An 83,434-nucleotide genomic window follows, 5' to 3' on the forward strand; every position below is an offset into this window, starting at 1 on the left:
TCCGGAGATCTTTCGGAGCCGCCCGGCTAGTCTGGAGTTGGCGCAACAAGTGAAGTGTTCACATCAGAGACCCGGGCGGATTGAACTAAGTCATTTCGGAAGTCGTGACGCAAATCTCAATTTAAAGGAGATTGCAGTGACGAAGATATTCTTGATGGCTCCCGTCAAGGCTTTGATCGTGCTGTTTGTCTGGCACTTCGCGGCGCACGCGCACGATCATAGCCGTCCTGAGCTCAATGGCTGGTTCGAGAGCCTCCAAAGTACCAAGGGGCCATGCTGTTCCCATGCCGACGGCACGGCACTATCCGACGCCGACTGGGAGGTGAGAGACGGCCGCTACCGCGTGCGCATCGCGAGCCAGTGGTGGGACGTGCCGGACGAGGCCGTGATCAAGGAGCCGAACCGTGCCGGTCGCACCATGGTCTGGCCCATCTATTACTGGGCGCTCGACAACGTGCTGCGGATCGACATCCGTTGTTTCATCCCCGGGGCCATGATGTGACGGACACAGCATATTCGAGCAAAACCTTGTGCTGCACTCGGTAGTCCGTTGTTGGCCCTTTTCGGACATACCGCGACGCCCGACCTCAGTCCGCTATGCACAACCAAGCGGGCATCTGGTGAACCTCGTTCGGCGAAGCGACCACTAATGATTTCCGGTAGTAGCCGCATACGTGGAGTCCGAACGGGTTGATCCAGCTCAAGTCAAGTGTGACATGTCCGACTTATTTGAATACTCAGCCCTCGCAGTGATGCTGCTGGCGATCTTGCTCGCATACTACAAAGGACGACACGCGGTTTCTGCAAACGGTCGGTCGCTCGCCTGGACCCAAGTTCCTCTGATCGCGCTTTTGACAGTTTCTATCGGTCCAAGCGTAGTCGCCACACTTATCTATCTTGGCTACAAATCCGGTCTGTTGCAGGCCGGGCCATCGGGATATCGATTTTCGACATTCATTTCTCAGCTCCCCCTTGATTTTGCGGTCATGAACTGGGGATTTGTTGCGTTGTACGTGACTTGCCGGCTGTCACCGAACTCCGGATCGGCACGGTCCGCGATGTGGCTTTCCGCAACTGCGATGTCTTTTCTCAATGTGCCGCTGTTCTTCCTGGCTCCCGAGATGATTGCCAACGTCTTCGATGCCGGGCAAGGCATCGGCGTTGTTCAGGCCATGCTCACCATGCCGATTTGGTTCGGTCCATACCCGGATTTTCTCGATCCCACCTCTGGCATTGGCTCTCTTGTCTTTGCGCCGCTCGCACCCATTCCGTTCCTGGGTTTGATCGGCTGGATCGCTGGACGATTCATCGGATGGCCCGCCAGCCCTTCAAAAGGGAAAACTGCGCGGTCGTAGTGCACTGGAGCTGCCGCCGGCCTGGTTCGTCCTGCCGTTCGAACCGGTCAAGCTCCGCGAGAACTGTCCCGTCACGAGTGCGTGTTGCGGGCCAGCGACGATGACAGATGGGCATTTGGCGGCAACAAGCGCCGCATCGAGGTCCATGGTCGTTGTCTCGATTGTCGCAAACGTGGACGCCAATTGCATAATTCCGCTTTTCCGGGCGCGCTTCGGGTGTCACCATGCTCGTGAAACGACGGGAGGACCGCCATGCGCTGGTGCGTCTGGGTCGGAGCGTTGTTTATTGTGGGGACGGTAGTCGGCGGTGACGTGGCTGGTATCGCCACGCCAAGCCCGAAACCTCGATTTGCCGAGACCAGGCACGATGTACCATCCGTCAATGTCGAGCTCGTTATCGCCGTCGACATCTCCTACTCGATGGATTTGAACGAACTTGCCATTCAGCGCGAGGGCTATTCGCGAGCCATCGCGTCGAATGAGTTCCTTCAGGCGCTGAGGGCCGTTCCGGGCAGCAAGGTGGCCGTGACTTATTTCGAGTGGTCGATGTCGGGCGACGAGAAGATCATCATCCCTTGGCGCGTGATCGATGGCCCGGAATCGGCGGCTGCGGTGGCCGCTGAGATCATGGAAACGCCGGTTCGCCGAGGTTCAAGTACCTCGATTTCCGGAGCGATTAATTTCGCACTGCAGTTGTTCGAAGAAAATCCGTACCGCGGCTCGCGGCGCGTCATCGACATTTCCGGCGATGGACCGAACAATGACGGAGCCCCTGTAACCGGCGCGCGGGACGCTGCCGTGGAGAAAGGCATCATCATCAACGGCCTGCCGATCATGATAAAGGAGCCATCCCTTTCGACGATCGACATCGAAAATCTCGATCTCTACTACGAGGACTGCGTGATCGGTGGGCCGGGCGCCTTCATCATGACGATCAAAAATCGCGAAAACTTCCAGGAAGCGATCCGGACCAAGCTTGTTCTCGAAGTTGCGGGTCTCACGCCGGAAAACGAGATCGTCCCAGCCACCGCGAAAGAGCCCCGTGTGCCCTGTTTGATCGGCGAAAGAAAATCGCAGGAGCGCGGGCGGCGGTGAGTGTCCAGGCGATCACAGAGGCGCGGGACCAACAAACGGCAGGCAACTGTCATGATCCTCGCAGCTAGCGCCCACGCGCCGGAGCATTGGAGGCGCTAACGTTCTCCCTATCCCTAATGCAATTCGAGGTCACGCGACGCTCTTAAAGGGCCTGCTTATCGATGAACACCGGAAGAGGCCGAGGGATCTTCAAAACGACACTCTTGACCCATAGCAGACTCGCGCGGCTTTCCACAGGATTGGGCACCCCTATCTTGCATCATGCCTAGTCAGCGCGCGCCCTTCAGCGTGCAGGAGGTGGTGCAGGTGACCGTCGTGCCGTGGTCGCAGGATTTGCAGGCGGCAACGCACTGGTTCATGTCCCTGGCATTGTAGGTGCTGTAGTTGCGCAACGGGCAAGCGGCGGTCGAGCCGGTAATGTCCTGCTCCGGCTCGCAGGCCGCCGTCATGAGTGAAAGCAAGATGACCACAAGAGCGCGCATGGGATGACCTGCAAAGCAACAGTTCCTGGAGCCACTGCACGGCAACGGCCTCCACATTCCCACCTGCGAGGAATCGCGGCACGCGATCAGCCTCACATCCTCAAGAGGATGCGCGCCAAGTGTTAAGAACGGCTTTCGACCGTCGTCACGCCGCGGCTTTGGGCGCAATCGCCCGCCGGACGTCGGCCGCCAGCTCGTGGTAGTGCCCCGCGAGCTTGAGGTAGAACTCCCGCTTTTCGCTGTCGGTCGCCAGCTTGGCGATCAGCTCGCACTCGGCGGTGAGCGTCTCAAACCGTTCCAGCCTGTCCTGAAGTTCTGTCATCGGCGTGTCCCCATAATACGCCTTCGAAGAACAACGAGCGTAAGCTCGCGAAATAGGTCACGGCCAACATCGTTATCGGACTGAATGAATTTTTTCCCGGAGCGCGGTCTCGCCGAGGCGCGCGTCGGATTTTCGGCATCTTGGGGATGTTGACGCGCCGCACCCGCAAGACACGGTTGCCGGCGGGAGACGCGGCCTTACGCGCGGATTCCCTTCGTCGACGGCTGGATCGTCAGACGGTAGGCCACGAAGGCGAGACCGTTGAACTTCTCCACAAGCTCGTCGCAGGCCGGACAGCGGTACTCACCGGTCGTCGGCGGCTCCGTTGCCAGTTCCAGCCGCCGAAAGCCCGCCTTGCAGTGCGGACAGGTCACGTCGCCCTTCTTCATGGATCACCCCCGTAAAAACACGGGCACATTCATAGCACAGCTTGAGACGGAACCTGACCGCTCAATTCATTCGGGGCAACGCCTTTGGATCATTTATGCTCCATCCGCCAGGCGCCATCCCAATCGGGGACAGGCGGGCTGCTCCGGAGCTGCTCGAGACGGGTAAGCAGCGTGCGCGAGGGGCCATCGCCAGGCACGCTCTCCAGCGCCGCGTTGAAGGCCTGCCGCGCCTCGTCCCAGCGGCCAGCGCGGTACGCCGCAAGCCCTTCGGCATAGTGCGCCCTGAGGCCGATCTGGTCCTGTGGGAGCCCGCCGGCCTTGCCCATGACCTCGAACACGGGCTGCGGCACACTCTGGCCGACGACCGCGAGAAGATCGATCTCGCGCAGCTCGAGGCTCGCGCCGAGCGCAGCCGCCGTCGCCTGCGAAATCAGGATGCGGGTGCCATAGAATTTGTTGGCCGCTTCCAGCCGCGAGGCAAGGTTCACCGCATCGCCCATCACCGTAAAACTCATCATCAGCTCCGAGCCGATGCTGCCGGTCAGAACCTCGCCGGTGGCGATGCCGATCCTGAGGTCGCAAGGAGCGGGCATGGCGCGGATGCCGAGGAGATCGGGGAGCTGCTTCTGAAGCGCCGGCACCTGGTCGGCCATGTCGAGCGCAGCATGGCAGGCGAGCGGGGCCTGCTCGGCCTCCTCGATGAAGGGCGGGCCCCAATAGGACATGATGGCGTCGCCGATATATTTGTCGATGACACCGCGGTTGGCCCGAATGGGTTCCGACATCACCGTGAAGTAGTGGTTCATGACCTTGACGAGGCCGCGAGGCGTCATGCCCTCGCTCATCGAGGTGAAGCCACTCATGTCGCAGAACATGATCGTCATCACGCGCCTCTGGCCATCGACGGCGACCTCCGGCCGGTCGATCAGCCCCTGCACCACCTTCGGGTCTATGTAGCGGCCAAAGGTCTCGCGGATGCGCTCGTTGCGACGGAGCTGCTCGATCATGCGGTTGAAGGCGGCGGCAAGCTCACCGATCTCGTCCTGCGTCGAGACGCTGATCGTATGATCGAAGCGGCCCGCCTCGACCTCGCGCGTGCCGGCAAGCAACAGGCGCACCGGACGCGTGATGCCGCTCGAGACCAGCAGCGCAAATGCGAGTCCGACGATCGCCGCAAGCAGGGTCACCAAGGCCGAGATGACGATCGCCTGCGTCTGATGGCGGATCACCGCCCTCGTGCTCGCGAACACCTGCCCCAGCATGTCGGCGCGGATCGTGTCGATCCGCTGGTTGAACACGTCGCGCAGCGTGTCGACCTGGGCCATCGTGTCACGCGCCGCGGCAAAATCCTTGGCGTCGAGTTGCTTGAGCAGCCTCGTGTCGGCCTCAGAGAGCTCGCGGCGCAGCTCCGAAAGAGCGTTCTCGATCCTGGCATCGATGCGACCGAGCGCAGCGTTGTCCGACGGCGTGGTGTCGTCCTCGATGATCGCATTGATCAGTTTTCGTGCGGCTTCGGCCTCTTTGACGACAAGCGCGTCCGTCTGCCTGTAGTCGCGCAAGCGCGCCGCAAACCCCTCCTCGTCCGGTGGCGTCTGCATTTTCGCGATCACCATGCGTCGCAGCGCCAGGGCCCGCTCCAGCGAGCGCACATTGGCACGCGCCAGGTCGCCATAGGCGGGAATATACCGGTTGGTCAGCTCGTCGAGCAGATGGCCGACCCGGCTCGACATCACCATCGACAGGATCGAGGTGACCACCATCAGCACGATCAGCCCGAGGGCGATGCCGACGATCTTGCGCCTGATCGATTGGTTGAAAATCGGCATGGCGGGCTTGGGCAATTCGAGATTGAGGAACCTTGTGACTCCATACACCGGAACCGCTACCTGAAACACGCGCAAATTGGCCTGAAACGCTGCATCGCAGGGGTTTTTCGCGACAGTCGCCGGAGCGGCCGATCGAAGGTTAACGCACATTTACGATTTCACGGAGCGACCCGCTGTCATGCCAAGCGTGAGTTGCAGAAGCTGTCGAGTTCGATTTCGGCGGCATTTTTGCCGCAATGTTGCCGGAGCGTGACATCGATCAGACGAGGCCGTGCTATCGTTTGAGTCGCTCAAGCCCGCATCACGTCGCGGATCTTGGTTTGTGCTGATGGTTTCGCAGGGGGACCATGGAATGAACCAGTGCCTACGCTCGCTTGCGTGTTTCCTCACCATGGCTGCACTCGCGCTCGTCTCGACGGAGGCGGCGGCGAAGGGCCATCACAAGCAATCCGGTCCGAAGAAGACGCAGGACGCGAAAGCCGGCAAGCAGCGCAGCGCTGCGGCCGGCAAGCATCGGCACAGCAAGCAGGCCGAAGCGAAACGGAAATCGAAGCCGGACGAGGAGCCGTCGGAGCAGCCCTCACGGCCGCCGCTGACCGGCGACCTCGCCGCGCTGAAGGACGCGATCGATCTGGCGCGCAAGGCGAAGACCGACGACGCTACCGCGGCCAGGAACCGGATCGCCGATCCCGCCGGGCAAAAGCTGGCCGAATGGTTCATCCTGCGGCACTCCGAGACGTCCGCCGATTTCAACCGCTACACCGCGTTCGTTGCCGCCAATCCTGACTGGCCGAGCATCGCCTCGTTCCGCCGCCGCGCCGAGGCGCGCCTCTGGCAGGAGAAGAGCGATCCGATCACCGTGCACAGGTTCACCGCCGACCGGCCGCAGACCGCCAAGGGCAAGTTCGCGCTCGCACGCGTGCTGCTGGCCGAAGGCGATCGCGACGCGGCCACAAGGCTCGTGCGTAACGCGTGGCGCTCGGAGGAACTGTCCGAGCGAACCGAGAGCGACGCTTACGAGGCGTTCGGCGAGCTTTTGACTGCGGACGATCATCGGGCCCGCATGGACAAGCGGCTCGGCGCCAAAGAGTATGGCGCCGCGCGCCGCGCCGCAAAGCGGCTCGGCAGCGACGAGCTTGCGATCGTGAAGGCCTGCGCCGCGGTCAACGGCAAGGAGAACAAGGCCAAGGACTATCTGGAAGAGGTGCCGGCGGATGCGCGCCGCGATCTCGGCTACACGCTGTGCCGCGCGCAATGGCACCTGTTGAAGGACCGCATCGACGATGCGGCACAGGTCATCCTCGCGGCCTCTCCCGACACCATGGTCCTCCAGGACACCGACGCCTGGTGGCGCGAGCGCCGGCTCTTGGCGCGCAAGCTGCTTGACCAGGGCAAGTTCAGGACCGCCTACGACGTGGTGCGCACGGCCGCGGTGCCGGCGATGGAAGTCTACCGCATCGACTATCACTTCATGTGCGGCTGGATTGCGCTACGCTATCTCGACGATCCCAAGACGGCGCTGACGCACTTTGCCGCCATCGACGGAGGTTCCGCCAACCCGATCGCGCTGTCACGGGGGTATTATTGGCGCGGCCGCGCGGCGGAAGCCTTGGGAGCAGCCGCCGACGCGCTTCGGAGCTACCAGGCGGCCGCACGCTATTCGACCGCCTATTACGGCCAGCTCGCACGCGCAAGGCTCGGCCTCGAGCGCATCGATTTGCGCGCGCCCTCGCCCGTCCTCGCCTCCGAGGCTGCACAGCCCTCGGATGAGCGCGTGCGTGCGGCCGACATGCTCTACGAAATCGGCGAGCGCGACGTCGCGTTCTCCTTCGTCGCCGATTTTGCCGGCGAGAGCACCGACATTGCCGCGCTCGAATCGCTCGGCGAGCTTACTGGCCGGCGCGGCGACGCCCACGCGATGCTGGAGATCGGCAAGCTGGCGCTCGCCCGCGGGCTCGCGCTCGACCACTACGCCTTCCCGACCATCGGAATTCCCCAGCACAAGCAGGTCGCACCCGAGATCGAGACGAGCGTGATCTATTCGGTGGCACGTACCGAAAGCTCGTTCGACCAGCGCGACAAATCGCCGGCCAATGCGGTCGGGCTGATGCAGGTCACACCGGAGGCCGGGCGCGACACGGCAAAACGGTTCGGCGTCACCTACGACTGGGACCGCATGGTCTCCGATCCCGTCTACAACACCCAGATGGGTGCGGCCGAGCTCAGTGCGCTGCTGTCGGAATATCGCGGCAACCAGATCATGACCTTCGCCGGCTACAATGCCGGCCGTGGCCGGGTCAGGGACTGGGTGCAGGCGCACGGCGATCCCCGCGACCCCAAGATCGATCCGGTCGATTGGGTCGAGCGCATTCCGCTGTCGGAGACCCGCAACTACGTCCAGCGCGTGATGGAGAACGTCCTGGTTTACCGGGCGCGGTTCGAGGAGTCCGGCGCGGTAGCCGCAAAGTCCGACCAGCGCGTCATAACGCAGGAGGTCCGCGCAAGGCCCGCAGCAGCGACGCCGGCGAGCTTCATGGGCGCGGATTGACGCCGATTTCCACTTTCGGATTTCTACTTGCGGATTCTACTTGGAGCCGTGGGTGGGTTAGCGAAGCGTGACCCACCACGATGTGGAGGGGGCGTGGTGGTTACGCCATCTGCTAACCCACCCTCGCTGGTCGACGCCTCCGGGGCTGGACGAGGCGCCTCTCAGGTCTGGTGACTGCGGTCCCACGCGGGCTCAATTGCGTGGTCTCAATTGCATGGCTCGCCATCACCTCCTTCCGTCGCCATCAGGTCGTGAGCGCCCAAACATGCGTCGGTCAATGCTCGCGAGAAGGTCCACATCTGTATCGTGGAACTCCAGCACGACACCGCACCCAAAATTGCGAGGACTTCGATGACGCGACTGGCGACGCTCACGATGTTCTCGGTGGCCCGCGTCCCGGTGAGGCCGGGCATCGACCACTCCATCATCAGCGTCGCGATCTCATTTCGCCGGTAGCAATCATGGTCACAGTAGCGGCGCTGCGTCCGCGCATGCCGGATATAGCCGGATTGGAGCGGTTGGGCGCAGGTGCTGCACGCGGCCTCGGGCGACGGCGGCTCGTGATTGACCACGACAAACTTCATGACGCCGCCCTCGCGCGCTCCTGCTGATCCGCCCCCGCCTCACGAAACAGCGCGTAGCATTCATAGTCGCAATAGGGCAGATGCGTTCCGATTTCGCGCAGATAGCTTCCGCCGATGCGCTCGCAGCACTGCAAGCACCAGGTTTGCCGGAACGGTGTCCTGTCGTTCACCAAGACGAAGGCGAACCTCATGTGGCACCTCCAAATGCGAAGCAGTAGACGGTATCCAGCGGAGAAAGCGCGGGAGGCGGCGCGCAAAGATGGTTGCGCCCATCGGGGTTGTCCCTGTTCCGCTCCACCTTCTGGGCAGGGACCTGGATGTATTTGCCGTCTTCCCTGCGCCGCGCGTAAAGCTTGCCGTCTTCGTACTTGATCTCGGTCGGGTAGCAGTCTGCGCTGTTACAGCAGCTGAGCGCCGGGTTGTCCGGCATATGCCAGGTCGAATAGAATTTTTCGTGCAGAGCCTGATCCTGAGCGGGATGCTGGCGATGAGCAGCCCCTTGCCCAACCTCCTGCGCCTCGACCGCGGCAGCAAAGCCAAGCAGGAGAACGCCCGAGAGAAGGAGCTTGCACGATCGGTTCACACGCTGCCTCCTGAATCAGAATTGCTGAACGGCCAACCTTTCCGGCGAATCCTCAAGCCACCCGCGCACGAAACAGCCAGCGGCGATCGCGGTCGCTGCGAGCACGGAAACGATCGAGGCACTTCTTGGAACAGAGCGCGGTTCGCCAGGAATAGTACCGGATCAAGCCAAACTGCCGGCTACAAACGGCACAGCTCTGGTCTGAAGGACGGCGCTCATGCTGTTCGGACTTGTCGCACATCACTCTCTCCCTCGTTCCGTTGTCCGATCTCTTCCCTTCGAATTCACATGCATGCCGGATCGTGGAAATCGCCGTTTCGCCGTCGCAGTGCGCGACGGATCCTGCGGAACGTACGGGCAACGAGCACAACGCTTTCACTGTCATGGCGACATCCCGAGCAGGGCAGCGGCCTGGTCTTTCGTCCTGCGCCCGTCGGTGAGACCGTTCGAACCGTACACTTGGACCCGGCTCTTTCGCGGTCGCCGCCAGCGGCAGCACCATCGACCTTTCCCGATCGGTCATAAGGCTAGTCCGTCAGCAACGATTTGCTCAATTGTACGGAGGTAAATGACCGACATGACTAGGGATGAGCGAGCTATACCTAGGTTTGTCCCGTAGTTGCCCGGGGCCTTCGACGGCATTTTCGCAACGAGGCGGCGCACGATGCGCCGATTGCACGGCCTCCGGGAAGTCCCGGTCGGCGTTGGTTCACGGCGAGGAGGGGCATGGCAAGCCGCAAATCCAAAGACCGCACGTCGTCCCATCGCCATCGGTCCGACTTTGGTCGGGGGGAATTGCCGATGTTGTTGCAACGTGGTCTACTTGCATCCACCGCAGAAATGAGCCGGGACCGTCTGCGATGAAGCCTGGCCAGATAACAAAAATCTGGAAATCAGCCGCGCAATTCGTCTTCGGTTGCGTCGCGCTGGCGCTGGTGACCGCGGCCTGTTTCTTCCTCAAGATCGGGCTCGCCGCGACCGCGCTCTGCTATCTCATGGTGGTCCTGCCGTTTGCGCTTACGGACAGCTTCCTCTCCTCCGGCCTCCTCACTCTCCTCGCCGTTGCCACGCTCGACTTTTTCTTCGCCCCGCCCCTCTTTGATTTCCACATCTCGGATCCACAGGATCGCCTCGTGATTGCTCCGTTCCTTTTCGCCTGCCTGATCGGGTCGGGATTGATCCAGCAGGCGCGCAGCGAACGGCGGGCTGGCCGCTTCAAGCAGAGCCTCAAGTCCAGCAATGCCGATCTGCACGAGGCGATGACGCAGTGGCAGCAGGTCTTCGAGCACAACCCGGTCATGTATTTCATGGTCGATCCTGTTGGAACCGTGGTGAACGTGAACACGTTCGGCGCCGCGCAACTGGGCTACACGGCAGCGGAACTGATCGGCCAATCCGTGCTCAGCGTGTTTTTCGAGGAAGACCGTGGCTTTGTCCGTCAGTGCGTTGCGCTGTGCCTCGAGACCGTCGGCCAGTCGCACACCTGGGAAATCCGCAAGGTGCGCAAGGACGGCTCGGTTCTGTGGGTACGCGAGAACGCCAAGGCCATGCCGCAAGGCGACGGCAAGCAGATCGTGCTGGTCGCCTGCGAGAACATCACCGAGCGCAAGGAAGCGGAGAATGCGCTGCGACAGAGCGAGGCTTACCTAGCCCAGGCGCAGGCATTGAGCCACACCGGCAGCTTCGGCTGGAAAGCCGCGACCGGCGAGATCACCTGGTCGAAGGAGACTTATCGCATCTTCGAATGCGACGAGACGGAGCAGCCCACGATCCCTTTCATGCTCGAGCGCATCCATACGGATGACAGGCTCGCGGTGCGACGGACCACTGGGCGCGCAATGCGCGAGGGGCGCGATTACGATCACGAATACCGGCTCGTGATGCCTGACGGCAGCGTGAAATTTGTTCGCGCGGTGGCCCGCGCCACGCGAGACGCCGGCGGTAACGTCGAGTTCGTTGGCTCGGTGAGCGACGTCACCCCGGCCAAGGAGGCGGAACGACTGCTTCGCGAGAGCGAGCAGCGCTTCCGCGACTATGCCGAAACCGCGTCCGACTGGTTCTGGGAGACCGGGCCCGACCATCGCGTCACACGCGTCTCCGAACACCCTGAAACGGTCGGCATGGCTCCTTCCTGGGCGGTCGGGCTCGCACGTTGGGACATTGCTCCCGATGCCGCGCTCCAACCTGAGAAGTGGCAGCAGCACCGAGCGGCGCTCGACGCGCACGTTCCGTTTCGCGACCTCGTGTACCGGAGCAAGGACCGGAACGGACAGCCGACCTATGTTCGTACCAGCGGCAAGCCGTTCTTCGACGCCAACGGCAATTTTCTCGGCTATCGCGGCGTCTGCACCGACGTGACCGCGGCCATCCGCGCCGATCAGGCCGAACAGGCGCTCCGCAAGGCGCAGACCGAACTCGCCCATGTGACGCGCGTAACGACGCTCGGCGAGCTGACCGCCTCGATTGCTCACGAAATCAATCAGCCCCTCGCCGCCGTGATGGCCAACGCCGATGCGTGCATCGGCTGGCTGCAGCGCAGCCCACCCGACCTGAAAGGGGCACGCCGCTCGGTGGAATGGATCATCGAGGACGGCAACCGTGCCAGCGAGGTGATCCGTCACGTCCGCGCGCTCGCCAAGAGGACCGACATCGAGATGGTTCCGCTCGACCTCAACCGGGTCGTTCGCGAGGCGGTCACGCTGGTTCAACGCGAGATGGCCACCCATGCCGTATCGGTGCGAATGGAGTTGAGATCTGTGCTGCCCAACATTTTCGGCGACCGAATCCAGTTACAACAGGTATTGATCAATTTGATCATGAATGGGATCGAAGCGATGGAAGGCGTCAAGGACTGCCCGCGCGAGCTGGTGATCCGCTCCGGTCCGGATAAGAACGGATCAGTTCTGGTGAGCGTGGCGGACCGCGGGGTCGGCATTTCTGCCGATACGATCGATCGCATGTTCACGCCGTTCTTCACCACCAAATCCAGCGGCCTGGGCATGGGACTTTCGATCTGCCGTTCCATCGTCGAGGCTCACGGCGGAAGGCTTTCGGCCTCGCCCAATGAAGGGCGCGGCGCGACATTTCAGATCACCCTGCCCTTGCACCAGGAGGAAGCGACGTGAACGAACGCCGCGTCCCCTCCATGCCGCAGGCGGATGACAATGAGCCGATGGTCCTGGTCGTCGACGACGACCCCTCTGTGCGCCGGGCGCTTATCAATCTGTTTGAATCGGTCGGCCTCAGGGTCACGGCATTCGGCTCGGCGCCAGAGATCCTGCAGAGCAAGCCGCCGGAGGTTCCGAGCTGTCTGGTGCTCGACATCCGCCTGCCGGGACTGAGCGGCCTCGACCTGCAGGCCGATCTCGCCAAGGCGGGCATACACACGCCCATCATCTTCATCACCGGCCATGGCGATATTCCCATGACCGTCCGGGCCATGAAGAGCGGCGCGGTCGACTTCCTGACCAAGCCGGTGCGCGACCAGGACATGCTGGACGCGGTTCAGGCCGCGATCGAGCGCGATCGCAAGCGCCGCGAGATCGAGAAGACGGTGTCGAACGTCAGGTCCCGCTTCGAGTCGCTCACCCCGCGGGAACGGGACGTGCTGTCTCTGGTCGCGTCCGGCATGATGAACAAGCACGTGGCCGCCGAGCTGGGATTGGCCGAAATCACCGTCAAGATCTATCGCGGCCAGATCATGCGGAAGATGGGTGCCAAGTCGTTGGCCGAGCTGGTGAGAATGAACGAAGCGCTCGGGATTCAGCATGCCAGGCGGGACGAACAAACCTAAGTATAAGTTCCAAATCCCGCTTGATGGGCTCACCGTGGTCCCCGGCCGGCATGTTACGGCAGGCAGCTCGGGAGCGGACGTTTTGTCAGCGCCTTCAGTGATTTCGGTGCTCGACGATGATCCCTATGTCCGGGCGGCGATCGACAATCTTCTGGCGTCGCGCGGATACGTCGTGCACACATTCGCCTCGGCCGAGGAATTCCTGGGTTCAACCGATCTGAACGCTGCCAGTTGCGTGATCGCGGACGTGCAGATGCCGGTCATGAGCGGGATCGACCTGTTGACGCAGATGCGTACCCAGGGCTCGGCGATGCCGTTCATATTCATTACGGCATTTCCGGATGAGAGCGTGCGCGCGCGGGCGCTGAGGGCCGGTGCACTCTGCTTCCTCGGCAAGCCGTTCGTCGCCTCCGATCTGATACAGTGCCTTGAGATGGCGCTGGAAGGACGAGGAAATGCCACGGCGTGATGCCGTACGATGCGCCCGGCTCAATCCACCTTGATGTCGGCCGCCTTGATGATCGGCCACCATTTGGCGATCTCGGCCTTCTGCCGCGCGCCGAGCGCTTCGGGGCTGAGCTGGTCCTGTGGCGGCATTTCGAGGCCGAGATTTTCCATCTGCTTCTTCACGGCGGCATCGCCGAGCGCTTCCACCACCGCGGCGTTGAGCCTCGACACGATCTCCTTCGGAGTGCCCTTGGGCACCCATAGGCCCGACCAGAGCGTCATGTGAAAGCCCTTCAGTCCGGCCTCGTCGGCGGTCGGGATTTCGGGCGCGGACGCCAGGCGCTTGTCGTCGCTGATCGCGTAGGCACGGATGGTGCCGGCGCGGACCTGGTTGATGGAGTTGGAGGTCTGGTCGACGATGATGTCGATCTGGCCGGCGATGAGGTCGTTCAGCGCCGGCCCCGTGCCACGATAGGGCACATATTGCAGCTTGATGCCGGAAGCGCTCTCGAAATAGACCCCGGCAATGTGGCTGCCGGAGCCCGCACCGGCCGTGCCCGCGGTCGCGGGCGCCGGGCGCGACTTCAGCCAGGCGAGCAGCTCTTTCAGCGACGTCGCCGGCACGGCGTTCTTGCTGACGATGATCATGGGGTTGCTCGGCAGCAGCACCACCGGCTCGAGATCGGCGACGAGATCGTAGGGGAGCTTGTAGACCGCACCGTTGGCCACGTGCGTGCCAAGATGGCCGAAGGAGATGGTGTAGCCATCAGGGGCCGAATGCACGGCGCGCCCCACCCCGATCGAGCCGCCGGCGCCGGTGACGTTCTCGACCACCACGGCCTGGCCGAGGCTCGCCCGCATGCGCTCGGCGAGCGCGCGCGCCATCGCATCCGACGGCCCGCCGGCTGCGAACGGCACGATGATGGTGATGGGACGCGAGGGGTACGTGTCGGCACGCGCGCCCGCGATGAATCCAAGACTCGCGGCGAGTAGCACCAATAGCAATCTACGCATCATGCCTCTCGCCTCCGTTCGATCCTTGGCCCGCGCGGCAACGCCGCGTCTGTCGATTTGAGCAGACCAATATCACGCTCTTGGCATTAGACACACGATTGCGAATTACGTAATTCGTCGCGGCCCGCAGCATGAGGCTGGGGCGGGATGGTGCTTGGGAATGTCGCAGGCCCTTCTTGGCCGACGCGATATCACAACAAGCCCATGATGACGGCATCGGTAACGCCGCCCTACGCACCGCTTCTGCGGTGGATTCACTGGACCACTGCCGTCCTGTTCATCATTGCGATGCTGATCGGCTTTTATTGCGGGCTGCAGCAGCCGGGAACTTCGCCGCGCCGCGAATTGCTCGAAGTGCACAAATCGCTCGGCGAGACGCTGTTTTTCCTGACCATCCTGCGCCTCCTGGTTCGCGCTGCGACCAAGACGCCACCGCAGCCAGCTACGTCAAACGCGCTCGTCCGGGTCGCGGCCGGGTTGAACCATCTGGTCCTCTACGCCCTGCTCGTCGTGATGCCGGTCACGGGATATTTGTTCTCTTCAGCCGGTGGCTATCGACTGAAATATTTCTGGACGTTCGATTTGCCGCGGCTCTTCGCCGGCAATCAAGTGGTTGCGCATCTCGGCGAGACCGTCCACGGCCTTCTTGCCTGGCTCGTCTACGCAGCAGTCGCCGCGCATATCGGCGCGACGTTCTGGCACGTCATCGTGAAAAGGGACGGCACGCTTGCACGCATGCTGCCGCCCCGCTTCCCGGCAGGATCCGTCCGCGACGGATCCTGATCGGCCCGGACGACTGGTCAGAACTGCGAGAAGTCGATCGGCTTGTGGCGGTCGAGCGTGCGGGTGACCGGCGGCAGCGGGTATTTCAACCCGGTCGCGCAGTTGAACAGCATCACGCGATCATTCTTGCTGACACGGCCGTCGGCAAGGCTCTGCTTGTAGGCGGCGTAGGTCGCGGCACCCTCGGGACACAACAGCAACCCCTCCTCGCGAGCGACCTCGCTCAGCGCCGATGAGATATTGTCGTCATCGACGGCGATGGCAAAGCCCTTGCTTTGCCGCACCGCACGCAGGATCAGGAAATCGCCGATCGCCTGCGGCACGCGAATTCCCGAGGCGATCGTGTGCGCATCCTCCCAGCGCGCCGCATGCTCGGTGCCCTCCTCATAGGCCCGCACCATCGGCGCACAGCCCGACGCCTGCACGGCAACCATCCGCGGACGCTTGGTACCGATGAAGCCGATCTTCTCGAGCTCGTCGAAGGCCTTCCACATGCCGATCAGGCCGGTGCCGCCGCCGGTCGGATAGAAGATCACGTCGGGCACGTCCCAGCCGAGTTGCTCGGCAAGCTCCAGCCCCATCGTCTTCTTGCCCTCGATCCGGTACGGCTCCTTCAGCGTCGAGGTGTCGAACCAGCCGACCTTCGCCTTGCCCTCGCCGACGATCTTGCCGCAATCGTCGATATAGCCGTTGACGCGGTAGACGGTGGCGCCCTGGAGCTCGATCTCGCTGACGTTCACCTCGGGCGTATCGGCCGGGCAGAAGATCGTGGTCTTGATGCCGCAGGAGGTCGCATAGGCCGCCAGCGCCGCGCCCGCGTTGCCGTTGGTCGGCATTGCCATGTGCTTGATGCCGAGCGCCTTGCCCAACGACACCGCCATCACGAGACCGCGCGCCTTGAACGAGCCGGTCGGCAAGCGGCCCTCGTCCTTCACGATGATCTCGCCGCCGCCGAGCTTTTGCGACAGTTTGGGCAGCCGGATCAGTGGCGTCGTGACCTCGCCGAGGGAGACGATGTCCTTGCATTTGCGCACCGGCAGCAGCTCGCGGTAGCGCCACATGTCCGCGGGGCGCTGGCTTAGCGCATCCTTGGTCAGCGCCTTCTTCACCCCAGTAAGGTCGTAGCGCACCAGTAGCGGTTTGCCGGCCTTGGAAAGATTGTGGATCTGGTCTGCCGGATAGTGATCGCCTTCCATCGCGCATTCGAGATGGGTGACGAAGGTCGGGCGCTCGATGGTGAGGTTGTCGTTGTCTTTCATGGCTTATTTCTTTCTTCTTATGCCAATGGCCTCTCCGCCCGTCATTGCGAGCGCAGCGAAGCAATCCAGACTGTTTCCGCGGATGAACTCTGGATTGCTTCGCTGCGCCCGCAATGACGATAGCGGTCAGATATTCAACACCCTTCCATACGCATCCAGCACGGCTTCCTTCATCATTTCCGACAGCGTCGGATGCGGGAAGACCGTGTGCATCAGTTCCTCTTCCGTCGTCTCCAGGTTCATGGCGACGACGTAACCCTGGATCAGTTCGGTGACCTCCGCGCCGATCATATGGGCGCCGAGAAGCTGGCCAGTCTTCTTGTCGAAGATCACCTTGACGAGGCCCTGGTCCTCGCCGAGCGCAATCGCCTTCCCGTTGCCGACGAAGGGGAAGCGGCCGACGCGGATCTCGCGGCCGCTCTCTTTGGCCTTGGCTTCGGTGAGGCCGACGGACGCGACCTGCGGATGGCAATAGGTGCAGCCCGGGATCATGTTCTTGTCCATGGCGTGCGGGTGCAGGCCCTTGATCGCCTCGACGCAGATCACACCCTCATGCTCGGCCTTGTGAGCCAACATGGGCGGACCGGCAACGTCGCCGATGGCATAGATGCCGGGGACGTTGGTCTTGCCGTAGCCGTCGACGACGATGCAGCCACGGTCGGTTTTGACGCCGAGCTTTTCAAGGCCGAGGTTTTCAATGTTGCCGACGACGCCGACCGCGGAGATCACGCGCTCGAACTCGGTCGTGACCGGCTTGCCCTTGCCGTCATCGATGGTCGCAACGACGCTGTCGGCCTTCTTGTCGAGCTTGGTGACCTTGGTCGAGGACATGATCTTGATGCCCATTTTCTCGAAACGCTTTCGCGCAAGGCCTGCGATCTCCGCATCCTCGACGGGCAGGATCTGCGGCAGCACCTCCACCACGGTAACGTCGGATCCCATGGTGTGGAAGAAGGAGGCGAACTCGATGCCGATGGCGCCCGAGCCGACCACCAGCAGCGACTTCGGGATCCGCTCCGGGATCATGGCCTCGAAATAGGTCCAGACCAGCTTCTTGTCGGGCTCGAGTCCCGGCAGCACGCGCGGCCTCGCGCCGGTCGCAACGATGATGTGCTTGGCCTGATAGGTCCCCTCGCCCAGCGTGCCCTTCGGCCCCTCGACGTCGGATTTCTTCACCGTGACCTTGCCGGGTGCGTCGATCGAGGCCGCGCCCCAGATCACGCTGATCTTGTTCTTCTTCATCAGGAAGCCGACGCCGTCGTTCAACCGCTTCGAGACGCCGCGCGAGCGCTGCACCACCGCCTTCGGATCGAACGAGACCTTCTCCGCCGACAGGCCGTAATCCTTGGCGTGCTGCATGTAGTGGTAGATCTCGGCAGAGCGCAGCAGCGCCTTGGTGGGGATGCAGCCCCAGTTCAGGCAGATGCCGCCGAGATAGTTCTTCTCGACGATTGCGGTCTTCAAGCCGAGCTGCGCGGCACGGATCGCGGTGACGTAGCCGCCGGGGCCGGAGCCGATGATGATGACGTCGAAGGATGTGTCGGCCATGGTGGCTCCCATTCAACTCAAACTAATGCGCCGTGATCACGGCGTTTCGAAATCATCGATCTGACCAGCCATTCGATGACGCAGATCGAGATTAAAATCGCGAAGCCGATGAACGCGATCGGCTGGGCAATGTTTCGCGAGAGAGCTTCGCCGCTGAAGAACGCGTCGTGACCGACTTCCGTGCCGATCGGGCTGACGAGAACGATGATCGACAGCAGCATCGAAATCCAGGGCCAGCGTGTCCGGACATTCAACCTTGCCCCTCCCGAACCCGCGCGTCAGACCATCATCATGACGGGATTTTCGATGAGCTGCTTGAACGCGCCGATCAGCTCGGCGCCGAGCGCGCCATCGATGGCGCGGTGATCGCAGGACAGCGTCACGCTCATCATCTGTGCGATCTCGATCTTGCCGCCCCGCACGACGGGCCGCTCCTCGCTGGTGCCTACCGCGAGGATCGTCGCATGCGGCGGGTTGATCACCGCTGTGAAGTCCTTGATGCCGAACATACCGAGGTTGGATACCGCAGTCGTGCCGCCCTGGTATTCCTCAGGCTTCAGCTTGCGCGAGCGGGCTCGGGTCGCAAAATCCTTCATCTCGTTGGAGATGGTCGAGAGCGTCTTGGTCTCCGCCTTGCGGATGATCGGCGTGATCAGGCCGCCGGGCATCGCCACCGCGACGCCGACGTCGGAATGGTGGTGCTTGATCATGCCGGACTCGGTCCAGCTCACATTGCAGTTCGGGATCTTCTGGAGCGCGACCGCCATCGCCTTGATGACGAAGTCGTTGACCGAGATCTTGTAGAGCGGCTTCTTTTCCTTGTCCTTCGGAGCAGCCGCATTGATTTCCTCGCGCGCGACCAGCAGCTTGCCGATGTCGCAGTCGATGGTGAGGTAGAAGTGCGGAACGTTCTGGATCGAAGCGGTCAGGCGCTGCGCGATGGTGCGGCGCATGCCGTCATGCGGGACGATGTCATAGGAGCCCGGCTCGAACAGCGCCAGGATCTGCTTGTCGGACATGGTCGGCGCGATCGACGGCGCGGCTGACGGAGCTGCCGCCGGCGCTTTCAGACCCTTGCCGGACTTGGCCTCTTCGACGTCGCGCGCGACCACACGGCCGTGCGGGCCGGTGCCCGTAACCCTCGAAATCTCGATGCCTGCGTCCTTGGCAAGCCGGCGCGCCAGCGGCGAGGAGAACACGCGGCCGGCCTGGCCGTTGCCCTTCGCGGCCGGTGCAGCGGCCTGTGGTGCCGGAGCAGCGGCGGGAGCCGGTGCCGCCTTCGCAGCCGGTGCGGGCGCCGGAGCCGGCGCGGCAGCCGGTGCTTCCGCGGCTTTCGGCGGCGCAGCCGATGCGGCGGGCTTGGCAGCGCCCGCGGCCTTCACGTCCTCGCCCTCGCCGGCGAGAACCGCGATCACATCGTTGACCGGCACGTCTTGCGTGCCCTCGGGCACCAGGATCTTGGCGATCGTGCCTTCGTCGATCGCCTCGACCTCCATGGTGGCCTTGTCGGTCTCGATCTCGGCGATGACGTCGCCGGATTTGACCTTGTCGCCTTCTTTCTTCAGCCACTTGGCGAGGTTGCCCTTCTCCATCGTCGGCGAGAGAGCTGGCATCAGGATGTTGATGGGCATGCTGACCTCACGAAGAACTTCTTAAAACGTCGTCTCCCGACCCACCGGAAGAGCGACAGACCACAGGATTAGTTGCCGATGTCGCCCTGCCACGGGCGCTCATTGGCGGGATTGGAACGCCACGACTTCATCATGGCGATGGAGCGGTCGTCGACAAGGTCGATCTTGTCGAGAATGTCCTTGGAGCCCGGGAGGGTATCGGCCTCGCCGATCGCCCCGAGCATGAAATCATGGTGACAGGATTCGACCGCCACGCTCAGTGCCCCTTCTGTCCGCGCGGCGTCGTGGTGCCCATGTCGGTCGGACGCTCGATCTCGGCCTCGAACATATCGAGGATCCGGTTCAGCGCGTCCTCCTCGCTCATCTCGCTTTCGCGCGCATAGGCGCGCGCGGCGTGGCGGGCGAGGTCGACGAGCAGCAGGCCCCACATGTCGGGCTCCTCAAACGCCCGCTGGAACGCCATCGAAAGCCCGCCGTCGAGCACGAACACGCGCAGAATCTCGATCGCGTCTTCGCGTCCCATCACATCAGGCGGAAGTGGCTGTTCCTTGGGCCCTGCCATGGTCTACCTGTAGCAAACGGCTTTGGCGGCCTCGACCACTTCGGCTGCCGAAGGCAGCGCGAGCTTCTCCAGGTTCGCGGCATAGGGCATCGGCACGTCCTTGCCGGACACGCGCGCTACCGGCGCATCCAGGTAGTCGAAGGCATGCTCCATGATGCGCGCGGCGATCTCGGCGCCGACGCCGCTCTGGGCCCAGCCCTCCTCCACCGTGACGGCGCGGCCGGTCTTCTTCACGGAATTGATGAAGGTCTCGGTGTCCATCGGCCGCAGCGTGCGCAGGTCGATCACCTCGGCCTCGATGCCGTCCTTGGCGAGCTCTTCGGCGGCCTTCAGCGCGTAGGTCATGCCGTTCGACCATGAGATGATCGTGACGTGGCTGCCGGAGCGCACGATGCGCGCCTTGCCGATCGGGATCACATAGTCGTCGAGCTTCGGCACCTCACCGGTGTGGCCATAGAGAACTTCGTTCTCGAGGAAGATCACCGGATTGGGGTCGCGGATCGCGGCCTTGAGCAGACCCTTGGCATCCGCGGCCGAATATGGCGCGATGACCTTGAGACCCGGAACGTGCGAATACCAGGAGGAATAATCCTGGCTGTGCTGGGCGGCGACGCGCGCGGCGGCGCCGTTGGGGCCGCGGAACACGATCGAGCAGCCCATCTGGCCGCCGGACATATAGAGCGTCTTGGCGGCGGAATTGATGATCTGGTCCATCGCCTGCATGGCGAAGTTGAAGGTCATGAACTCGACGACCGGCTTGAGACCCGCCATCGCAGCGCCGACGCCGATGCCGGCAAAGCCGTGCTCGGTGATCGGCGTGTCGATCACGCGCTTGGCGCCGAATTCCTGCAAGAGGCCCTGCGTGATCTTGTAGGCGCCCTGATATTCCGCAACCTCTTCGCCCATCACGAAGACGTCGCCGTCACGCCGCATCTCCTCGGCCATGGCATCGCGCAAGGCTTCGCGGACCGTCTGCTTCACCATCTCGGTGCCGGCCGGCACCTCGGGATCGGGCTCGGCAACAGCTTGCGGCGCGGAAGGCGCCGCTAATTTCGGCGGCGCTTCCGCCTTGGCCGCTGCGGGCGGCGCGGCCTCGGCGGCCTTGGCAGGCGCGGGCGCCTTCGCGAGATCGGCTGCGCTCTCGCCGTCGGCAAGGATCGTCGCGATCGGCGTATTCACGGCGACATCCGCCGTGCCTTCGGGGATCAGGATCTTGCCGAGCGTCCCCTCATCGGTCGCCTCGACCTCCATGGTCGCCTTGTCGGTCTCGATCTCGGCGATCACGTCGCCCGACTTGATCGTCTCACCCTCTTTTTTCAGCCATTTGGCGAGGTTGCCCTTTTCCATCGTGGGCGACAGCGCGGGCATCAGCACTTGAATTGGCATATCGACTCCAAAAGAAAGCTTGCGCGCTTTTAGCGGTAAACGTCGGTCCAGAGCTCGGACACATCCGGCTCCGGATCATGCTGGGCAAAGTCGGCGGAAGCGTTGACGATGTCGCGGACCTCGGCGTCGATCGCCTTGAGGTCCTGCTCGCTCACCTTGGCGGCGAGGAGGCGGTTGCGCACCTGCTCGATCGGGTCCTGGTCGTGGCGTACCTTCTCGACCTCCTCGCGCGTCCGGTATTTTGCAGGGTCCGACATCGAGTGGCCGCGATAGCGGTAGGTCTGCATCTCCAGGATGACCGGGCCCTTGCCGGCACGACACCAGGCGACTGCCTCGTCGGCCGCGGCCTTCACCGCGCGGACGTCCATGCCGTCGACCTGATAACCGGGGATGTTGAAGGACAGGCCGCGCTTGGAGAAGTCCTGCTGCGCCGAGGCACGCGACACCGACGTGCCCATGGCATAGCGATTGTTCTCGATGACGAAGATCACCGGCAGCTTCCAGAGCTCCGCCATGTTGAAGCTCTCATAGACCTGGCCCTGGTTGGCCGCGCCATCGCCGAAATAGGTGACGGCGACGTTGTCGTTGCCGCGATAGTGGTTGGCGAAAGCGAGCCCTGCGCCAAGCGAGACCTGGGCGCCGACGATGCCGTGGCCACCGTAAAACTTCTTCTCCACGCTGAACATGTGCATGGAGCCGCCCTTGCCCTTGGAATAGCCGCCGCGGCGTCCGGTGAGCTCGGCCATGACGCCGTTGGCTTCCATGCCGGTGGCGAGCATATGGCCGTGGTCACGATAGCCGGTGATGACCTGGTCACCGTCCTTCAGCGCCATCTGCATGCCAACCACCACGGCCTCCTGGCCGATATAGAGGTGGCAGAAGCCGCCGATAGCACCCATGCCGTAGAGCTGGCCGGCCTTCTCCTCGAATCGCCGGATCAGGAGCATGTCGCGGAGCGCCTTGAGCTCCTGCTCTCTGGTGAATTCCGGGGGTGAGCCGCCGTTGGTCTTGTCCTGTGCTGCGCTCGAGGCGGCTTTCTTGGGTGCGGCCATAGGAATTCCGGGTCAGAGAAAACTAAGCCCTCTCTAACCTAACTCAATCGCGTGTGAAAGCACTGCGGTGACATCGCACGACATTCATTATGCCGCACTGCAACGTGGCCGAAATATTGCAAAATCTTTGGCGCCGATCGGGCAACAATTGCTCACCGCGGCCGGGCCTCACCAGCCCAGCTCTCGCAGATACGCTGCACGGGCGCCCACGCCGGTATGCGTGAAGTCGGTAAAGACCCCATCCACGCCGAGCCGGAAAAATTTGAGATATTCGAGGCTTGGATCGCCGTGATAGTCGCCGGCCAGATACTTCTTCTCGTTTCGGAAAGTGAAGACGTGCACGAACAGGCCGAGCTTGTGCGCGTCCGCAACGAGACTGGTTGCTTCCCGCGTCGAAGCCTCCGGCGTCGACCCCTTGTAGGGGGTGCCATCGGCGTTGCTGTCCTTCCACGGGGAAACCTTGAGCGGCACGATATAAGCCTTCCACGGACCAATGCCGTCGGCATAGGTCTTGATCTCCGCGAGACCCTCAGGCGTCAGCATTGCATCGTACAGGCGCGCGTCGCCCGAAACCGTCCAGTCGAACGGACGGGAGTTGGTGATGTTATCGAGAAGGACCTTGCCGTTCTTGAAGTCGATACCGTTGCCATCGATGAGCTGGACCTGCCGCGTTTCCAAACCGTGGCTGCGCATATATTTCAGGCTGCCCGGCTCGAAGCTCTGGACAAAGATGGGCGCTTCCTTCGCGTTGAGGCCGTTGTCCCTGATGATCTTGATCAAGGCGTCCTCGAGCGGACGGCTGCCGGGCGCACCGCAGCCATTGGCGATCGCCTGGGCGTTGTTCCAGGTCGGATTCTTGGTTTCCGGATAGACCGCGATGGGGCGCCCCGTCTCCTTGCTCTTGGCCTTGGCGATGTCGATGATGTCCTGGAAACTGATGATCGGAAACTTGCCGTTGAAGACCTTTGGTCTTTCGTTGGCCGCATCATAGGTGGTGCCGGCGATCCAGTCCTTCAGCTCGGCCATCGTGAAGTCGGTGATCGACCAGTCATTGGTATGGTCTTCGCCATCCACGATCAGCGATTTCAGTACCGATTTGGGATCGGCCGGATCGGTGAGGTCGGTGAGGTATTCAGCAGGCCCGCTGGTGGGAGATTGGGGCCACTTCATTTTGACGGTGACGCCGGGCACCGTCCGTTTGCGGGCCGCAACCGCAGGATTGGTCTTCGCCACCTCGGCAACGTTGGTATTGTCGCCCAGCCAGGGGTTGTGACGCGCGACCAATATGCAATCCTTGGTAAGGTGCAGGTCCTCTTCGAGCGCGTCGGTGCCGAGGGCAGCGGCAAGGTCATACGATGCCTCTGTCTCTTCGGGCACCAGCCCCGGCAGGCCGCGATGCCCGAGGATCAGTGGCGGCTTTCCGTCAACGGTGAGGAATTGCTTGGCACCGGCAGGCGCCGAGCCGGCCTGTGCGAAGGCCATCGAGGGCGGGAGGAACGCCAACGCCGCTGCGCCGAACAGCAGCATCGCTCCAATATGCACATTCCGTCGTGAACAACCGTTCTTCATGGCCAAGCCTCCGTGTTTCGCCTGGCATCGCTACCAATGCCGAAAGGGCCGAGCTCAATGAGCCCGGCCCCTCGTCTTGTCTCAGTTTTCTGACAGGCGGATGACGAGGCGGCGCCGCATTGACGCCGCCTCTTCTCGATCAGAAGAAGCCGAGCTTCTTCGGGCTGTAGCTGACCAGGAGGTTCTTGGTCTGCTGGTAGTGATCGAGCATCATCTTGTGGGTCTCGCGGCCGACACCCGACTGCTTGTAACCGCCGAACGCCGCATGCGCGGGATATGCGTGATAGCAGTTGGTCCACACCCGACCGGCCTGGATGGCACGGCCGAAGCGGTAGCAGCGGTTGGCGTCGCGGCTCCAGACACCGGCACCAAGGCCATAGAGCGTGTCGTTGGCGATCGCGAGCGCTTCCTCGTCGGTCTTGAAGGTCGTGACCGACACGACGGGCCCGAAGATCTCCTCCTGGAAGATCCGCATCTTGTTGTGACCGTGGAACACGGTCGGCTGGACGTAGTAGCCGCCCGAAAGATCGCCGCCGAGGCTGGCGCGGCCGCCGCCGGCCAGGACCTTCGCGCCTTCATTCTTGCCGATGTCGATATAGGACAGAATTTTCTCCAGCTGCTCGCCGGAGGCCTGGGCACCGATCATGGTGTCGGCCACACGCGGATCGCCCTGCTTGATGGCGGCAACGCGCTTGAGCGCCCGCTCCATGAAGCGATCATAGATATCCGCATGGACCAGCGCACGGCTCGGACAGGTGCAGACCTCGCCCTGGTTGAGCGCGAACATCACGAAGCCTTCGATTGCCTTGTCGAAGAAGTCGTCGTCCTCCGCGGTGACATCCTTGAAGAAAATGTTCGGCGACTTGCCGCCGAGCTCGAGCGTGACGGGAATGAGGTTCTGGCTGGCATATTGCATGATCAGCCGGCCCGTCGTGGTCTCGCCGGTGAAGGCGATCTTGGCGATGCGGGGGCTGGAGGCCAGCGGCTTGCCGGCTTCCACACCGAAGCCGTTGACGATGTTGAGGACGCCGGGCGGCAGCAGATCGCCGACGATCTCGGCCCACACCATGATCGAGGCCGGCGTTTGCTCGGCGGGCTTGAGCACCACGCAATTGCCGGCGGCGAGAGCCGGCGCGAGCTTCCAGCACGCCATCAGCAGCGGGAAGTTCCAGGGGATGATTTGGCCGACGACACCGAGCGGTTCATGGAAATGATAGGCGATGGTGTCGTGATCGATCTCGCCGATCGAGCCTTCCTGGGCACGAACGACGCCCGCAAAGTAACGGAAGTGATCGATCGCGAGCGGAAGGTCGGCGGCCCGGGTCTCGCGGATCGGCTTGCCGTTGTCCCAGGTCTCGGCGACCGCGAGCCGCTCGAGATTTTCTTCCATGCGGTCGGCGATCTTGTTGAGGATCGCGGCGCGTTCGGCGGTCGAGGTGCGTCCCCACGCATCCTTGGCGGCATGCGCCGCATCGAGCGCTGCCTCGATGTCCTGATGGTCGGAGCGCGCGATCTTGCAGACGACCTGCCCGTTCACGGGCGATGCGTTGTCGAAATACTTGCCGGATTGTGGGGCGACGAATTTGCCGCCGATGAAATTGTCATACTTCGCGGCGAAGGGCACCTGTGCGACGTTGACGAATTCGACCTTGTTCATGTTCACTCCCGATGTTGCTGGTTTGCACGATCGTCGTGTGTTCACGACTTGCGCAGACGATGTCGCGGGAGTTGTTCTCTGTCAGCCCCAGTAGAAGCGATGATCGCGCAGACCTGTCGCAGTTCTGCGACAGGTGAAGCAGCCACGCACACGGATCCAATCCCGAGACGCGCCCTTGCCCCGCGTCGTCATTGCGCGCGCAGCGAAGGAATCCAGAGTCTCGCGAAAGGATCCCGGACTGCTTCACTGCGTTCGCAATGACGAATTGAGGAGAGGAGCAAGCGCTCAGTGCTTCAGCTCGAAACGCTTGAGCTTCCTGTGCAGCGTGGCACGGCTGACGCCGAGGGCCTTGGCGGCGGCGGAAACGTTGCCGTCCGCGCGCAACAGCGCCCGCTGCAACACCGCGCGCTGGCCGCCGGCGAGGTGGTCGCGCGCCGCATCGCCACCGAGAAGATCGGCTGCGGGCACCGGCCGCAACGGGCGGCCGGGCGCGATCCCAAGTCCGACCCGGGCGGACCTCGTCGCGCCTATCACGAGATCATCGCTATCCACCGCGACGAGGCCGCCGCAATGACCGTCGGTAGACGGTGTCAGCACGATGCGGGCGTGGGCGAAGGCGTTGCGGAACAGATCGGCCTCGATACGCTTGGCCGCCTCCCCCGCGGCAAGCGCGATGAGGTTGGCAAAGGCGTCGGTGCGGTCGGCACGGCAGGAGGAGACGTCGAGCACGCCGGCGAGCATTCCGTGGTGGTCGTAGATCGGAACCGCCGTGCAGCTCAGAAGCGTGTTGCGGGTGAAGAAATGCTGGTCGCGGTCGATGGTCAGCGGACGCTGCTCGACAAGGCAGGTGCCGATGCCGTTGGTGCCTTCATGCTCCTCGCTCCAGAGCGCGCCGGTCCACAATCCCCAGGATTGAAAGGTGGAGTCATCGGCCGGTGTGCCGCGGCGATCGACCGGAGTGCCCTCGCCGTCGGCGAGCAGCACGCAGCAGCCTGCTGCGCCAACGGCCTGGTACAGCCGGTCCATCGCACCTTGCGCAGCGGAGAGCAGCGGTGCGACGCGTTCGCGCGCGCAGTGCAGCTCACCTTCGGTAAGACGGATCGGCGGCCTGCGGCCCCCGGGATCGAGATGATGCAATCGGGAGGAACGGCACCACGAGGCCACCAGCGCGGAGCGTGCCGCCTGGCCTGACGCGATGGCGGCCTCGACACGGGCCGCGTGACGCTGGAGCGCTTGCCCATTCATCACTGTTTCCTCCGCACGGCAGTCTAGATCCTGCCGACCCAGCCCGATTGATTTGCGTCAATTCTCAAAGCAGCCTGCAACAAGGCATGAACCCGGCGCGCCGTCGCCGTCAAGACGGAAGTCCTTTCCGCACTTACGACCTTCGGCATAGGCACGAAACCGAATTGCAACGCGCCCTCGCAAAAGTCGGAACGCGCGTTCCATGCAGCCGTCGAAAAACAGAATAGAGCGCAGTCCGCGCGTCACCTATGTTGAAGGTCTCGAACATCTTCAACAGGAGTTGCCGTGAGCAGCCTATCGTCCCTTTCAAGACGCACCCTACTCGGCGCGCTCGCAGGAGGATTCGTCGCTGGCAGCGCGAGAGCGCAAGGCAAGCCGGCAGATATCGATCTCTGCGGCGTCACGTTGCGTGTCGCCTGTTACAAGGGCGGCTGGGCCGCCCTGCTCCACGCGGCCGGCGAAGACAAGACGCCCTACAAGATCGACTGGAAGGAACTCAACAACGGCGTACTGCATATCGAAGCGCTGAACAGCGACGCGCTCGATCTCGGCTCGGGCAGCGAAATTCCCGCCATGTTCGCCGCGCGCAAGAATGCCAGCGTGCGCTTCATCGCGGTCACCCATGAAGATCTCAACACCCAGGTCACGGTTGCGGCGAAGGACGCGCCGATCCATTCGATCGCCGACCTCAGGGGCAAGAAGGTCGGCTATGTCCGCGCCACGACCGCGCACTATTTCCTCGCCAAGCAACTCGAGGAAGCGGGCCTCTCCTTCAACGACATCGAGGCCATCAACCTGACGCCGTCGGACGGCTACTCGGCCTTTTCTTCCGGCAAGCTCGATGCCTGGGCGATCTACGGCTACAACGGACAGCTCGCGATCTCCAGGCAGGGCGGGCGCCTGCTCAAGACCGGCGTCGGCTATCTCTCGGGAAACTTTCCGATCTATGCCAATCCGAAGGCGGTCGACGATCCCTTGCGGCATGCGGCGCTCGCCGACTTCCTGCTGCGCATCCAGCGCGCCTACGCCTTCGCCAACAAGAATTTCGAGGTTTACGCGAGGGCGCAGGTCGCAGAGACGCATCTGCCGCTTGAAGACATCCTCGATCAGTTCGCCCATCGCAGCGCCGACTTTTCCCTCGCCGGCGTCACGCCGGACGTGCCGGCCACTCATCAGAAGGTCGCCGACACCTTCCTCAAGTTAGGAGTGCTCGACGCGCAGACCGACGTCACAAAATTCTGGGACACGAGTTTCAGCGACGTCCTCGCCAAGGGCGCGGAGAAGCTGGCAGCGCTCTAGTTGTTCGAATCGTTCATTCGCACGAGGTCGTGCGGATTGACGAACTGGAGCTGGAAGCGCGCACGCTCGTCCAGCATGTCCGGGTCGATTTTTTCGGAGCGCAGCAGCGAGACCCGCTGCTCGCCCTCGGCGCGCTCGCGCTTCAGCCGCGCAAGCTCGCTGGTCAGCGCGATGATCTCCTGATCGAGTTCCTGGCGCGCGTTGAGACCGTATTTGCCGGTATACGCGTTGATGCCGAAATAGCCGACGATCGCGGCCGCCATGGCGTAGAGGGCAAGGCCGGTAAGGATCGATTTCAGGCGCGCGCGAGTGACCATGTCCGGCAAGATGGGACAGGTTGGTTAAGGGAGTGCTAATTCACTGCGACCCGTCACTCCGGGGCGGCTTGAAGAGCCCGCCCCGGAATGACACTGAAAACGCAGAAACCGTCAGGATGAGGCGATCAGCCCTGGTGCTTGGCGACGTGCACGGCGAAGGCGTCGATGTACTGCTGGAGCACCGTCTTCAGCGAGTCCTTGACCAGGTTGCCCGCAGCGTCGAAGGCGTCACCAACGGCGTTCAAATAGGTTTCCGGCTGCTGCAGGATCGGGCCCGCGATGCCCGGCAGGATATTCTGCAACGTTTTCGCCGCACTGACTCCGCCCTGCGGGCCCGGCGAGTTGGATATGATGCCGACCGGCTTGCCGTTGATCGAGCTCTTGCCATAGGGCCGCGAGGCAACGTCGATGGCGTTCTTCAGGACACCCGGGATTGCGCGGTTGTATTCGGGAGTCACGAACAGAACGCCGTTCGACTTCTGGAGCTTTTCGCGGAAAGCCAGCCAGTCGGCAGGCGGCGCGCCCTCGAGATCCTGGTTGAAGAACGAGATACCCGCCGGCGTGATGACCTCGAGCGTGAGGGATGCCGGCGCGAGCTTTGCGAGCGCGTTGGCGATCTTGAGCGAAAAGCTCTCCTTGCGCAGGCTGCCGGCGATCGTGACGATGTTGTAGGCCATGGTTGTCCTTGAACCTCTAAGCGGGAAACGAGCCCGCGCACTTAATCCACCTCCGCCAGAGGATGCAAGTGCATGGACCGTTTCGATTTGGAAACGCTGGGTTTCGCGAAAGCGATCGGTCGTCCAGAACAATCGGGCCGCCCAGTGGCGGCCCGATCAACCTGACGAGAAAAACCGAGCCGATCAGATCGTCGGATTCCAGGCCGACGGGATCAGGCGATATTTGGCGCCGTCCTTCTCGACGTGGCCGACCGAGGGGAAGGTGAAGTGGAAGCCGACCACCGTCGCCTTCTCCGCCGCTGCCATATCGTAGAACTTGTGGCGGCTCTGCTGAGCGAGATCGCCATCGGTATCGAAAGCCACGTGCCAATCCGGATTGCGCAGGAACAGTTCCGGAATGTTGGTGACGTCGGACTGGATCAGAACCTTGGCATTGCCCGACGCGACAGCGAAGGAGGTGTGGCCGGGGGTATGGCCGGGCGTACCGATCGAGGTGATGCCGGGCGCAACCTCCTTGCCCCAATCATACTTCGTCACCTTGGATTCAAGACCCGCAAAGGTCTTCTTCACGTTGGCGAAGTAGTTCTTCATCATCTCGTTGGACTGGGCCTTGGCGGCGTTCTCATCGCTCATCCAGAATTCCCACTCCTTGGCCGGCACCATCAGCTCCGCATTCGGGAATGCGACGGCTCCATCCGCGAGGCGAACGCCATTGGTGTGATCGGGATGAAGGTGAGAGAACAGCACGACGTCGATGCTCTTCGGGTCGACGCCTGCGGCCGCGAGGTTCTGAAGGGTACGGCCGACCGCTCCCTTGCTCGCCTCGAAATTCGCGACACCGTTGCCAGTGTCGATCAGCACCAGCTTGCTGCCGGTGTTGATGAGCTGCGGATTGAAGGGAATCGTGACCATGCCTTTCGGCATGTAGGCGGCATCGGCGGCGGAGAGCGCCTCCTCCTTCGGGATGTTGGTGACGAACTTGTCGGGCATCGGGAAGGTGCGCGCCCCGTCATTGATCGAGGTGCATTCGTAGGAACCGACCTTGTAGCGATAGAAGCCCGGCGCCTGCGCGCCGCTTTGCGGCACTGCGGCATTGGCTGAAATGGTTCCCAGGCGCGACAGGCTCGCCGCGCCAATGGCAGCGGCGCCGGCAAGCAGGTGACGGCGGTTGAGTTCGGTCATGGGAATGTCCCCTTCTGAGCGTTGCGGTTTTTTCCGCTTTTCAATTGCGGCGGGAATGTTCTCCCGCCTCGCTCAGAAGGCAAGACCTTCTTTGGTCACGCTCGCGCCAGCGTCACGCAAATTTATTTGGATTGATGAGGAATTTTTCGCCGGTCGCCCGTTTGGCGTACACCGCGATATTGGCCGGATCGAGCACCTCGGGAAGCGACACGACCTTGGTGTAGTGGCTGGCAAACGTCGTCTTCAATTCGCTCGCAACACGCTGGCGCAGCCGTCCGATCTCGGCCGGCCCGATCTTCTGGAGGAACGGGGTCAACAGCCAGCCGCCGACGCCCCAAGCCATGCCGAAGCCGGGCGGCAACTCGATCGGACGCGTGTCGAGCATGCCGTAAACATAGACCTGCTTGTGCACGCTGGAGCCGTAGCGGCTGTACTCCTTGGCGGTCTTGTTGATCGCGACTTCCATGCACCTCAGGATATTGCCGGCAAGCCTGCCGCCGCTGATGGCATCGAAGGCGATGGTGGCGCCGGTCTCGACCAGCGCGTTGGTGAGATCGTCAAGGAAGCTCGGCGCGGTGGAATCGACGACGTACTTGGCGCCGATCTTGTGCAGGATGTCGGCCTGCTCCTTGCTGCGCACGATGTTGACGAGCGGAATGCCGTCCTTGATGCAGATCTTGTTCAGCATCTGCCCGAGATTAGACGCGGCCGCGGTGTGCACCAGCGCCTTGTGGCCCTCGCGCCGCATGGTCTCGGTCATGCCGAGCGCGGTGAGCGGGTTGACGAACCAGGAGGCGCCCTCCGCCGCAGTCGTCCCCTCGGGCAGCGGCTGGCAGTCCCTCGCCTTCAAGGTCCGGTACTGCGCATACATTGCGCCGCCGATCATCGACACTGTCTTGCCCATCAGCGCCTTCGCGGCGTCCGACGAGCCGGTCCTGATGACGACACCGGCGCCTTCGTTGCCGACCGGCAGGGATTGGTCGAGCCGGGCGCCCATCGCGGCCATCGCGCCCTCAGGCACCTTGGCGGTGATGACGCGAGCATCCTTGGTGCCCGACGCCTTCGCCGTGCTCATGTCAGCCGCGCCGACGAGCAGGCCGAGATCCGACGGGTTGATCGGCGTCGCCTCGACGCGGACGACGACTTCGTCCGCGTCAGGCTCGGGGGTCGGCACGTCGACGAGCGAGATTTCCAGTTCACCACTCTTCTTGATCAGAGAACGCAACTGAAGTCCGTTTCTGCCGTCGCTCATGTCGACCTCCCCTTTTCTATTCGTTGCTTATGCCAGCGCCTTCAATGCCGCCTTGCCGGGATAGACGGCCTGCTTGCCGAGCTGCTGCTCGATGCGCAGGAGCTGGTTATATTTGGCGGTGCGATCGGAGCGCGCAAGAGAGCCGGTTTTGATCTGGCCGCAATTGGTGGCGACCGCGAGATCGGCGATGGTGGAATCTTCGGTCTCGCCCGAGCGGTGCGACATCACGGAGGTGTAGCCGGCCTTGTGCGCCATCTCGACGGCGGCGAGCGTCTCAGTCAGCGTGCCGATCTGGTTGACCTTGATCAGGATCGAATTGGCGCGGCCCGCCTTGATGCCCTCGGACAGGCGCTTGACGTTAGTGACGAAGAGATCATCGCCGACGAGCTGGCACTTCTTGCCGATCAGATCGGTGAGCTCCTTCCAGCCGTCCATGTCGTCCTCCGACATGCCGTCCTCGATCGTGACGATCGGATAGCGCGACACGAGGTCGGCGAGATATTTGGCCTGCTCGGAGATCGAGCGGGTCTTGCCCTCGCCTTCATAGACATATTTGCCGCCCTTGAAGAACTCGGTCGAGGCGCAGTCGAGCCCGAGCACGACGTCGGAGCCCGCCTTGAAGCCGGCTTTGCCGATCGCGTTCATGACGAATTCGAGCGCGGCGTCGGCCGACGGCAGGTTCGGCGCAAAGCCGCCTTCGTCGCCGACATTGGTATTGTGGCCGGCCTTCTTCAGTTCGGACTTCAGCGTGTGGAAGACTTCCGCGCCGTAGCGCAGACCTTCGGCGAAGCTCGTGGCGCCGACCGGCAGGATCATGAACTCCTGGAAGTCGATCGGATTGTCGGCGTGCACGCCGCCATTGATGATATTCATCATCGGCACCGGCAGGACCCGCGCTGAAGTGCCACCGACGTAACGGTAGAGCGGCATGTCGAGCGAGTTCGCGGCGGCCTTGGCGCAGGCGAGCGAAACGCCGAGGATCGCGTTGGCACCGAGACGGCTCTTGTTCGGCGTGCCGTCGAGATCGATCATGACCTGATCGATCTGGACCTGGTGCTCGACATCCATGCCGCTGAGCGCCTCATAGATCTCGCCATTGACGGCACCGACCGCCTTCGAGACGCCCTTGCCGAGATAGCGGCCTTTGTCGCCATCGCGCAGTTCCACCGCTTCATGGGCACCGGTGGAGGCCCCGGAGGGCACCGCGGCGCGGCCGAGCGAGCCGTCCTCCAGCACGACGTCGACCTCGACGGTGGGATTACCACGGCTATCGAGAATTTCGCGGCCGATGATGTCGACAATGGCGGTCATGATTGCGCTTCCGTTCGTTAGAGCTGTCAGTTCGCGGGGGCGTCTTTACACGGAGCGCAAGCAAATGTGAACGCTCAGGCCGCCGCCTTCGACTGACGCGTGAAGAGCCTCAGATTAAACTTGATGCCACTCGGCCCGTGCGTCCAACCTCCATATGAAACAGTCGGGGTAACGCCATGAATCGCCGCCAGTTTCTCGCCTCCGGCGCCGCCCTCCTCGCAACCCGCCCAGCTTTCGCCCAGCAGGGCCCGTTCCGGACAAAATATTTCCCGATCAGCCCCGGTATCGGCCTGCACGACCTCACGCCCGCCCCCGACGGCACGATCTGGTTCACCGCGCAAGGCAAGGGCATGCTGGGCAAGCTCGATCCCGGGGATGGCTCGTTCAGGACCGTCAGCCTCGGCCAGGGCGCAGCGCCCCATGGCGTGACGATTGGCCCCGACGGCGCGCCCTGGATCACCGAGGGCGGCCAGAACGCGATCGCGCGCGTTGATCCAGCGGACCTGAAAGTCACGCTGTTCCGTCTGCCGGAAAAGTTCGCCTACGCCAATCTCAACACCGGCGTCTTCGACAAGACCGGCACCTACTGGTTCACCGGCCAGTCCGGGTACTATGGCCGGCTCGTGCCGAAATCAGGCGAGATGACGGTGTTCAAGGCACCGAAAGGCGTCGGCCCATATGGCATCACGGTCACGCCCAAAGGCGACATCTGGTACGCATCCCTCGCCGGCAGCTACATCGCCAGGATCGATCTTGCGACCGGCAATACCACCGTCGTGCAGCCGCCAACACCGAATGCCGGCTCACGCCGCGTATGGGCGGATTCGAAGAGTCGGATCTGGGTCAGCGAGTGGAACAGCGGACACGTGTCGGTGCACGATCCGGCCGATGGATCGTGGAAGACCTGGAAGCTGCCGGGCGAACATCCCCGCGCCTATGCGGTTTTCGTCGACGACAAGGACAAGGTCTGGGTCACCGATTTTTCCGCCAACGCGATTCTCCGCTTCGATCCCGTGACCGAGAAGTTCAACGTCTTCGCCAGCGACAAAGCGAACGCGAATGTTCGCCAGCTCGATGGCCGGCCGGGCGAGCTGTGGGGCTGCGAGTCCGGCAACGACCGGATCGTCATGATCCAGACGCTCGCGACCGGTTGACGGCGACGCCAATTGCGTCCATCTCGACGTCCGAAAAGGACGATAGATGATGGCGAAGAAACCTCTCCAGCTCGGCCGTGCGGTCGAATGGCCGCACACACCCGAAGAAGCCCAGCTCGACCGCGTGCCCAACCCGCAAAGGGGCTCGGACTATCTGGTGCGCTTCACCGTGCCGGAATTCACCTCGATCTGCCCGGTCACGGGCCAGCCGGACTTCGCACATCTCGTGATCGACTACGCCCCCGGCCAGTGGCTGCTGGAGTCGAAGTCATTGAAACTCTATGTAGCGAGCTTCCGCAACCACGGCGCCTTCCACGAGGACTGCACCGTGATGATCGGCAAGCGTATCGCTTCCGAGATCAAGCCGAAATGGATCCGCATCGGCGGCTACTGGTATCCGCGTGGCGGCATCCCGATCGACGTGTTCTGGCAGACCGGCCGCGTGCCGAAGGGCCTGTGGGTGCCGGAGCAAGGCGTCGCGCCGTATCGCGGGCGGGGCTAGCGACGGACCGGTCGCGTCTTCCGCTGCTTTGGCGCCGCTCGTTCTCGCTTCGCCGCAACCCGGCGCGCGGCCTCCATGGCGGACCGCGCCCAAGCCACCAGCTCATCGGGATCGTCGAACAGCCGCTCCGGTGCCCGCCAGAACGAGAGATCGATGGTGCCGCCCTTCTTCGCATAGTTCAGCGGCGGAAACGCCTCAGCTTCCCTCAGAGCATGGCGGTTGCCATCATCGACGCGGAAGTAAAGCGTATCGTCTCTCACCATCCCCAACATGACGCCGTCGCAGAACACGCCCGCCTTGCCGAACATGCGCCGCACCGTGATGCGCCCGAGCGGAGCAAGTTGCTCTCGCAGGAACTCGATAAAGCTGGCGCTGGCGACCATGTTGAGCCTCGGCGCACCTTACGCCACCGCGCGCACCTTGCCGATGAAGCTGTCGACCTCCGTCGTCAGCGAGGTCGACTGGTTCGACAAGTTGGCGGCCGCCTTGAGTACCCCCGCTGCGGCCCGGCCGGTCTCATTGGCGGACGACGAGACGCTCGCGATGTTGCGCGTCACGGTGGAGGTCGCTTCCGCGGTGTGCTGCACGGTGTTCGCGATCTCGGCGGTCGCCCTGTTTTGCTCGTCGACGGCAGAGGCGATGACGCGGTTGATGTTGGAGACCTCCTCGATGGTCTTGACGATGCCGTCGATCGCGGACACGGCCTTCTGCGTTGCGTCCTGGATCTGCGTGATCTGGGTGCTGATCTCTTCCGTCGCTTTTGCGGTCTGCGAGGCCAGGTTTTTCACCTCGCTCGCAACCACCGCAAAGCCCTTGCCGGATTCGCCGGCGCGCGCGGCTTCGATGGTTGCGTTGAGCGCCAGCAGGTTGGTCTGGCCGGCGATCGAGGTGATCAGGCCGATCACCTCGCCGATGCGATCCGCGCCCTCGGCCAGCGCTCGCACCGTGGTGTCGGTCTCCTTCACCGTGCCGACGGCCCGCTCGGTGGCGCGCGTCGCCTGCTCGACTTGTCGGTTGATCTCGCGGATGGAGGCGTTGAGCTCCTCGGCCGCGGCGGCAACGGTCTGCACGCCGCCGCCGACCTGATCGGCAAGGGTCGAGGCCGATCCGGCCTGATCCTGCGCTTGCGCCGCGGTGCCGGACATCGCGCGCGCGGTGGTCTCAAGATCATTCGAGGCGTCCGACAACGTCTGCACCATCTGGCCGATACGGCTCTCGAACTGCCTCACGAGGCCAGCCAGCTCCGCGGCCCGCTTCTCCTTGTCGGCACGCTCGGCAGCCTGATCGCCCGAGAGACGGTCGGCATTGATCATGGCCTCCTTGAACACCTGCAACGCTGCGGCCATGCGGCCGATCTCGTCGTTACGCTCAAGGCCCGGCACTTCGCTGGCGAAATCATGACCGGCGAAGCGAGTCATGACGCCGGTGATGGCGGTTAGCGGGCGCGTGACGCGGCTGCGCACCATCAGAAGGCCGCCAATCATCAGCGTGAGCGAAACGGGCAGCAAAACTCCGTACAGGATCAAGCCAAGGCGCGCCTGAGCTGCCCCCTGTTCCGCGCGCGCGATCATGTCGGCAAGTGCCGATTGAGTGACGCTGACCAGCTTGTCGGCACCGGCGAGCTGGCGATCGCGGTGCTCGATTCCGGTGACGCCAGCCGACTCGCTTTTGAGAAGGCGGGCGGCCATCGTGTTGCGATCCTCAAAGAGCTGGCCCGACATGTCAGGCTCGGCGTCGCGGATTGCCTGCAGCAGCGCGGGCGAGGCAACGTTCGTACTGAGATTGCGAACGATGCTCCAGGCCTGCTGCGAGCGGCCGCGCTGATCGGCAAAGTCGAGACCATCGGACGGCGCCCAGGACTTGCCGGCCATGATGGCGCTGAACTGCGACAGGATGGTCGCGCCGACGGAATCACGCGTCTGCCAGGAGGATTGCTTGATCAACAGCAGGCGGTCGATCACGGGATCGATCAGCATCATCGCAGCATCGATGTGCGTCGTCACCTCGCCGACCGCGTCCATATACGCGTTCGCCGCCTTCGCCCAGCTGGGGACGAGAGTCGCGTCGCGCGCAGCCTTCTCCTGCCGCAAGGCCGCCGACACGCGTGGCCGGAGGCTTTCGAGCTCGCTCCAGATCGCGCGCAACTTCTGCATGCGCTCGGGCAGACCAGGCAGATCCAGCTGATCAACCGTTTGCAGCGCCTGCCCGTAGTTCTTGATGGCCGTGCTCCGCCATCCCATGATGAAGGAGACCACGTTGTCCGATGCGGCCCCGGCCGCCGACAGATTGCCCAGGGTATCGCCACGCTCCAGACGAAACGCCACGAGCGCGTCGGTCATGTCGCGGCTGGCAACCGCGAGAGAGACGATCCGGTTGCTGTCCGAATAGCGGCCGATCGCCTGCTTCAAGCTGTAGGCGCAGATAACCACGAGCACGATACCGAGGGAGCCAACTACCGCGCCGAGGATGCGGGCGACCGAACGTTGCTTTTGCATAGAATGACCCAAAAATGATGCCGCAACCGGGCACCTCGGCGGCATTTTGGAACCCAAAGGTGAGATTTGATTTAAATTTGAAGGGCCACCCCTCCATTATTCAGCGGACTAGGCCGGTCGCCCGATTAAGGAATTGCTAACCTGCGCGGGCCGTGCGCTCAGCGCGCATCCGCCGGAGCACGCGGCTTGAGCAGCCGAGCGCAAACCAGACCCAGCAACACCATGACTCCTGCACTCGCAAACAATGTCGGCCCCTTGCCGCCGTGCGCGAGCCCAAAACCATAGGCGAGCGGGCCGACGGTCTGCCCCATGAAGAAGAAGAACGAATGCAGCGACAGCGCGGTGGCGCGCGCTTCGACCGATAGCTCACTCGCAAACACCTGAAGGCAGCCATGGGCCATGTAGAAGCCCCAGCCCATCACCACGAGGTTGAGCGTCTGGACTTCCCAGCGCGGACCGAAGGCGACCGCGACGAGCTGCGAGGCCACCAGGACGGTACCCGCGATCATCATGCCCTTGACGCCGAGCCACGGCAAAAGGCGTGACACCGTCATGGTGTAGAACAGCCCGCCGACCGCAAAGCCGGCGATGACGATGCCGGCAACGGATAGCGACGTCACGCCGAGGTCGAACAGGAACGAGGCGACGTAGGGAAACAGGCCGAGCACGCAGCAGCCTTCGATGAACACGGCCGAGTAGCATACCGGCGCATTCGGATTGGTGAAGATGGTCCGATAGCCCGTCTTCAGCGCCGAAAGGCTTGTCTTCGGCGGATGCATGATCCTGGCGCCACGGAAGCCGGCCGCGACTGCAATCGAGGCCACAATAACCAGCACGCCGAGCACGGCCAGCACGCCGCGCCAGCCGAGGAAGTCGCCAATCAGGCCCGAGGCAGACGCGCCGAGGAGATTACCGGTCATGGAGCCCGCGAGCGTGCGGCCGATCGCGATCTGACGCTTCTCAGGCCCGACGAGTTCGCTGGTCAGACTGAGCGCGATCGGAAACACGCCGCCCGAGCCGATGCCGGCCAGGATGCGGGTGGCGAACAGCAGCGAGAACGAGGTCGAGAGCGCGCCAAGGATGCTGGCGACGCCGAGCACCGTGAGGCAGCCGATCATCAGCCGCGTCTTGCCGAAGAGATCAGCAGCGGCGCCGATCAGCGGCTGGATGATCGCGAAAGTAAAGGCGAATACCGCGGAGAAGCCCGCGGCGGTCGCGATGCTGACGCTGAAATCCTCGGCGATGTGCGGCAGCAGCGGATCGAGCGCACGCGCCGACAGCGATGCGGCAAAGCTCGCGCCCGAGATGACGTAAAGCGCTGGCGGCAGGCCGTGTTTCTGCGGCCGCGCCTCCGTCCGCGGCATCACCGCGGATTCTTTGCGAGAGCGTCAAATGCCATCAGCGTGCGGATGAGCCCTTCGAATTCACTCAGCGGCACCATGTTGGGGCCGTCCGACGGCGCGCGGTCGGGATCGGGATGGGTTTCGATGAACACGCCGGCGACGCCGACCGCAACGGCCGCGCGGGCCAGCACCGGCACGAATTCGCGCTCGCCGCCGGACGAGGTGCCCTTGCCACCCGGCTGCTGCACCGAGTGCGTCGCATCGAAGATCACGGGCGCGCCGGTGGTGCGCGCCAGGATTGGCAACGCGCGCATGTCCGAGACAAGCGTGTTGTAACCGAAGGACGCGCCGCGCTCGGTGACGAGCACGTTGGGATTGCCGGCGCTCGTGATCTTGGTCACGACATTGGCCATGTCCCAAGGCGCGAGGAACTGACCCTTCTTGACGTTGACGGTCTTGCCGGTTGCAGCGGCGGCCAGCAGCAGATCAGTCTGCCGGCACAGGAAGGCCGGAATTTGCAGGACATCGACAGCCTGCGCGACCTCGGCGCATTGCGCAGCCTCATGCACGTCAGTGAGAACAGGCAAACCTAGCGACGAACGGATCTCCGCGAAGATCGGCATCGACTGCGCCAAGCCCAGCCCGCGCGCAGCGGACGCGCTCGTGCGGTTGGCCTTGTCGAAAGAGGTCTTGTAGACGAGGCCGACCTTCAACCGGGCCGCGATCTCCTTCAGCGCGGAGGCGACCTCCAGCGCATGCTGCCGGCTCTCGAGCTGGCACGGGCCGGCGATGATTGCGAGCGGCAGATCGTTGCCGAACCTGACCGGGCCGATGGTGACGATCGGCGCTGCAGAATTGGTGTCGCTCAAGACCAAAATCCCTGTTTCGGCGCGACCATAGCGGCGATCAGGGGTGGATCAACCCTATTCGGCCATGCCCCTTGAATATCAGGGTTGCAGCGCCGGCTCCTGAACCGCCGTCATTTCACCGACGAGAAGGCGGTCGGTGCCAAAATCTGGCTGACGATGTTGGCGACGATCTGGCCGTCCGCTTCCGTCTTGGCGCGCGCCTCGATCCATTCCGGATCGGTCATGAAGGCAGTCCATTTCGTCTCGCGCTCGGCAAGCGACTGCCAGGCCAAGAAATAGGTCAGCTCCTGGTTGGATTCGCCGATCAGCGTGGTGAAGAACCCGGCCTGCTTGATGCCGTGCTTCTCCCAGATTTTCAGCGTGATCGTGTCAAAGCGCTTGAGCAGCGCCGGCAGCCGGCCCGGCACGCAACGATACTGGCGCATCTCATAGATCATTGGAGCTCACTCCCTCATTGTTCTTGCGGCAAGGAGTTGTCGCAACAATTTGCGCACGCGTCAAAGGCCGGAGGTGCTTACACCAGCCGGCTCTGCTTCGCCGCCGCCTCGATGAACGAGGCAAACAGCGGATGCGGCTCGAAGGGACGCGACTTCAGCTCGGGGTGGAACTGCACCCCGATGAACCAGGGGTGATCCTCGTATTCGACGATCTCCGGCAGCACGCCATCGGGCGAGAGGCCTGAGAACTTCAAACCGTGCTGCTCAAGGCGGTCCTTGTAGGCGGTGTTGACTTCGTAGCGGTGGCGATGGCGCTCGGAAATCTCGGTCGCGCCACCATAGACCTGCGAGACGCGGCTGCCGCGCGAGAGCGCCGCGGGATAGGCGCCGAGCCGCATGGTGCCACCGAGGTCGCCGGCCTGCGAGCGCTTCTCAAGCTCGTTGCCGCGCAGCCATTCGGTCATCAGACCGACGAGCGGCTCCTTCGTCGGACCGAACTCGGTGGAATTGGCGTCCTCGATGCCCACGAGGTTTCGCGCGGCCTCGATCACCGCCATCTGCATGCCGAAGCAGATGCCGAAATACGGCACGTCGCGCTCGCGCGCGAACTGCGCCGCCTTGATCTTGCCTTCGGCGCCGCGCTGGCCGAAGCCGCCGGGCACCAGAATGCCGTTGACGTGCTCGAGGAACGGCGCGGGATCTTCCTTCTCGAATATCTCGCTTTCGATCCAGTCGAGATTGACCTTCACCTTGTTGGCGATACCGCCATGCGACAGCGCCTCGATCAGCGACTTATAGGCATCCTTCATGCCGGTATATTTGCCGACGATGGCGATGGTGACATTGCCCTCGGGATTGCGAACGCGCTCGTTGATCTGCTGCCAGCTCCGCAGCTCCGGCGGAATCCGCGAGCCGATGCCGAACGCAGCCAGCACTTCGTCGTCGAGGCCCGCGTTATGATAGGCCTCGGGGACAGCGTAGATGTTGTCGACGTCCCGTGCCTCGATCACGGCGCTTTCGCGCACGTTGCAGAACAGCCCGAGCTTGCGGCGCTCTTCCTTCGGAATCTCGCGGTCGGTGCGACACAGCAGGATGTCGGGCTGGATGCCGATCGAGCGCAGCTCCTTCACCGAATGCTGCGTCGGTTTTGTCTTCAGCTCGCCGGCGCTCGGGATGTAGGGCAACAGCGTGAGATGAATGTAGACGGCGTGATCGCGCGGCAGCTCGTTCTTGAGCTGGCGGATCGCCTCGAAGAACGGCAGGCCTTCAATGTCGCCGACGGTGCCGCCGATCTCGACCAGCACGAAATCGTAGTCGTCATTGCCGTCGAGGACGAACTCCTTGATCGCGTTGGTGACGTGCGGCACGACCTGGATCGTCGCGCCGAGATAATCGCCGCGGCGCTCCTTGGTGATGATGTCCTGATAAATCCGGCCCGTGGTGATGTTGTCGGCTTTCGTCGCCGGCCGTCCCGTGAAGCGCTCGTAGTGACCGAGATCGAGATCGGTCTCTGCGCCGTCATCGGTCACGAACACTTCGCCGTGCTGATACGGCGACATCGTTCCGGGATCGAGATTGAGATAGGGGTCGAGCTTGCGGAGGCGGACCTTGTAGCCCCGGGCTTGCAACAGTGCACCCAGTGCCGCTGAAGCCAGACCTTTGCCGAGCGAAGAGACCACGCCGCCGGTGATGAATATGTACCGCGCCATGGGACTTAACCTTTAATCCCCCGAACTCGATTCGCCAAAGCGATTCGCGTCCCGCCCCAAACAATTTGCGGGCCTGTGGGTGAGCCAGAACTGAGTGTGTTGCCAGAGCCTTGATGGGGGTTGTTGATGCAGGATGCTAGGCGTCGTCCTGCATGGCCCCTCTGCTTTATTGCGAACGTGGCGCCTGCGGACCGGCCGGTGCCTGATTCTGCTGCTGCTCGTCCGCCTTCTTCAGCGTATCCAGGACACCGCCCGAGGTCGGCGGCGCCACCGGAGTTGCACCACCCGCCGGCTGGCTCTGCGATGCAGGCTGCCCGATGATGGACGAAGGCTTGCGGTCGTAGCCGGCATACCAGGACAGGAACAGGCTGGTGACGAAGAAGCCGACCGCGAGCACGGCGGTGGTCCGCGTCAGCAGATTCGCGGTGCCGCGGCTCGACATGAAGCCTGCGCCTCCACCCATGCCGAGGCCGCCGCCTTCCGACTTCTGCAGCAGCACGGCGCCGATCATCACGGCGACGATCATGAGATGGATAACGATCACAACGGTCTGCATGGTACCCTTCCGTCACAAGCGCCTAGCGCCGGTGCCGGCAGCCATCGCGCTTTGCGGGTTTTCCTGAAGTTGCGCGGTGTTACACGATCAGGACTGGCATTGCCACCCCCGATCGGCCCGGACTCCGCTTTGAGCCGCCGGCGCTTTGCCGGTTAGCTAAGGGCAGCCCTTGGCAATCGCAAGGAAATCGGCCGCCTTGAGGCTGGCGCCACCGACCAGCGCGCCGTTGACGTTCTTGACCGCCATCAGTTCGGCTGCGTTCGACGGCTTGACCGAGCCGCCATAGAGGATGCGCATCTTCGCACCGTCAGCCTTGAACCGGGAGGTCAGGAGTTCCCGGATAAACCCATGAATTTGTTCGACATCCTTGGCCGTAGGGGTCAGGCCCGTACCGATCGCCCAGACCGGCTCATAGGCCACGACCAGATTGGCGGCGGTAGACCCGTCCGGCAGGGAGCCACTGAGCTGGCCGCGCAGGATATCCAGGGTCTGGCCGGCGTCACGCTGGCCTTGGGTCTCGCCGACGCAGACGATCGCGATCGCCCCTGCCCGCCAGGCAGCCTCGGCCTTCTGCCGCACCAGATCATCGCTCTCGCCGTGGTCGGCGCGGCGCTCGGAATGGCCGACGATGATGGCGGAAGCGCCCGCATCCACCAGCATTTCCGCCGCGATATCCCCGGTATGGGCGCCGGAGGCCTTGGTGTGGCAATCCTGGGCGCCGACGGAGACCGTCTTGCCGGGTGCCTTCGCCGCAAAGGCCGCGATCAGCGTCGCCGGCGGACACACCAGGAGATCAGCTTTGGCGGCAACCTCTGCCGCGCCCGTAAGCATGGCGTCGAATTCGGCAGCGGAGGCCTTCAGGCCATTCATCTTCCAGTTTCCAGCGATCAGCGGTCGGATGGCGTCTGTCATGTCCAAATTCCAGCGAAATGAGGTTCGGAATGCGCTAGCAGACCGGGCGTCCCAGTTCCAGAGATCCGACCCTGTTAACACAGCTTAAGGGAGCGGCAGGTTGCGGGGGGAAAGCCGCCACTTTATGATGCCATATCAATTCGGTGATGCGCTTTTGCGGAATCTGCTTTAAGGCGCGCCCGGTTCCCTCCTGCCAAAACAAGTTGGACGCAATGCTTCGAGGAATGCGTAAGGCCTCATCAAACTGGCTCGGCAAGACGATTATGGCCGTGGTGATGGGCGTATTGATCATCAGTTTCGGCATTTGGGGCATCGCCGACATTTTCCGCGGCTTCGGACAGTCCACGGTGGCCAAGGTCGGCCACACCGAGATTTCGCTGAATGAATTCCGCCAGATCTACACCGACCGCATGCAGCAGATCGGCCGCCAGTTCGGCCGCCCCCTGACGCCTGACCAGGCGCGCGCCTTCGGCCTTGACCGCCAGGTGCTCCAGCAGACCATCGCGGAAGCTGCCCTCGATGAAGAGGCCCGCCGGCTCGGGCTCGGCGTGTCGGACGACGAGATCCGCCGCATGATCATGAACGACCCGAACTTCAAGGGCGCCGCCGGCAATTTCGATGCGCAGCGCTTCCAGGCCATGATCCGCAATTTCGGCTATACCGAGCAGCGCTATGTCGCCGAGCAACGCAAGGTCTCGCTGCGCCGGCAGATCACCGGCACGATCGGTGCGGGCCTCGATCCGTCCAAGACCATGATCGACGCGCTGAGCCGCTACCAGAACGAGCAGCGCTCCATCGAATTCGTCAAGCTCGACGCCGCGCAGGCCGGCACGATCGATCCGCCCTCGCCCGAGGCCCTCGCCGCCTATTTCGAGGACCACAAGGTCCAGTTCCGCGCGCCCGAATTCCGCAAGATCTCCTTTGTCGTGATCTCGCCGGAGGAGATCGGCAAATGGACCGACGTCTCCGACGACGACGCCAAGAAGGTGTTCGAGCAGCGCAAGGACCGGCTCAGCACGCCGGAGAAGCGCCAGGTGCATCAACTCGTGTTCCCGACGGTCGAGGAGGCGCAGGCTGCGCGCACCCGGCTCGCCGGCGGAACGTCGTTCGAGGACCTTGCCAAGGAGCGCGGGCTCAATGCGGCGGACGCCGATCTCGGCCTCGTCACGAAATCCGCGATCCTCGATCCGGCCGTGGCTGACGCGGCCTTCGCGCTGCCCGCAGGCGAGATCAGCCAGCCCGTGCAGGGCCGCTTCGGCGTGGCGCTTGTCAAGGTCGACAAGATCGAGCCGGGCGCGGAGGCGAACTACGCCAACGTCGCCGCCGACATCAAACGCGAGATCGCGGCCGAGCGCGCCCGCACCAAGGTCGCCGAATTGCGCGACAAGATGGAAGATGAGCGCGGCGGCGGCTCCAGCGTCATCGACGCGGCGCAGAAGCTCGGGCTCGCTGCCGTGACCATCGAGGCCGTCGACCGCTCCGGCCGGACGCCCAGCGGCCAGCCGGTCGCCAACATTCCGCAAGGGCTCGACGTGGTGTCGCAGGCCTTCAACAGCGATGTCGGCGTCGACAATGATCCGATATCCTTCCGCGGCGGCTATGTCTGGTACGACGTGCTCGGCATCACGCCGTCGCGCGAGCGCAACCTCGACGAGGTTCGCGACCAGGTCGAGGCGCGCTGGCGTCAGGACCAGATCACGACCAAGCTGCGCGCCAAGGCCACCGAGATCGTGCAGAAGCTCGAACAGGGCGGCAAGCTCGCTGACGAGGCCGCTGCCATCAACGCGAAGGTCGAGACCGCCAAAGGCTTCAAGCGCGAGGACTCGCCTGCTGGCGTGCCGTCGAGCCTGGTCGCGGCCGCATTCCGGACCGCCAAGGACGGCGCCGGCCAGACCCCGGGTACGGGCGGCGAGGTCATCATCTTCCGCCTGACCGACATCGTCGATCCACCGGTCGATCTTGCTTCCGAGGGGATCGCCAAGTTGAAGGAGGCCCTTGACCGTTCGCTGACGGACGAGCAGGTCGCGTCCTACGTCAACAAGCTTGAAACCGACATCGGAACCACCATTAATCAGGCCGCCTTCGCGCAGGTGACGGGCGCGAACCAGTAATCAGTTGAAAGCACGCGATGGACGACCTGAAATCGATCATTGGAAAAGTGGCGACCGGCGCCAGCCTGTCGCGTGACGAAGCCGCCTCCGCCTTCGATGCCATGATGTCCGGCGAGGCCACGCCCTCGCAGATGGGCGGGCTTCTGATGGCGCTGCGCGTGCGCGGCGAGACCGTGGACGAGATCACCGGCGCGGTCTCGGCGATGCGCTCCAAGATGCTGTGCGTGGACGCACCGGCCGATGCCGTCGACATCGTCGGCACCGGCGGCGACGGCTCCGGCTCGGTCAACGTCTCGACCTGCGCGTCCTTCATCGTCTCGGGCGCCGGCGTGCCGGTCGCAAAGCACGGCAACCGCGCACTGTCGTCGCGTTCGGGAGCAGCCGACGTGCTGGCCTCGCTCGGTGTGAAGATCGATCTCAAGCCCGAGGATGTCGGCCGATGCGTGCGCGAATGCGGCATCGGCTTCATGTTCGCACCAGCGCATCATCCCGCGATGAAGAACGTCGGCCCGACCCGCGTCGAGCTCGCCACCCGCACCATCTTCAACCTGCTCGGACCGCTGTCCAACCCGGCCGGCGTGAAGCGGCAGATGGTCGGCGTGTTCTCCCGGCAATGGGTGCAGCCGCTGGCGCAGGTGCTGAAGAATCTCGGCTCCGACTCGGTCTGGGTCGTGCACGGCTCCGACGGGCTCGACGAGATCACCCTCACCGGCCCGACCTTCGTCAGCTCGCTGCACAAGGGCGAGATCAAGACCTTTGAGATCACCCCCGAGGACGCGGGTCTTCCGCGCTGCGAAGCGGTCGGCTTGAAAGGCGGCGATGCCGATGCCAACGCGATCGCGCTGCAAAGCGTGCTCGACGGCAAGCCCAGCGCCTATCGCGATGTCGCCCTGGTCAACGCGGCGGCCGCGCTGGTGGTGGCCGGACACGCCAAGGACATCAAGGAAGGTGTGGCGCTCGGCGCCAAGTCGATCGACAGCGGCGCGGCGTCGGCGCGGCTGAAGCACCTCATCGCGGTCTCCAACAGCTGAGCCTTGCATGTCGGACATCCTGACCAAGATCGAGGCGTATAAGCGCGAGGAGATCGCATCGGCCAAGCGCGCACAGCCGCTAGCCGCGTTGGAAGCCAAGGCCAAGGTCGCCCCCGCGCCGCGCGGTTTTCTGCGCGCGATCCGCAACAAGCTCGCCAATGGCGAGTATGCATTGATCGCCGAGGTCAAGAAGGCGTCCCCCTCCAAGGGCCTGATCCGTCCGGATTTCGACCCGCCGCTGCTCGCGAAGGCCTACGAGACCGGCGGCGCGGCTTGCCTGTCAGTATTGACGGATACGCCCTCCTTCCAGGGTCATCTCGACTTCATGGTCGCGGCGCGCGCGGCTACGTCGCTGCCGGTGCTGCGCAAGGATTTCATGTTCGACACCTATCAGGTGGTCGAGGCCCGCGCCCATGGTGCCGATTGCATCCTGATCATCATGGCCGCGCTCGACAATGCAGACGCAAAAGATATCGAGGACGCCGCACTGTCCCTCGGCATGGACGTCCTGATCGAAATCCATGACGCGAGCGAGCTCGACCGCGCGCTGAAACTGCGCTCGCCGATGATCGGGGTCAACAATCGCAATTTGCGGACCTTCGAAACCACGCTTGCGACCAGCGAGGCGCTGGCGCCGCTGATCCCGCGGGAACGGCTGATGGTCGGCGAAAGCGGCATCTTTACGCCAGCCGACCTTGTCCGCCTCGAGCGCGTGGGCATGTCGACCTTCCTCGTCGGCGAAAGCCTGATGCGGCAGGCCGACGTGACGGCTGCCACCCGCGCGCTGCTGTCGCGCGAGACCCCGCGCGCCACGGGCACGCGCTGAGATGGCGCGTTCACCGTCCAAGACCAAAGCCAAGACCGAGGCCAAGGCAAAATCCGTCCTCACCCATATCGGCGCCTCCGGCGAGGCGCGAATGGTGGACGTGTCGGAGAAGCCTGCGACGGAGCGGCTGGCGGTCGCAGAGGGATGCGTCGTCATGACCAGAGCGACGCTCGACCTGATCCGCTCCGGCAACGCCAAGAAGGGTGATGTGCTGGGGACCGCCCGCATCGCCGGCATCATGGCTGCCAAGCGCACCTCGGAGCTGATCCCACTCTGCCATCCTCTCGCGCTGTCGAAGGTGACCGTCGACATCGAGCCTGACGACAAGCTGCCGGGCTGCCTCGTCCGTGCCGCCGTGAAGGTCACAGGTCCGACCGGCGTCGAGATGGAGGCGCTGACCGCCGTGTCGGTTGCCTGCCTCACGATCTACGACATGATCAAGGCGGTGGAGCGTGGCGTGCGCATCGAGGCCATCCATCTCGTCGAGAAGAAGGGCGGCAAGTCCGGCCACTACCGCGCCTAAGCGCGCGCCCAGTACCAAAGCGGAAATGAGTTTTGGCTGAATCCACTTCTCCCGTAGGAGAGGTGTTCCCCGAACGGCCTGCCACACGCAATCTCGCCCGCACTACCGGGCCTCGCGCCGGCGCTCACGATAGGCACGTGTCTTCATCCGGTTGCCGCATAGCGTCGACATGCACCAGCGCCGCGTCGACGGTTTCGACCGGTCGTAGAACACCCGGCGGCATTCTTCCGACGCGCACATCTTCAGCCGGTCCAGCGTACCCGCAAGCGTGCCGTCGTGAAACTCGATGGCGATGGCCGACAGGCCAGCGAGAGCATCCTGACGGACCGCTGCGAGCGTTGCGCCGCGGCCCGCACGTGCCTCGACCCGTAACGGAAACGGTTCGAGCCCGACATCGAGCGCGCCAAGGACATCCCTGTTCCTGCGCCGCTCGGCCGGCTCGCATTGCAGATAGGCGCGCAGCGCCCCGCGCAGCCGCAGCGCGGTCTGGAACATCGCCGGCGTGATCTTCGCGTCGCCCTCGCCCATGCCGTGCTCCGCCAACCACTCCCCAAGCGCCTTCGGGCCGGAAAGCGCGTCGCTCTGCGGATGCTGCACGCCGAAATGCACGAAGTGGCGGACGTCGAGCGAATTGGCAAAGTCGTAGAGATTTGCCAGCTCGTCGGGAACCTTGAATTTCCGGGATTGCTTCGACATACACACCAATAAATCATTTTTACTGGTGTGCGGCAACCGACACCGATATAAATCGTTTAACCGTGTCATAGCGTCCAGACCACGGAGGCCGAGATGACAACCGGAACAACGACCTTCACCCGCCCGCGCATCTTCCACGGCTGGCTCGTCGTCGCTGCGGCCTTCGCGGTGACATTCGTCGGCTTCGGTTCCGCCTACACGTTCAGCGCGTTCCTGGAACCGCTCCAGCGCGACTTCGGCGCCTCGCGCGGCTCGGTTTCGCTGGTGTTCTCGATCGCGGGCTTTCTGTATTTCGCGCTCGGAGTCCTCAGCGGTCCGCTCGCCGACCGCTTTGGCGCGCGTCCTTTGGCTGTGACGGGCATGATTGTGGTCGCCGCAGGCCTTGCGGCTGCAAGCGCGGCGCGCTCCCTCACCGAGGTCTACATCGCCTACGGACTCGGAATTGGCCTCGGCGTCGGCTGCGCCTACGTCCCCGCGATCGGCGCGGTGCAGCGCTGGTTCGTCAAGCGCCGCGGCTTTGCCTCCGGACTGGCCGTCAGCGGCATCGGGCTCGGCACGCTGGCGATGCCGCCGATCGCGTCGCTGCTGATCGCGAGTTTCGGCTGGCGCGGGGCCTATCTGATGCTGGCCGCGGTCGCCGTCGTGCTGGGCGGCGGGATTTCATTGCTGCTCGAGAACGATCCGCGCGACCGCGGCGTAGGCCCGGACGGCGATCCGCCTGAGGCCGCACGCACGATCGCGGGCGCGGGAACGCCGGTGCAGGAGGCTATACGCTCGGCGCGGTTCGTCGGCCTCTATCTGTCGTGCCTGGTCTGCTCGTTCGGCGCTTTCGTCCCCTTCGTGCACCTCGTGCCCTACGCACGCGATCACGGCGTTGCGACTTCGTCCGCCGTGCTGCTGCTCGGCACGATCGGCGTCGGCAGCACCGCCGGGCGTTTCCTGCTCGGCGGGCTTGCCGACCGGATCGGCCGCGACCGGTCGCTGATCATGGTCCTGCTCGGCATGGCACTCGCCATGGCGGTCTGGGCGTTCTCGGCGAGCGTCCTCGCACTCGCTGGTTTCGCCTTCATCTATGGTGTGTTCTATGGCGGCTGGGTCGCGGTGCTCCCCGCGGTGGTGATGGACCATTTCGGCGGGCGCAACGTCAGCGGCATCATCGGCGTTCTCTACACCAGCGTCGCGTTCGGCACGCTGATCGGACCGAGCGCCGCTGGCTTCGCCTATGACGTCACGCACAGCTACACGCTGCCGATCTTGATCAGCGCCGCCGCGAACATCGTCGCGGCGCTGATCGTGGCAGCGCCGGTGTTGCGGAACGGAACACGGACGATCAGCGCAGCGAGGCGCTGATCGATCCGAACTTGCTGTTGAGCTTGCTGCCGAGCCCGTTGATGACGGTGATGATGGCAAGCGCGATGCCGGCGGCGATTAGGCCGTATTCGATCGCGGTGGCGCCGGACTCGTCGGCAATGAACTTCTGCAACACTGTCTTCATGATCCTGTTGTCCTGTGCTCTCGGGGCGATGACGGGACAACTCGCAAACCACGTGCCACGGCGCGCGTGAGCGTCGCCAGCACGTTAGATGGTTAAGTCTTCGTTGATGCAGCCGCGACCGGCAAGAACTGACCGGTCATATGCACCGTACCGGCAATAAGTGCTGGCCTGCTCATCACACGCGTGTCACGGATTGCAGGCTCGATTTACCCTTCATTAACCGGGATTCCTAACGTCGCTTCCACATCGTTCCCGTAAACCAACGGATGTTTCCGGGCTCAAGAACTGATCCTGGCGTGTGCACGGCAGCGTTTCAGATCATGACGGGATTCGGCAGTCGCCTCCTCGAGCAAACGGCACTGATCCGCAGCGGGCCGATCCGCTGGCTGGTGGTGGGCGGCATGCTGCTGATTGCGGCGATCGCGATCGGCGCGACGCTGATGGCTCAGAATTTCCGCGAGCGCGCACTGCGCAACAGCGCGCGCGAGCTGGACAACGCGGCGCTACTCCTCGCGCACCATTTCGACCAGCAGCTTCAGGACTTCGAGGTCATACAGAAAGACCTGATTACGAATATGCGTGCCAGCGGCATCGCAAGCGTCGAAGACTATCGACGCCGCCTGTCCACGCAGGACGTCCACCGGACGCTTCGCTCCAAGATGGAGGCGCTGTCCTATGTCGGCGGCGTCAACATCTTCGACGCCGACGGCGAGCTGATCAATTCGTCGCTCGTCTGGCCGCCTCCGAAAGTCAACGTCAACGACCGTGCCTATTTCCGAACCCTCAAATTCGATCCGAGCTCGCCGGACACGCTCGTCCAGCCAGTCCACAGCCGCGTCTCGGGCGTTTGGACGATCCTGATCCTCCGCAAGGTCACCGGCCCGAACGGCGAGTTCCTGGGCGTGGTCGGGCGCGGCATCGAGCCCGCCAGTTTCGAGACATTCTTCGCCTCCGTCGCGCTTGGCGAAGGCGCGACGATCTCGATGCTTCATCGCGACGGCACGCTGCTCGCCCGCTACCCTCATATCGAGGACGCAATAGGACGGAATTTCAAATCGGGGCCGGATGCCCAGCGGAAGATATTCGACCTCGATCACTTCACCGGGCGCTTCACGAGTACGGTCGACGGTGACGACCGCCTGATCTCGTCACACGCCCTGCCCCACTTCCCGATCGTCATGGTCGCCACCAACACGAGAACGGCGGCGCTCGCGGACTGGCGCGAGCAGATCGGATTCCTGATCTCGATCGCCATCGCCTCGGCGCTCGCCATCGCCGGGCTGCTGATTGCGGTGGTTCGCAAGCTTTCCGCACAGCACCGCCTTTCACGGGAACGGCTGACGCTGGAGAAGCAGCGGCTCGACCGCGCCGTCAACAACATGACCCAGGGGCTCCTGCTGTTCGACGACTCGCGACGGCTGATCGTCTGCAACCAGCGCTATCTCGAGATGTACGGACTCTCGGCCGACGTCGTGAAACCCGGTTGCAGCTTCCACGACATCATCGCGCACCGCAAGGCGACCGGCTCTTTCGCCGGCGATGTCGACCGCTATGTCGCGCGCGTGCTGCGCGACGTCCACATCCGCAACTCCATGGTCATCGACACCTCCGACGGCCGCTCGATCCAGATCGTCAACGAGCCACTCGCCGATGGCGGCTGGGTTGCGACGCATGAAGACATCACCGAGCGCCGCCGTACCGAGGAGCGCATCACCCATCTTGCGCATTACGATGCGTTGACCGACCTGCCCAACCGCACCATGTTCCACGAGCATTTGCGGGGCGCCTTGGAAGCTATCGCCGACGGCGAGCACATCGCCGTGCATTACATCGACATCGACGAATTCAAGAGTGTCAACGACGCACTCGGCCATCTCGTCGGCGACGAGTTGCTGAAATCGATCGCCGCGCATCTGAACCGCTGCGCCGGCGAGACCGAATTCGTCGCCCGCCTCGGCGGGGACGAATTCGCGATCGTGCAGAGCGCCGTGAGCTCGCCCGACCACGTCACCGATCTTGTGGCACGGGTGTTCGCCGCCATCCGCGAGCCGTTCGACTGCATGGGCCACCATCTCACCACCGACGCCTCGATCGGCATAGCGCTGGCGCCGGACCATGGCACCGAGCTCGATCAGATCCTGAAGAATGCGGATCTGGCGATGTATGCAGCCAAGGCCGCCGGACGCCACACCTACCGCTTCTTCGAACCAGAGATGGATGCCAAAGTCCGCGAGCGGCGGCAGCTCGAGACCGATCTCAGGCATGCCATTGCCCATGGCGGCCTCGAAGTCTTCTATCAGCCCTGCCTCAGCCTGAAGGACGACACCATCACGGGCTGCGAGGCCCTGGTGCGCTGGCGCCACCCGGAGCGCGGCATGGTTTCGCCCGCCGAATTCATCCCGATCGCGGAGGATACGGGCCTCATCAACGAGATCGGCGAGTGGGTACTCGCGACGGCCTGCCGGGACGCCGCAACCTGGCCGGATGACATCCGCCTCGCGGTCAACGTCTCACCCGTGCAGTTCAAGAGCGGCACGCTGGCGCTGAAGATCATGGCGGCGCTCGCCGCCTCCAACCTGCCGGCAAGCCGGCTCGAGCTCGAGATCACTGAGGCCGTGCTGATCCGCGACGACGACACCGCGCTCGCCATCCTGCATCAGCTTCGCGCCATCGGCGTGCGCATCGCGCTCGACGATTTCGGCACCGGCTACTCGTCGCTGAGCTACCTGCACCGCTTCCCCTTCGACAAGATCAAGATCGACCGCTGCTTCGTCGAGGACATTGCGGGACCCGACGGCTCCTCCAGCATCGTGCAGGCCGTGGTCGGCCTCGCCGCAGCGCGGCGAATGACCACGACCGCGGAGGGCGTGGAGACCGAGGAGCAGCAGCGCTTGCTCCGCTCGCTCGGCTGTAGCGAGATGCAGGGCTATCTGTTCAGTGCAGCGAAGCCGGCCGACAAGGTCCAGGAGCTGTTCACGCTCCACCGCAGCCGTCTTGCCGAGAGGACCGGCCACGAAAGCCGCCGCAGGGAGGCTGGCTAGGCGCCAGGCCTTCGCATCGCAATTCGCAGGGTGGATTAGCGGAGCGCAACCCACCTCTTTGCTTTCCAAGCCTTGAGAAGTGGTGGATTACGCCTACGGCTGACCCACCCTACGACGGCAGCCTAGTTCGGCACCGCCGCCTTTTGGGCCGGCTTCGCGGCTGCCGCATTCACGGTCACGCCGTGTAGGAAATCGAAGGCAGCGTGCAGCGCCTTGTCGTCCTTCTCCTCCGGCGGAACGTAGGATTGTGAGCCGGTCTGCTCGCTGCCGTCGGCTGCGGAGAGATGGCCGCGCATCTGGGATTCAGCCATCGTGTCGACACGGCCCTTCAGCTCCGGCGGGATGTCCTGAAGGATCTCGATGTCGGGCGCGATGCCCTGCGCCTGGATCGAGCGACCCGACGGGGTGTAGTAGCGCGCGGTGGTCAGCGCCAGCGCGCCGCTGCCCGAGCCAAGCGGAATGATCGTCTGAACCGAGCCCTTGCCGAACGATCGCGTGCCGATCAGCGTGGCACGCTTGTGGTCATGCAGCGCGCCGGCCACGATCTCGGACGCGGAAGCCGAGCCGCCGTTGATCAGCACGACCAGCGGCTTGCCCTTGGTGAGGTCGCCGCCATGCGCGGTGAAGCGCTGGGTCTCTTCCGGGTTCCGGCCGCGGGTCGATACCACCTCGCCGCGGGCGAGGAAGGCGCTCGACACCGAGACCGCCTGGTCGAGCAGCCCGCCCGGATTGTTACGGAGATCGACGACGTAGCCTGCGAGCTTCTCCTGCGGGATATCCTTGGAGATCGACGCGATCGCCTTGCGCAAGCCGTCGGTGGTCTGCTCGTTAAACGAGGTGACGCGGATATAGCCGATATCACCGCCCTCGGTATGGAACCGGACCGGGCGCACATGGATGATCTCGCGCGTGATTGCAACGTCGAGCGGAGCGTCGGCGCCCTTGCGCACGATGGTGAGCTTGGTCTTGGTGTCGACCGGACCCTTCATCTTGTTGACGGCCTGCTCGAGCGTCATGCCCAGCACCGCCTCGCCATCGATCTTGCTGATGAGGTCGCCGGACAAGAGGCCGGCCTTGGAAGCCGGCGTGTCGTCGATGGGCGCCACGACCTTGACGAGGCCGTCCTCCATCGTGACCTCGATGCCGAGCCCGCCGAATTCGCCGGAGGTGGTCTCCTGCATCTCGGTCCAGGCCTTGTCGTTCATGTAGCGCGAATGCGGATCGAGCGAGGTCACCATGCCGTTGATGGCACCCTCGATCAGCTTGGCGTTGTCGGGCTTCTCGACGTAGCTGGCCTTGACCCGCTCGAACACCTCGCCGAACAGGTTCAGTTGCGAATAGGCATCATCCGCGCCCGCCGCCGCTCTTGCCACCCAGTGCCCGCCTTGCGGAGAGGTCGCCAGCAGAGTCAAACACGCGCCGGTCAGCGCGCCGAGGGGGAACAGCAGGGTTTTCCGCATGGATTGATTGGCCTTTTCGCTGGCGGTTGGGAGCCGCCATGCAAATGGCGATCCAGCCCGTGTCTCACAATACCATTCTGTTTTCTTCAAGGCCGGTCCGCCACGTCGGGCTCGCATCCGGCAAGAATCGCTTCGTCCCAGCCTAAACTTTTGGCAACGTGCGCCGGCCGGTTTCGCGCCGGGCGGGAATCGCCCCGTCCGGCCACGCGTTCAAGCTATGCGATTTTGGGATGGTTTTGGCGCGCCGAACCGGTTAGGCGATGGAATACGGCTTCAAATTCTCGGGAGGATAACAATGAACGAAGCGCCCCGCATCCGTCCCCAACGAAACGTCGAACTCGGCGCCAGCGACGAGCCGTTCCAGAACCTGCACGAATTCATCCGCAAGGCACGCTCCAACCTCAACCAGAATGCCTGGGACTATATCATCGGCGCCGCCGAGACCGAGACCACGATGCGCCGCAACCGCATGGCGTTGGACGAGATCGCCTTCCGCCCGCGGGTGCTGCGCGACATGCGCAGCGTCGACGGTTCCGTCGAGCAGTTCGGCCGCAAGATGCGCCTGCCGGTCGTGCTGGCGCCGGTCGGCGCGCTCGAAATCTTCGATCCGCACGGTGCAGCCTCGGTTGCACGCGGTGCCGGCGCCTTCGGCGCGGCGCATATGCTGAGCTCGGTGTCGGACCCGGGCCTCGAGAAGACCGCGGAAGCAGCTCCCGATGCGCTCCGCTTCTATCAGCTCTATGTCCGTGGCGATGACGCCTTCGTCGAGGATGTCGTCGCCCGCGCGGTGAAAAATTCCTACGCCGCATTCTGCCTGACGGTCGACACCGCCCATTACAGCCGTCGCGAACGCGACATCGCCAAGCGCTATGTTCGCGAGAGCCGGCTGCGCGCCACCGGCGGCGACTACCAGAAGGGCCTGGAGTGGCGGACGGTGAAGCTGATCAAGGACAAGTTCAAGATCCCGCTCATCATCAAAGGCATCGCGACGGCCGAGGATGCGCTGATCGCGCTCGACCATGGCGTCGAATGGATCTACGTCTCCAACCATGGCGGCCGCCAGCTCGATCACGGCCGTGGCACCATGCATGTGCTGCCGGAGATCGTCGATGCCGTGAAGGGTCGCGCGAAGATCATGGTCGATGGCGGCTTCTGTCGCGGCACCGATATCGTCAAGGCGATCGCCATGGGCGCAGATATCGTCGGCATCGGGCGCCTGCAGTGCTGGGCCCTGGCCGCGGCCGGCGAAGCCGGTATCACGCGGATGCTGGAGCTGCTGGAAGACGAAGTGCTGCGCTGTCTCGGGCTGCTCGGGTCCACTTCGTTTGCCGAGGTGAACGCATCGTGCCTGCATGCGGCGACCGCTACCAACGCACCAAACGTATTCAGCGCGTTTCCACTGCTGGATATCGAGCCCTACCGCTACTGAAAGGATGCAATGACCTCCCTCCTCTCTCCCGGCTGCGCGGATGCGCTTCTGTTCGATCTCGGTCGCGTGGTGCTCGACATCGACTTCTCCAAGGCGATTGCCTGCTGGGCGGGACATGCCGGCTGCGAACCGCAGGCCATCGTCGCGCGCTATGTGCGGGACAGCGAAGCCTATCGGCTGCACGAGGTCGGCAAGATCAGCGACGAGGCCTATTTCGACTCGCTGCGGCGCTCGCTCGAGATCGAAATCTCCGACGCTCAGTTCCTGGAGGGGTGGAATGCGATCTTCGCGGGCGAGATGCCCGACATCGCAAACCTGTTGCCGCGTGCCGCGAAGCACATGCCGCTCTACGTTTTCTCCAACACCAATCGGCCGCATGTGGAATATTTCTCGAAGGAGTATGCCGACCTGCTTGGCCATTTCCGCGAGCTCTATCTGTCCTCCAGCATCGGCCTGCGCAAACCCGATGCGGAAGCCTTCGACCATGTCGTTGCCGCGATCGGCGTACCGGCGCAGCGAATCGTGTTCTTCGACGATCTCGCGGAAAACGTCGAAGGCGCGCGGGCACGAGGGCTGACCGCAGTTCACGTGACGTCGCCTCGCGACGTCAGTGAGGCGCTGAAGGCCCTGGGACTGTGAAAAGAACGCCCATATTGCCGCGGTAGCTCAGAACTCGGTTCCATGCGCCTCGAGGAACTTTTCGAGTAAAATGTGGAACCAACTCACTCTGTGTATTTTTGTACAGAGTTCCCGGAACGGATCAGCGCGTCGAGAGTCATATGCCCGTTGGGATTCTCTACAACGGACGCGTGATCGTGTTGGGCAAGACCTACTTCAACAAGCAAGCCTCCATCCTTCTCAAGTTCGCCAAGTCAACGTCGAACTCACAGCTCTCCGCCAAGCTGGTCAGCAAGGCGGCGGATCTCAAATCGCAGGGTGATCCCCTGCCCGAGACGGATCACAGCCTGAAGGCGCCGGACGTCGATCCGGACAATAAAACGGGAGCCACCTGATGCTAGCCGTGAGCCTGGTCGTCGCAGTGGCATGTCTGGCCACCGTCATTCCGGTCTTTTTCGTCATCGAGACGATCGCGCGGCGACCAAGGTAAGCACACTCAACTGCGCTTGGGTTGGGGCCGATCGAGACGCTGCCGTTGTGCGCGCATCCGGTTCGTCTTCTCCTTGAGCGCTTCGATCTCCTCGTCAAGCTTTGCGCTCCTCGATTTCGGCGGCTCATCGCCGCGCAGCTTCTCGAGCGCCTTTTCAACCGACAGCTTTGAAGTCTCTGCCATCAGGGTTCTCCCGGACGTCTCCTGACGCGCCTTCATGCAGTGGCGCTCAACAAGTCTGAGCCCGAAGCGGGACGGCACGATATTGTCCCAAAGGGCACCTCGGCCTCTGCTGCCGGAGGGATAATTCGTCTCCGCCTCCGGATCCCCCTCCTTTTGCCTCGATGCGCGCACTCGGCTAGAACGCAACGCGACCTGTCATTATTATTCTCCCAGCAGGAGTTTTGCCCGTGGCCCTGATGCCGGTGTCCGACGCGCTTGCCGCGGTGCTTGCGGGCGTCGCGCCCGTGGCGGAGGAGATGGTCGCGCTGGATGCGGCCTACCATCGCGTGCTGGCGCACGACGTCGCGGCGCGGCGTACGCAGCCGCCGCAGGCGATGTCGGCGATGGACGGCTATGCGGTGCGCGCGGCCGATGCGGCAGCGGCAGGCGCAGAGCTCACCGTGATCGGCGAGGTCGCGGCCGGGCGGCCGTTCGCGGGATCGGTTGGCCCTGGAGAGGCGGTGCGGATATTCACCGGCGGCGTGGTGCCCGACGGCGCGGATGCGGTGGTGATTCAGGAGGACACGGTCGCTGACGGCAAGCGCGTCACGATCAAGGAGGCAGCGATCGCCGGACGGCACATCCGTCCCGCCGGCGTCGACTTCCGCGAGGGCGACGTGCTCCTGCGACAGGGAGCCAGGCTGACCGAACGCGACCTCTCACTGGCCGCCGGCATGAACCATCCGGAGCTTGCCGTCCGCCGCCGGCCAAGGGTCGCGCTTCTCGCGACCGGCGACGAGCTGGTGATGCCGGGCTCGACGCCGGCCGCGGGCCAGATCGTTTTTTCCAACGGCTACGCCCTGCACGCGCTGGCGCGGGCCGAGGGCGCAGAAACGATCGATCTCGGCATTGCCGCCGATACCGTTGCGGCGACCACCGCCGGCATCCGCCGGGCCCGCGAGAGCGGCGCCGACATCCTGATCACGACCGGCGGGGCTTCTGTCGGTGACCACGATCTGGTCAGGCCGGCGCTTCAAGCCGAAGGCTTCGAGATGGCGTTCTGGAAAATCGCGATGCGGCCAGGCAAGCCGATGATGCACGGCCATCTCGGCGCGATGCGGGTGATCGGCCTGCCCGGCAATCCGGTCTCGTCCTATGTCTGCGGCTTCCTGTTCATGGTGCCCTTGATTCGCGCTCTTGCTGGCCGCTCTCGCGTTCATCACCGCCGCGAGCGCGCCGTGCTCGGGCGCGACGTCGGGCCTAACGACGTCCGCGAGGATTACTTGCGCGCCCGGCTCGAGGAGCGCGAGGACGGCACGCTCGTGGCCGTTCCCGTCAACCACCAGGACTCCTCGCTGCTTGCGAATCTCGCTATGGCACAGGGACTTCTCGTGCGGGCGCCGTTCGCACCGAAAGCCGAAGCAGGCACGCCTTGCGAGGTGTTGCGGCTTCCCGTGTGAACGCAATCTGATTCGTCCGTGGCGCGAACCTTGGCGGCGTTCACACAAAATTAAGTGGTTGCGGAACACATATCGAACATATAGTGTCCGTTCATGATTTGTTTCGAGCATCTAGCGGGTTCTGCTGAATCTTGCGTCTCGGAATCGAACGACGTCAACCGGGGGACTTGGTCAAGATGTTAACGCGCAAACAATACGAGCTTCTGCGGTTCATCAGTGAGCGCCTCAAGGAAAGCGGCGTGCCGCCCTCCTTCGACGAAATGAAGGACGCGCTCGATCTGCGCTCGAAGTCGGGCATCCACCGCCTGATCACCGCGCTGGAAGAGCGCGGCTTCATCCGCCGCCTACCCAACCGCGCGCGCGCCATCGAGGTCATCAAGCTGCCCGAACTTCAGGCCGCAGGTGCCGGCCGCCGCGGCTTCACGCCGAGCGTCATCGAAGGCAATCTCGGCAAGGTACGAAGCACAAGCGCTCCGGTTGACGACGGCGAGCGTCCGGTCGCCGTGCCCGTGATGGGACGGATCGCGGCCGGCACGCCGATCGAGGCCTTACAGACCCGCAGCCACACCATCAGCGTCCCTCCGGACATGCTCGGCTCGGGCGAGCACTACGCGCTCGAAGTACGCGGCGACTCGATGGTCGACGCCGGGATCCTGGATGGCGACATGGCGCTGATCCAGCGTAACGAGACTGCCGATACCGGCGACATCGTCGTGGCACTGATCGACGACGAGGAAGCGACGCTGAAGCGCTTCCGCCGCCGCGGCGCGTCGATCGCGCTGGAGCCCGCCAACACCGCCTATGAGGTGCGCATCCTGCCGCCGAACCGGGTGAAGATTCAGGGCAAGCTGATCGGCCTGTACCGGAAGTACTGACTGCCCTCTCCGGCGGCCGGCCGGTGATCGATCGACAAGACGGCGCGGATGGATTGTCCGCTCCGCGACGACGGCGTTTTCGTTTCTCCACGCGATTGTCACGCGCCTGCGCAGAGCTAGATCCTCGAGCACCGCAGGCGCGAAGGCGCTGTTTATGATGCAGGGAAACAGCCCGGCGATAGAGATTTTGAGCGTGATCTCGGCGGCCTTGATCGCTCGACATCCACGAGCGACGCAGCGCAACACCACCATTCCGTCCGCAAGACGGAGCACGCGGCGACCAGTGCGCCATGCCGCAACGCCAACAATGCGATCGCACCTGCGCCGCAGGGCGAGCTGTCCTTCTTCGGGGTACTCCGCTCCTGCCGGCCGCTGATGAAAACTCGTGCGAGTGAATGGTGTGAACCAAGATAGACTAGTAGCGAGAGGCTTTGTTCCTGGTTTGCCGGGAAAGATAAAGTGATCGGGCGGCGCGCAGTCGGGCCGCAGATTTGCCCACAAACGCGATACACTCGAAGGCTTCCACTCTGATAGAGGCCTGCGCCTCCGGGGGGCGCGGACCGGCTATCTCGCATGAGGAGCACTTCGATGTGTGACTACAGCCTGCATGCCGTTGCGACCCGCCCCGCTCAAGTCGGCGAGACGATCGTCACGACAACCTTCCGCGGCACCTCGACGCGTGGATTTGCGTCGGAGCGCGATCTCTCGGTTGCCGTCTGCCTCCTGCCCGGCACCGAGCTCGCCTTCGCCGACAACGTCCGCTACGACAATCGCTGGATCTGGACGCGCACCGTCAATTCGCGCGTCGGCAAATTCGGCAAGGTTGATCCGCACATTCCCGATCGTCATCATGATGCGATCGAATTCCCAGACGGCAACTACGTGCTGGTGACGCAGCTCGTCGAAGGACAGCGTGCCACGGTTCTGCAGTTGCCGGTGACGCAGCCGCTCGGCGAGAAGACAGAGCAGCCCGCCGTCGAACAGCACACGACCCCGACGCCCACGACGCGCCTGCCGATCGGCTGACGCGTCTTCATTCCTCGGCCTGCAGGTCGGCCTCCGACGGCGTAGCATCTTTGCTGCGCGGAGTGGCCGGCCGCGGTGCGAGGTTGAGCTCGAAATCGCTATCGCCGGCCCCAGCCGGCGACCAAGGGCGGTTTGCGCCCCTTGCTTTCACCGTTTGCAACGTGAAACCGTCGCCCTCGCGCGAGAGCGCAAGGGCACCTTGTGTCTTCAGGCGGTCGCGATCCACGACCATCGCCGCGCAATCGATTGCTGCAGGCTTTGCAGTCACGACCAGCGCGGCGCGGCTGCAATCATCCGCCAGCGCATCGACACGCAGCGGGAGCGCAACCAGACGACCATCGGCGAGTGACGCCACGCAGCCGGCCTCGTCGCATGAGACACCGTCGGTGAGCGACGCATCAGTCACACTGCGCGGATCGGCATCGGCCGCAAGCCATTCCTTGAGAAGAAAATTGTCCTTGCCGGTTCGGATCAGGTGCAGCTGGCCGTCCCTGCCGCGCACCGCGACGCTGTGGCCGTCGCCTGCAATCAGAACGTCGGGCTGGCGCACGTGCAGCGCCCAGCCAATTGCAAGCGCCAGCACGATGGCGCCCGTCCAGCGCAGTGGCGTGCGCAACAGGCCCACCACGATAAGGCCGAAGCTGGCGGCAATCAGCGGACCGGTCCCGAACGCGGTGACGCGGCCAACCGCGCCCGGCAATGCCGCGACCCAGCGCGTCACAACGACCATCCAGTCGATGCCGATCCCCATCAGCCACCAGAACACGCCATCCAGCCCGAACGGCGCTGCCATCAAGCCGAGCAGGCCGGCGGGCATCACCAACGCGGAAACCACCGGCATCGCCGCGAGATTGGCGAGCACGCCGTAGGGCGTGACGCGGTGGAAATGAAAGGCTGCATAGGGCGTGGTCGCAAGCCCTGCGATCAGCGAGGCCATCAGCAGCATGACGAGCTCGCGGCCACCCCAGAGCGCGATACGCGCAGTCGTGGAATGATCCGGCGAGGCCAACAGGTTCGGCATGCCGATCTGCACCATAGCGACCAGACCAAGCGTTGCCACAAACGACATCTGGAAGCTCGGATGCACCAGGGCCTCCGGCGCGACCGCGAGCACGATCATCGCGGCAACGGCGAGCGTGCGAAAAGTGATGGCGCGGCGATCGACTATCACCGCGATCAGCACCACCGCCGTCATGAAGAACGATCTTTGGGTCGCGACCTCGGCGCCGGACAACAGCAGGTAAAACGCGGCGGCGACGAGCGCTGCCGCGGCCGACCATTTCTTGATCGGGTAGCCCACCGCAAATCCCGGGATCAGCGCCAGCAGCGCGCGCAGGGCGAAGAACACGACGCCGGCGACGACTGCCATGTGATAGCCGGAGATCGACAGCACGTGCCCCAGGCCCGAGATGAACATGGCGTCGTTGACGGGCTCGGTGATTGCGTCGCGCCGCCCGGTGAGGAGCGCGGTGGCGATCGCACGATTGTCGCCGTCGAGCGTGGCGCGGATGCGCGCGTCGATCGCATCGCGCAGGCCCTGCATCATCGCGGCATAGCGCAGCCGCAAGCCGCCGACCTCGGGCGCTGCGGCGACCGTGATCGCGCCCATCGCAAAGCCGGACGCGCCGATGCCCTGAAAAAACATGTCGCGCCCGAAATCATAGCTGCCGGGCCGTAAGGGAGCGAGCGGCGGCATCAGGCGCGCCTTGAGTTGCACGAAGCTGCCGACCTCCGGCGCTGTGCCCTTGCGCACCGACAGCCGCACACGCTCGAGCTGGACATCGCCGCGCGGCGCCTCCATCGCGGTCACCCGCAGCACGAAGCGGTCGGTCCGCTCACGGATATCGCGCGTCTCGACGAAGCCGGACAGCGCCACCGAATAGAGCGGCTTTGCGAGCACGGTGTGCGCGATGCGCGCGGTCTTCCAGGTCGCGGTCGCAAAACCCGCGGCGATCGCAGCGATCATGATGGCGGGTGCGAACAACCGGCTCCGCCGCAACAGCACGGCACCCGCCATGAGCACCAGCGCCGTGATTGCGGCGACCCAGAGCACGGGTTCGTGGTCGGCGGCAAAATAGAGAGCAATCCCGGTACCAAAGGCCACGGGGACCCATGGCAGCAACCGCCCCGCGCCGGCTTCCGCCTCGGCCCATCCGCGCAACGTCTCGGCCAGCGACGACCACGCGCCAAAGCCTGCCGGCACAAGGCCGCCAGCCGAAGCGGCACGGCCCACAGGCCATGTCCCGGCAATCCCTTGCGAGCGGTGTGGCCGGGAAGGCTCCGCCATTCCTACACCTTACGATACGCGACGGCTGCGGAAGCTATCGGAAGGTGTGGGGATGCGAATAGCGGAACGGAAAGGGAACCGGCCTAAGGACCGCTACTTTTCCTCTTCCATCGTCACCGCCACCGCCGCCTTGGCCGAGAGGCGGACCTTGTTGCCCTCGACATCGGCCACGAGCCCCTTGTCGATGAAATGATGATGGCCCTTGTGGCTGCCCTCGCCGCTGTCCTTCCTGGTCAGCTTGATGCGGTTGCCCTCGACACGGTCGACGGTGCCGATATGAACGCCGTCGGCGCCGATCACTTCCATATGCTCTGCGATGTTCTGCATGGTGGGATCCTCGTTGGACCCAAACAACGCCGGGAGGGCGAGGTTCGTTTCTCTGGCCAAAATGACGATGCCGTGGCCAAAATGACGATGCCGTGCACGCCACGCTTGTCAGATCAGCGGCGCACGCGAGGAGGCGTGGTGATTGACTATTTTCCAGTCATCCTGCTCACGAATGATGACCCAGCTCATCTTGACCGAAAAATCCGGACGTTCCCCGGCAAGATCGAAGGAGACGATTGCGGCCATGTTGATCAGGTCCGGACTGACCCGAGCCGCCCGCACTTCGGAAAAGGCCGCACTCGGCGAACGCCAGCGCGGCAGGCCGTTGAAATAATCGGCGACAGCATCCCTGCCCCGATAGAGCCGTGGATTGGAGCCGAAGAAAAAGGCGCTTCTCGAATACAGCGACGACAGCGCCGCCGCATCCAACGTTGCGAAGCCGGCGGACCATTTCGCGATGATGGCGGAAACGATGGCGTCGGCTTCCTCCTGCATGCGTCAGCTCCGTCCTTGCCGGCCTTTTCTCAGCCCTTGGCGACTTCCTTCGCAAACGTGTCGCGCAGGCCGATGGTCCGCGAAAATACCGGCTTGCCCGGCGTCGAATCCTTGTCGCGCACGAAGTAGCCCTGCCGCTCGAACTGCATCGGCTCGGTCGCGTTGCTCTCGGCAACCGACGCCTCGATCCGCGCATCGGGAAGGATCTCCAGCGACTGCGGGTTGAGATCGGCGGCAAAATTGGCAGCGTTCGGGCTCGGGTTCGAGAACAGCTGGTTGTAGATTCGGATCTCCGCGGGCACCGACTGCGCCGCCGGCAGCCAGTGCATCGTCGCCTTCACCTTGCGGCCGTCGGGCGCGTTGCCGCCCTTGGTCAGGGGATCATAGGTGCAGCGGAGCTCGATCACCTCGCCGGCATCGTTCTTGATCACGCCGGTGCACTTGATGAAATAGGCGTAGCGCAGCCGCACCTCATTGCCCGGCGACAGGCGGAAGAACTTTTTCGGCGGGTTCTCCATGAAGTCGTCGCGCTCGATATAGATCTCGCGAGAGAACGCGATCTTTCGCGTGCCGGCGGACGGATCGTCGGGATGGTTGATCGCCTCGAGCTCCTCGACCTGCCCTTCCGGATAGTTCTCGATCACGACCTTCAGCGGCCGCAGCACCGCCATGCGCCGCTGCGACGTGCGGTTCAGCTCCTCGCGAATGCAGAATTCGAGCATGCCGACGTCGACCACGCTGTTGGCCTTCGCTACACCGATGCGCTTGACGAATTCGCGTAGCGCCGCCGGCGGCACGCCACGGCGGCGCAGGCCTGCCATGGTCGGCATGCGCGGATCGTCCCAGCCCGCGACATGGCCGTCGCGCACGAGCTGGGTCAGCACGCGCTTCGACAGCACAGTGTAGGTGAGGTTCAGCCGCGCGAATTCGTACTGATGCGGCTCCGAGGGCACCGGCAGCTTCTCGATGAACCAATCGTAGAGCGGACGGTGATTTTCGAACTCGAGCGTGCAGATCGAATGGGTGATGCCCTCGATCGCATCCGACTGGCCGTGCGCGTAGTCGTAGCTCGGATAGATGCACCATTTGTCGCCGGTGCGCGGATGATGCGCATGCAGGATGCGGTACATCACGGGATCGCGCAGATTGATGTTCGGCGAGGCCATGTCGATCTTGGCCCGCAGCACCCGCGCGCCGTTCGGGAATTCGCCGGCCTTCATGCGGCGAAACAGGTCGAGGTTCTCATCGATCATGCGATCGCGGAACGGCGAGTTCTTGCCGGGCTCGGTCAGCGTGCCGCGGGAGCTGCGGATTTCGTCCTGGGTCTGGTCGTCGACATAGGCAAGACCGTCGCGGATCAGCTTCTCGGCCCATTCGTAGAGGCGGTCGAAATAGTCCGAGGCATAGAACAGGTTCTTGCCCCAATCGAAGCCGAGCCAATGGACGTCGGCCTGGATGGAGTCGATGTATTCCTGTTCCTCCTTGACCGGATTGGTGTCGTCGAAGCGCAGGTTGCAGCGGCCGCGAAACTCCTCGGCAATGCCGAAATTGAGTGCAATCGACTTGGCATGGCCGATATGCAGGTAACCGTTCGGCTCCGGCGGGAACCGGGTCACGATCTCCTTGTACTTGGCCGCATCGAGATCGGACTGGACGATGTCACGAATGAAATCGCGCCCCGCCTCAGTCGCCACCGGTTCTGTCGTCATTCCGAAAATCCTGTAGGGAAATCAGCGGTCCTTCTGCCAGTTTCGGAAGGCTGAGCCAAGCCCTCAGCCCGGTCCGAAACGGTCCGCCGGCAGGCTTTAGTTATGCACCGTTCCTGCTATACACCACGGCCTCCAATGCATAGGCCGTTCCACTCATGACCGATTCCGTCGTCACGCGCTTCGCCCCCTCGCCGACCGGCTTCCTCCATATCGGGGGCGCCCGCACGGCGCTGTTCAACTGGCTCTATGCGAAGAAGCACGGCGGCAAGATGCTGCTTCGGATCGAGGACACCGACCGCGAGCGCTCCACCGAGGCGGCTATCGGCGCCATTCTCGACGGGCTGAAATGGCTGGAGCTCGGCTGGGATGGCGACGTCATCTACCAGTTCAGCCGCGCCGCACGCCACCGCGAGGTGGCCGAGCAGCTGCTCGCGGACGGCAAGGCCTATCACTGCTACGCCACCGCCGAGGAGCTCGCCGCAATGCGCGAGAAGGCGCGCGCCGAGGGCCGCACGCGCCTCTACGACGGAATGTGGCGCGACCGCGATCCGGCAACCGCGCCAGGCAACGTCAAGCCGACGATCCGGCTGCGCGCGCCCCAGACCGGCGAGACCGTGATCGAGGACCAGGTGCAGGGACGCGTGGTCTGGCAGAACGAGAACCTCGACGATCTCGTCCTGCTCCGCGGCGATGGCACGCCGACCTATATGCTCGCGGTGGTGGTCGACGACCACGACATGGGAGTTACCCATGTGATCCGCGGCGACGACCATCTGATCAACGCCGCGCGCCAAAAGCAGATCTACGATGCGATGGGCTGGACGCTGCCGAGCATGTCGCACATCCCGCTGATCCACGGCCCGGACGGCTCGAAGCTCTCCAAGCGGCATGGCGCGCTCGGCGTCGATGCTTACCGCGCCATGGGCTATCTGCCGGCCGCGCTGCGCAATTACCTCGTCCGCCTCGGCTGGAGCCATGGCGACCAGGAGATCTTCTCGACCGAGGAGATGATCGCCGCTTTCGACCTTGCCAGCGTCGGCCGCGCTGCCGCGCGTTTCGACTTCGCCAAGCTCGAGAACCTCAACGGCCACTACATCCGCAACGCGGACGATCAATCGCTCGTGAAGATGTTCGAGGACGTGCTCGATTATGTTCCGGGACGTGCCGAGCTCAAGGCCAAGCTGAACGACGCCACGCGCGCACAGCTTCTGAAGGCGATGCCGAGCCTGAAGGAGCGCGCCAAGACGCTGATCGAGCTGATCGACGGGGCCTATTTCATCTTCGCCGATCGCCCGCTGGAGCTCGATCCCAAGGCGGCAGCCCTGCTGACGCCCGAGAACCGGGCGCTGATCGGCCGGCTTCATTCCGCGCTGAAGAATGTCGAGAATTGGAGCGGGGCCACAACGGAGGCGGCGCTGCGCGCCTATGCTGAGGAAAATAGTCTCAAGCTCGGCGCGGTCGCCCAGCCGCTGCGGGCGGCGCTGACCGGACGAAGCACCTCGCCCGGCATTTTCGAGGTTTTGGACGTCCTGGGACGCCAGGAAAGCCTCGGACGCCTCGAGGACCAGTCTACGACCTAAGTCCTGTGCGGTGCCCATCTTGCAGCGCACACAGCAATAATATACCCATCTCACCCGTACCTTCTGGAATATCCGGCTTGCCCCGCCATCTCTTGGGGGACGATCAGGTCCGGCCCGCTTCACAATTCATCGGGGACTTACGATGGACGCAAAATCCACAAAAACAGCAACGCTGACGGTCGGAAACAAGAATTACGATCTCCCGATCCTGAGCGGCAGCATCGGCCCTGACGTCGTCGACATCGGCAAGTTGTACGGCCAATCCGGCCTCTTCACCTACGATCCGGGCTTTACCTCGACCGCGAGCTGCCAGTCCAAGATCACCTACATCGACGGTGACGCCGGCGTGCTGGAATACCGCGGCTATCCGATCGAGCAGCTCGCCGAGCACGGCGACTTCCTCGAGACCTGCTACCTCCTGCTCTACGGGAATTTGCCGACGGCAGCCCAGAAGAAGGATTTCGACTACCGCGTCACGCACCACACGATGGTGCACGAGCAGATGGCCCGCTTCTTCCAGGGCTTCCGCCGCGACGCTCATCCGATGGCAATCATGGTGGCGGCGGTCGGCGCGCTTGCCGCCTTCTATCACGACTCCACCGACATCAACGATCCGAAGCAGCGCATGATCGCCTCCATGCGCATGATCGCGAAGATCCCGACGCTGGCGGCAATGGCCTACAAGTACACCGTCGGCCAGCCTTTCGTTTATCCGAAGAACTCGCTCGGCTTCGCCGAGAACTTCCTCCACATGTGCTTCGCGGTACCCTGCGAGGACTACAAGGTGAGCCCCGTGCTCGCCGACGCGCTGGAGAAGATCTTCATCCTGCACGCCGACCACGAGCAGAACGCCTCGACCTCGACGGTGCGCATCGCCGGCTCGTCCGGCGCAAATCCGTTCGCCTGCATCGCGGCCGGCATCGCCTGCCTGTGGGGCCCGGCGCATGGCGGCGCCAACGAAGCCGCGCTGAACATGCTCTATCAGATCGGGACCGTGGACAAGATTCCCGAGTTCATCGCCAAGGTGAAGGACAAGAACAGCGAAGTCCGCCTGATGGGCTTCGGTCATCGCGTCTACAAGAACTACGATCCGCGCGCCAAGATCATGCAGAAGATGTGTCACGCCGTGCTCAAGGAGATGGGCCATGGCGACGATCCGATGCTGAAGGTCGCGCTGGAGCTCGAGAAGATCGCGCTCAGCGACCAGTACTTCATCGACCGCAAGCTCTACCCGAACGTCGACTTCTATTCGGGCATCACGCTGAAGGCGATGGGCTTCCCGGTTTCGATGTTCACCGTGCTGTTCGCGGTCGCGCGCACCGTCGGCTGGATCAGCCAGTGGAGCGAGATGATCGAGGATCCGCAGCAGAAGATCGGCCGCCCGCGCCAGCTCTACACCGGCGTCACCCGCCGCGACTACCTGCCGATCGACCAGCGCAAGTAAGGTCGGCTTCGAGATAGATCAGAACGGCGCCATCATGGATGGCGCCGTTTTTGTTTGGAAACGCAGCAGATCGTAGAGTGGGCAAAGCGCAGCGTGCCCACCATTTTTCTCCCCGGTCTCGGCAAGGCGGTGGGCACGCTGCGCTTTGCCTACCCTACGAAGCTATCGTGTCGCGACGTTCTCCCGCATCGTCGCAAGCACGATGTCGGCGGCGAGCACGCTCGGCGACTTGTTGCCGGTCGACATGATCGTGTCGAGCTGGCCAAAGGCCTCGACTTGCCGCTTGCGCTGCGGCGTATCCGTCAGCACCTCGGTCAGCCCCTGCGCAAGCTTCTCTGGGGTGCAGTCCTCCTGCAAGAATTCGGGGATGACCTCTTTGCCGATCACGAGATTGGCGAGGATCACGGAGGGGACGCGGATGGCGCGGCGCAGGATGAAGGCCTCGATCGCGCCGACGCGATAGGCCGTCACCATGGGAATGCCCGACAGTGCAAGTTCGAGGGTCACGGTGCCGGATTTCGCCAGCGCCGCGCGCGCAATCCGGAACGCGGCACGTCGCTCGGCTTCGCCGACCACGATCTGCGGCTTGACCGGCCAGCTTGCGATGCCTTCGCGCACCGTTGGTTCGAGATGCGACATGGTCGGCAGCACCAATTCGAAACGCTGGCCCGTAGCCTGCAATTTGCCGAGCGCCGCGCCGAACACGTCGAGATGATGCCTGATCTCGCTGCGCCGGCTGCCGGGCAAGACCAGCAGCACCGGCGGCTCGCCGTCGCGGCGCTTCTGCTCCTCCGCATTCGGCCGCAGCGAGGACAATTGCTCGATCAGGGGATGGCCGACATAGCTGCAGGGCGGTCCGCGCAGCTTGCGATATTCCTCGGGCTCGAACGGCAGCAGGCCGAGCACGTGATCGACATAGGACAGCATGGCCCGTGCCCTGCCCGGCCGCCAGGCCCAGACCGAGGGCGAGACGTAGTCGACGATCGGGATCGCCGGATTGCGCGCGCGGACGCGGCGGGCGACGCGATGGGTGAAGTCGGGACTGTCGATGATGACGAGCGCGTCGGGCGCGGCTTCCATCACGGCATCCGCGGTCTCGCGGATCAGCCGCAACAACTTCCGTACTTGCAACAGCGGCGCGACCAGGCCGACGATCGAGAGCTCCTCGATCGGAAAGCGTGAGGCCAGGCCCTCGCGCACCATGGTGCGGCCGCCGACGCCTTCGAACTGCACGCCATCGCCGAGCCGCTGGCGCAGCACCTTCATCAGCGCAGACCCAAGCCGGTCGCCGGATTCCTCCGTTGCGATCAGAAAGATCTTTCGCTTTGGATCGCGTCCCGGCATCATGCTTGCAGGCCGATGACGAAGAGATAGTTGGCGTCGGCGCGCTCGATCATCGCCTGCGGCTCGGCAGCGATGGTGTTGCCCGCGATCACGGCGATGCCCGAAAGGCCCGCGCCGGCGACACCTTCAACGGTACGCGGGCCGATCGTCGGCAGATCGAAGCGCAAATCCTGTCCACTCTTGGGCGCCTTCACCAGCACGCCGCGCCCGCTCGCCGCACGGATACGGCCCTCGCTGCGCAGTCGCGCCACGCGTTGCAGCAGCCCGTCGGTGCCCTCGATGTCCTCGACCGCGACGACATGGCCGTCGATCACGACCACGGCCTGGCCGATGTCGAACGGGCTCAGCGCGGCCAGCACCGCGCGGCCGCGCTCGATGTCGCTTCTGGCGTTGTCTGCCGGCCAGGCGCGGGTGATGCAGCCCTCCGGCATTAACAGATCGGGCGCGACATCCTTGATCCCGACCATGCGAAAGCCGTCCTGCTCGAGCATGCGGCCGACGCCGGAGAGCAGATGGTCGTCGCCGCCGCGAAACGCACGAACGACGTGCCCGAGAAGTTTGAGCGTCTTGAGATCGAACCGCACTTCCGACAGCGAGGGCCGCATCAAGGTGCCGATGAAGATCAGGTCGCGGCAGCCCTCTTCACGAAACAGCCGCATGGCGCGGCCGAGCTGGCCGACCGAGATCCAGCGATGTCGGAACTTTTCCACCTGGACCGGATCGCAGGCGCCGCGCAGCGGAAACAGCACCGGCGCGATGCCACGCGCGGCGAGCGACTCCGCAACCGCAAACGGCATGGCGCCGCCGCCGGCGATGACGCCGACCGGTGACGAAATCTCTGGAGCCGCCGATGTCATGCTCGCGGCCATCCCCGTGACTACTGCCCGATCGCGGGAAGGCAGAGCGGGCGATGCTTGCCCTTGCCGATGAAGTCGAGGATTTCGGCGATCGCGGGATCCTCGGCTGCAAGCGGCTGCACCGAAGCGAGCCGGTCGGCGAAAATGCCGGGACCGTGGAACAGCTTCTGATAGAACGCGCGCACGGTCGTGAGCCGCTGCTTGGTGAACTTGCGCCGCTTCATGCCGATGAGGTTGAGACCTTCGAGCACCGCATACTGGCCGTTGACGAGTCCGAACGGGATGATGTCGTCGCGTACGCCGCAAACACCACCGACCATCACCTGCGGGCCGATGCGGGTGAGCTGATGCACTGCTGACAGGCCGCCGATATAGACGAAGTCACCGATCTCGCAATGACCGCCGAGCGTCGCCGACGTCGCGAAGATCACGTTGTTGCCGACCATGCAGTCGTGGCCGACGTGGCTGTTGTTCATGAAGTAGCCGCCGTTGCCGACGCGCGTCAGGCCACCGCCCTTGATGGTGCCGACGTTCATCGTCGCCCCTTCGCGAATGATGCAGCCGGAGCCGACCTCGAGCTTCGTGGGCTCGCCCTTGTAACTGAGATCCTGCGGCGCGCCGCCGAGCACGGCGAACGGCGAAATCACGCAATCGTCGCCGATCGACGTGTGGCCGATAATCGTGACCTGCCCGATCAGCTTGCAGTTTCTGCCGATCACGACGTTCGGGCCGATGATGCAGTAGGGTCCGATCTCCGTGCCCTCGCCGATCACGGCGCCGTCTTCCACGCGCGCGGTGGGATCAATCTTGCTCATTAAGAAGGTCTGGCTATCCGTTGAAGTCGCTCGGTTTTCCGGTGGTTAGCGCGACTTTGCGTGATCTGTCCAGTGACGTATCATCTCGGCTTGTTTCACACTGGGGTCCAGGCCTGCGCGCTTCGCGCGCATCCCGATTGCGCAAGTGCGCAATGGAGATAACGAAGCCGATGGAAGCGACAAAATCTTCCGAGACGCGCGCCTCAGTCCGTCAGCATCGCACCGACGTCGGCTTCGGCAACGACCTGGCCGTTGACCTTGGCGTCGCCGTGAAACCACCACATCGCCTTGCGGCGGCCGATCGAGCGCATGTGGTATTCAATGGTGTCGCCGGGCAGCACGGGCTTGCGGAATTTGCACTTGTCGATGGTGAGGAAATACACCGCCCGCGGCTTCTCGGTGCCATCGACCGATGTAATGCCGATCACGCCCGCGGTCTGCGCCATCGCCTCGATCATCATCACGCCGGGATAGACCGGCCGCTCGGGGAAATGACCCTGGAAGGCCGGCTCGTTGAAGGTGACGTTCTTGATGCCGATGCCGCTGTAATCGGTGCGGATGTTGATCACCCGATCGATCAGCAACATCGGGAAGCGGTGCGGAAGCGTGCGCAGAATCGCGTTGATATCCACGAGCTCGAACCTGACCGGTGCTTCCTCCATCACTCCCGTCCCTCGTCCTTCTGATCGGCCTTGCTGTCGCGCACCAGACGCTCCACCGCGATGATCTCCTTGAACCACTGCTTGGTCGGCTTGGCAAAAAAGCCGCCCCAACGTCCGCCTGCCGGGATGTCGTCCTTGACGCCGCTCATCGCGGTGACCTGAGCCCCATCGCCGATCTTGAGATGATTATTGATGCCAACCTTCGCTCCCAGCGCCACGTTGTCACCGATCGTCAGGCTGCCGGCGAGGCCGATCTGAGCCGCCAGCAGGCAGTTCCGGCCGATCGTCACATTGTGGCCGATCTGGACCTGGTTGTCGATTTTGGTGCCCTCACCGATCACGGTATCGCGCAAGGACCCGCGATCGATGGTGGTGCCAGCGCCGACCTCGACGTCGTTCTGGATCAGCACCCGTCCGGTCTGCGGGACCTTGAGGTGGCCCTCGGGGCCGAAAAAGACAAAGCCGTAGCCGTCCTGCCCGATCGAGCAGCCGGGGTGGATCAGTACGTTGTTGCCGATCAGGGCGCACTGGATGGCCGTGCGGGCGCCGACGTCGCAGTCCCGGCCGATCTTGACACCGGGACCGATCACCGCACCTGCACCGATCACGGTGCCACTGCCGATCTCGACGTCGGGGCCGATGACCGCTAGCGGATCGACGACGACGTCGTCCTCCAGACGCGCCGTCGGATCGATGATCGCCGACGCCGCGATGCCGCCATTACCGACCGATGATTGCGGCCTCAGCGCATCGCCATGCCATTCCCGGGCGATCCTGACGAAGGCACGGAACGGCTGCGCCACGCGCAGTACGGCGACGTGAGCCGGCACTCGCGCCTCGAAGCGTGGGCTGACGAGGCACGCGCCGGCTTTGGTCGCCTGGAGCTGGTCGATATATTTGAGGTTGTCGAAGAACGTCAGATGCATCGGGCCGGCTTCGTCGAGCGAAGCCAGGCCCGTGATGACGTGGCCGGCCCGGGCCGGGTCGACCAACTGCGCCTTCGTCAGCGTGGCGACATCAGCCAGCGCCGACGCAGGCGGCTTCTTGAAGAAGGACGGTTGTGCCATTCCACCCCGTCGAGGTCCGGCCGGAGATCAGCTTAGAACGACGTACCGCCGCCGAACCGGAACTGCTGCACGCGGTCATACTGGCCCTTGGTGAGCGGCACTGCGTAGTCGAAGCGCAGCGGTCCGAACGGAGACTGCCAGATCAGACCGACACCCACCGACGAGCGGATGACCTTGCTGTCGTCATACACCAATCCGGTACAAGTTCCAGCCGAGGCCGGGTTGACGGTCGACGGCGTACAGTTCGAGTTCTTCGTCGTCGTGTTTTCGCCGGTGAGCGCCCAGGTCGTCGGGCCCTGGTAGTCGTACAGACCGCCGGCGTCGGCATAGACCGCGCCCTTCAGGCCCACTTCCTTGGGCAGGAACCAGAACGGCATCTGCAATTCGAGCGAAGCGCCCCAGTACTTCGTGCCACCAAGCGCGTCCTGCGTGCCGTAGGGGTTGAGGTCGCGCGGACCGATGCCGTTCGGCGCAAAGCCGCGGACGAGGTTCGGTCCCATCTGGAAGTGATCGAGCATGCGCAGTTCGGTGTTGCCCCACTTGTTGAGGATACCGCCCTGCACGTGGACGAGGCCGACGAGATCGGACACCAGCGACTGGTAGTACTTCGCATCGACCGCCGTCTTCAGGTAGGAAACGTCGCCGCCCACGCCGGCAAAGTCCTGCCGGAAGTCGACGAGGAGGCCGTCGGACGGGTTCTTGTTGTTGTCGAGCGTGTTGTAGGTCAGCGTGTAGCCGAGCGCCGAGGTCAGCGTCTTGCCACCAGCGAGCTCCTTGCGTACCGGCAGCGAGGCTTCGCCGTTCTGGTAGCACCCGAGGCCATTGGTTGCCGACAGATCGACCGGCGGAATCTGCGACGCCGCAAAGGCCGGGCTCATATTGGCCGCGATGCCCAACGTGTTGTTACAGTCCTGCAGATAGGACGGCAGCGTAATTTCCTGACGGTAGACCGAGTAGCGCAGCTGCAAGGCCAGGTCTTCGCGCAGGCTGAAGCCGAGGCGCGGGCTGAAGCCCAGCGTCTTGGTGCCGTAGGAGATGTAGCTGTTGGACAGCTGCGTGCGCTGGTAGAGGTCGAGGCCGAGCGCGACGCGGTAGTCGAGCAGGTACGGTTCGACGAACGACAGCGAATAGCCGCGCGCATACTGGCCGTAGGTGACGGATGCCTTGGCGAACAGCCCTCGGCCGAGCAGATTGCGCTCGGAGACCGAGACTTCAGCCAGCGCGCCGTCGGTTGTGGAGTAGCCGCCGGACACCGAGAAATCACCGGTGGACTTTTCCTCGAGGTCGACGATCAGGACCACGCGGTCGCTGGATGAGCCGGGCTCGGTGGTGATCTTGACGCTCTTGAAGAAGTCGAGGTTCTTCAGGCGGCGCTCGGCGCGATCGACCAGCGCACGGTTATAGGCATCGCCCTCGGAGAGGTCGAACTCGCGCCGGATCACGTAGTCGCGCGTGCGGGTGTTGCCGCGGATGTTGATGCGCTCGATGTACGTGCGCGGACCTTCGTCGATGTTGAATACGACGGAGACGGTATGCGCATCGAAATTGCGGTCGCCGCCCGGCCGAACCACGGCGAAGGCATAGCCGCGGCGCGAGGCCTCGATCTGCATCTCCTCGACCGACTTCTCGACCGATTCGACGTTGTAGAGCGAGCCGACATTGACGCGCGAAAAGCTGCGCAGCACGTTGGGATCGAAATTCGCGATGCTCGTGCGGAAGTCGACCGAGCCGACGCGGTACTGCTGGCCTTCCTCGATCTTGAAGGTGACGAGGAAGCCCTTCCTCTCCGGATCGTATTCGGTGATCGCGGCAACCACCTGCACGTCGGCGAAGCCGTGCTTGAGGTAGAAACGGCGAATCAGGTCGCGGTCGGCCTCGACCCGGTCCGGATCGTAGACGTCGGCACTGCCGAGGAAGCTCAGGAGATTCGTCTCACGGGTCTTGATGACGTCGCGCAGGCGATAGCTCGAATAGGCAACGTTGCCGACGAAATCGATCGACTTGACGCCGGTCTTGGCGCCCTCCTCGATCGTGAAGACCAGATCGACGCGGTTGTTCGGCTGCTCGATGATCTCGGGCGTGACGTGCACGTCGTAACGGCCGGAGCGGCGATAGATCTCGGCGATGCGCAGCGTGTCCGACTGCACCACGGCGCGAGAGAACGTGCCACGCGGCTTGGACTGGACTTCGGCGGAAAGCTGCTCGTCCTTGACCTTCTTGTTGCCCTCGAAGGCGACGCGGCCGATGACGGCGTTTTCGACCACCGAAACCACGATCCGGCCGCCGACGCGGTTGATCTTCACGTCCTGGAACAGGCCGGTCTCGATCAATGCCTTGAGGCCGTCGTCGATCGCGGCCTGATCAAGGCGCCCGCCAGGGCCGGCCTTGAAATAGGAGCGAATGGTCTCGACCTCGACCCGGCGGTTCCCCTCCACGGAGATCGAATCCACGGTCTGGGCCGCAACAGGCGAGGCCACAAAAGCGGCCCCCACCGGAGCAAGCACCGGCACGCCGAACATGATCAGGGTGGCGAGCAGGCCCCCCCGGACCTTCATACCAAACATCATGCGCAACGACGCCCTTATCATTCCAGTGCCAGACCCAACCCCAACGCCGGTCTGGGAGATTCCCCAAAGTTTCATGCCGCTTGTAGCTAATTTCACCGACGCCGCAAACGGCCGAGCGCGCCGTAATTTCAATTTCAGTCCAGGACGTTGCCCAAGAGCAACGTCACAAAAAAGCCCGCTTCACGATGCCGCCAGATGGAGGATGTCGTTGTAGGTCGCGAACACCATCAACATCAGTACCAATCCGAGCCCGATTCGGAACCCCATCTCCTGTGCGCGCTCCGATAAAGGCCGGCCCCGCACCGCCTCCACCGCATAGAACAGAAGGTGCCCGCCATCGAGCAGCGGAACCGGGAACAGGTTCAGCAGCCCGATCGAGATCGAGAGCACCGCGGCCAGATGCACCAGCGCGGCCATGCCGATGGTCGCGACCTGCCCGGAGATCTGGGCGATTCGTAGCGGTCCGCCGACCTGATCGGCCGCCTCACGGCCCGCAAACACTCCGCCGATATAGGCCAGCGTCCGGTCGATCACGAACCAGGTTTCCTTCACGCCGAGCCACAGAGCGGTGGCAGGGTCGACCCGCTCGGTCACAGTGTCACCGGCCGCCGTCTGCCGGGTGATCCCGAGCACGCCGAGCCGGTGCACGTTGCCGAACGGATCCTTCACCTCGCGCAGCTCCGGAGTGCCGGCCAGATCGACCAGGGAATCGCCCCGCTTCACCGTGAAAGTCAGCTTGTCGCCGGCATGCGTGCCGACGATCCGCTGCATGTCGGAGAAGCTGCCGATCTTGGTTCCGTCGATGGCGGTCACGACGTCACCGACCTGGAAGCCGGCCGCCGCTGCGGCGCTGCCGGCCTCGATCTTGTCGACCCGCGCCGTCGTCGATGGCTTGCCGAAGAAGGTGAAAAGGCAGGTGAAGATCACGATCGCGAGCAGGAAATTCGCGATTGGTCCTGCCGCGACGATCGCCGCCCTCGGGCCGACTTTCTTATGATGGAAGCTGCCGGCACGTTCCTCCGCCGACATCGCGGCCAGCGTCTCGGCCGACGGCGTCGAGGCCTCGGTGTCGTCGCCGAAGAATTTGACATAGCCGCCGAGCGGGATCGCCGAGATCTTCCAGCGCGTGCCATGGCGGTCGTTGAAGCCGACCAGCTCGGGGCCGAAGCCGAGCGAGAAGGTCAATACCTTTACGCCGGCCCAGCGCGCGACCAGGAAATGGCCGAGCTCATGGAAGAACACAACGATGGTCAGGACGAACAAAAAGGGGATCGCGTAGCCGATGAGCCCATGGCTCAACGTGCTGAAACTATGGATAAAAAACTCAGTCATCGATTTCCCTCACCCGAGGCCTCGCGGCCTCGGTCCCGAACCCTCTAGGTTGCCTTTAAGGCAATTTGAGGCAATAGGGTGGCCGCTCTATTTCGTGCAACATGGTCAACGGTGATCGCATCATCCGCGGAGGACAAGGGCGCCAGATTACCACCCTTGATCCAGTCTTCGAGCGTCGCTTCGACCAGCCGCGCGATGGCGCCGAATCTGATCTTGCCGGCGATGAAGGCCGCGACCGCGACCTCGTTCGCAGCATTATATACCGTAGTCGCGCCGCGTCCGGTCCTTAACGAATCGTAAGCAAGCCGCAGTCCCGGGAAGCGTTCGAAATCCGGCGCCTCGAAGGTCAATTGCCCGATCTTGGCGAGGTCGAGCTTGGCGGCCGGTCCCTTGATGCGGTCGGGCCAGCCAAGACAGTGCGCGATCGGCGTACGCATGTCGGGCGCGCCGAGCTGGGCAACGACCGAGCAGTCGGAGAATTCGACCATGCCGTGGATGATCGACTGCGGATGGACCAGCACGTCGATCTCGTCCGGCTTCAAGGCGAACAGATAGGACGCCTCGATCACCTCGAGGCCCTTGTTCATCATCGAGGCGGAATCGATCGTGATCTTCTGGCCCATGCTCCAGTTCGGATGCTTCAGCGCCTGGGCCAGGGTCGCCTGCTCGATGTCGGCGCTCTTCCAGGTCCGGAACGGGCCGCCGGAGGCGGTGATGATGACGCGCACGAGTTCGTCGCGATTGCCCGAGCTCAAGGCCTGGAAGAGTGCATTGTGCTCGGAGTCGGCGGGCAGGATGCAGGCCCCCGCCTTGGTCGCGCGCTGCATGAAGAAATCGCCGGCGCAGACGAGGCATTCCTTGTTGGCGAGCGCGACATGGGCGCCGCGATCGACCGCGGCGAGCGCGGGCTTCAGTCCGGCCGCACCGCTTACCGCTGCCATGACCCAGTCGGCCGGCCGGGCGCCAGCCTCGATCACCGCGCTCTCGCCGGCGCCGCATTCGGTCTTGGTGCCGGCGAGCGCGTCCTTGAGCTCGGCAAGTTTCGAAGTATCCGCGATGGCGACGAAGCGCGCGGAAAACTCTTTTGCGAGCTTCGCGAGGGCCTCGACGTTGCCGTTCGCGGTCAACGCCTCGACGCGATAGCGCTCGGGCGAAGCGCGCAACAGATCCATCGTGCTGTCGCCGATCGAGCCGGTGGCACCGAGGACGGTGACGCTGCGCACCGCGGATGCCGCGGGCTTGTTGTTACGCAAAGGGACTGGGCTCATTGTTTCACCAAACCATAAGACCGCTTCCCGCGCTATGCACACCATGGCGCAGGTAGCCGAAAATCCAAGCCACCAAAATGGCGGCGATGAAGCCGTCCAGGCGGTCCATCAGCCCGCCATGGCCCGGGATTAAGTGACTGGAATCCTTGACGCCGAAGCGACGCTTGACCGCGGATTCGAAGAGATCGCCGGCCTGCGAGACCACCGACAAGAGGGCGCTGAGGGCGAGCAACGGAACCGCCTTGCCGAACCCGGAGGCGGCAAAACCGCCTGCAATCGCCAGGCTCGCGACGAAGCCGCCGAGCGCGCCGGCCCAGGTCTTTTTGGGGCTCACGCGCGGCCACAATTTCGGTCCGCCGATGCCCCGGCCCGCAAAATAGCCGCCGATGTCGGTCGCCCAGACGACAAGCAGCACGAACATCAGTGCGACGAATCCGTTCACCGGATCCTGCCGCACCAGAATCGAGGCGAGCAGCGCAGCCACCGCATAGGCAAAGCCGCTCCCCGCCCAGATGAACTTGTCTTTCGCAAGCAGCATGATCGCAGCGCCGCCGACGACGCCGATCACGACCGCAGACTTGAGCGCCCCGAAGGCGACACAGAACCCCATGATGGCGAGAACGATCGTCCCGCACGCCGTCAGGACAACCCGCCCTGCCCCGACCACCGTCAGCCATTCCACGAACAACCCGATCGAGGTGAGCGTCACCAGGAATGCCCAAAGCCAGCCGCCGGCATAGGCGAGCGCGATCGCCAGCGGCGCCAGCACGAGCGCCGCCAGGACACGCATCATCAGATTGCTTGAAGCCGGCGTTGAGCCCGCCGGCGCGGCGTCATTTTCGGTCACGAGGCGGTTTTCGCAACCAGGCCGCCGAAACGGCGCTCGCGTCTGGCAAATTCGGCGATCGCGCCTTCGAGCGCGGCCTTGTCGAAATCCGGCCAATGGATCGGCACGAACACCAGCTCGCTATAGGCCGCCTGCCACATCAGGAAATTCGACAGGCGCTGCTCGCCGGAGGTGCGGATGATGAGATCGGGATCGGGAATCTCGGGGGCGTCGAGATGTTGCCCGAGCGTTTCGGCATCGATCGAGGCCGGATCGCGCTTGCCCTCGGCGACTTCCCGCGCGAGCTTTTGCGCGGCTTTCGCAATCTCCTGCCGCGAGCCGTAGTTGAACGCGACGATCAGGGTGAGACGCGTGTTGTTGCGCGTCAGCTCCTCGGCTTCGTTCAACAGGGAGCAGATGTCGCTGTCGAGTCCCTCGCGCTCGCCGATGATCCGCACCTTGACGCCATCGCGGTGCAGGCTCGCGAGATCGTTGCGAATGAAGCGGCGCAAAAGGCCGAAGAGATCGCCGATCTCGCTCGCCGGACGCGACCAGTTCTCGGAGCTGAAGGAGAAGATCGTGAGATAGCGTATGCCGAGCTCATGCGAGGCGCGGACGACGCGGCGCAACGCTTCTACGCCGCGGCGGTGGCCCTCGGCGCGCGGCAGGCCGCGTGCAGCCGCCCAGCGCCCATTGCCATCCATGATGATGGCGACATGCGCAGGCGCCTCGGACCTTTCCGGTCCTTCCGTGACGGGCGCGGCGGCGTTGGACATGAAGGCGATGCCTTAGACGGTGAGAATTTCTTTTTCCTTGGCCGCCAGCAACTGGTCGATCTCGGTGATCGTGCCATCGGTCGCCTTCTGCACCTCGTCAGCGTGACGCTTCTGGTCGTCCTCCGACATCTCGTGATTCTTCTCGAGCTTCTTGAGAACGTCGAGACCGTCGCGACGGACGTGGCGCGCGGCGACCTTGGCGGCTTCGGCGTATTTATGCGCGACCTTCACCAGCTCCTTGCGCCGCTCCTCGTTGAGCTCGGGAATGCGCAGACGAAGCACCTGGCCCTCGGTGGCGGGCGAGAGGCCGAGATTGGAATCGACGATGGCCTTCTCCACCGCCTTGACCATGCTCTTGTCCCAGACCTGCACCGAGATCAGGCGCGGCTCCGGCACGCTGACGGTGGCGAGCTGGTTGAGGGGCATGTGGCTGCCATAGGCATCGACCTGAACCGGATCGAGCATCGAGGCGGAGGCACGCCCGGTGCGCAAGCCCCCGAGCTCGTGCTTGAGGGACTGGACGGCGCCCTGCATGCGGCGCTTCAATTCGTTGAGGTCGAAATTACCCGTGGCCATCACGCTCTCCCTTCAGATACCTCGCCGGGCGCTTGAGCCGCGCCCGGCAGCCGTCAGCCGGCGACGATCGTCCCGTGGCCGGTGCCGCGCAGAATAGCGCCGATCGAGCCCGGCTCGGCGATCGAGAATACGATGATAGGCAGCGACGTCTCGCGGGCAAGCGCGAAGGCGGTTGCGTCCATCACCTTGTAGCCGCCCTCGATCGCCTGCGAATGCGTCAACCGGTCGAAGCGCTTGGCAGCCGGATCCTTCTTGGGATCCGCCGAGTAGACGCCGTCGACATTGGTCGCTTTGAGGACGGCCTCGGCGCCGATCTCGGCAGCACGCAGCACCGCCGTGGTGTCGGTTGTGAAGAACGGATTGCCGGTTCCACCCCCAAGCAGCACGATTCGGCCTTCGGCGAGGTATTTGTGCGCCGCGGCGCGGGTGAACAGCTCGGAGACCTCGGGCATGACGAAGGCCGACAGGGTGCGGGCGGGCGTGCCCTTACGCTCGATCGCCGCTTCCACCGCAAGGCAGTTCATCACCGTGGCCAGCATGCCCATGGTGTCGCCGGTCGGGCGCGACACACCGCGGGAGGACACCTCCACGCCGCGAACGATGTTGCCGCCACCGATCACCACCGCGACCTCGGCACCGAGATGCCGCGCGGCGATCAGATCGTCGGCAACCCGGTCAACCGTCGGCTGGTCGATCCCAAAACCCTGCGGTCCCGCGAGATATTCGCCGGACAGCTTGATCACCACGCGACGGTAGACCGGATCAGTCATGAGCACTTTCCTTCTCCGGGCGCCGCTTCCGGCGGCACGCCGGAAGGAAACGTCCCGGCGCTTACTTCTTGCCGCTGGCGGCCGCGACTTCCGCCGCGAAGTCGCTTTCCTGCTTCTCGATTCCCTCACCGAGAGCATAACGCACAAAGCCAGCGATCTTCACGGGGCCTCCGACCTTGCCCTCAGCTTCCTTCACCGCCTGCGCCACCGACTTGCCGGTGTCGTGGATGAAGGCCTGCTCAAGCAGGCAGACTTCCTTGTAGTAGGTCTTCAGGCCGGACTCGACGATCTTCTCGATCACGTTCTCCGGCTTGCCCTGCTGGCGATATTTGTCGGCGAGCACATCCTTCTCGCGCTTCACGATCGCCGGATCGAGACCGGCCGGTTCGAGCGCGAGTGGATTGGCGGCCGCGACATGCATGGCGAGCTGACGGCCAAGCGCTGCGAGCTCATCGGCCTTGCCGGAAGATTCGAGGGCAACAATGACGCCCATCTTGCCAGCACCGTCGATGACGGCGCCGTGGACGTAGCTCGACACCACCCCCTGCTTCACCTCGAGCGAAGCGGCACGGCGCAGCGTCATGTTCTCGCCAATGGTCGCGATTGCGTCGTTGATCGCAGCTTCGACCGTGACATCGCCGACCTTGGTGGTCTTGATCTTCTCGACATCGGCGCCCGCGTCGAATGACACCTGAGCGATCATCTTGACGAGGCCCTGGAACTGGCCGTTGCGCGCGACGAAGTCCGTCTCGGAGTTGACCTCGACCAGGACGCCCTTGGTGCCCTTGGTGAGCGCGCCGATCAGGCCCTCGGCCGCGACCCGGCCGGACTTCTTGGCGGCTTTCGACAGGCCCTTCTTGCGCAGCCAATCCTGCGCCGCTTCCATGTTGCCGTCGTTTTCGGTGAGCGCGGCCTTGCAGTCCATCATGCCCGCGCCGGTCGACTCGCGCAGATCCTTGACCATCGCAGCTGTGATCGTAGCCATCGTTGAAAATCCTTGTTGCCTGCCGGTTGACCCGCGGCGCGGCGCTGTCTCGCCTCGCCGCGGTCCATCACAGGACGTCGCGTCAACTGAAATGGCGACCGGAACAATCCGGCCGCCCCTCGACTGTTATTCCGCTTCCGCGGTGAGCGCCTTGGCCTTGGCCACCCAGGCATCCGCACGGCTGGGCAGACCAACCTCTTCGCCGATCTTGTGCGCGGTGGCGTGATCGAGCTCGGCGAGCTGCCAGTAGTGGAAGATGCCGAGGTCGTTGAACTTCTTCTCGATCGCACCCGACACGCCCGGGAGCTTCTTGAGGTCGTCGGCGGTGCCGCGCGGACCTGCAAGGCCCTGGAAACCGCTGGTCGACGGAAGCTCCTCAGCGGCCGGCTTCACCGAAGAACCGATATCGATGCCCGCATCGCCCTGGGCGCGCGAGATGCCGTCGATCGCCGCACGCGCGATCAGGTCGCAATAGAGCGAGATCGCACGACCTGCGTCGTCATTGCCCGGCACCACATAGGTGATGCCCTTGGGGTCGGAATTGGTGTCGACGATCGCCGCGACCGGGATGTTGAGCCGCTGGGCCTCCTGGATCGCGATGTCTTCCTTGTTGGTGTCGATCACGAAGATCATGTCGGGCAGACCGCCCATGTCCTTGATGCCACCGAGCGAGCGGTCGAGCTTGTCACGCTCGCGCTGGAGCGTCAGGCGCTCCTTCTTGGTGTAGGAATTGGCTTCGCCGCCGGACAGCACCTCATCGAGATGACGCAGGCGCTTGATCGAGGCCGAAATCGTCTTCCAGTTGGTCAGCGTGCCGCCGAGCCAGCGCGAATTGACGAAGTACTGAGCGCAGCGCTTGGCAGCGTCGGCAACGCCGTCCTGCGCCTGGCGCTTGGTGCCGACGAACAGGATGCGGCCGCCCTTCGCGACGGTGTCGCTGACGGCCTGCAGGGCCTGATGCAGCATCGGCACGGTCTGCGCGAGGTCGACGATGTGGATGTTGTTGCGGGTCCCGAAAATGAACGGCGCCATTTTCGGATTCCAGCGGTGCGATTGGTGACCAAAGTGCACGCCAGCTTCGAGCAGCTGACGCATGGTGAAGTCGGGTAGCGCCATAGTGATAATTCTCCGGTTGGTTCCTCCGGAAACGTGTGAGCAAAACGGAGCGTTCTCGCCCCGGCTGCCACCGGACGGCCTTTTGAGCCATGTTTCCGTGTGAGATGGCGCGCTATATAGCGCGATTTCGGCCAGAAGCAAGGAAATAAGGGCCTCTGGAGAGCGTTTTGGCGCCCTGCCCCAAACCCTCTTCCAAGCCCCTTTTCTGTCTCTTATACACATCTGACGCTGCCGACGACTAGT

79 protein-coding genes are annotated in these 83,434 nt (G+C 63.8%); 25 read left to right on the forward strand and 54 right to left on the reverse strand.

All coding sequences use genetic code 11. From position 1 onward, the window contains the following. Positions 1–136: 136 nt before the first annotated feature. The 3 genes from ACV1FX_RS08775 (at position 137) to ACV1FX_RS08785 (ending at position 2,450) form a co-directional block, all read left to right on the forward strand. On the forward strand, positions 137–502 hold the full coding sequence (locus ACV1FX_RS08775) for a hypothetical protein (RefSeq protein WP_473117138.1): 366 nt from the start codon (positions 137–139) through the stop codon (positions 500–502). A 214-nt stretch (positions 503–716) separates the two neighbouring features. Beyond that, entirely contained in the window at positions 717–1,355 is a 639-nt protein-coding gene (locus ACV1FX_RS08780) for a hypothetical protein (protein ID WP_473117139.1), read from the forward strand. A gap of 252 nt (positions 1,356–1,607) precedes the next feature. Next, positions 1,608–2,450, forward strand: coding sequence for a DUF1194 domain-containing protein (locus ACV1FX_RS08785; protein WP_473117140.1), 843 nt, complete (start codon positions 1,608–1,610; stop codon positions 2,448–2,450). A gap of 269 nt (positions 2,451–2,719) precedes the next feature. Here ACV1FX_RS08785 and ACV1FX_RS08790 read toward each other — a convergent pair whose 3' ends face one another. The 4 genes from ACV1FX_RS08790 to ACV1FX_RS08805 all read right to left on the reverse strand — a co-directional run bounded on the left by ACV1FX_RS08790 (position 2,720) and on the right by ACV1FX_RS08805 (position 5,469). Then, a complete protein-coding gene (locus ACV1FX_RS08790; protein ID WP_473117141.1) occupies positions 2,720–2,932 on the reverse strand; it encodes a hypothetical protein in 213 nt (70 codons plus the stop codon). A 145-nt stretch (positions 2,933–3,077) separates the two neighbouring features. Further along, positions 3,078–3,254, reverse strand: coding sequence for a hypothetical protein (locus tag ACV1FX_RS08795; protein WP_473117142.1), 177 nt, complete (start codon positions 3,252–3,254; stop codon positions 3,078–3,080). Between the two features lie 197 nt (positions 3,255–3,451). After that, positions 3,452–3,643, reverse strand: coding sequence for a hypothetical protein (locus ACV1FX_RS08800; protein WP_473117143.1), 192 nt, complete (start codon positions 3,641–3,643; stop codon positions 3,452–3,454). Positions 3,644–3,732: 89 nt separating this feature from the next. Beyond that, positions 3,733–5,469 carry an adenylate/guanylate cyclase domain-containing protein gene (locus ACV1FX_RS08805; RefSeq protein ID WP_473117144.1) on the reverse strand — a complete coding sequence of 579 codons (1,737 nt, stop codon included), beginning with the start codon at positions 5,467–5,469 and terminating at the stop codon, positions 3,733–3,735. Between the two features lie 352 nt (positions 5,470–5,821). Here ACV1FX_RS08805 and ACV1FX_RS08810 point away from each other — a divergent pair, with 352 nt between their 5' ends. Beyond that, complete coding sequence (locus tag ACV1FX_RS08810; protein ID WP_473117145.1) at positions 5,822–8,017, forward strand: lytic transglycosylase domain-containing protein; 2,196 nt, start codon at positions 5,822–5,824, stop codon at positions 8,015–8,017. 206 nt (positions 8,018–8,223) lie between these two features. On the opposite strand, the gene ACV1FX_RS08815 is transcribed toward ACV1FX_RS08810, so the two are convergent. The 3 genes from ACV1FX_RS08815 to ACV1FX_RS08825 are packed head-to-tail and all read right to left on the reverse strand — an operon-like array spanning position 8,224 to position 9,184. Then, on the reverse strand, positions 8,224–8,601 hold the full coding sequence (locus ACV1FX_RS08815) for a hypothetical protein (protein ID WP_473117146.1): 378 nt from the start codon (positions 8,599–8,601) through the stop codon (positions 8,224–8,226). Continuing rightward, positions 8,598–8,792, reverse strand: a complete 195-nt coding sequence (locus ACV1FX_RS08820) for a hypothetical protein (RefSeq protein ID WP_473117147.1) — start codon at positions 8,790–8,792, stop codon at positions 8,598–8,600. Before ACV1FX_RS08820 ends, ACV1FX_RS08815 begins: the two co-directional genes overlap by 4 nt. Beyond that, entirely contained in the window at positions 8,789–9,184 is a 396-nt protein-coding gene (locus tag ACV1FX_RS08825) for a hypothetical protein (protein ID WP_473117148.1), read from the reverse strand. Before ACV1FX_RS08825 ends, ACV1FX_RS08820 begins: the two co-directional genes overlap by 4 nt. Positions 9,185–10,044: 860 nt before the next feature. On the opposite strand from ACV1FX_RS08825, the gene ACV1FX_RS08830 reads away from it, so the two are divergent. The 3 genes from ACV1FX_RS08830 to ACV1FX_RS08840 all read left to right on the forward strand — a co-directional run bounded on the left by ACV1FX_RS08830 (position 10,045) and on the right by ACV1FX_RS08840 (position 13,446). Then, positions 10,045–12,309 carry a PAS domain S-box protein gene (locus ACV1FX_RS08830; RefSeq protein ID WP_473117149.1) on the forward strand — a complete coding sequence of 755 codons (2,265 nt, stop codon included), beginning with the start codon at positions 10,045–10,047 and terminating at the stop codon, positions 12,307–12,309. Between the two features lie 20 nt (positions 12,310–12,329). Beyond that, complete coding sequence (locus ACV1FX_RS08835) at positions 12,330–12,977, forward strand: response regulator transcription factor (RefSeq protein WP_473117224.1); 648 nt, start codon at positions 12,330–12,332, stop codon at positions 12,975–12,977. Positions 12,978–13,059: 82 nt separating this feature from the next. Further along, the gene (locus tag ACV1FX_RS08840; protein ID WP_473117225.1) at positions 13,060–13,446 is read left to right on the forward strand and encodes a response regulator transcription factor; all 387 of its coding nucleotides are present in this window, start codon (positions 13,060–13,062) and stop codon (positions 13,444–13,446) included. Between the two features lie 20 nt (positions 13,447–13,466). Here ACV1FX_RS08840 and ACV1FX_RS08845 read toward each other — a convergent pair whose 3' ends face one another. After that, complete coding sequence (locus ACV1FX_RS08845) at positions 13,467–14,438, reverse strand: tripartite tricarboxylate transporter substrate binding protein BugD (protein ID WP_473117226.1); 972 nt, start codon at positions 14,436–14,438, stop codon at positions 13,467–13,469. 207 nt (positions 14,439–14,645) lie between these two features. Between ACV1FX_RS08845 and ACV1FX_RS08850 the strand changes: the two genes are divergently transcribed. Then, positions 14,646–15,221 (forward strand): cytochrome b, encoded by a 576-nt coding sequence (locus ACV1FX_RS08850; RefSeq protein ID WP_473117150.1) that lies wholly within the window; start codon positions 14,646–14,648, stop codon positions 15,219–15,221. 17 nt (positions 15,222–15,238) lie between these two features. On the opposite strand, the gene ACV1FX_RS08855 is transcribed toward ACV1FX_RS08850, so the two are convergent. The 11 genes from ACV1FX_RS08855 to ACV1FX_RS08905 form a co-directional block, all read right to left on the reverse strand. Beyond that, the gene (locus ACV1FX_RS08855; RefSeq protein ID WP_473117151.1) at positions 15,239–16,480 is read right to left on the reverse strand and encodes a threonine synthase; all 1,242 of its coding nucleotides are present in this window, start codon (positions 16,478–16,480) and stop codon (positions 15,239–15,241) included. A gap of 126 nt (positions 16,481–16,606) precedes the next feature. Further along, on the reverse strand, positions 16,607–18,028 hold the full coding sequence (gene lpdA / locus ACV1FX_RS08860) for a dihydrolipoyl dehydrogenase (protein WP_473117152.1): 1,422 nt from the start codon (positions 18,026–18,028) through the stop codon (positions 16,607–16,609). A gap of 17 nt (positions 18,029–18,045) precedes the next feature. After that, a complete protein-coding gene (locus ACV1FX_RS08865; protein WP_473117153.1) occupies positions 18,046–18,249 on the reverse strand; it encodes a hypothetical protein in 204 nt (67 codons plus the stop codon). Positions 18,250–18,306: 57 nt separating this feature from the next. After that, positions 18,307–19,659, reverse strand: coding sequence for a pyruvate dehydrogenase complex dihydrolipoamide acetyltransferase (locus tag ACV1FX_RS08870; protein ID WP_473117154.1), 1,353 nt, complete (start codon positions 19,657–19,659; stop codon positions 18,307–18,309). Positions 19,660–19,727: 68 nt separating this feature from the next. Continuing rightward, on the reverse strand, positions 19,728–19,913 hold the full coding sequence (locus tag ACV1FX_RS08875; RefSeq protein ID WP_473117155.1) for a hypothetical protein: 186 nt from the start codon (positions 19,911–19,913) through the stop codon (positions 19,728–19,730). 2 nt (positions 19,914–19,915) lie between these two features. Continuing rightward, positions 19,916–20,221, reverse strand: coding sequence for a DUF5076 domain-containing protein (locus tag ACV1FX_RS08880; RefSeq protein WP_473117156.1), 306 nt, complete (start codon positions 20,219–20,221; stop codon positions 19,916–19,918). A 3-nt stretch (positions 20,222–20,224) separates the two neighbouring features. Further along, positions 20,225–21,607, reverse strand: a complete 1,383-nt coding sequence (locus ACV1FX_RS08885) for a pyruvate dehydrogenase complex E1 component subunit beta (protein ID WP_473117157.1) — start codon at positions 21,605–21,607, stop codon at positions 20,225–20,227. Positions 21,608–21,636: 29 nt separating this feature from the next. Continuing rightward, positions 21,637–22,659: a pyruvate dehydrogenase (acetyl-transferring) E1 component subunit alpha gene (pdhA, locus tag ACV1FX_RS08890; protein ID WP_473117158.1), complete on the reverse strand. Its 1,023-nt coding sequence runs from the start codon at positions 22,657–22,659 to the stop codon at positions 21,637–21,639. A gap of 168 nt (positions 22,660–22,827) precedes the next feature. Then, positions 22,828–24,228 carry a glycerophosphodiester phosphodiesterase family protein gene (locus tag ACV1FX_RS08895; RefSeq protein WP_473117159.1) on the reverse strand — a complete coding sequence of 467 codons (1,401 nt, stop codon included), beginning with the start codon at positions 24,226–24,228 and terminating at the stop codon, positions 22,828–22,830. 139 nt (positions 24,229–24,367) lie between these two features. Then, positions 24,368–25,885 (reverse strand): aldehyde dehydrogenase, encoded by a 1,518-nt coding sequence (adh, locus tag ACV1FX_RS08900; RefSeq protein ID WP_473117160.1) that lies wholly within the window; start codon positions 25,883–25,885, stop codon positions 24,368–24,370. A 285-nt stretch (positions 25,886–26,170) separates the two neighbouring features. Next, the gene (locus ACV1FX_RS08905; protein ID WP_473117161.1) at positions 26,171–27,130 is read right to left on the reverse strand and encodes a helix-turn-helix domain-containing protein; all 960 of its coding nucleotides are present in this window, start codon (positions 27,128–27,130) and stop codon (positions 26,171–26,173) included. A 285-nt stretch (positions 27,131–27,415) separates the two neighbouring features. Here ACV1FX_RS08905 and ACV1FX_RS08910 point away from each other — a divergent pair, with 285 nt between their 5' ends. Continuing rightward, positions 27,416–28,429, forward strand: coding sequence for an ABC transporter substrate-binding protein (locus ACV1FX_RS08910; protein ID WP_473117162.1), 1,014 nt, complete (start codon positions 27,416–27,418; stop codon positions 28,427–28,429). Here the strand turns inward: ACV1FX_RS08910 and ACV1FX_RS08915 are convergent. The 5 genes from ACV1FX_RS08915 to eno all read right to left on the reverse strand — a co-directional run bounded on the left by ACV1FX_RS08915 (position 28,426) and on the right by eno (position 33,168). Further along, entirely contained in the window at positions 28,426–28,746 is a 321-nt protein-coding gene (locus ACV1FX_RS08915) for an FtsB family cell division protein (protein ID WP_473117163.1), read from the reverse strand. The genes ACV1FX_RS08910 and ACV1FX_RS08915 overlap by 4 nt on opposite strands. Positions 28,747–28,871: 125 nt before the next feature. Next, positions 28,872–29,423, reverse strand: coding sequence for an NADPH-dependent FMN reductase (locus ACV1FX_RS08920; RefSeq protein WP_473117164.1), 552 nt, complete (start codon positions 29,421–29,423; stop codon positions 28,872–28,874). Positions 29,424–29,606: 183 nt separating this feature from the next. After that, positions 29,607–30,605: an MBL fold metallo-hydrolase gene (locus ACV1FX_RS08925; protein ID WP_473117165.1), complete on the reverse strand. Its 999-nt coding sequence runs from the start codon at positions 30,603–30,605 to the stop codon at positions 29,607–29,609. Positions 30,606–30,717: 112 nt separating this feature from the next. Next, complete coding sequence (locus ACV1FX_RS08930) at positions 30,718–31,857, reverse strand: zinc-binding dehydrogenase (protein WP_473117166.1); 1,140 nt, start codon at positions 31,855–31,857, stop codon at positions 30,718–30,720. A gap of 27 nt (positions 31,858–31,884) precedes the next feature. Next, positions 31,885–33,168 carry a phosphopyruvate hydratase gene (eno, locus tag ACV1FX_RS08935; protein WP_473117167.1) on the reverse strand — a complete coding sequence of 428 codons (1,284 nt, stop codon included), beginning with the start codon at positions 33,166–33,168 and terminating at the stop codon, positions 31,885–31,887. Between the two features lie 176 nt (positions 33,169–33,344). Between eno and ACV1FX_RS08940 the strand changes: the two genes are divergently transcribed. Both ACV1FX_RS08940 and queF read left to right on the forward strand, forming a co-directional pair. Beyond that, entirely contained in the window at positions 33,345–34,322 is a 978-nt protein-coding gene (locus ACV1FX_RS08940) for a Vgb family protein (RefSeq protein ID WP_473117168.1), read from the forward strand. A gap of 49 nt (positions 34,323–34,371) precedes the next feature. Continuing rightward, positions 34,372–34,824: a preQ(1) synthase gene (queF, locus tag ACV1FX_RS08945; protein ID WP_473117169.1), complete on the forward strand. Its 453-nt coding sequence runs from the start codon at positions 34,372–34,374 to the stop codon at positions 34,822–34,824. Here queF and ACV1FX_RS08950 read toward each other — a convergent pair. From ACV1FX_RS08950 to tpiA, 8 genes are all read right to left on the reverse strand, one after another. Further along, on the reverse strand, positions 34,821–35,207 hold the full coding sequence (locus tag ACV1FX_RS08950) for a TfoX/Sxy family protein (protein ID WP_473117170.1): 387 nt from the start codon (positions 35,205–35,207) through the stop codon (positions 34,821–34,823). The two genes, queF and ACV1FX_RS08950, sit on opposite strands and share 4 nt — an antisense overlap. An 18-nt stretch (positions 35,208–35,225) precedes the next feature. After that, positions 35,226–37,319 (reverse strand): methyl-accepting chemotaxis protein, encoded by a 2,094-nt coding sequence (locus tag ACV1FX_RS08955; RefSeq protein ID WP_473117171.1) that lies wholly within the window; start codon positions 37,317–37,319, stop codon positions 35,226–35,228. Positions 37,320–37,477: 158 nt separating this feature from the next. Beyond that, positions 37,478–38,683, reverse strand: a complete 1,206-nt coding sequence (locus ACV1FX_RS08960; protein ID WP_473117172.1) for an MFS transporter — start codon at positions 38,681–38,683, stop codon at positions 37,478–37,480. Continuing rightward, a complete protein-coding gene (kdsA, locus tag ACV1FX_RS08965; RefSeq protein WP_473117173.1) occupies positions 38,683–39,531 on the reverse strand; it encodes a 3-deoxy-8-phosphooctulonate synthase in 849 nt (282 codons plus the stop codon). The genes ACV1FX_RS08960 and kdsA overlap by 1 nt, the downstream gene beginning before the upstream one ends. A 110-nt stretch (positions 39,532–39,641) precedes the next feature. After that, positions 39,642–39,968, reverse strand: a complete 327-nt coding sequence (locus ACV1FX_RS08970) for an NIPSNAP family protein (protein ID WP_473117174.1) — start codon at positions 39,966–39,968, stop codon at positions 39,642–39,644. 77 nt (positions 39,969–40,045) lie between these two features. Next, positions 40,046–41,677, reverse strand: a complete 1,632-nt coding sequence (locus ACV1FX_RS08975) for a CTP synthase (RefSeq protein WP_473117175.1) — start codon at positions 41,675–41,677, stop codon at positions 40,046–40,048. A gap of 166 nt (positions 41,678–41,843) precedes the next feature. Beyond that, on the reverse strand, positions 41,844–42,233 hold the full coding sequence (gene secG / locus ACV1FX_RS08980) for a preprotein translocase subunit SecG (RefSeq protein WP_473117176.1): 390 nt from the start codon (positions 42,231–42,233) through the stop codon (positions 41,844–41,846). 156 nt (positions 42,234–42,389) lie between these two features. Further along, positions 42,390–43,145, reverse strand: coding sequence for a triose-phosphate isomerase (gene tpiA, locus ACV1FX_RS08985; protein ID WP_473117177.1), 756 nt, complete (start codon positions 43,143–43,145; stop codon positions 42,390–42,392). Positions 43,146–43,357: 212 nt separating this feature from the next. On the opposite strand from tpiA, the gene ACV1FX_RS08990 reads away from it, so the two are divergent. From ACV1FX_RS08990 to moaC, 4 genes are read left to right on the forward strand one after another with little or no spacing between them, the layout of a single operon-like run. Beyond that, positions 43,358–45,256, forward strand: a complete 1,899-nt coding sequence (locus ACV1FX_RS08990; protein WP_473117178.1) for a peptidylprolyl isomerase — start codon at positions 43,358–43,360, stop codon at positions 45,254–45,256. Between the two features lie 17 nt (positions 45,257–45,273). After that, positions 45,274–46,287, forward strand: a complete 1,014-nt coding sequence (gene trpD / locus ACV1FX_RS08995; protein WP_473117179.1) for an anthranilate phosphoribosyltransferase — start codon at positions 45,274–45,276, stop codon at positions 46,285–46,287. 7 nt (positions 46,288–46,294) lie between these two features. Beyond that, positions 46,295–47,113 carry an indole-3-glycerol phosphate synthase TrpC gene (gene trpC, locus ACV1FX_RS09000; protein WP_473117180.1) on the forward strand — a complete coding sequence of 273 codons (819 nt, stop codon included), beginning with the start codon at positions 46,295–46,297 and terminating at the stop codon, positions 47,111–47,113. Position 47,114: 1 nt separating this feature from the next. Continuing rightward, the gene (moaC, locus tag ACV1FX_RS09005; RefSeq protein WP_473117181.1) at positions 47,115–47,636 is read left to right on the forward strand and encodes a cyclic pyranopterin monophosphate synthase MoaC; all 522 of its coding nucleotides are present in this window, start codon (positions 47,115–47,117) and stop codon (positions 47,634–47,636) included. A 102-nt stretch (positions 47,637–47,738) separates the two neighbouring features. Here moaC and ACV1FX_RS09010 read toward each other — a convergent pair whose 3' ends face one another. Then, on the reverse strand, positions 47,739–48,332 hold the full coding sequence (locus ACV1FX_RS09010) for a CGNR zinc finger domain-containing protein (RefSeq protein ID WP_473117182.1): 594 nt from the start codon (positions 48,330–48,332) through the stop codon (positions 47,739–47,741). Positions 48,333–48,425: 93 nt separating this feature from the next. Here ACV1FX_RS09010 and ACV1FX_RS09015 point away from each other — a divergent pair, with 93 nt between their 5' ends. Then, positions 48,426–49,682 (forward strand): MFS transporter, encoded by a 1,257-nt coding sequence (locus ACV1FX_RS09015; protein WP_473117183.1) that lies wholly within the window; start codon positions 48,426–48,428, stop codon positions 49,680–49,682. Here the strand turns inward: ACV1FX_RS09015 and ACV1FX_RS09020 are convergent. Beyond that, positions 49,663–49,827, reverse strand: a complete 165-nt coding sequence (locus ACV1FX_RS09020; RefSeq protein ID WP_473117184.1) for a Flp family type IVb pilin — start codon at positions 49,825–49,827, stop codon at positions 49,663–49,665. The genes ACV1FX_RS09015 and ACV1FX_RS09020 overlap by 20 nt on opposite strands. Positions 49,828–50,144: 317 nt before the next feature. Between ACV1FX_RS09020 and ACV1FX_RS09025 the strand changes: the two genes are divergently transcribed. Beyond that, positions 50,145–52,868, forward strand: a complete 2,724-nt coding sequence (locus tag ACV1FX_RS09025) for a bifunctional diguanylate cyclase/phosphodiesterase (protein WP_473117227.1) — start codon at positions 50,145–50,147, stop codon at positions 52,866–52,868. A gap of 122 nt (positions 52,869–52,990) precedes the next feature. On the opposite strand, the gene ACV1FX_RS09030 is transcribed toward ACV1FX_RS09025, so the two are convergent. Continuing rightward, positions 52,991–54,328, reverse strand: a complete 1,338-nt coding sequence (locus ACV1FX_RS09030; protein WP_473117185.1) for a S41 family peptidase — start codon at positions 54,326–54,328, stop codon at positions 52,991–52,993. A gap of 295 nt (positions 54,329–54,623) precedes the next feature. On the opposite strand from ACV1FX_RS09030, the gene ACV1FX_RS09035 reads away from it, so the two are divergent. From ACV1FX_RS09035 to ACV1FX_RS09045, 3 genes are all read left to right on the forward strand, one after another. Then, positions 54,624–55,757, forward strand: coding sequence for an alpha-hydroxy acid oxidase (locus ACV1FX_RS09035; RefSeq protein ID WP_473117186.1), 1,134 nt, complete (start codon positions 54,624–54,626; stop codon positions 55,755–55,757). Between the two features lie 9 nt (positions 55,758–55,766). Further along, positions 55,767–56,396 (forward strand): HAD family hydrolase, encoded by a 630-nt coding sequence (locus ACV1FX_RS09040; RefSeq protein ID WP_473117187.1) that lies wholly within the window; start codon positions 55,767–55,769, stop codon positions 56,394–56,396. 140 nt (positions 56,397–56,536) lie between these two features. Further along, a complete protein-coding gene (locus tag ACV1FX_RS09045; RefSeq protein ID WP_473117188.1) occupies positions 56,537–56,770 on the forward strand; it encodes a hypothetical protein in 234 nt (77 codons plus the stop codon). A gap of 101 nt (positions 56,771–56,871) precedes the next feature. On the opposite strand, the gene ACV1FX_RS09050 is transcribed toward ACV1FX_RS09045, so the two are convergent. Further along, entirely contained in the window at positions 56,872–57,048 is a 177-nt protein-coding gene (locus ACV1FX_RS09050; RefSeq protein WP_473117189.1) for a hypothetical protein, read from the reverse strand. 227 nt (positions 57,049–57,275) lie between these two features. Between ACV1FX_RS09050 and ACV1FX_RS09055 the strand changes: the two genes are divergently transcribed. The 3 genes from ACV1FX_RS09055 to ACV1FX_RS09065 all read left to right on the forward strand — a co-directional run bounded on the left by ACV1FX_RS09055 (position 57,276) and on the right by ACV1FX_RS09065 (position 60,388). Continuing rightward, positions 57,276–58,487, forward strand: a complete 1,212-nt coding sequence (locus ACV1FX_RS09055; protein ID WP_473117190.1) for a molybdopterin molybdotransferase MoeA — start codon at positions 57,276–57,278, stop codon at positions 58,485–58,487. A gap of 176 nt (positions 58,488–58,663) precedes the next feature. Next, complete coding sequence (gene lexA / locus ACV1FX_RS09060; protein ID WP_473117191.1) at positions 58,664–59,362, forward strand: transcriptional repressor LexA; 699 nt, start codon at positions 58,664–58,666, stop codon at positions 59,360–59,362. A gap of 588 nt (positions 59,363–59,950) precedes the next feature. Then, the gene (locus ACV1FX_RS09065; protein ID WP_473117192.1) at positions 59,951–60,388 is read left to right on the forward strand and encodes a hypothetical protein; all 438 of its coding nucleotides are present in this window, start codon (positions 59,951–59,953) and stop codon (positions 60,386–60,388) included. Between the two features lie 7 nt (positions 60,389–60,395). Here the strand turns inward: ACV1FX_RS09065 and ACV1FX_RS09070 are convergent, their stop codons facing one another. The 4 genes from ACV1FX_RS09070 to ACV1FX_RS09085 form a co-directional block, all read right to left on the reverse strand. After that, complete coding sequence (locus ACV1FX_RS09070) at positions 60,396–62,675, reverse strand: ComEC/Rec2 family competence protein (RefSeq protein ID WP_473117193.1); 2,280 nt, start codon at positions 62,673–62,675, stop codon at positions 60,396–60,398. 93 nt (positions 62,676–62,768) lie between these two features. After that, positions 62,769–63,002 (reverse strand): DUF2171 domain-containing protein, encoded by a 234-nt coding sequence (locus ACV1FX_RS09075; protein ID WP_027550707.1) that lies wholly within the window; start codon positions 63,000–63,002, stop codon positions 62,769–62,771. 108 nt (positions 63,003–63,110) lie between these two features. Further along, positions 63,111–63,497 (reverse strand): YybH family protein, encoded by a 387-nt coding sequence (locus ACV1FX_RS09080; RefSeq protein WP_473117194.1) that lies wholly within the window; start codon positions 63,495–63,497, stop codon positions 63,111–63,113. Between the two features lie 29 nt (positions 63,498–63,526). Continuing rightward, complete coding sequence (locus ACV1FX_RS09085) at positions 63,527–65,206, reverse strand: glutamine--tRNA ligase/YqeY domain fusion protein (protein WP_473117195.1); 1,680 nt, start codon at positions 65,204–65,206, stop codon at positions 63,527–63,529. A 155-nt stretch (positions 65,207–65,361) separates the two neighbouring features. Here ACV1FX_RS09085 and gltX point away from each other — a divergent pair, with 155 nt between their 5' ends. Both gltX and gltA read left to right on the forward strand, forming a co-directional pair. Further along, the gene (gene gltX / locus ACV1FX_RS09090; protein WP_473117196.1) at positions 65,362–66,786 is read left to right on the forward strand and encodes a glutamate--tRNA ligase; all 1,425 of its coding nucleotides are present in this window, start codon (positions 65,362–65,364) and stop codon (positions 66,784–66,786) included. A gap of 142 nt (positions 66,787–66,928) precedes the next feature. Further along, on the forward strand, positions 66,929–68,230 hold the full coding sequence (gene gltA, locus ACV1FX_RS09095) for a citrate synthase (protein WP_473117197.1): 1,302 nt from the start codon (positions 66,929–66,931) through the stop codon (positions 68,228–68,230). A gap of 162 nt (positions 68,231–68,392) precedes the next feature. Here the strand turns inward: gltA and lpxB are convergent, their stop codons facing one another. The 14 genes from lpxB to ACV1FX_RS09165 form a co-directional block, all read right to left on the reverse strand. Beyond that, a complete protein-coding gene (lpxB, locus tag ACV1FX_RS09100; protein ID WP_473117198.1) occupies positions 68,393–69,577 on the reverse strand; it encodes a lipid-A-disaccharide synthase in 1,185 nt (394 codons plus the stop codon). Beyond that, entirely contained in the window at positions 69,574–70,431 is an 858-nt protein-coding gene (locus ACV1FX_RS09105; RefSeq protein ID WP_473117199.1) for an LpxI family protein, read from the reverse strand. Before ACV1FX_RS09105 ends, lpxB begins: the two co-directional genes overlap by 4 nt. Before the next feature lie 20 nt (positions 70,432–70,451). Continuing rightward, entirely contained in the window at positions 70,452–71,246 is a 795-nt protein-coding gene (lpxA, locus tag ACV1FX_RS09110) for an acyl-ACP--UDP-N-acetylglucosamine O-acyltransferase (RefSeq protein WP_473117200.1), read from the reverse strand. A gap of 203 nt (positions 71,247–71,449) precedes the next feature. Continuing rightward, positions 71,450–71,908, reverse strand: a complete 459-nt coding sequence (fabZ, locus tag ACV1FX_RS09115; RefSeq protein ID WP_027523862.1) for a 3-hydroxyacyl-ACP dehydratase FabZ — start codon at positions 71,906–71,908, stop codon at positions 71,450–71,452. Then, positions 71,908–72,975 carry a UDP-3-O-(3-hydroxymyristoyl)glucosamine N-acyltransferase gene (gene lpxD, locus ACV1FX_RS09120; RefSeq protein ID WP_473117201.1) on the reverse strand — a complete coding sequence of 356 codons (1,068 nt, stop codon included), beginning with the start codon at positions 72,973–72,975 and terminating at the stop codon, positions 71,908–71,910. The genes fabZ and lpxD overlap by 1 nt, the downstream gene beginning before the upstream one ends. 32 nt (positions 72,976–73,007) lie before the next feature. Next, the gene (bamA, locus tag ACV1FX_RS09125) at positions 73,008–75,542 is read right to left on the reverse strand and encodes an outer membrane protein assembly factor BamA (protein WP_473117202.1); all 2,535 of its coding nucleotides are present in this window, start codon (positions 75,540–75,542) and stop codon (positions 73,008–73,010) included. Between the two features lie 180 nt (positions 75,543–75,722). Beyond that, positions 75,723–76,874, reverse strand: coding sequence for a M50 family metallopeptidase (locus tag ACV1FX_RS09130; protein WP_473117203.1), 1,152 nt, complete (start codon positions 76,872–76,874; stop codon positions 75,723–75,725). 44 nt (positions 76,875–76,918) lie between these two features. Next, positions 76,919–78,142: a 1-deoxy-D-xylulose-5-phosphate reductoisomerase gene (gene dxr, locus ACV1FX_RS09135; protein WP_473117204.1), complete on the reverse strand. Its 1,224-nt coding sequence runs from the start codon at positions 78,140–78,142 to the stop codon at positions 76,919–76,921. A gap of 4 nt (positions 78,143–78,146) precedes the next feature. Continuing rightward, positions 78,147–78,989 carry a phosphatidate cytidylyltransferase gene (locus ACV1FX_RS09140; protein ID WP_473117205.1) on the reverse strand — a complete coding sequence of 281 codons (843 nt, stop codon included), beginning with the start codon at positions 78,987–78,989 and terminating at the stop codon, positions 78,147–78,149. After that, positions 78,986–79,744: an isoprenyl transferase gene (locus ACV1FX_RS09145; RefSeq protein WP_473117206.1), complete on the reverse strand. Its 759-nt coding sequence runs from the start codon at positions 79,742–79,744 to the stop codon at positions 78,986–78,988. Before ACV1FX_RS09145 ends, ACV1FX_RS09140 begins: the two co-directional genes overlap by 4 nt. 12 nt (positions 79,745–79,756) lie before the next feature. Further along, on the reverse strand, positions 79,757–80,320 hold the full coding sequence (frr, locus tag ACV1FX_RS09150; protein WP_473117207.1) for a ribosome recycling factor: 564 nt from the start codon (positions 80,318–80,320) through the stop codon (positions 79,757–79,759). A 53-nt stretch (positions 80,321–80,373) separates the two neighbouring features. Then, the gene (pyrH, locus tag ACV1FX_RS09155) at positions 80,374–81,090 is read right to left on the reverse strand and encodes a UMP kinase (protein ID WP_473117208.1); all 717 of its coding nucleotides are present in this window, start codon (positions 81,088–81,090) and stop codon (positions 80,374–80,376) included. 61 nt (positions 81,091–81,151) lie between these two features. Next, positions 81,152–82,075 carry a translation elongation factor Ts gene (tsf, locus tag ACV1FX_RS09160; RefSeq protein WP_473117209.1) on the reverse strand — a complete coding sequence of 308 codons (924 nt, stop codon included), beginning with the start codon at positions 82,073–82,075 and terminating at the stop codon, positions 81,152–81,154. A 126-nt stretch (positions 82,076–82,201) separates the two neighbouring features. Beyond that, a complete protein-coding gene (locus tag ACV1FX_RS09165) occupies positions 82,202–83,191 on the reverse strand; it encodes a 30S ribosomal protein S2 (RefSeq protein ID WP_473117210.1) in 990 nt (329 codons plus the stop codon). Positions 83,192–83,434: the final 243 nt, after the last annotated feature.

The sequence above is a fragment of the Bradyrhizobium ingae genome (assembly GCF_055791185.1).

Bases quoted from the DNA above. Each gene is read 5' to 3' on its own strand.
- ACV1FX_RS09045 (WP_473117188.1), top strand. From the start codon at position 56,537: ATGCCCGTTGGGATTCTCTACAACGGACGCGTGATCGTGTTGGGCAAG.
- lpxD (WP_473117201.1), bottom strand. From the start codon at position 72,975: ATGGCACAACCGTCCTTCTTCAAGAAGCCGCCTGCGTCGGCGCTGGCT.
- pyrH (WP_473117208.1), bottom strand. From the start codon at position 81,090: ATGACTGATCCGGTCTACCGTCGCGTGGTGATCAAGCTGTCCGGCGAA.
- ACV1FX_RS08780 (WP_473117139.1), top strand. From the start codon at position 717: ATGTCCGACTTATTTGAATACTCAGCCCTCGCAGTGATGCTGCTGGCG.
- tpiA (WP_473117177.1), bottom strand. From the start codon at position 43,145: ATGACAGACGCCATCCGACCGCTGATCGCTGGAAACTGGAAGATGAAT.
- gltA (WP_473117197.1), top strand. From the start codon at position 66,929: ATGGACGCAAAATCCACAAAAACAGCAACGCTGACGGTCGGAAACAAG.
- ACV1FX_RS09105 (WP_473117199.1), bottom strand. From the start codon at position 70,431: ATGACATCGGCGGCTCCAGAGATTTCGTCACCGGTCGGCGTCATCGCC.
- ACV1FX_RS08885 (WP_473117157.1), bottom strand. From the start codon at position 21,607: ATGCCAATTCAAGTGCTGATGCCCGCGCTGTCGCCCACGATGGAAAAG.
- ACV1FX_RS08800 (WP_473117143.1), bottom strand. From the start codon at position 3,643: ATGAAGAAGGGCGACGTGACCTGTCCGCACTGCAAGGCGGGCTTTCGG.
- ACV1FX_RS08855 (WP_473117151.1), bottom strand. From the start codon at position 16,480: ATGAAAGACAACGACAACCTCACCATCGAGCGCCCGACCTTCGTCACC.
- ACV1FX_RS08850 (WP_473117150.1), top strand. From the start codon at position 14,646: ATGACGGCATCGGTAACGCCGCCCTACGCACCGCTTCTGCGGTGGATT.
- ACV1FX_RS08920 (WP_473117164.1), bottom strand. From the start codon at position 29,423: ATGGCCTACAACATCGTCACGATCGCCGGCAGCCTGCGCAAGGAGAGC.
- queF (WP_473117169.1), top strand. From the start codon at position 34,372: ATGGCGAAGAAACCTCTCCAGCTCGGCCGTGCGGTCGAATGGCCGCAC.
- ACV1FX_RS09065 (WP_473117192.1), top strand. From the start codon at position 59,951: ATGTGTGACTACAGCCTGCATGCCGTTGCGACCCGCCCCGCTCAAGTC.
- lpdA (WP_473117152.1), bottom strand. From the start codon at position 18,028: ATGGCCGACACATCCTTCGACGTCATCATCATCGGCTCCGGCCCCGGC.
- bamA (WP_473117202.1), bottom strand. From the start codon at position 75,542: ATGATGTTTGGTATGAAGGTCCGGGGGGGCCTGCTCGCCACCCTGATC.
- ACV1FX_RS08905 (WP_473117161.1), bottom strand. From the start codon at position 27,130: ATGAATGGGCAAGCGCTCCAGCGTCACGCGGCCCGTGTCGAGGCCGCC.
- ACV1FX_RS08870 (WP_473117154.1), bottom strand. From the start codon at position 19,659: ATGCCCATCAACATCCTGATGCCAGCTCTCTCGCCGACGATGGAGAAG.
- ACV1FX_RS08970 (WP_473117174.1), bottom strand. From the start codon at position 39,968: ATGATCTATGAGATGCGCCAGTATCGTTGCGTGCCGGGCCGGCTGCCG.
- ACV1FX_RS08955 (WP_473117171.1), bottom strand. From the start codon at position 37,319: ATGCAAAAGCAACGTTCGGTCGCCCGCATCCTCGGCGCGGTAGTTGGC.
- ACV1FX_RS08820 (WP_473117147.1), bottom strand. From the start codon at position 8,792: ATGAGGTTCGCCTTCGTCTTGGTGAACGACAGGACACCGTTCCGGCAA.
- ACV1FX_RS08845 (WP_473117226.1), bottom strand. From the start codon at position 14,438: ATGCGTAGATTGCTATTGGTGCTACTCGCCGCGAGTCTTGGATTCATC.
- ACV1FX_RS08790 (WP_473117141.1), bottom strand. From the start codon at position 2,932: ATGCGCGCTCTTGTGGTCATCTTGCTTTCACTCATGACGGCGGCCTGC.
- ACV1FX_RS08930 (WP_473117166.1), bottom strand. From the start codon at position 31,857: ATGAGCGACGGCAGAAACGGACTTCAGTTGCGTTCTCTGATCAAGAAG.
- ACV1FX_RS08785 (WP_473117140.1), top strand. From the start codon at position 1,608: ATGCGCTGGTGCGTCTGGGTCGGAGCGTTGTTTATTGTGGGGACGGTA.
- ACV1FX_RS09085 (WP_473117195.1), bottom strand. From the start codon at position 65,206: ATGACGACAGAACCGGTGGCGACTGAGGCGGGGCGCGATTTCATTCGT.
- fabZ (WP_027523862.1), bottom strand. From the start codon at position 71,908: ATGGAGGAAGCACCGGTCAGGTTCGAGCTCGTGGATATCAACGCGATT.
- ACV1FX_RS08990 (WP_473117178.1), top strand. From the start codon at position 43,358: ATGCTTCGAGGAATGCGTAAGGCCTCATCAAACTGGCTCGGCAAGACG.
- ACV1FX_RS09035 (WP_473117186.1), top strand. From the start codon at position 54,624: ATGAACGAAGCGCCCCGCATCCGTCCCCAACGAAACGTCGAACTCGGC.
- ACV1FX_RS08795 (WP_473117142.1), bottom strand. From the start codon at position 3,254: ATGACAGAACTTCAGGACAGGCTGGAACGGTTTGAGACGCTCACCGCC.
- ACV1FX_RS08960 (WP_473117172.1), bottom strand. From the start codon at position 38,683: ATGCCGCGGACGGAGGCGCGGCCGCAGAAACACGGCCTGCCGCCAGCG.
- frr (WP_473117207.1), bottom strand. From the start codon at position 80,320: ATGGCCACGGGTAATTTCGACCTCAACGAATTGAAGCGCCGCATGCAG.
- ACV1FX_RS08940 (WP_473117168.1), top strand. From the start codon at position 33,345: ATGAATCGCCGCCAGTTTCTCGCCTCCGGCGCCGCCCTCCTCGCAACC.
- secG (WP_473117176.1), bottom strand. From the start codon at position 42,233: ATGCAGACCGTTGTGATCGTTATCCATCTCATGATCGTCGCCGTGATG.
- ACV1FX_RS09165 (WP_473117210.1), bottom strand. From the start codon at position 83,191: ATGGCGCTACCCGACTTCACCATGCGTCAGCTGCTCGAAGCTGGCGTG.
- ACV1FX_RS08925 (WP_473117165.1), bottom strand. From the start codon at position 30,605: ATGACCGAACTCAACCGCCGTCACCTGCTTGCCGGCGCCGCTGCCATT.
- ACV1FX_RS09010 (WP_473117182.1), bottom strand. From the start codon at position 48,332: ATGTCGAAGCAATCCCGGAAATTCAAGGTTCCCGACGAGCTGGCAAAT.
- adh (WP_473117160.1), bottom strand. From the start codon at position 25,885: ATGAACAAGGTCGAATTCGTCAACGTCGCACAGGTGCCCTTCGCCGCG.
- ACV1FX_RS09015 (WP_473117183.1), top strand. From the start codon at position 48,426: ATGACAACCGGAACAACGACCTTCACCCGCCCGCGCATCTTCCACGGC.
- ACV1FX_RS08865 (WP_473117153.1), bottom strand. From the start codon at position 18,249: ATGCTGCTGTCGATCATCGTTCTCGTCAGCCCGATCGGCACGGAAGTC.
- lpxB (WP_473117198.1), bottom strand. From the start codon at position 69,577: ATGATGCCGGGACGCGATCCAAAGCGAAAGATCTTTCTGATCGCAACG.
- ACV1FX_RS08950 (WP_473117170.1), bottom strand. From the start codon at position 35,207: ATGGTCGCCAGCGCCAGCTTTATCGAGTTCCTGCGAGAGCAACTTGCT.
- ACV1FX_RS09080 (WP_473117194.1), bottom strand. From the start codon at position 63,497: ATGCAGGAGGAAGCCGACGCCATCGTTTCCGCCATCATCGCGAAATGG.
- dxr (WP_473117204.1), bottom strand. From the start codon at position 78,142: ATGAGCCCAGTCCCTTTGCGTAACAACAAGCCCGCGGCATCCGCGGTG.
- tsf (WP_473117209.1), bottom strand. From the start codon at position 82,075: ATGGCTACGATCACAGCTGCGATGGTCAAGGATCTGCGCGAGTCGACC.
- ACV1FX_RS09075 (WP_027550707.1), bottom strand. From the start codon at position 63,002: ATGCAGAACATCGCAGAGCATATGGAAGTGATCGGCGCCGACGGCGTT.
- ACV1FX_RS08880 (WP_473117156.1), bottom strand. From the start codon at position 20,221: ATGGCAGGGCCCAAGGAACAGCCACTTCCGCCTGATGTGATGGGACGC.
- ACV1FX_RS08810 (WP_473117145.1), top strand. From the start codon at position 5,822: ATGAACCAGTGCCTACGCTCGCTTGCGTGTTTCCTCACCATGGCTGCA.
- pdhA (WP_473117158.1), bottom strand. From the start codon at position 22,659: ATGGCCGCACCCAAGAAAGCCGCCTCGAGCGCAGCACAGGACAAGACC.
- ACV1FX_RS08915 (WP_473117163.1), bottom strand. From the start codon at position 28,746: ATGGTCACTCGCGCGCGCCTGAAATCGATCCTTACCGGCCTTGCCCTC.
- gltX (WP_473117196.1), top strand. From the start codon at position 65,362: ATGACCGATTCCGTCGTCACGCGCTTCGCCCCCTCGCCGACCGGCTTC.
- lpxA (WP_473117200.1), bottom strand. From the start codon at position 71,246: ATGAGCAAGATTGATCCCACCGCGCGCGTGGAAGACGGCGCCGTGATC.
- ACV1FX_RS08835 (WP_473117224.1), top strand. From the start codon at position 12,330: ATGCCGCAGGCGGATGACAATGAGCCGATGGTCCTGGTCGTCGACGAC.
- ACV1FX_RS09030 (WP_473117185.1), bottom strand. From the start codon at position 54,328: ATGCGGAAAACCCTGCTGTTCCCCCTCGGCGCGCTGACCGGCGCGTGT.
- ACV1FX_RS08830 (WP_473117149.1), top strand. From the start codon at position 10,045: ATGAAGCCTGGCCAGATAACAAAAATCTGGAAATCAGCCGCGCAATTC.
- ACV1FX_RS09020 (WP_473117184.1), bottom strand. From the start codon at position 49,827: ATGAAGACAGTGTTGCAGAAGTTCATTGCCGACGAGTCCGGCGCCACC.
- ACV1FX_RS08975 (WP_473117175.1), bottom strand. From the start codon at position 41,677: ATGGCGCGGTACATATTCATCACCGGCGGCGTGGTCTCTTCGCTCGGC.
- ACV1FX_RS09040 (WP_473117187.1), top strand. From the start codon at position 55,767: ATGACCTCCCTCCTCTCTCCCGGCTGCGCGGATGCGCTTCTGTTCGAT.
- ACV1FX_RS08895 (WP_473117159.1), bottom strand. From the start codon at position 24,228: ATGAAGAACGGTTGTTCACGACGGAATGTGCATATTGGAGCGATGCTG.
- trpD (WP_473117179.1), top strand. From the start codon at position 45,274: ATGGACGACCTGAAATCGATCATTGGAAAAGTGGCGACCGGCGCCAGC.
- lexA (WP_473117191.1), top strand. From the start codon at position 58,664: ATGTTAACGCGCAAACAATACGAGCTTCTGCGGTTCATCAGTGAGCGC.
- ACV1FX_RS09145 (WP_473117206.1), bottom strand. From the start codon at position 79,744: ATGTCCAACGCCGCCGCGCCCGTCACGGAAGGACCGGAAAGGTCCGAG.
- eno (WP_473117167.1), bottom strand. From the start codon at position 33,168: ATGACCGCCATTGTCGACATCATCGGCCGCGAAATTCTCGATAGCCGT.
- trpC (WP_473117180.1), top strand. From the start codon at position 46,295: ATGTCGGACATCCTGACCAAGATCGAGGCGTATAAGCGCGAGGAGATC.
- ACV1FX_RS09070 (WP_473117193.1), bottom strand. From the start codon at position 62,675: ATGGCGGAGCCTTCCCGGCCACACCGCTCGCAAGGGATTGCCGGGACA.
- ACV1FX_RS09050 (WP_473117189.1), bottom strand. From the start codon at position 57,048: ATGGCAGAGACTTCAAAGCTGTCGGTTGAAAAGGCGCTCGAGAAGCTG.
- ACV1FX_RS09130 (WP_473117203.1), bottom strand. From the start codon at position 76,874: ATGACTGAGTTTTTTATCCATAGTTTCAGCACGTTGAGCCATGGGCTC.
- moaC (WP_473117181.1), top strand. From the start codon at position 47,115: ATGGCGCGTTCACCGTCCAAGACCAAAGCCAAGACCGAGGCCAAGGCA.
- ACV1FX_RS08805 (WP_473117144.1), bottom strand. From the start codon at position 5,469: ATGCCGATTTTCAACCAATCGATCAGGCGCAAGATCGTCGGCATCGCC.
- ACV1FX_RS08815 (WP_473117146.1), bottom strand. From the start codon at position 8,601: ATGAAGTTTGTCGTGGTCAATCACGAGCCGCCGTCGCCCGAGGCCGCG.